The organism is Rhodoferax sp. GW821-FHT02C08, assembly GCF_059421805.1.
Genome location: NZ_JBWKVR010000022.1, coordinates 1 through 89,496, shown reverse-complemented (window position 1 = coordinate 89,496; position 89,496 = coordinate 1). Strand labels below are relative to the sequence as shown.

Sequence of the window (89,496 nt, the reverse complement as noted above, 5' to 3'; positions counted from 1 at the left end):
GCTCCATACCTTCAAGGTCATGCCCCAGCGCTGGGTGGTGGAGCGCAGCTTCGCGTGGCTGGAGAAGAACCGGCGGCTGTGGAAGAACTGCGAGAGGCTTTTGAACACCAGCTTGCAGTTCATTCATCTGGCATTCCTGGCTCTGCTGCTCAAAAGATTTTGAACAGGTTCTTAAAGCTCCCAGCCACACGCCGTGCCCAGCACGAGAGCGGCATTGTCGAAGCCGACAAGACCTTCTTTCTGGAATCGTTCAAAGGGCAGCGCCAGCTGCACCGCCCACCCCGCCAGCGCGGCGGGGTCGGCAGCACCGGTGGCTGCAACGGCTGGGAACAGATTGCGGTGTTGGTGATGCGTGACCGCAGTGGGCAAACCGCTGATTTCCGGCTGCAAAAGCTGGATGCCCGTCATATCACCGAGGTATTGCACCCCTTGGTGGACAAGGATGCCATCCTTTGTACCGACGGTGCACGGGTCTACCAAACATTTGCCCGAGCCAGCGGCATCACCCACAAGGCCGTCAATATCCAGCAGGGCATTCGGGTTGTGCAGGGGGTCTTTCATATCCAGAACGTCAACGCTTATGACAGCCGCCTCAAAGCTTGGATGCGCCGCTTCCATGGCGTGGCCACCAAGTACCTGGAGAGCTATCTGGGTTGGCGGCGCATGCTGGAGCGGTATTTGAAAAACATCTCTCCTGCCACTTGCCTTTGCGAAGCTCTGGGGAGATTTAACTTGCAACAGCTAATTCAGACATAGCCTTTTTCTATGTACAGTTTTTAGTCCTGTTTGCATAGCAAAACCCGGCCGCAATCCGCCAGCGGCATCCAAGGGAATACCCCCTGCCGCCAAGTCCTTGGCGCTCCCCATAATCCGCCTTATGTTGTACGACAACAGATAACCAACCACCTCGGACGCTATGATTTTTGCGCACCTTGCCCGGCCTCTTCAGCCATGTCGGCGGCCCCTTCATCCACCTGTCCCGCAGTCGCACGTGCCCAGCCACGCCATCCAGGGCGCTCGCCAAGGCCTAGTGCTGCACGCATGAAGTACGCGCTCGACTTCAGCACCCTGCTGCCCTACTGGCCGGTGTTCCTGAACGGCGCCTGGCTGACATTGAAGATGACGGCGGTGGCCGTGGTGGTCGGCGTCGCGGTCGGCACGCTGGTGGCTTTTGCCAAGCGCAGCCAGATCCAGCCGCTGTCGCGCATTTGCGCCGGCTACATCGAGGTGGTGCGCAATACGCCGTTTCTGGTGCAGATCTTTCTGCTGTACTTCGGCCTGGCCAGCATCGGCATCCGCATGCCAACCTTTGCCGCCGCGGTGCTGGCGATGATCATCAACATCGCCGCCTACGCCGCCGAGATCATCCGCGCCGGGCTAGAGTCGGTGCCCAAGGGCCAGATCGAGGCGGCCGAATGTTTAGGCCTGTCCAAGTGGCGCATCGGCTGGCATGTGATGCTGCAGCCGTCGATTGAGAAGGTCTACCCCGCGCTGACCAGCCAGTTCCTGCTGATGATGCAGGCGTCCGCCATGGCCTCGCAGATATCGGCCGAAGAGCTGACGGCGATTGCCAATACCGTGCAGTCCGACACCTTCCGCTCGCTGGAGACCTATATCGTGGTGGCGGCGCTGTACCTGGCGCTGTCGCTGGTGATCAAGCTGCTGACGCATCTGCTGGGTGAATACCTGTTCCGCCGCCGCCGCGTGATCCGCCAGGCGGCTTTGCGCAATAGCCGGCAAAAGCAGTTGGAGCCGACCGTGCAGGTCGCTCGCCACGGAGGTGCGGCATGAGCTGGGGCAGTTTCACTGGCACACACCTGCTGTACCTGTTTACCTCGATTGGTTGGACGCTGGTGCTGTCGGCAGTGGCTTTCGTGCTGGGCAGCATCGGTGGCTTTGGCGTGATGCTGGCACGCATTTCGTCGCGCCGCTGGCTGCGCTGGATGGCGCTGGCCTATATCGAATGCATACAGGGCATTCCGCTGCTGATTTTGCTGTTCATCGTGTACTTCGGCCTGTCGGTGTACGGCTATTCGCTGCCCTCGCTGGTGGCGGCTGGTATCGCGATGATGGTGTACGTGAGCGCCTATCTGGGCGAGATCTGGCGCGGCTGCATCGACGCCATGCCCAAGCCGCAGTGGGAGGCGGCCGAGTGCCTGGCCTTCAGCCGCTGGCAGACACTGCGCCTGGTGATCATTCCGCAGGCGGTGCGGCTATCGCTGCCGCCCACCGTGGGCTTTTTGGTGCAGATCATCAAGATGACTTCGCTGGCCTCGGTGATCGGCTTTGTGGAGCTGACCCGCGCCGGCCAGATCATCAACAACAGCATCTTCCAGCCCTTTTTAATCTTCACGATCGTCGGTGCGTTTTACTTTGCCCTGTGTTATCCGCTGTCGCGCTGGAGCGAAGCGATGGAGAAAAAACTCAATGTCGCCAACCGTTAACCCCCTGCCCGGCAGCTTGTACACCGGCCTGGTCGCTACCGAAGGCGGTGGCAGTGTCAACACTACCGCCCAACCCGGCCCTATCGTCAAGCTCGACCAGGTCTACAAGAGCTTCGGCTCGAACCAGGTGTTGAAGGGTGTGTCCTTCGAAGTCGCCAAGGGCGAAATGATCGCCATCATCGGCGCCAGCGGCTCGGGCAAGAGCACGGCGCTGCGCTGCATTGACCGGCTGGAAGTCATCGACCAGGGCAGCATCGAGGTCTGCGGCATCCGCGTCGACAGCCCCACGGTGGACCTGAAGCAGCTGCGGCTGGAAGTCGGCATCGTGTTCCAGAGCTACAACCTGTTTCCGCACCTGACGGTGGAAGAAAACATCTTGCTGGCGCTGCGCCATGTGAAGAAGCTGCCGCGCGCCGAGGCCCATCTGGTGGCGCTGCGCGTGCTGGAGCAGGTGGGCCTGCAAGAGAAGGCCGAGGCCTACCCCGAACAGCTCTCCGGCGGCCAGCAGCAGCGCGTGGCGATTGCCCGGTCCCTGGCCATGTCGCCCAAGGTGATGCTGTTCGACGAAGTCACTTCTGCCCTCGACCCGCAGCTTACCGGCGAGGTGCTGCGCGTGATGGAAGACCTGGCCGCGGGCGGCATGACCATGCTGCTGGTGACGCACGAAATGGCCTTCGCCAAGCGCGTCGCCGACCGCATCATCTACATGCACCAGGGCAAGGTTTGGGAGGTGGGCGCCGGCGACATGCTGGACGCGCCCAAGACGCCCGAGCTCAAAGCCTTTCTCGACAACGGCCTTTGATTATTTATAACCACCAGGAGACAAACATGCGCACCACCCACTTCACCCGCACCGCCATCGCTACCGTGCTACTCGCTTGCGGCACGCACGCCGCCATAGCCGACCAGTTTGACGACATCAAGAAGACCGGCAAGGTCCGCGTGGCCATCGCCATCGGCACGCCGCTATTCAGCTTTGCCGATGCGAACCTGCAGCCCACCGGCTCAGACGTAGACACCGCCACCGAGCTGGCCAAAGACCTGGGCGTGAAGCTGGAGATCGTGCCGATCACCACGGCGGCGCGCATCCCCACGCTGCAAGCCCAGCGCGCGGACCTGGTGATATCCGCCCTATCCATCACCGAAGAGCGGGCCAAGGTGGTCGACTTCTCCATCCCGTATTCAGCCATCACCATCATCGTGTCGGCCCCCAAGGACATCAAGATCACCAGCTACGCCGACCTGGCCGGCAAGCGGGTGGGTTTGACCCGCGCCACCACCAACGACGCGCTGACCACCAAGGAAGCCAAAGGCGCGGAAATCATGCGCTACGAAGACGACGCCACGTTGATTACCTCTGTCGTCACCGGCCAGGTAGATATTTTCTCCAGCACGCCATCGAACATGGGCGAGATCAACAAGCGCGCGCCGGGCAAGAATTTTGAGGTGAAGTTCTCGCAGCTCGACTCCGGCCTGGGTATCACCATGAACAAAGGCGAGCCTAAGCTGAAGGAATGGATCAACGCCTGGGTCACCGCCAACATCAAGAGCGGCAAGCTCAACGCCATCTACAAGAAATACCATGGGCGCGATTTGCCGACGAATGTGGTGAAGCCGGCTTGAGTTGGATGAAAATCGCTATTTAATTGGTAGCTGGCAGCGCAGGTAATACTTACGCTACAGCCCGATTCATCCACCATCAAGGCGAAACACTGGACGCTTGATCCTTCGCCTTATATGCGACCAGAAACGCGTCGGAAGACACCTGGTCGGCCAAAGCCCTCAAGTTCGCAGCCCCGGCAGAACCCAGAACGACCTCCACTTGGTCGTTTGCTGCTGCCCAGCGCACCATGCCTGCTGATAGCCGGGTCTTACCAAGCGAAGTGAGAACGCTGTGTTTGGTCCGGCGGTCTTGGGCGTCTTGACGCAATTCCACAATTCCGTCGCGTACCAGAGGCCTTAGCGCATGGGTAAGGGCCGAAAGTTGGATGGCGAGCCGGGCCGCCAGGTCCTGTAGCGTCGGTCCTTGTTGATCGGCGCCCGTGAGGCTGTAAATACCTGCGATGAGCGAGAGCTGCGTGGCTTTGAGGCCCACCGGCGCCAGCTCTTCGTCGTACAGCTGCTCCAGTCTGCGAGCTGCAAGGCGCAGTGGTGTGACCGAGCAGACGCGCCCACCCAATATGTCCTGCTCGTCTGCGGCGGGCTCATCCGGACTGTTCTTCGCATCAATAAGCTTACTGGTAATTCCCATATTCATAAAATGGTTTAGTACTGCACTATTTTCAAATTGCAGGCAGTTGACCATACATTTGAGCCCTCAACTTATTTAGTTGAGTGCTCAATTTTATTGGAAAGCTATCAATGACACATCCCAGTTCTAAAAAAGTCGCTATTGTCACAGGGGCTTCTTCCGGCATCGGCGCCGTGTATGCGGACCGCCTTGCCGCACGTGGATACGATCTTATTCTTGTCGCCCGGCGCGCTGACCGTTTGGAAGCCCTCTGCGCGCAAATCGCGAAGGCGCACGGCGTCAAAGCTGAGCCGATCTCGGCTGATCTGACAAAAGACCAGGACTTGGCTCGGATCGAAAATATCCTTGCAAGCAATGCGGACGTGCATGTTCTGGTGAACAACGCCGGTATTGCGCAGCTGGGAACGATCGCCCAGAGGTCTGCAGATGATGCACTTGCGCAGATCGCCCTCAACATCACGGCATTGACGCGCCTGACGCAAGCAGTGGTGCCTGCGTTCATCAAAAGAAACCAGGGCGTCATCATCAATGTTGCGTCCGTCCTGGCCATCCATTCGCTGCCGATCAGCGCTGTCTACAGCGGTACCAAGGCCTTCGTATTGCAATACAGCCGAGGCCTGCAGCAAGAACTAGCCGAAACCGGGGTCAAGGTTCAATTGGTCTTGCCCGCATCCACGGCCACCGAACTCTGGGATTTGTCCGGCGTTCCGCTGGCGGCCCTCAACAAGAACACCTTGATGACGACCGAGAACATGGTCGATGCGGCGCTCGCGGGCTTGGACCAAGGCGAAACGATCACCTGGCCGTCGGTCGCCGATGCAAGTCTGTGGGACAAGTACGAGGCAGCCCGCTCCGAACTGTTCGCGGGCACCCAAGCTGGAACGCCGGCCCCTCGTTACAAGATCGCTTGATTCCAGCCAACTGAGCGTTGCCGCGCTTCCCTTTCTCTCCCTTTTCCATTTTCCAAGGACAGCCCATGCTTTTCGAAGCCTTCTCCCTACGTGCCACCCCGCTCAGCAATCGCACAGTGATGTCGCCACTCACGCGCAGCCGCGCGAGCGAAAACAACACGCCCAACAGCCTGATGGCCACCTACTACGCCCAACGTGCAAGCGCCGGCCTCATCATCACGGAAGGAACCTCACCGTCACCCAACGGCTTGGGTTATGCCCGCATCCCTGGCCTGTTCAACGACGCCCAGGTGCAAGGCTGGAAACTGGTGACCGACGCGGTCCATGCCAAGGGCGGCAAGATCGTCGTACAACTGATGCATACCGGCCGGGTGTCCCACCTGGCCAACCTGCCGGCCGGCGCGGAAGTGCTTGGACCTTCACCCGAGACCTGCCCTGGCGAAATGTGGACGGATACGCAAGGCAGCCAGCCGCACACGCCGCCGCGCACCATGACCGAGGCCGACATCCAGACCATGATCGGCGAGTACACCACGGCCGCACGCCTTGCCATCCAAGCCGGCTTTGACGGCATCGAATTGCACGCGGCCAACGGTTACCTGCTGGAGCAATTCCTGAACGCCAATGTCAATCGCCGCAGCGACGGCTACGGCGGCACCGCCGAAGGGCGCAACCGGCTGGTGCTGGAGGTCGCCCGCGCTGCTGTGAAAGAGATCGGCGCTGAGCGCGTCGGCATCCGCCTGTCGCCTCACGGCGTGGTCAATAACACCGGCGCATTCGAGGGCGTGGACGAACAGTACCTGGCTTTGGTGAAGCAACTCTCCGCACTCGGCCTCATGTACGTGCACGTCCTGGACCATTCGGCCATGGGCGCCCCACCGGTTCCGGCGAAGCTGAAGGCCGATCTGCGGGCTGCATTCGACGGCCCGTTCATCCTCGCCGGCGGACAAGACAAAGCCGGTGCACAACAGGCGCTGAGTGAGGGCCGCGCGGACCTGGTAGCCATGGGCAGGCCTTTCATCGCCAACCCTGACCTGGTCGAACGCATGCGCCAAGACGCACCGTTGAATGCTCCGGCCCCGGACACGTTCTACACGCCCGGTGCCAAGGGCTACACCGACTACCCAACGCTCACGGCTTGAGCATCAAACGGCCCCGATTGCACTCGCAGACCTTGGAATTCCAGGGCCTTCCACACAATAAGGAGAACGATTTGAGTACCTACACAAGCGGCAAGACGGCTAAGCGCGCGCTGGTAACCGGCGCATCCAGCGGCATTGGCGCAGACATCGCGCGTGAGCTCGCGGCGCTTGGCGTTGATCTTGTGCTGACGGCGCGGCGCCGCGACGCATTGGATGCGGTCGCCGCGAGTTGCAAGGGCGTGAAGGTCGAGATCGTCACCGCAGATCTCGGCAAGCCCGATGCCGCGCGCGAGCTATGGGCCGCTGCTACAGCGGGTGGCCCGATCGACATCCTGATCAACAACGCCGGGTTCGGCTATTTCCGCCGGTTCGACGAGGTTGACTGGGCACGCGACGCGGAACTCATCCAGCTCAACATGACCTCGCTCGTCCAACTCGCGCGGTGCTTCGTCGACGCGCACAGGGCAAGCACAGCGCCCGCGCACATGGTGAACATCGCGTCGACCGGCGCGTACCAGTCGGTGCCGAACATGGCGCTGTACGCCGCGTCGAAGGCGTTCGTCCGCAACTTCAGCGAAGCCCTCCATGACGAGCACCGCGGCACGCCGCTGTCGGTGACCTGCATCTGCCCTGGCGGCACCGAAACCGCGTTCCACGCCGCGTCCGGCGGGGGCGACTACTCGTGGATTGCAAACGCGTCGACGAAAAGCGCGGAGTTCGTCGCACACACCGCGATCCAAGCGATGCTGCAAGGCAAGCGCACGGTGGTGCCCGGGCTGTTCAACAAGCTATCAACCTTCGGCGTGCGCTTCTTGACGCGGCAGTTTGCATCGCAGGTGGCAACACAAGTGCTCGGAAAGCCGCGATTGGCCCTGCCGGCGCGGAACGAGACTTGAGGGAGGCGAACAACTGTCGCAGAGAACAGATGCCGCGCAGGAACTCATCCCAGCCAACGCCAAGCAACACAATCCCCGCATGGCCGCCCCGTACCAAGCTTTCAGCGGCTCTTAAACACTGCGACGCAAGACCCTTGGGGCCCACGTCGGCAACTTCAGTGCGGCAGATTGTTCCCATACCGCTTCATCGACATGGTCGCGGCGTCAATCTTCGACATGAAGTCTGCCGCCGCTGCTGCTGTCGGGAAGCTCTCCATGGATGCTTCTGCATCCTTTGCCGAACGCCAGTGCACGATCACGAGCCACTCGCCGTTGTCGCCCGCCACGCTCTCGCGCGAGACGAAGCCCGGTTGCTTGGCCACATGCTGCTTTTCGACGGCTTGGTCCACAGCTCGGAACTCCGAGGCGCTGATACCCGGCTGCAGCTTGAAAGTAACCACCTCCACGACTTCAGCCGAAGCGCCCGCTGCCCCGTAGGCCTGCATCGACAGCACGCCGGCCGAGAAAGTAGCCAGCAGCAATCTGTAGATTTTTTGCATCTCGAATCTCCTTGCCCACTTAGAACTTGCCGTTGGCGTTCTTCCACTCCGAGCGGGCTGGAATAGCTTCAATGGTGTCCCAGTGCTCAGCGATCTTGCCGTTGTCCACACGGAACAGATCGTAAAAAGCGACGTGCTTGCCGCCGAACTGACCTTCGCTCGCGACGAGTACGAAATTGCCCTCGCCAAGCACCTTATGCACTTGTTCGTATTTCATGCTAACGCCGGCCTTGGCCATTGCCTCCAGCGCCTTGCCTAGCCCCGAAAGACCGTCGGCGATCTGCGGGTTGTGCTGGTGGTAGTTGTCGCCGTCGTAGTAGCCGACCAGCTTGTCCATCCGGCCATTGACCAAGATGTCGTCCACGAATGCGGCGACCAGCTTCTTGTTGGCCGCAGTCTTGTCAAGATCCATTGCAGTTGTTGGCCCATCGATCATCGAACGCCCACTTGGATTGGACATGGCTGGCTTTTCCTGCAGGTTGTCCCAGTGCTCGACAATCTTTCCATCCTCAAAGCGGAAAATGTCAAAACCGATCTTCGGGCCGAAGAAGTTGTAGTCGGTATGGGCGAATACGAAGTCCCCATCCTGGAAGACACGCACCGTGTTCACCTTGGCTGAGCCTTTGGGCAAGGCTTGCAGCGCAGCGCCAAAGCCAGCAAGGCCGTCACCGACGGCGAGGTTGTGTTGGATGTACTTTTCAGAATTGATGTAGCCCACGGGCTTTGTATCGCCGATCTCAATGCTCTTGAGCAGTTCGGTAACTTGGGGTTTGTAATTTGTAGACATTCCGTTTTCCTTTGTAGTGCTGATTCCGTTCGATGCACAGCCTGTCATTGCAGCTGTGATGGCGACAACCGACAGCAAAATGGTGTTTCTGACTTTGAGTTTCATGGGGGACAAGCTTTCATCGTTGCTTCTGAGTGAAAGCAAACAAGTGTCGGTTTCCATACACATATTTACGAGGTAGATTCCTGACCCATAGTTATCTAAATCGGACATTTCTGGCATATGGCAAATCTTACGGACATTCCCCGCGTGGGCTTTCGCCCTCCGGTGGGCTACGCGTTTGACATTGAGGTGTTTCCCGCCAATGACTGGCTGAAACGGGTACCAGCCGAGCACTTCAGATATCCGTCACGCCTGGACTTTCACCAACTCATCCTGGTAACCCAGGGACAATTCCGTCATACGGTGGACTTCCGGCTGGAGTCGCCGGATAGCGGCTCACTATTGGCCATGCGACCAGGCCAGGTTCAGCGCTTCGAAGCCAACAACATCTGGGATGGCTGGGTCATTCTTTTTCGTCCGGAATCGTTCCAAACCACGGCCAACATGGGCGAAGCACCGACAGGTCTTTTCGTCGAAGACATACCGGTTCAATTGATGTTGGACGCGACGACCTTCACGGCGGTGCAACAAGCCATGGCGCAAATGCATAAAGATGCGTCCATGTCAGGCCCTATGCAGTTGATAAATGCCTTGGAGCGCGCGCAGCTCCAGGCATTACTCACCAGGTTGCAGCTTGCCAGCGCACAACGGCTTGCGCTGCCGTCAGACAACTCATCGCTGTCCAAGCACTTCCGGAAGTTTCGACATGCAACGGAGCAAAGCTTCCATGAATGGCATCAAATATCCGCCTACGCCAAGGCCCTTGGCATCTCTGAGAAGACACTAAGTCGAGCAGCACAACAGCTGACCGGACTATCCGCAAAGTCATACCTGTCCACGCGTATCGCATTGGAGGCAAAGCGCATGCTTGCGTACACCAGTTGGCCCATTGCCCAAGTGGCAGACAAGCTGGGATTTGATGAAGCGACCAATTTCATCAAATTCTTCCGCCGGGAAGCAGGTTGTGCACCCAGCGAGTTCAGAAAGCAGCACAGAGGCTGACCAAGCATGGCCGGGCACATCATGGAACCGGCCCCCGAGTTATTTCACCGCATGTGCGGCGGCATACGTTCCAGAGAAGCGTGTCCGCCCGTACAGCATGAACACCGAAACCAGGCCACACGCCGCGGCGAAGGTCATCCAGTAGCCCGGAGCCGCCTTATCACCAGTGGCCTCAATCAGCCAGGTAGACAGCATCGGGGTGAAGCCACCAAAAATAGCCGTCGCCAGGCTATAGGCCAGAGAGAAGCCCACCGTACGCACATGGGCGGGCATGACTTCTGTGAGCGCGACTACGGCAGCGCCGTTGTAGCTGGCGTACATAAAGGACAGCCACAGTTCGGTCACCAACAGATTCTCGAAGCTGATGTTGGCGACCAGCCAGGACATGATGGGATACGCAGTAAGGATGGGCAGCACGGTGAACACCACCAGTATCTTCTTGCGCCCAACCTTGTCCGACAAAGCGCCCATCACCGGCAGCCAGAAGAAGTTCGACATGCCGACACAGAAGGTTGTCAACAGGCTGTCTGCGGTACTAAGCTTCAGCACGCTTTTGCCAAAGGTGGGTGTGTAGACCGTGATCAGATAGAAAGACACGGTGGTCATCACCACCATCATCATGCCCGCAACCACCACGCGCCAGTTGGAGCCTATTGAGCGCAGGATTTCCTTGAACGTGGGGTGGTGCTTGCGAGCAAGGAACTCATCCGTCTCCTGCAGCGAGCGTCGAATCACAAAGATTACCGGAACAATCATGCAGCCTATGAGGAACGGCACGCGCCAGCCCCAGGCGCCGATTTGCTCCGCCGACAGCCACTGGCTCAGCAGGTAGCCAATGATGGCCGACGCCATGATGGCAACCTGCTGGCTGGCGGACTGCCAACTCACGTAGAAGCCCTTGTTACCGGGGGTGGCCATCTCGGACAAATACACCGACACGCCGCCCAGCTCCACACCAGCCGAAAAGCCCTGCAGCAGGCGTCCGGCCAGCACCAGAATAGGTGCGGCGATGCCTATCGTCGCGTAGCCCGGTACAAAGGCGATCAACACCGTGCCCAACGCCATGATGCCCAGGGTAACGATGAGCCCCTTGCGCCGCCCAATCTGGTCTATGTAGCTACCCAGGATCACGGCACCCAAGGGCCGCATCAGAAAGCCCGCGCCAAACGTGGCGAAGGTCAGGATCAATGATGCGTACTCGTCGTTGTTAGGGAAAAACGTCTTGGAAATGTACGTAGCGTAAAACCCGTACAGGAAGAAGTCGAACATTTCCAGAAAGTTGCCGCTGGTCACCCGCAATACGGTGGACAGCTTGGATTGCTCCGCTTTTTTTGTATTAGCCATGGTGGGTTCTTTCAGTGTGCGGCAGCAGGGGCCGGAGTCAGGCCCGTCTTGCGGATCAGCGGTGCGGCTTCGGCCGAGCTGAGGTAATCGATCAAAGCCAGGGAGGCGCCCTGCAGCTTCGTACCCGCCACCACGCCGGCAGAAAAGGGCGTGAGTTGCTGCGCCTCATCGGGCAGCTCGCCCACGAAATCGATGCCAGCGACTGGCAGCAGCTCGCTGACCTGCTGGAAGCCCAAATCGGCGTCGCCCCGCGCCACCACCTGGGCCACGGGCTCGGCGGGGATCATGCGGCTCTTGCTGCGGATCTGGTCCGCAACGCCTAGGCGTGGGAACAATACCTTCGACAGATATTCGCCGCTGGCGCTATCGGAGTAGACGATAGACCGCGCGTTGAGAAGTGCCTGCTTCAAGCCATTCATCGTTGTGACATCGGGCCTGGCGGATCCCGCCTTGACGGCGACACCAATTTTTGAGTTGGCCAACAGGCGGTGGCCGGCATCTTCCACCCGCCCTTGCTGGATCAGTTTGTCCAGGGCATCACCTACCATGATCACGACGTCGATGGGCTCGCCGCGTTCCAGGCGCTTGGGGATAGCGCCCGAGGTTTCACCCATCGAAGGGCCCCACACCGCCACCAATGTGTGCCCGGTGCGGGCCTCGAAGCCGGGCGCCAAGGCGCGGTAGGCGGCAGCGAAACCACCCGAGCTTGCCACATGGATTTCGTCCGCCGTCGCAACTGCGGCCATGGCCGGCGCGATCGCCAGGATGAGGAGACGCAAGCTGCGCCGCGTGTTGAGTCCTAATTTCACATCATCTCCTTTTGTGTTTGTAAGTTCACCGTTGGGGGCGGATGATGCGTGCCTTCAATTAGAAACACAATTGCATTAATTTGATATATTGATAGACCATGCGCATCAATACAGACATCGGAGAAATACAGGCGTTCATCGCCGTAGCAGAGAAATCGAGCTTCAAGGCGGCGGCAGAGAGCCTGTTCATATCGCAGCCCGCTTTAAGCCGGCGTATCGAAAAACTGGAAGGCGATTTGAAAAGTCGGCTGCTGGAAAGAACCACCCGACGGGTGTCTCTGACCGACGCGGGCCGGCAGTTTTTGAAGCACGCCCAAGCCATCATGGACGAGCTGGAATTTGCCTACCGGGGGCTTGAAGCCAGGGCCGCGGCGCGCACCGGCAAGGTCACCATTGCCTGCATTCCGTCGGTGGCCAACCATTTGCTGCCATCGGTTTTAAAAGACTTCCACAACAGCAACCCTGCGGTGCGCGTCAAGGTGATCGATGAAAGTGCTCAGATCGTTTTGGACAGCGTCGCCGGAGGGCATGCAGACTTCGGCTTGAACTTTCTGGGCAGCCAAGAGCCCGATCTTGATTTCATGCCCATCCGCGAAGAGCGCTATGTGGCCGTGGTGCCAAGCAGCCATCCATTGGCGCAGCGCAAGACCGTCGCCTGGAGATTGCTGGAGAAAGAGCCGCTGGTATCGGTATCCAGCAGCAGCGGCAACCGCCTGATCATCGACAGCGCCTTTGCGAAGTCGGCGAAAAGGCCCAGCATCCACTACGAGATCAACCATGTGACCGGTGCCATCAACCTGGTGGCGGCCGGCCTGGGTATTGCCATCATTCCTGGCTTGGCACTGGACGCCGTGCTGCATCCAGGCCTGGTCGGCGTGCCCTTGGTAGACCCCGCCATCACGCGCACACTGGGGCTGATCGTTCGCAAGGGTGACAAGCTGCATGGTGCGGCCCAGGGCCTGGCCGACATACTGATTACCGCGATTCGATCCACCTAGCCCCCCTGACGACCAGCGCGGCACAATCTCCGCATGGCCCGCTCCCCCATCCGCTCCACCGCTACTCCGTCCGCAAGCGACGCGCGCGACCAGGCTGTGGCTGCGTGGGTCGATGCACTGCGGCGCCAGGCCGATGCAAAGACGCTGAAAAGCCTGCCGACCCTGGCCGACGAGGATGCCGCGCGGGTCATGGCCTTGCTGCGGATGGACCGTCCGCCTGTAGTGGAGACACCGCCGCCGCCCGCACCACCTAGCGACGGCGTCACCGGCCACTTCCGCCCTCGCCTCACCTTGCAAACCCTGGGCCGCGGCGATGGCCTGCTGGGTCTGAAACCGCAGGGCAAGCTGGGGCCGCGCGGCGATAGCGTGACCTTGGTGCAGTTCGACTGGTGCTACCACACCGACAGCGGCGCGCGCTGGCAGACGCCGGCGCCAACCTCCATACTGAACAACCGGCCGAACGCCGTGCAAGAGCTGTTCGACACTGGCGGCCCGGTGCTGAAGATGCGGCGCGATCTGGCGGCCGAGGCCGATGCCATGGACAGCGTGTGGGACATGGGCTTCGTGCCGCTGGACCCCCACTCGTTCCAATGGCGCAGCCGCGACCACAGCCCTTTGATGGGCCCGGTGTGGACCTTGCCGCAGGAAGCATTTTTTGGCGACTTCTGGGCCGACCAGGTACCGCAATTGCAGGCCCAAGGCTGGGCTGTGGTGGTGAAGCCCGGCTTCGCGCACGAAAGCGTACCGGTGCAGCGCTGGAAGCTGGTGGTCAACCCCGACACCGGCGAGGTGCTGGGCAAGGAGCTGGACAGCCCGCTGGTCAAGCCCGGACGCGGCGTGGAGAAGCTGCAGCTGCCAGCGCGCGAAGGCGCCTGGTTACTGAGCCTGGGCATCGAGATTGACGGGGAAACGCTGGACCTGGCGCCCATGCTGGCCGACCTGCTGCGCCGGGACCGCCGCTGGCTGAACGCCGCGCAGATCGCCGCCATCGACGACCTGGCCATCGTCTCGCTGCGCGCACCGGGCGGCCGCCGCATCGACGCGCCGGCCGCACCGCTGAAGGCCATCATCGGCGCGATGGTCGATCTGCTGACCGACCCGCTACGGACGCAGAACCTGGGCCTGTTGAAGCTGGGCGCTTGGGAGGCGCGGCGCCTGGACGCCCTGCGTGCCAGCCTGCTGGATGTGCACCGTGTGGGCTCGCACAACGCCTGGCAGCTGCAGGGTGCCCTGGGCCTGGCGAGTCTGGCGAAGCGCCTGAAGGCGCTGGGTGCGCCGCAGCCTGTCGCAGCGCCACAAGGCCTGCAGGTGCAGCTGCGCGGTTACCAGCTCGAAGGCCTGGCCTGGCTGCAGTACCTGCGCGCGCACAGCCTGGGCGGCATATTGGCGGACGACATGGGCCTGGGCAAAACTGCGCAGGCGCTGGCCCATGTGCTGACCGAAAAAAATGCCGGCCGGCTGGATCTGCCGGCGCTGGTGGTGCTGCCGACCTCGCTGGTCTTCAACTGGCAAGTCGAGGCGCAGCGCATGGCCCCGGATCTGCGCGTGCTGACATTGCAGGGGCCGGAACGCAGCGGGCTGTTTGCGCAGATGGCAGACCACGACCTGGTGCTGACCACCTACCCGCTGCTGTGGCGCGATATGGATAGGCTGGCAGAGCAGCGCTTCCACCTGGTCATCTTGGACGAAGCGCAGATGGTGAAGAACGCCGGCAGCCGCAGCGCCCGCGCTCTGCGGCGCCTGCAGACGCGGCACAGCCTGTGTATGACCGGCACGCCGATGGAAAACCACCTGGGCGAGCTGTGGGCGCAGTTTGACTGGCTGATGCCGGGTTTTCTGGGCGATGCACGCCATTTCGCCGCACGCTGGCGCAAGCCGATTGAAGAGAACGGCGAAACCCTGCGCGCGGCCCTGCTCGCCCAGCGGGTGCGCCCCTTCATCCTGCGCCGGCGCAAGCAAGACGTGGCCAGCGAGCTGCCGCCGCGCACCGAAGTCATCCAGCGCGTGCAGTTGCAAGGCCAGCAGCGCGAGCTGTACGAGGGCGTGCGCGCGGCGGCCGATGTACAGGTGCGCCGTGTGCTGCAGCGTCAAAGCTTCAATGGCGCGCAGATCAGCATCTTAGACGCGCTGCTGAAGCTGCGCCAGGTCTGCTGCGACCCGTATCTGGTGAAGGGCCGCAAACTGGATAAGACCATGGAACGCGCCAAGCTGGAGCTGCTGGCAGACATGCTGCCCGAGCTGGTGGCCGAGGGCCGGCGGGTGCTGGTGTTCTCGCAATTCACCGAGCTGCTGGAGCTGGTGGCCGAACAACTGCACACGCACGAACTACCGTTTCTCAGCCTGACCGGCAAGACCCTGCCGAAAGAGCGCGGCGCGGTGGTGCGGCGCTTCCAGGCGCAAGAAGTACCGGTGCTGCTGCTGAGCTTGAAGGCCGGTGGCGTCGGGTTGAACCTGACTGCCGCCGACACCGTGATCCACATGGACCCGTGGTGGAACCCGGCGGTGGAAGAACAGGCGACCGCCCGCGCCCACCGCATCGGCCAAGACCAGCCGGTGTTCGTCTACAAGCTGGTGGTCGAGGGCAGCATTGAGGAGCGCATGCTGGAGTTGCAGGCGCGCAAACTGGCGTTGGCCGACAGCGTACTGGGTCACGACGCGGCCGGAGCACTGAAGTTTGATGCGGCTGATCTGGATGCGCTGCTGGCGCCACTGACAGCCTTGACGCAGAACTTAGAAATCCCGCAAAGCCCGGAAGAAGCTGCCCGCCGCTGGGGTCGAACAGGCAGCCGGCTCTAAACACACACTACAAAAAATATAGCTACCAACGCAGCTAATATCAGCGCTAGATGCTCATTGTGTAAGTATCTTGGTGCGCAGGCTTCCACGCCAGATTCAAAGGCATATCTGCCGCCAGCGTGGGCCGCGCGAACAGATACCCCTGGCCGTAGTCGCAGCCGGCAGCAGCCAGCAGATCGCACTGCTCCTGCGTCTCCACGCCCTCGGCCACCACTTTCAAGCCCAGGGTGTGGGCCATGACGATGATCACATTGCACAAGGCCATATCGTCCGAACCGGCAGTGAGGTTGCGCACAAAAGCCTGGTCGATCTTCAGAATATCGATGTCAAATTTCTTCAGATAAGACAGCGAGGAGTAGCCGGTGCCAAAGTCGTCCAGAGACAGGCCTATGCCAGCCTGACGGAAACCGCGCAGTTGCTCGGTGACGTTGCCGCCGGCGTCCATCAACAAGCCTTCGGTGATCTCGATCATCACCGCATCGCCCGGCATGCCAGCAGCCTGCAAATGCGCCATCCAGGTCACCTGGTCTATTCCTTCGTTACGGAACTGCACCGGCGATACATTCACGCTAACCTGGAACTGCGGGTCGTGCGTCTTGCGCCATACCGCCGCCTGCTGGACCGCCTCGCTGAAAACCCAGTTGCCTATGTCCACGATCATGCCGGTTTCTTCGGCGATGGGCACAAAATCGGCAGGACTGACCATGCCCTCCACCGGGTGGTGCCAGCGGATCAAGGCCTCGGCCTTGTGGATATGGCCAGTCCTCAGGTCCACGATGGGTTGGTAGAAAACGCTGAACTGCTGCTCGGCTATGGCCACACGCAGGTCATTGATGAGTCGCATGCGCTTTTGCGCAGCGTCCTGCATGGACGGCGTGAACACGGTGTAACGGTTGCGCCCCTGGCTCTTGGCGGCATACATGGCCTGGTCGGCGTTCTTCAGCAGGGCCTCGACCTGGGTCGCGTCCTGCGGGTAGAAGGTCAGGCCGGCGCTGGTCGAGATGTGCACCTGCTGCCCAGCCAATAAAAAGGGCTCGGCCAGACGCTGCAGCGCGCCCTGCACGATCTGGTGTACGTAGCCTATATCAGTCAGGCCGCTGAGAATCAAGGTGAACTCGTCGCCCCCCAGGCGAGCCACCAGGTCCGTCTGCCGCACCCCCATGCGCAGGCGCCGTGCCGCCTCCTGCAGCAGCATGTCGCCTACTTCATGCCCTAGGGTGTCGTTGACTTCCTTGAACAAGTCCAGGTCAAAAAACACCAGCGCCAGAGAGCGGCCATCGCGCTGGGCAGCTGCCATATCCTGCTCCAGCCGATTTTGGAACATATGGCGGTTCGGCAAACCGGTGAGGCGGTCAAAGTTGGCCTGGTTCCAGATCATCTGGGCGGCACGCTTGCGCTCGGTCACGTCTTCCAGCACCAGAACGAACAGCTGCTCACTGCCCAGGTCGATTTTGCGGCCCGAGATTTCGCACAGCATGGCGTCTTCACGCCCCTCCACCATCGTGTTCTTGACACCAGCAGCCTGGTCCTCCTGGGCGTGCGCAGGCAGTAAGTTGCCCCGGTGCAGCCAGGCCTCGTAGCCCTTGATATGGCCGACACGCTCAATCACATTGAGCACATTGCTCTGGTCTTGCGGGTTGCACCATAGCACCGCATGGCGGGCACCGACCAGGTCGTCGCGCAGCAGACCGAACTGGCGCAGCCCCGCGTCGTTGATGTCGACAATCAGGTAGTCTGGCTCATTGCGGCTCACCGTCATGGCCAGCGGCGAGGCATGGAAGATAGCCTTGAACTTGGCCTCGGTAAAGCGCAGCGCGTGTTCGGCCCGCAGCCGGTCATACAGTTCGTGCTGCAGGTCTGCGTTCTTGGCGTCACGCTCGGCAATGGCCCGACCGAGGGACTCGCGCATCTGGTCCAGGCTGTGCGCGAGGCTGCCGATCTCGTCATGCCTGTGCCAGTCCAGCGCCTGCTCCAGCTCGCCGCGCGCCAACCTGGCGGTGGCCATTTGCAGCCGATACAGAGGGCGTACCACGCGACGTTCCACCAGCAAAAACACCAGCAGGAATGAAATGCCTACCTGGGCCAGGATAAACAGGCCCAACTTGGTGAAGTCGGCCCACAGCTGACGCACCACGCGGTCGGTACTGAGCTCCACTGTGACCTGGCCCACACGCCGGCCATCCATCACGATATCGCTTTGCTGGCTCAGCACCGTGCCTTGCCGGCGCGCAGACAGCTCGCTGGAGACAAACACATTGCCGAACTCGTCTTTTATCGTCACGGCCACCACGTCGGCATTGCGCGTGACCGAGTCGATCAACTGCTTAGCCACCGCCTTGTCCACGTTCCAGATCGGCATGCCCAGGCCGCTGGACAGCAACTGCGTGTATTGCAGCATGGGCTCGCGTATGCGCAAGGTCAACTCACGCTCGTAGCGATTGTTCAGAAGCAGGCTACCCAGCACCAAGGCTGGCAACACAATGCCGAGCGCTACGCCCAGCGTCATGATTTGTCTTAGGGATAGCTTCGGCACGCGGTCCTTTTCCGATGGATGACCTCCAAGCAGTGGCGGTAAATGCGGGCTAAGTACACCGGCAGCTTTCCGTAGACATGGGCCTTATTTCGTGCGCCATAGCTGGATGTTGGTATCGATCATTTTCTTCATCACGTTTTGACGTGCCAGCTTGTACATGGCCTTGGCCAATGCAGCACGCAATTCGCTGCTGTTACAGGGAGACTTGTGTGAAAGCGTCAGGTACAGGCTCTCGTTGCTGATCGATGTGGCCATGGGCAGCAGCCCATCTATACCCAGCTTGGCAATGTAGGCCAAGGCCGGCGACTCTTCGTACACCAAATAGTCCACCCGCCCTAGCTGCAACATCTTGAGCGCCTGCTCTAGGCTAGGTACGGTAGCGATCTTCAGTGAAGTTTTGGCAAAACGGTCGAAATCCTCGCCAAAACTATTATTGATAACGGTTACACCAGACAGGCCCTGCAGGTCCGCCCAGCGCTGGTATTTGATCGGAGCAGACTGGCGGCCCCACACCAGGGAACGCGTCTCGCGGAACGACGGATAAACGTAATCCATATAGTCCAGGCGATCCACAGTGAAGAAAGCGCCAGCAACCAGATCAACACGCCCAAGCTTGGCCTCTTCCTGCACACGGGCCCAGGAGCCGGCATAACGTACCTCGATCGGAATACCGATTTCCTTGGCCACCATTTGCATCAAATCGGCATTCGCGCCAATCAGACGGTTGCTGTCGGCGGGATCTCGCCACAAATACGGCGGGTATTCGGGGTTGCCTGTGGCAACCAGCTGTTTACAAGTTTCAGTCGCCCAAGCAAACGATGCCAACGACGCCAGAACGACCAGCAAGAATGCCGGACGCACGCACCGAGACCATGTCTCTTTGAATGGAAAACGGTTGCACATGAACGCCCTTTGAACCCGTAAGTTATGAAAGAGTCTACTATTGAAGAAAGCAATTACAGAAATATGCCTAGACAAGATCGCCATACTACACGTTACAAGTATGAGCCCCTTATGAGCCTTACGATTTAGTGATTGCAGGGCCCCTCAAGCAGGTTACATGCCGGCCATAGCTACGGTCTCGAAGTATGCGCGCCATCACCCTGCCAGCAGAATCATTCAAAACGAAGCATGATGCATATACAAGCCCATCTCCAAGCATGGGCAGCGCGCTAGAAACAAGGATGGCGTAGCAGCGAATTGCCAGCCATGCTTTTTTGGTCCGTGCCTGCGGGTGCGCTGGGCACACTGGTAACCATTGGTTTCCGTAGTGCGTTGTTCGAGCTGGACCGCCTGGTGCTGGGACAAGGTGGCGGCCTGGTCGCCATTGCCATGCAACTGCAAGCCTGGCAGCGAATACTGGTACCCAGTCTGGGTGGACTGCTGGCAGGTGCGCTGCTCACCTGGGCCCAGAACCGCACCCCACAAAATGCCCCAAGCGACTATATGGAAGCCGTCGCGCTGGGCAACGGCCATATTCCCGTGCAAGCCAGTCTGGTCCGCAGCGGCTCTTCCCTGCTCAGCATCGCCAGCGGCGGCTCCATAAGCCGAGAGGTCTCCATGGTGCAGTTGGCCGCGCTGGGTGCATCCTTGCTGGGTCGCTTACTGCACCAGCCCACAACTGGGCGTGGTCAACAAAAGCAGCCTGCTGTCCACCTACGTTCGCCTGAGCGAATAACACCGGCTAGGCGTAGCTGGAGGCAACGATGGCGCCCACCATATCGGCCGTCACGGCCGACAGAGTCAGCCCCAGGTGCCCGTGCCCGGTGTTGTAGAACACGCCAGGTCGCTTGCCTTTGCCCACCCGAGGCAGCAGGTTGGGCATCATGGGGCGCAGTCCAGCCCAGGGCACCACACTTTCGGTGCGCACACCCGGAAAGCACTGCTGTACCCATTCCACCAAAGGACGGATGCGGTCGGCCCGGATATCCCGGTTATAGCCATTGAACTCCGCCGTACCGGCCACGCGGAATCGGTCCACACCCAAGCGGCTGGTGACCAATTTGGTGCCGTCGTCCAGCAGGCTCACCATCGGTGCAGCAGCCTGGCTTTGTGCATCCTGCAAATTCACCGTAATGGAATAGCCTTTGACGGGATAGATGTTGACGCGGTCGCCCAGCTGCGCCGCCAGGTCCCGGCTGGCCGTACCGGCGCAAACCACCACACCGTCAAACACATGGGACTGCCGTTCGATTCCATCATTGGCAGTGACAGTCACCTGTTTGCCATCGCTCTGCACGGCATCTATGTGCTGGCCATAGCGGGTTTGCACGCCCAGGCGCTCGGCCGCCAAGGCCATGCCGGTGCTGAATTTGTGGATGTCGCCCGTGGTGTCGCTTTCAGTGAAATAACCGCCATAGTAGTTGCCAGCCAAGGTGGGCTCGATGGCGCGCATTTCTTGCGGTGTGACCGCGCGGCGGTCCAGCCCGCCCTGGGCCAGCAATTTGGAGACCTTGCCGGCATGGTCGAAGCTGGCTTTGTCACGGTAGATGTGCAGAATGCCTTCGCGCTTGTGGTCAAAGTCCAGCCCTTCCGCATCCGCCCAGGCATTCAGGTGCGCACGCGCAGCAATGGCAAGGCGGGTGGTCTCCACGGTGTTTTTCTCGTAGTGCGGGATGGCAGCAATGAACTCGGCAAACCAGGCCAGCTTGTGCCAGCTCGGCTTGGGGTTGACCAATAAAGGTGCGTCGCTCTTGAGCATCCACTTCAGCCCCTTGAGCACGGTAGACCAATGGTTCCATACCTCGGCGTTCGACACCGAAAACTGCCCGCCATTGGCAAACGATGTTTCCATGGCCGCATAGCGGTGTTTTTCAAACAAAGTGACCGCGAAACCCCGCTTTGCGAGGGCATATGCCGTGGTCACGCCCGTAATACCGCCGCCTATAACAGCAAACTTTTTCATGATGAGAGTTCCAAAACGTCAAAGTGGGGATAGCAACAAGCGTGCGCAGCTATCGCCCCTCTGTTTTGGACCTGAGAGATTCACGACTGGCACATAGCCAAGCCGCTTGCTCCTGCGGTGAACCGGGTGACGAAACCCGGTTGCTCTTCAGATGTGTGTGACAGGTACCGGTCCTTTTGCCTGAAAGTTTCCGGGGCGGTTGCTCCTTCGGCGCTGTGGGCAAACTTGTTGAGCAACAAGGGCCCCAGACTCTCCCGGTACCTGCCGCAATTATCGCATGGGGTCCACGCACCCTAGCACCGGAATGACTCGGTCAATCAATTGAATCCGCCCATAAGGCCGACTGATTGACCCGGCCGAACCGCGCTCTAATTTTTCGCAGGCTCGGCCGCACTGCGCCGGCCGTGCACCGACACCGGCAGATCACCATGCACGGTGACGCGGCGCACCACGCGGTGCTGGTCGCCGTAGTCATTGATCGCGTAGTGCTGGGTCGCGCGGTTGTCCCAGATGGCCACATCGCCCTCGGCCCAACGCCAGCGCACGGTGTTCTCCAGCCGCGTGATGTGGTGCTGGAAGATCTCGAACAGGCGCTGCGAGTCATGCGTGTTGTAGCCCACAAAGCGCTTCAGGAAATGCCCGGCCACCAGGCTGCGCTCGCCGGTTTCGGGGTGTACGCGCACCAGCGGATGGCGGGCCTCGATCAGGCGCGAGGTAAACACTTCGCGGTAATGCTTGGCGCCATGCGCATCCACTTCGACGCGGGTGGCGGCGTAGTCGTAGTCGTTGCCGTGCACCGCCCACAGGGTGTCGGCCAGGGCCTTCAGCTCGGTCGGCAACTGGTTGTAGGCCTCGGCGGTATTCGCCCACACCGTGTCGCCGCCCTGCTGCGGAATGGTCAGCGCGCGCAGCACCGATACCTTGGGATAAGCGGCTTCGAAGGTCACGTCGGTATGCCAGGAATTAGCCCGGCCGCCGTGGTTCGAGTCCAGCTCCAGAATCTCGGTGCCGCTGCGCGAGGGCACGGTGGGATGCGGCACGATGCTGCCCCAGCGCCCGGCAAACAGCTGGTGCTCGGCATCGTCCAGATGCTGCTGGCCGCGGAAGAACAGCACCTTGTGCTGCAGCAGCGCCTGGTGGATGGCGGCAAAGGTTTCGGGCGCCAACTGGCCCGACAGGCGCACGCCTTGTATGCGTGCACCAATCCGCCCCGCCAAAGGATGGATATCGAGTGTGGGAACGATTTCAGCGTGGGGAGCGTTGAGAACAGCGGACATGCAACTTCCTTGGTAAGACGGGTTGAAACAGGATCGAAAAAAACACCCGCCCATGCTAGGAACTGCAACCCGGAAACCAAAGCACGGAATTCGCATGTGCATCTACACCGCACAGATGCGCATATGCATGCGCAATTTCCTTCGTTGTTGCGTAGGCCTTGCCAATCTACGCTGCAACTTCACGACAACTCCCAAGGGACATGCATGCGAACCGTTTTCAAGCTATTTACCGCCGCGGCAGTGGCCTTCGGGCTGTCGGCCCAGGCCCTGGCGCAAGAGGCCCTGGAAGTCACCGACATCCGCTACCAGGGCTCGGCCGGCCAGGTGGTCTGGATCGAGCTGGCCGAAAGTCTGGGCTATCTGGCGCCGCTGAAAGCCAAGTGGGTGGGCAACACCATCAGCGGCCCGCAGGACGTGCAGGCCGTGGTCACCGGCGACATCGATATCGGTGGCGCTTTCAATGGCGCGCTGGTCAAGCTGCTGGCCAAGAAGGCGCCGGTGAAAGCCGTGCTCGGCTACTACGGCGTGGACGACAACACCTGGACCGGCTATTACGTGAAGACCGACAGCCCCATCAAGACCGCCCGCGACCTGCTGGGCAAGAAAGTGGCGGTCAACACCCTGGGCGCCCACCACGAATTCATGGTGCGCGAATACCTGGAGCGCAACAAGCTCAACGATGAGGACGCAAAACAAGTCACCCTGGTGATCACGCCGCCGGTTACTGGCGAGCAGGCACTGCGGCAGAACCATGTGGACGTCACCACGCTGGGCGGCATTCTGCGCGACAAGGCACTGGAGCGCGGCGGCATCCGCCCGCTGTTTACCGACCAGGAACTGTTCGGCAACTTCACCGCCGGCTCGCTGGTGATGCGCAACAAGTTCCTGGAGCAGAACCCTAAGGCCTCCAAGCACCTGGTCAGCGCACTGGCCCGCTCCATCGAATGGGCGCGCAAGACGCCACCAGCCGAAGTGCGCGCCACGTTTGAGAAGATCATCAAGGCCCGCGGCCGCGCCGAAAGCGCCGACGCCATCCAGTACTGGAAGAGCACCGGCGTGCCGTCCATTGGCGGCGTGGTGCAAGACAAGGAGCTGCAAGTCTGGATCGACTGGCTGGTGAAGGAAGAGGTCATCAAGCCCGGCCAGATCAAGCCCGCCGACCTGTACACCAATGCCTACAACCCCTACGCCACCGGCGCCAAGGTAGCCGCCAAATGAGCGCCGGCAATATCCGCTTTGAGCATGTGCGCAAGGAATTCACCGTGCGCGCTGACGATGGTGGCCCGGAGCAACGCTTTGTGGCCCTGGACGACGTCTCGCTGGAAGTGCGAGCGGGCGAATTCCTGGTGCTGGTGGGACCTAGCGGCTGCGGCAAATCCACGCTGCTGGACCTGCTGGCCGGCCTGACCCTGCCCACCAGTGGCCGGGTGCTGCTGGACGGCACAGCCATCACTGGCCCGGCGCGAGACCGCGGCGTGGTGTTCCAGCAGTACGCGCTGTTCCCCTGGCTCACGGCGCTGGACAACGTGGCCTTTGGCCTGGAGATCGCCGGCGTTGGCCTGCGCGAGCGCCGCGCCAAGGCCGCCGAATACCTGGACCTGGTGGGCCTGAGCGCGTTTGCCAACCGCTACCCGCACGAGCTGTCGGGCGGCATGAAGCAGCGGGTAGCGATTGCCCGCAGCCTGGCTTATGAGCCCCAGGTGCTGCTGATGGACGAGCCCTTTGCCGCGCTGGACGCACAGACCCGCGAGACCCTGCAGGAGGAACTGGTGGACATCTGGCAACGCACCGGCAAGACCATTGTGTTCATCACCCACGGCATCGACGAGGCGGTGGTGCTGGGCCAACGCGTGGCGGTGATGACCTCCCGGCCCGGCCGTATCAAACAGATTGTGGACATCCCGGACGCACTGCGCGCCGACACGCAGGACGTGCGTTCGCTGCCACTGTTTGGCGAACTGCGCCACGCAATCTGGTCGCTGTTGCACGACGAAGTGGCCGCAGCCCGGCAGCAGCGCCGCGCCCGCATTGCAGCCCTACCCACGCTACCCACGTTAAAGGAAAGCCTCCATGTCTGAACTCAGCCTCACCGCCGGCCACCCACCGCTGGCCTTGCCCCAGGCGCCCCGCTGGGGGCGCCTTCACCGCATCTACCAGCACATCCGCAGCGCGCTCTGGCGCTCGGCTCTGGTCCTGGCGCTGGCCCTGTTGTGGGAACTGGCGCCGCGCTTGGCGCTGACCGACTCCACCTTTCTGCCACCGCTGAGCGAGGTGCTGGCCGCCGGCTGGACGCTGGCCCTGAACGGCCAGCTCTGGCAGCATGCCTCGGCAAGCCTGGCGCGCGCCCTCGGCGGCTTTGCGCTGGCCGTGCTCTACAGCGTGCCGCTCGGGCTGGCGATCGGCTGGTACCGGCGCCTGGGCCAGTTTGTGAACCCGATGATCGAGCTGCTGCGCAATACCGCGCCGCTGGCCCTGCTGCCGGTGTTCATCCTGCTGCTGGGCATAGGCGAGGTGTCCAAAGTGGCGATGGTGGTGTATGCCTGCTCCTGGCCGCTGCTGCTGAACACCATCTCGGCGGTGAAACAGGTCGACCCGCTGCTGATCAAGTCGGCGCGCACCATGGGTGCCAGCCCGCGCCAGCTGTTCCTGAAGGTGATCCTGCCGGCCTCGGTGCCGACGATTTTTGTCGGCATCCGCCTGGCCAGTGCCACCGCCATCCTGGTGCTGGTGGCCGCCGAGATGGTCGGCGCCAAGTCGGGCCTGGGCTTTCTGATCATCTACGCGCAGTACAGCTTTCTGATCCCCGACATGTACTTCGGAATCATCGCCATCACCGCCATCGGCGTGGCCTGGAACTTCGCGCTAGAGCTGCTGGAGCGGCGCCTCACCGCCTGGAAGCCCGCCCCCTAAGCACTTGAGCGCCTAAATGCCTGACCACATCCACTTCAGAAAGCACATATGACTCAACGCAAACTGCGCCTGGGCGCCTTCATCATGGCCACCGGCCACCACATCGCTGCCTGGCGGCACCCGGGCGCGCAGATCGATTCGGGCGTCAACATCGACCACTACATCGAGGTCGCCAAGACGGCAGAACGCGGCCTGTTCGACCAGGTCTTCGTGGCCGACAGCCCCGGCCTGTGGTTCGAGGGTGACGACGAGGCCTTCAGCCGCCAGGGCCGGGTGTCGCACTTCGAACCGGTGACGCTGTGGGCCGCGCTGTCGGCCGTGACCCAGCACATCGGCTTTGTCGCCACGGCCTCCACCACCTACGAAGACCCGTATTTGCTGGCGCGCAAATTCGCCTCGCTGGACCACCTGAGCAAGGGCCGCGCAGCCTGGAACGTGGTGACCACCAGCGCCGAAAACGTCTACGGCAATTTCGGCCTGGACAAACACCCCGATCCCGAAACCCGCTACGAGCGCGCGCAGGAGTATGTGGACGTGGTCAAAGGCCTGTGGGACAGCTTTGAAGACGATGCCTTCAGCCGCGATGCGGCCAGCGGCGTGTACTTCGACCCAGCCAAGCTGCACACGCTGAACCACGTGGGCAAGCACCTGAAGGTCAAGGGCCCGCTGAACATCGAGCGCCCGCCGCAGGGCTACCCGGTGATCGTGCAGGCCGGCTCGTCCGAGCCCGGCAAGGAGCTGGCCGCCGCCAGCGCCGAAGCCATCTTCACCGCCTGGACCAGCCTGGCCGAAGCCCAGGCCTTCTACAGCGACGTGAAGGGCCGGCTCGCCAAATACGGTCGGCGGCCCGAGCAGTTGCTGGTGCTGCCTGGCATCTCGCCGGTGGTCGGCCGCACCCAGGCCGAGGCCGAGGCCAAATGGGCCGAACTGCAGAAGCTGATCCATCCCTCGGTAGGCATTAGCACCCTGGCACCTTTCTGGCCCGGTGAAGACCTTTCGAAGTGGAACCTGGACGCCCCGCCGCCCTACATCCCGCAGCCGCCGCTGGGTCGCAACAGCCGCGCCCATGTGGTGCTGGAGCTGGCCCGGCGCGACAAGCTCACCGTGCGCCAGCTCTACGAATACCTGGCCGGCGCGCGCGGCCACTGGGTGGTGGTGGGTACGCCGGAATCGATTGCCGACCAGATGCAGAGCTGGTTTGAGAACGGCGCGGCCGATGGCTTCAATGTGATGCCGCCGGTGCTGCCCGAGTCGCTGGACGACTTTGTGGACCTGGTGATTCCCGAGCTGCAGCGCCGTGGCCTGTTCCGCACCACATACGAAGGTACGACGCTGCGCGAAAACCTGGGACTGGAGCGACCAGTCAACCAGTTCAGCGTGCAAGCCCGCAAAACGGCTTGATCACGCCAGCTGAAACGCTATAGTATCCATAGCTACCAGCGCAGGTAATACCTGCGCTAGAGCCCTATTTTCTCAATAAAATTTAGTGGCGACCGGCTACAAAAGACTCAAACTCCAGGCTGGCCAGGGGCCGGGAGAACAGATAGCCCTGGGCATAGTCGCAGCCGGCGGCCGCCAGCAGGTCACGCTGCTGCGCGGTTTCCACGCCCTCGGCCACCACCTGCATGCCCAACTCGTGGGCCATCACGATCATGGCCTTGCAAAGGGCCAGTTCGGTGGACGCAGGACGCAGGTGGCGCACAAACGACTGGTCGATCTTGATGAGGTCGATGTCAAACTTCTGCAGGTACGACAGCGACGAATAGCCCGTACCAAAGTCGTCCAGCGATACCTGGATGCCCGCCTCGCCCAGCTCCAGCAGATGCCCGGTCACGCGGGGGTTGGCATCCAGCAGCAGGCCTTCGGTGATTTCCACCACGATGCTTGAGCCGGGCAAACCCAGCGCCTGCAGCTGCTGGGCCCAGGCCTGTTTGCCGCTGCCGTCGTGGTGGAACTGCGCAGGGGACTTGTTCACACTGATCTGGAAGTCGGGGTGCACGCTGCGGCGCCAGGCCTGCACCTGCAGGGCCGCCTGCTGGAACACCCATTCACCGATGTCCACGATCAAACCGCTGGACTCGGCAATCGGTATAAATTCCGCCGGGCTGACCAGGCCACGCAGCGGGTGCTGCCAGCGTATCAATGCCTCGGCCTTGTGCACCGCCCCGGTAGCCAGTTCCACAATCGGCTGATAGACCAAACGGAACTGCTGCTCCTGCAGGCCGGCACGCAGGTCGTGGGCCAGGCGCACCCGGTTTTGCGCCGCCTCCTGCAAAGCAGGGGTGAAAAAGCTGAATCGGTTACGTCCCGCCCCCTTGGCCACATACAGCGCCTGGTCGGCGTTCTTCAGCAAGTCGTCAATATCGCGCGCATCGGTCGGATACAGCGTGATGCCGATGCTGGCAGACACAAACACCTGCTCGTTGCCCAGCTGGAACACCTTTTCCACCGCCCGCAGAATTTTTTGCAGCGTGGGCTCCAGCCGGGGGGCATCGCTGACCTCGGTCAGGATCACGGTGAACTCGTCGCCCCCCATACGGGCCACCGTATCGGCTTCCCGCACGCAGTCCTGGATACGCTGCGCCGCTTGCACCAACAGCAGGTCGCCATTGCCGTGGCCCAGGGTGTCGTTAACCTCCTTGAAGTGGTCCAGATCAATGAACAGGATGGCCAGTTGCTGCGCGTCGCGCTTGCAACGCTTGATCTCCTGCTCCAGCCGGTCGCGCAGCATGCGCCGGTTGGGCAGACCGGTAAGCGTGTCAAAAAATGCCTGCTGGCGCACCAAGGCCTCGGCGGATTTGCGGTCGGTGATGTCGGTATGGGTGCCGATCATGCGCAGCGGCCGCCCATCGGTATCGCGGTTGATCAGCATGCCCCGGCTCAGCACCCACTTCCAGCCGCCGTCCTTGCACCGTATGCGGTGCTCGTTGTGGTAGATCGCGGTGTGCCCCTGGAAATGGGCGTCGCGGTCCAGCGCCATCTGCGCCACATCATCCGGATGGGTGCGGCTATCCAGCTCCGACGCCATATTCGGGATCTCTCCTTCCTGGAAACCATACATCTCCACCAGGCGTTTGGAGAAATGCTCGACCCCGCTCTGGATATCCCAATCCCACACACCATCGCCGGTACTTTCCAAAGCCAGCTTCCAGCGGTTCTCAGCGTCCTGCAAGGCCAACTGCGTCTGCTTACGCTCCGTAATGTTCTGCAGCACCGAGGTACGTGACACCAGCCGGCCGTCCTCTCTAACTGAAGTTCCCACTGCATGCACCCAGATGCGCTCGCCCCGAAAAGTAATGGCCTCCAGCTCATAGTCGTGCGAATCAGGCTGGTGCTGCGTATCGGCATACGAAGCCCGTATCCTGGCGATGGAGGCCGGTGTAAACACCCGCTCTATGGACTCCATCGGCGTGCTGGGCGTGTACTCCTCTGGTGTAGTCTGAAAAATGCGGTACATACCCTCGGTCCAGAACACCCGGTTGGTCAGCAAGTCCACCTCCCAGCCGCCCACTTGCGCAAGCGACTGCATGGCAGTCAGCAACCGGTCCAGGCGCTTGCGCGCAGTCTGCGCCTGCACATAGTCCGACACATCGGCAAAGGTGCGTACCACGCCGCCATCGGATAGCTGCTGGCTTTTGACCTCCAAGGTGCGCCCGGTATGCGTTACGCGCAGATAGTGCCCCGGAATTGCAGATTTGCCTCCGCTCAGCACGTAGCTGCGCGCATGGCTTTCCACCCAGCCCCCCTCGGGGCCGAAATCGCCGCGTGCTGTTTGAAACTGGTTGACCTGCTCCAATGTCGGGTGGGTGGCCAGAAAGCTCTCCGGCAGATCCAGCAACTCGCACACCCTGGGGTTGAACAAGATCAGGCGCCGATCCGCATCGAACACAAACAGCCCTTGGCTGATACTGGCCATGGTGGTCTGCAGCAGCCGGGACTGCTCCAGCAGCCGCGCATTCAAACCCAGCAGCTGCTCCTCGGACTGCTTATGGGCGCTGATATCGGTATGGGTGCCAATCATGCGCAGCGGCCTGCCCTGCGCATCCCGGCTGACGATCAGGCCATGCGACAGTATCCAGACCCAGTGCCCATCCTTGTGGCGCATGCGTAGCTGCGTGATGTAGTCAGGCGCGGTACCGTCCAGATAGGCGTGGACCGCACTCTGCATCAGCGCCAGATCGTCAGGATGCACCATGTGCACAAAGTTGGCGTAGCCGCCCTGCACCTCGCCGCCGCTATAGCCCAGGATTTCCTCCCAGCGCCGCGAATGGGTCTGCGTGTCGTTCACCAGATCCCACTCCCATACCCCTACACCCGAGCCCTCCAAGGCGACTTTCCAGGGGTTGTCTTCGGTATCTTGGTCTGGCGCGCGGGTCCAGTTGGGCGGCGTCGCTGGGCTAGTGGTGACGAATGGAGCAGTCAAGTGGGATGGACCAGATACAGGCTGGATTCGGGCAGAGGAAGGTTCTAAAAATTTGATGCCATAGATTACTTCAGCGCACAGCAGATAGCCACCACTGGCAAGCCTTCTGTTTAGCCATCATATTCATAGCAACAAACCCATCATAAATCTACGACAGCGGCATGTTTAAGCCTGAATTCTGAGGTTTATTTTCTCGGCTCCGCTCGCGCAATCGCTGTGCACGATGCTCGCCTTGGCGTGCCATCTGCGCAGCAGCCCATCATCGCCGCAGTCAACATTCAGTTTTTACAGAATAAATACTTCTTATTAATCTGCTTTTTCAGAAGCGTTCACAGACCTACTATGCAAAGCACATCAACTTGATACCCAAGGAGCACAACCCATGAAAAAGATACTCTCCCTAATGGCCGTGGTCATGGCCCTAGGCCTGTCCACCACCGCTGTAGACGCGGAAGCGGCCAAGCGCATGGGCGCGGGTAAATCCCTGGGCATGCAGCGCCAGGCCACACTCGATAAATCGCCCACCGCCACGCCGGCACAAACGCCCGCGGCCAACTCGGCCGCAGCGGCCGCTCCCGGCGCCGCAGCTGCGGCTGCAGCCCCCAAGCGCTCCTGGATGGGCCCGCTGGCCGGTCTGGCCGCGGGCTTGGGCCTGGCCGCACTGGCATCGTCCTTGGGTTTTGGTAGCGAACTCGCATCCATGCTGATGTTCGGTCTGCTGGCTGCCGCCATCATGGCGGCCGTGGGCTTCTTCATGCGCAAACGCGCTGCAGCACGCCAGCAACCCTCGGCAGCACGCATCGGCGGCATGCAATACGCCACGGCAGGCGCTCCGGCAGAGCTGAGCCCCGCGGCTCCGGCCTACAAGATGTCCATGCCCGGCGGCTCCAGCATTGGTGCCAACCTGGCGGCCAAGCCGCGCATTCCTGCGGACTTTGATGTGGTCGGTTTTGTGCGCAATGCCAAGGTCAACTTCATCCGCCTGCAGGCCGCCAATGACGCCGGCAATCTGGAAGACATCCGCCAGTTCACCACGCCGGAAATGTTTGCCGAGCTGAAGATGGACATGTCCGAACGCGGCGCCGCCAAACAGCAGACCGATGTAGTGAATGTCGATGGTGACGTACTGGAAGTTGCCGAAGAAAACGGCCAGTACGTGGTCAGCGTACGCTTCACCGGCCAGATCCGCGAAGACGGCGGCACGCCCGAAGCCTTTGACGAAATCTGGCACCTGACCAAGCCCCTGCAAGGCGCGGGCGGTTGGATTCTGTCCGGCATCCAGCAAAACTAAGCGCTCTGCGCTGCCCGTGAAAGGCCCCGGTGCACAAGCACCGGGGCCTTTTACTTTGGACGGCACATGACAACACACAAGAAATCAGCCCCCAGCGCATGATTTACCTGCGCTAGCAGCTATCAAAATAGAAGCAAGCAGCAGAAAGCCCCGACAGCCGGTGCGCAGCCAAATTTTTGCAAAAATGGCGCCATGACCGCCCCCACCCTCTCCCCCCGCGCTCCCCGCTATTGGCTGATGAAGTCCGAACCCGAAGAGTGTTCCATCGACGACGCGCTGGCCGCCCCAAGCGCCACCGTCCCCTGGACCGGCGTGCGCAATTACCAGGCCCGCAACTTCATGCGCGACGACATGCGGGTCGGCGACGGCGTGCTGTTCTACCACTCCAGCAGCAAAGAAACGGGCATCGCCGGCATTGCCCGCGTGGCCTCCGGCACACGCGTAGACCCCACCCAGTTCGACCCGGCCTCACCCTACTGCGACCCCAAGTCAGCGCCCGACAAGCCGCGCTGGCTGTTGCTGGACGTGCAGGCCCTGCGCAAGACGCGGGTGCTGGGTTTGACCGAACTGCGCGAACAGCCGGCGCTGGCAAACATGCGGGTACTGCAGCGCGGCAACCGCTTATCCATCACGCCGGTGGAGCCGGGTGAATGGGATGTCATTACGCAAAGGCTCTCCATCTAGCTAAGCGCGACTGGCGGTTCAAAGCGACCAGTTGATCCAGTCAAACAAACGCATCAATTTATCTTTCTTGCCGGGATTGAGCTGCGCGACCCAAGCAATGCGCCCCAGCAAATGCCCTCTGAAGTCTGCAATATGCGAAACATTTTGCGAATCAGGGCCACGCTGAACACATTGGTGGAGGCAGGCTTTAAGACGGTCAAAATCCTTTCTTGGGATATTGACCTTGGTGTTGACCACAACACCCGTCACCCGCTGCTGCACATGCTGTGGCAAACAGCGCGTCTTATCTGGGTGCAGGGCAAAACCCTCATCTGCGGCAATCGCAGCCACCCATTCCTGTAGCGCTCGAAACTGCTGGCGCAAAGCAGGCGGGCCGGAAAACACCAAGTCATCGGCATAGCGTGTGTAGCGGGCACCAAAAACCCAGGCCAAACCTTCCAAACGTAGATCCAGCCTGAAAGCACACAGATTGGCCAGCGCAGGCGACGTGGGCGCACCCTGCGGCAGATGTGCGGCGCGCAGGCGCTTGGCCCCCAGCCAGCTCAGGCCATCATCCGGGCCACCGGTTTCACGCAAACGCTGCACCACCATATCCGCCGTGCGGTGCGTACACAAAGCAGTCAAGCTACGCGCCACACCCACCGGGTAACCCAGTGTGCGCCATATCGCAAAAACCTGGGCCGCAGTCACACTGCCAAAAAAATCCCGTAAATCGAAGCGAATCACAACCGCCTGCCCAACATGCGCCGCCGCATGGGTCCTCACAGAACGACCACAGCTAAAACCGTGGGCGGATTCGTGAATCGGTATATGCCGCAACAGACCATCCAGAACCATGCGTTGCACACGCTTGAGTTCAACTTTAGGGACTTCCAACAAACGCAGTCCGCCCAATCGCTTGGCCTGTAGTTGGTACCGATAGTGTTCTGTACGGGTCGGTGCAAAGGGGGCCAACCAGCCCAGTTTGTCGTCGGAAAGATTCAACCAAAGGGCCAAATCTTGCACTGTGGGTACGTCCGGGATGGCACACACATGAAGCCCCAGGGGGCGAGGCAGCATGTCAGCCGTGCGCAGTATCAGCCGTCGGATCACAGGTTTTGCACCATCTGCAAAGGCAAGATCAAACGCTTCAGAATCTGCAATCTTCAAAGCCAGGGATGCCACATCCAACTTCTGCCATGTCATAGCAGACCACTGGGCCAAGGGCTCAACCAGTTGTTTGAGCCAACCTGGGCTCTGTCCCAAGCACGCGGCAGCTCTGGCTAGTAATGCGGAAGATGAAGTTGCACCGGGCTTGTGCGCATCTGCCAGCAAGGCATGCGCCAAACCACGGGCAATCCAGTGGGGATAGCTGAGTTGGGGCATGGATATAAGTTGGCTACCAGCAATTCAACCAGCAGGTCCTGCGAAAGCCGAGCTGCGCGCATGCGCAGTGCCGCTTTCGCGTCGAAATGGCAAGGTACAAAACATCCATGGGGGTACCCCATAGAGCGAGACTAGATAACGAATCATCCTTGTCTACGCATCACTTGAACTGCTGGAGCCGATCAAATTCTATAGCCCGGAAAGCGCATGCAAGGCATCAATACCCCACTACCAAGCGCCCAATCTTCCGCAATATCGCCAAACGGGAGGACGTCCTGGGGTTCATCCCGGCGCGCGGTACACCAGCACCTTCAAGGCCCGATCCTCCGACACATCGGCAAACACCGCCGGGTTCGCGACGCGCTCGACAAAGGTCAGCTCGGGTGCCAGTTCAGCCATCTGGTCCTGTAGAAATGCGACGCCCAGCTCGGGTGCATTCAGGCACAAGAGCGCGTGGCCGCCGGGCATTAGCAGGTCGGGCAGGCGGCGCATCAGGCGGGCGTAATCCTTGGTAGCGACAAAGCTGCCTTTTTGGTAGCTGGGCGGATCCACGATGATCAGGTCGTAGGCGCCGCCGCGGTTGATCTTGCCCCAGGTGGTGAAGATGTCGTGCGGCAGAAAACTGGCGCCGGAGCTCAGGCCGTTGAGCTGGTGGTTGTGCTGGCCGATGGCAATGGCGCCGTGGCCCATGTCCACGTTGAGCACATGTTTGGCCCCCGCCTGCAATGCCACTACCGAGAAGGCGCAGGTGTAAGCGAACAGGTTCAGCACGCGGAAGTTGGCGCGGCCGGCCAGGTGCTCGCGCACCCAGCGCCGGCCTTCGGCCATGTCGAGAAACAGACCGTGGTTCTGGCCCTTGAGCACATGCACACGGTAGCGTGCGCCCTGCTCCGTCACCACATGCGGGTCGGGTACAACGCCTGCCATCAGGCGGGCCTCCGAACGGCCGTCAAACCGGCATTGGTAGACCCAGTTCAACGGCTGGCCGGGCGTCAGCTGCTGCCAGCGGGCCTCCAGCGCGGCGCCGATGGCGGCCAGCTCGTCGTCACTGGCGGGCTGGAAGCTGGTCAAGAGCAAGACCGGAGGAAAGGCGTCCAGCGCCCAATGTTCGCAGCCTGGATACAGGCCACCCCGACCGTGGAAGATGCGCTGGGCGTCGGTGGGCAGGGCCATCGTGGCGATGGTGTCGAGCAAGGCTTGCATGGCGTGGCGTCTGGAAAATCAAACGCCGATGGTAAAAGAAAAAGCCGCGCAGCCCAGATTTCACCTGCGCGGCCAGCTACTTTTTCCGTAGCACCCTGATCTACTGGTTCAGGATGCCTGGAGTTGCGCCAATAAGCTATCCAGGCTGCCGTACAAGGCATTGCCGCGTACCAGGTGCCGGCCTTGGGCATTCACAAGCACAAGGTTGGGCACGCCCTGGGCACCCAGTTGCTGCATATCGCGCTGGGCGGCGGCCATGCGCTCGCGGTTGGCAGCAGTCAATGCTGCATCCGCCTGCAACAACTGCTCAACGGCCGCATCCAGCCGCAGGCCGCGCAACAGCTCGGCCAAGACCGCCACGGACGTGGTGTCCAGGCCATCCACATAGCGGGCCTCCTGGATTGCACGCAGCGCGTCGAACTCCCGCTCTGGCGCGGTGCGCTGCACGGCGGTCAACGCCAGGGTGGCGGGGCCGGAGTCGAAACGCTGGCCGCGCTTGCCCAGCACCTGGCTGCGGTAGAGCGGGGTGAAGCGCTGGCCCGTCAGGCGTTCTATGCGTTCGTCGTTGCTCCAGGCGTAGGCGGCAAAGTCGGCGTCCATGGCGCGGCTACCCGCCCCGGCAAACAAGCCCGTGGGGGCGATCTCCAGCTGCACACCCGGCGCGTTGCGCAGCTTTTGCAAGGCGGGGGCCGCGCCATAGCACCAGCCGCACAAGGGGTCCATAAGATAGCGAAGGCTTACCATTTCATTTCGCCCTTGTTCACCTTCGCACCGATGTCCAGCACCATGGCACCGCCCACTGCAGGGAAGGCCTTATTCATGCCGTCTATCAGCTCAGCACTGCTCTTGCTGCTGGCCAGGTTCTTCTCGAAGGTCTGCAAATAGGTCTTGGTATAGCCGATGCTGCTGGCATCGATGGGCGTACCCGCCTGCATATGGCCGGGCACGACGATGGCCGGCTGCAGCGCGGCCATCTCGTCCAGCTGAGCCAGCCAGGCGCTGCGCTCAGCCACGGTTTGCGTGTCTGCCGTCCACACATGCAGATTGCCGAACACGCCGATATTGCCCACCACCGCCTTGATGGACGGAATCCAGGCGTAAGGACGGTGTGCCAGCAAGCCCGTGGTGCCACGGACCTCCACCTTCTCGCCGTCCACCGTCAAGCTGTTGCCTTCAATGGCATGGGGCAGCACGGGCGTACGCGGGGCGTTAGCGCCCATCTTGGGGCCCCAGAAGGCCACCTTGCCGGCATGCTTGGCGCTCAACTTGGCCAGCACGGCCGGCGTGGTCACCACATCCGCCTGGGGGAATATCTCCTTCAGCGCTTCCACGCCAAAGTAGTAGTCGGGGTCGGCCTGGCTCACATAGATGGTCTTCAGTTGCTTGCCGCTGTCCAGCACATTGGCGGCGATGCGCAGCGCGTCGGCGCGGGTAAAGCCAGCGTCGATCACCATGGCTTCCTTCTCACCGTAGACCAGGGTGGAGTTGACGTTGAAGCTATTGCCATCGGCGTTGTAGACGCGCAGCTGCAAAGGCTGGGCGGCGGAGGCGGTGCCGGTAACGACGGCGATGGTGGCGGCGACAAGAGAGGTACGGAGCATGGTGGTTTCCTGGGTAGGTGTTGCGATGAAAGGCAGTTTAGTTTCACCATTCAAACTAATAAACCCCATAAACTACGCATTACTGTTGCACAAAACGAACCAATATGGACCGCATTACCGCCATGCGTGTGTTTGCCGAAGTCGCCACCAGCGGCAGCTTCAGCGCCACCGCCGACAAGCTCGACATGTCCCGCGCCATGGTGACGCGCTATGTCACCGAGATGGAGAATTGGCTGCAGGCGCGGCTGCTGCAGCGCACCACACGCCGCGTGACGTTGACCGACGCCGGCGAGCAGGCCCTGCGCCGCAGCCAGCAAATGCTGGAGCTGGCCAGCGCGGTGGAAGAAGAAACCGCCAGCGGCAGTGACACCCTGCGCGGGCAGCTGCGGCTGACCGCCAGCATGTCCTTCGGCCACGCCCACCTGGCGGCCGCCATCACCGAGTTTCTGGCCGCGCACCCCCTGCTCTCGGTGGACCTGCAGGTGGGCGACAGCACCGTCAATCTGGTGGAGGCACGCATCGACCTGGCCATACGCATCAGCAGCGAGCCCGACCCCATGCTGATCGGCCGCCCGCTGGTGGCCTGCGAATCGGTGCTGGTGGCCTCGCCGCAATACATCCAGGCCCACGGCATGCCGCAGCACCCCGGGGAGCTGGCGCAACAACGCTGCCTGAGCCATGCCACCGTGGGTAAAAGCCTGTGGAAGCTGTCGCGCAAGGACGAGGTGGTGGAGGTGCGCGTACGCAGCCCGTTCAGCGCCAACGAGGCCACCGTGCTGCTGCAGGCCGCGCTGGCGGGCGCGGGCATTGCCCTGCAGCCCAGCTACCTGGTCAACAGCTATCTGCGCAGCGGTGCGCTGGTGCAGGTACTGCCCGACTGGCAAGTGCCGACGATGACGGTGTACGCCCTGTACCCCTCGCGCCGCCATCTGTCGCCCGCCGTGCGGGCCCTGGTGGACCACCTGGTGGCGCACTTCAAGATTGCCCCGTGGGCGCTCGCCGCCTAAGCCGCCGGAGCAGGTTTTAGGCGATCTGCGCGATCACTGCGCCCAGCGCTTGCAGCGTGCCCGCCTGCGCCGCCAGCGTGATGCGGCCGCTGCGGTGGGCCGTGACCTGCATCTCCATCTTCATGGCTTCCATGACGGCGATCACATCGCCCTCTTGCACCGCATCGCCCTCGCCCACCTTCCAGGCCTGCAGATTGCCGGCGATGGGCGAGCTGACGGCGCTGGCGTCTACCGCCGCCTCGGGTGCAGCGGCCTGCGCGGCGCCGCCAGAAGCATTTGCCAAACCCTGCAGTAGCACGGCCGGCAGGCCCAGCAGCACACGGCGGCCGTCGATCTCGATGGCGGTGCGCAGCAGGCTGCTGTCGGGCTGGGGCTCGGCGCGGGCCTGGGCTTTCAGCGATTCAGCCAGCGGCGCGGCGAAGTCGGATTCGATCCAGCGCGTATGCACCTTGAAGCCATCGGCACCCACAAAGTCCGGGTGGTCAATCACCGCGCGGTGGAAGGGCAGCACCGAGGCCACGCCTTCGATCTTGAACTCGCGCAGCGCACGGCGGGCGCGGGCCAGTGCCTGTTCGCGGGTGGCGCCGGTGACGATCAGCTTGGCCATCAGCGAATCGAAGGTGCCTGGCACCACCGAGCCAGCCAACACGCCCGTGTCCAGCCGCACGCCGGGGCCAGACGGGGCGTCGAAACGTAGCACTGGCCCGGGCGTGGGCAAGAAGCCCCGGCCCACATCTTCGGCGTTGATGCGGAACTCGATGGAATGGCCCAGCGGCGCCGGCGTCTGCGTGATGGACAGGGGCAGGCCATCGGCCACGCGCAGCTGCTCCACCACCAGGTCCACACCGGTGGTCTGCTCTGTCACCGGGTGCTCCACCTGCAGGCGGGTATTCACCTCCAGGAAGGAAATGGCGCCGCTTTGGCTGAGTAAAAACTCCACCGTGCCGGCGCTGGTGTAGCCCGCCGCAGCGCAGATGTCGCGCGCCGAGCTGTGGATGCGCGCGCGCTGCGCATCGCTCAGGAAGGGCGCGGGTGCCTCCTCCACCAGCTTCTGATTGCGCCGCTGCAGCGAGCAGTCGCGCGTGCCCAGCACCACCACGTTGCCGTGGGTGTCGGCCAGCACCTGGGCCTCGATATGGCGCGGCTTGTCCAGAAACTGCTCGACAAAGCATTCGCCCCGGCCAAAGGCGGTGACGGCCTCGCGCACGGCGGACTCGAATAGCTCGGCCACCTCGTCCATGCGCCAGGCGATCTTCATGCCCCGGCCGCCGCCGCCAAAGGCCGCCTTGATGATGATGGGCAGGCCGTGCTGCTCGGCAAAGGCCAGCACCTCGCTGGCGTCCTTCACCGGGTCGGGCGTGCCGACCACCAGGGGCGCGCCCACCTTGAGTGCGATCTTGCGTGCCTGCACCTTGTCGCCCAGTTGGGCAATGGTGCTGGGCGAGGGGCCGATCCAAGCCAGGCCCGCGTCGATCACCGCCTGGGCAAAGGCCTGGTTTTCGGACAAAAAGCCATAGCCGGGGTGCACCGCGTCGGCACCGCTCTTGCGCGCCACCTCCAGCAGCTTGGCCATGTTCAGATAGGTGTCGGCCGGGCGGTCGCCGTCCAGGCCATAGGCCTCGTCGGCCATGCGTGCGTGTAGCGCGTCGATGTCGGCATTGGCATACACGGCAACGGACTGCACGCCGTAGTCGGCACAGGCGCGGGCGATACGGACGGCGATTTCGCCTCGGTTCGCGATCAGGACTTTTTTCATATTCACAACTCTGCAAATGTTCGGATGGGGTTAAAGCGCAGCCAGGCCCCCACGGGGATCTGCCCTGCGCGGTCCAGGTGGTAAGGCGCCACACAGGCGATCACCGGGTAGCCGCCGGTCAGCGGGTGGTCGGCCAGGAACAGCACGGGTTGGCCGCTAGGAGGCACCTGCAAGGCGCCCAAAGCCGTGCCCTCGCTGGGCAACTCGCCGGTGCTGGCGCGGTCCAGCGGCACTTCGCCGGCCAGGCGCAGGCCGACGCGATTCGACTGGGCGGTGACCTGCCAGCGCTGGGCCGCCAGGCGCTCTACCGCTGCGGCGCTAAACCAGTCGGTGCGCGGGCCCATGACCACGTCCAGCACCACCTCTTGCTGCAGGGTGGGCAGGTCTTCGGGTGGCAATTCAACAGCCCCCACCACCATGCTGGCCGGGGCTGGGCGCACGCCCAGCAGCTCGCCAGCAGCCAGCGGCGCCGGGCCCACATTGGCCAGGGTATCGGTGGCGCAGCTGCCCATCACCGGTGGCAGATCGAAGCCGCCACGCACCGCCAGATAGCAGCGCGCGCCGGCCTCGGGCTGGCCGACTGCCAGAGTGTCGCCGTCGGTCAAAGCCACGGCCTGGTAACGCGGCACGGACCAGCGGCGGCCTGCGGCGGTAGTCACCGTCAAAGGCGCATCGGCACCGGTGACGGCCACCACGTTCTCGCCCTGGCTTTGCAGCTGCAGGCCACCGCCCACGGTCTCCAGCGCAGCGGCGTTGCTGACATTGCCGACCAGGCGGTTGGCAGCCTTTAGCGCGGTCGGATCCATGGCGCCGGAGGCGGACACGCCCTGCCCCGCCTGCCCGCTGCGACCCAGATCCTGGAACAAGGTTTGCAGCCCGGTGCCCCGCACCTGCAGCGCAGCCTGACCGGGTGCCAAGCTCTCACGGCTACGTTGAGAAGGATTTAAGTCTTTTAGGCCTCCAGCGCAGGTACTACCTGCGCCAGTAGCTCTTATTTGTGTAGCAATATCGACGAAGCGTACACGGTAGCCGGGCTGCAGCAGCGCAGGCTGGGCGCGGGCCAGATCCCACATGGCCACCGGTGTCACGCCGATGATCTGCCAACCACCGGGGCTGGCCTGCGGATACACGCCGCTAAAAGCTCCCGCCAAACCCACAGCACCGGCGGGAATGCGGGTGCGCGGCGTGCTGCGGCGTGGCACGTCCAGGCTGGGATGACCACCGCTGAGGTAGGCAAAGCCGGGCGCAAAGCCGGTGAAGGCCACGGTGTACTCGCTGCCGGTGTGGCGGCGCACCACTTCATCTGGCGTGGTGCCCAGCAGCTGCGCGACCTCATGCAGGTCTTCGCCGTCGTACTGCACCGGTATCTCGACCAGGGTGCTGCTGCGCTCGGCACGCTGCGAGATGTCGCGGCCGGCGATGTTCTGCACCAACTTGGCTGCGCTGGTAGCCGAGGGACGAAATCGCACAAAAATAGTCCGCGCGGCGGGCACCAGCTCTTCCACACCGGGCAAGGGCTCGCGCTGCAGCGAGGCCAGCAGGGCCAGGGTCTGGTCCAGGTCGTCCAGCTCGACCAGCAGCGCATCCAGGTTGACGGGCAGGAAGCGCATCACCGGGCCACAAACGAGGTGATGCGGATACCGTCCTGCTCGAAACGGGCGCGCAGCTGGCGGGCGATGGCCACAGCGTCGGGGCTGTCGCCGTGCACGCAGATGGAGTCGGCCTCGATGCGCACCAGGCTGCCGTCGATGGCCTCGACAACGCCCTCGCGCACCAGGCGCGCCATGCGCTGGGCGATGGCTTCGGGGTCATGCAGTACCGCGCCTTTTTCGCGGCGCGATACCAGCGCACCGGTGGGCGTGTAGGCACGGTCGGCAAAGGCCTCGGCCACCACGCGCAGGCCGGCGTCGCGCGCCCACTGCACCAGGGGCGCGCCAGCCAGGGCCACCAGCACCAGGCTGGGGTCAATGGCCAGGATGGCGTTGATCACGTCCTTGGCCTGGCGCGCGTCCTGGGCGATGGTGTTGTACAGCGCGCCATGCGGTTTGACGTAGCGCACCGTGGTACCTGCCGCTGCGGCCAGTCCTTGCAGCGCGCCGATTTGGTAGACCACATCGGCCACCAGGTCGGCGCTGGCCACGTCCATATTGCGGCGGCCAAAGCCTTGCAGGTCCGGGTAGGCCACATGGGCGCCCACCACCACACCGCGTGCGGCGGCGGCGCGCAGCGTGGCCAATATGCCGGCCGGGTCGCCGGCGTGGAAGCCGCAGGCCACGTTGGCGCTGCTGACGATTTCCAGCATAGCGGCATCGTCGCCCATGCGCCATGCGCCCAGGCTCTCGCCCAGGTCGCTATTCAGGTCTATGTTCATCATCGTGGTCTCGTAAATAACTTCAATGCAGCTGGCCGCCGGTTTCGCGCACATCCTCGTGCACGGCCAGTGCTGTCTGTATGGCCTGCTGCACGCCGCGCACCTGGGTCTCCAGCGCCATGCTGGGCATGCCGGGATGCAAGGCCGCCAGTGCGGGCAAGCTGGGTACATGCATGAAGCCGCCTCTTGCTGTGTCGCCAGCCTGCGCCAGGCGGTGCATCAGCGCATAAAAAATATGGTTGCAGACAAAGGTGCCCGCCGTGTTGGACACGGCCGCCGGCACACCCTGGGCCAGCATGTCGCGCACCATGGCCTTGATGGGCAGGGTGGAGAAATAAGCCGCCGGACCGCCCGCCACCACCGGCATGTCCACCGGCTGGCGGCCCGCGTTATCGGCGATGCGGGCATCGTCCACATTGATGGCCACGCGCTCGGGCGTCAGCGCAGCGCGGCCACCGGCCAGGCCCAGACAGAGCACCAGCGTGGGCTGCCATTGCTGCAGAGCCTGGTCCAGCCGCGTGATGGCATCGCCAAACACACAGGGCAGCTGCACGGAGCGCACCGTAGCACCCGCGTGCTGCCAGCCGTCCAGCGCACGCGCCACTTCCCAGGAAGGGTTCAGCGGATCTTTCTCGAACGGCTCAAAGCCGGTGAGCAGCACGTTCGGCGCGGCAGGGGTCGGGTACATGGACATCAGCGGAACATCAGGAAGTTAAGCAAAAACACATTCACCACCAGCAGGGTCAGGGCCGTGGGCACCTGGGCGCGGATGACGGCATTTTTGTCCGGCAATTCCAGCAGCGCAGCGGGCACGATGTTGAAGTTGGCCGCCATCGGCGTCAGCAAGGTACCGCAGTAGCCCGACAACATGCCGACTGCCGCCATCACCGCCGGGTCGCCGTGGTACACGCCCACCAGCACCGGCACACCCACGCCGCCAGTCATCACCGGGAAGGCGGCAAAGCCGTTGCCCATGATGACTGTGAACAAGGCCATACCAATCACGTAGACCGCCACCGCCACAAAGCGCAAGTCCATATTGATGTAGGTGGTGGTCACATAGGCCACGGCCTTGCCCACGCCGGCATCGGAAAACACCAAGCCCAGCATGCCCAACATCTGCGGCAACACCAGGGCCCAGCCGAGGGCATCGGTCAGGCGGCGCGACTCGCGCAGGCCCTGGGCCGGCGTCTCGCGGGTCAGCCAGCAGGCCAGGGCCAGCGACAACACGCAGCCCACGCCCAGGCTCACCAGGGTGGTGTTTTTAGGGTCCAGCAAAGGCACGCCGCCCACGGACAAATGCTTGGCCGACAGCGTGCCCACCATGGTCACCAGCGGAATCGCCAGGGCCGGCGCAAACAGCTTGTTGCCCAGGCGCTTGGCGCTGGCCACATAGTCGGCCGGGCTGCGGGCCGCATGCTTGCCGGCACCCACACCGCCAAAGCCGGCGATCAGCGCCATAACCACGGCGCCCACGCCCACCCACAGCGGCGGCAGCAAGTCGCCCACCAGGAAGACCAGGGCATAGAGCCCCCAGAACAAGCCGCTGCTGTAGCGCTTGGGGTTGCTGGCGTCTGCCAGGGTAGACAGCGCGGTGATCGCCAGCACGGCGCCCACCAGGTAATACAGATATTGGATGGAAATAATCATGTTCACGCTCCCTTGGATGCAGTGGCGACTTTGGCGTTCAGAGGGCTGATGCCCTCGGCCTTCAGCTCACGGGCCAGCACGCCATCCAGGCGGTACAGCCGCCAGGCATGGATCAAGAAGGCACACGCTGCGGTGGGGATGCCCCAGAACGCAATGTGCAGCGGCTCTACATCGATGCCAGCTTCATGCAAGAAGGTGCTCATCAGCACGATGGCGCCGAAGGCCACGAAGATGTCCTCGCCGAAGAACAGGCCCACGTTGTCCGTCGCTGCCGAGAAGGCACGCAGCTTGTGGCGAATGCGCTCGGGCAGCGGGCCGTAGCGGGCTTCGGTCGCCCCCTCGGCCATCGGGGCCAGCAGCGGGCGCACCATCTGCGGGTGGCCACCCAGGCTGGTCAGGCCGATGGCGGCCGTCAGCTGGCGCGCGGCCAGGTAGACGATCAGCAGGCGGCCGGCCGTGGCCGACTGGATGCTGCTGATCCAGCTCTGCGCATGCTGGCGCAGGCCGTGGCGCTCCAGCAGGCCGATCACCGCCAGTGGCAGCAGGATGATCAGCGGCAGATTGCGCGTCTTGATGAAGCCTGTGCCTATGGTGGCCAGGATTTTGTCGGGGGAGAAGCCGGCGGCGAGCGCCGTGCCCATGGCCGTGACGATCACGACCAGCATGGGGTTAAACCGCAGGACAAAGCCCGCGATGATGATGGCCACCCCGATGAGCGGCCATAGATTCACAACACTTTGCATATGCATCCTTGATTGAGTTCACCTACACGCAGCGCGCTGCAGCCACCTTCGCTACACCGCGCCAGCCCTTGGAACAACGCAACTTGCATGCCATATGAATGAACAAATAATGCACTATCGTGCAGCACATATATACAAATTGTTGAACAATTAATTTATTATTGCCCAACAGTAGTGCACAACATATCCATGGAAACCCTCGAATGGTCGAACCATGGAGCGCCATCACCGCTACCATCGGGCCATGAAATCCGAACCAGCCAGCACCCAAACCCTGAATGACCGCATGGCCGAGCTGATCCGTCAGAAGATCGTGCAAGGCGAGTTTTCACCCGGCCAGCGCCTGTCGGAGGCCGCTTTAAGCGAAAGCCTGGAGATATCGCGCAACACTTTGCGCGAGGTGTTCCGCCTGCTGACCAAGGAAGGCCTGCTCAAGCACGAGCCCAACCGGGGCGTGTTCGTGGCCATCCCCAGCATTGCGTCCATCATCGACATCTACCGTGTGCGCCGGCTGATCGAATGCCAGGCCCTGGCCCAGGCCTACCCGCGCCACCCCGCCAAAAAGCATCTGCGCGAAGCTGTGGAAACCGCCCAGCGCCACCGCGACGCGGGCAACTGGCAAGGCGTGGGCACGGCGAACATGGAATTCCACATGGCCATCGTCGAGCTGGCCGACAGCGAACGCCTGAACGTGATGTTCTCCCACGTGCTGGCCGAGTTGCGCCTGGCCTTTGGCCTGCTCAACGACCCCGAGTTTCTGCACATGCCCTATGTGGAGATGAACCTGAACATCCTGCAGCTGTTCGAAGCCGGCAAGCTGCAGGAGGCCGCATCTGCGCTGAACGACTATCTGGTGCACTCCGAGCGCATCGTGCTGGCGGTGTATGCGCGGCGCATCTCGGACGGTAGTACGCTGAAATAGGTACTTCAGTAGCGGCGGTAGCGCAGCAGCCGCCCACGGTACTCCGGCGCCTGCTCCACCGCCTCGTCACGCAGCAGGGTTTCTTCCAGCACATAGCCCAGCTGCTGCAAGCGCCGCGTGAAGGCAGCACGGTTGCCGCGCTCCGGGTCCACGATCAGCACCTCACTCACCGGCATGGCGTGGCGCTCGATAAAAAGGGGCAAGGCCCCGCCGTCATCGCGCTCATACAACACGTCGCTGCCCATGATCAGATCGAAACGCCCCTGCACCGTGGGCGCCAGGTCTTGCCCGGGCAACTGCTGGGGCACGTGGGACCAGTCGCCATGGCAATAGCGCATGGGCGCCAGCCCGTTGAGGCGCAGGTTCTCCAGCAAAAAGGCACCCGCCAGCGGATGGCAGTCGCTGGCCGTCACCAGCGCGCCGCGCCGGTGGCAGACCATGCTGGCCAGCGCCAGGCCGCAGCCAATCTCCAGAATGCTCTCATCCACGCCTACAGGGCGCAGTGCCACAGCCGCGGCCAGCTGCAGACCCGAAGGCCAGACAAGCCCGAACAGCGGCCAGTTACCCGAGGAAATGCCCACCGCCAGGGCCTGGCCTTGCGGGTCGCTGAACTGCTGGCGGTCCAGCAGGCTGCGAATTTGCAGCGCCGCAACGCCCAGTACAGGGATGGATTCTTGCTTGAGCGCGTAGCCCGGCATATCGACTTTCGTGAGCGAGTTGCCAGGGATGCCAAAGTGGCGGCATCAGGAGCGCGTGCGCGGGTGGTTGGGAACAAGGCTGCCACAACGCCGTATTCCATAAAGCAGAAAGCGGCAGCCTGCACGCAGTATGCAACAGCGTGCCACGTCACCCTCTGAACTCAATTTACGGGCTCTGTATTCAGGCCGCGCCACAGCGCCTGCTGTTGCCATTGCGCGGACCATCCCGCCAGCGCAGCAGCCGGCATGGGCTTGGCGATACCGTAACCCTGCACGAGATAGCAACCCAAGTGCAGCAGCGCCGCGCCGATGTCCATGCTCTCCACCCCTTCTGCAATCACCTCGCGGCGAAAGGCTCCGGCCAGACGGATCACACTCTCCACAATGCCGCGGTCGTCAGCGTCACTGAGCATGTCACGTACAAAGCTTTGATCGATCTTCAACGTATCCACTGGTAGCTTGCGCAGGTAGGTAAGAGAGGAGTAGCCAGTACCAAAGTCATCCAGGGCGAAACGCACACCCAAGGCCTGGCAGCGTGCCAGCATGGCACCGGCCTCGTTCATATCCTCGAAGGCAGCCGTCTCCAACACCTCCAGCTCCAGCGACGCTGCGGGCAGCTCGGGGTGTGCCGCAAGAGCGGCTGCCAGCTTGTCGCAGAAATCATCCTGGACCATATGGGAGGCGGCGATATTGACGCCGATCTGCAGCACCAGGCCTTGTTGCAGCCACTGTACAGCCTGAGACAGTGCAGTGCGAATCACCCAGTCACCCAATGCCGACTCCAGATGGCTACCTTGGATCTGTGGCAAAAATTCCGATGGCGGCAACAAGCCCATCTCGGGATGCTGCCAGCGCACAAGTGCCTCCACACCCACCAGACTGCCGTCGCGCAGATCCACCTTGGGCTGGTAGTGCAGTACCAGCTCGCCCTGCTCCAGCGCCAGCCGCACCCGGTCAATGTAATGGCGGCGCTGCTGGGCTTTGCGGTCGCTCTCCGGGTCAAACAGGTGAAAGCGGTTCTTGCCAGCGTTCTTGGCCAGATACATCGCCTGGTCGGCATGGCGCAGCAAAGTGTCGGCATCGGCATGGTCTTGCGGATACAGGCTGACGCCGATGCTGGCCGAAACGCTGGCCGTGTGGTCGTCCGCCAACAATACCGGGCTGCAGGCGGCCGCCAGCACCCGCTCCAGCACAACAGAGCACTCCTCGGGCGAGGCGATATCGGCCAGCAGCAGCACGAATTCATCGCCGCCCAGACGGGCCAGCGTGTCTTCGGTGCGCAGGATCTGCTTCAGATGTTCAGCCACCCCAATCAGCAACTGGTCCCCGCCCGCGTGACCGTACTGGTCATTCACCTGCTTGAAGCCGTCCAGGTCCAAATAGCAAACCGCCAGCGACAAATCACTGCGCCCCGTGCGGGCAATCGCCTGCGCCAGGCGGTCTGCCAAGAGCCTGCGATTGGGTACTCCCGTGAGCGGGTCGTAATAGGCAATGCGGTCCAACTCAGCTTCGTGCTCCTTCAAACGACTGATATCGGAAAACACCGCCACGTAATGTTCAATTGCCCCCGTGCTCCCCCGTACCACCGAGATCGACAGAAGCTCGGCATAGATCTCGCCGCTCTTGCGTCGATTCCAGATCTCGCCCTGCCAGAAGTCCTGCGCCAGAATCGCCGTCCACATCTGCCGATAAAACTCGACGTCCTGCCTGCCGGAGGACAGGATGCGGGGCGACTGGCCAATCACCTCGTCCAGGGCATAGCCGGTGATACGCACAAAGGCAGGATTGACCTTGGCAATCAGGCCGTCGGCATTCACCACCATCAGCCCTTCGTAACTGCTCTCAAACACGGTGGTGGCCTCACGCTGAGCCTGCTCAAAAGCTTTTTGCTGAGTGACGTCGGTGTGCGACCCGGCCATGGCTAGCGGCTTGCCATCGCTGTCCCACTCGACGATCCGGCCACGGGTATGGATCCAACGCCATTCGCCGCTCTTTGAGATACAGCGCAGGTCCAGCTCGTGGTTACTGGTCTCACCGGCCAGATGCCGCTGGATAGAAGCCGAGGATGCGGCGAGGTCGTCCGGGTGCACATATGCAGCCCAGTTTTCCACGCGGATATCCATCTCGCCCGGCTGGTAGCCCAGCATGGTTTCCCAGCGCGGACTAACCTGGAAGACGTTGGTCTGCAAGTTCCAGTCCCAAAAACCCTGGTCCGAACCCTCGGTGACGCGCGCCAATTGCCGCTCCCGCGCGTGCAGTAACTCCTTGGCATTCTGCCGCTCAGTGATATCGCGCGAGACACCAAAAATGCCAGTCACGACACCATCGGCATCACGTACAGGTCCCTTGGTCACCAAAAACACCAACTTCTTGCCATCCTGGGTCTCCACGGACTCCTCATGCGTTAGCGTGGTGCCGCCGTCCATGATGGCGCGGTCCAAGGCCATCAAGCGCTCGCCCGACGCCCTGTCGAAGAGCGCGGTGTCGTCTTTGCCCAGAATCTCGGCCACAGACTTTCCTATGAATTGAGCCGCAGATTGGTTGGCCATCAAATAACGGCCCTGGATGTCTTTGACAAACACTGCATCCGAAGTACCCAAAACCACGCTGTCCAGCAAGCGGCGCTGGTTCTCGGCACGGCGCAATGCGTGCCGCAACACGGCACTGAGCAGGCTAATGGCCACGCCATTGGCAATCAATGCGGCCCACTGGAACTGATCATGGCTGGAGGCCGACGTGTGCAAGCCAAACGATGACGTGATAGCCCAATAGCCACCCGCAGCGGCCACCGTCGTAGATAACAAGCCAGGGCCTAAGCCGCCCATTAGTGCGCTAAGAATGATAGGCATCATGAACAATATGAGCATGGGCTTGTCAGACAGCCCATGCGCAATTCCCTCCCGCACCAAAACCATGAGAGAGGTCACCAGCAGCGCAAACACGTAGACCAACCAGCGGGGGAGCTTCAACATACCCAAGCCGTGGTCCAGGCTGCCAACAAAGCTACTTCCGGCTGCAAGCTGCGCCGGCGGCACCGCATGCAACAAGACGAAGAAGATGCCGGTAGTACTCACTACAAAGAACAAACCCTTGGCCGTGGATATCCAGAGCAAGGACGAAAGATCGGCAAAGTGGGCCAGCAACTGGTCGGATAAAAAAATCCACACCAAGGCAAAGGCCAGATAGGCAGATGCGGCCAAGGCAATGAATCGATTGCGAGCACTGTCCAGGTTCATCTGCTTCCTCGGAAAAAAGACAGCGCCCATTGGAACACCCATTACTGGCAGCACTGCAGCTAGCGCATCCAGAGTATGACAAGCTTGTCGCCATGATTGGGGAACAATTGCCCCATATGGGGCGGCTGGAGCATGCCGTGATCAGCTGGTGCATACAGCTCCGCCACACCGGGTAGAAATTAGGTTTCGTTCATACAAGCACTAACCATCCCGCAGCAACCCCATGGCACTAGCCCTGCTTGTGCGTGGGGTTTGGTGCGCAGCCGCCATGGCTTCGCCAGACCAGCAGGCATAATCCGCGACTCCCCAGGTTTATGTATGAATTATGAACAGGGCCCTACACCGGCTCTGGCCACCCTGGCATGCCAACTGGTTTATCCCCCAGCCTGGCAGGCAGAAAACCACCCACCGATTTCCGCCCCAGTGCACTGCCCTCATACGGAGGTCCGCAGGCACACGTCTAGAAGCATGTTCTGAAAGGTTTTCCATGTCTGCATCTACTGCTGCGCAGGGCAATTCGCCCGGCAAAGTAGCCATCGCGTCCCTGGTGGGCACCGCGATCGAGTTTTACGACTACTACATCTACGCCGCTGCTGCGGTGCTGGTGTTCAACAGCCAGTTCTTCCCCAAGGGCGACCCATCGGCCGCCACCCTGCTGTCTTTGTCCACCCTGGCGCTGGCCTTTCTGGCCCGCCCCATCGGCTCGGCCCTGTTTGGCCACTTTGGCGACCGCATCGGCCGCAAGACCACGCTGGTGGCTTCGCTGCTGACCATGGGCCTGTCCACCGTAGCCATTGGCTTGCTGCCTACCTACGACAGCATCGGACTGTGGGCGCCTGTGCTGCTGTGCGTATGCCGCATCGGCCAGGGCATTGGCCTGGGCGGCGAATGGGGTGGCGCGGCACTGGTCGCCACTGAAAACGCGCCCAAGGGCAAACGCGGCCTGTTTGGCAGCTTTCCCCAGTTGGGTGCGCCGATTGGCTTATTTGTGGCCAACGGCGTGTTCTTTCTGGTGACCTACTTCCTGGGCACGGAAACCATGGTCGCCTGGGCTTGGCGCATTCCCTTCCTGATGTCCTTCGTGCTGGTGGCCGTGGGCTTGTATGTGCGGCTGAACCTGCACGAAAGCGCAGCCTTCCAAAAGGTGGAACGCGAAGGCCGCAAGCTGCAAGCCCCTGTGAGCGCCGTGTTCAAGCACCATGGCGGCGCTTTGCTGCGCGGTATTTTCTGCATGTCCACCACCTATGTGCTGTTCTATCTGATGACGGCTTTTGTACAGGTCTACTCCAAGAGCCCGGCGGCACTCTCGCCCGCGGGCCATGCGATGGGCCTGGGCATTCCGCCCAACACCTTCACCGGCCTGCTGCTGGTGGGCGCGGTGGTGTTTGGCATCTTCACGACGCTGGGCGGCGTGTGGGCCGACAAGCTGGGCCGCCGCAGTTGGCTGCTCAAGGTCACGACGGGCATCGTGGTGCTGGGCCTGCTGATGCCAACCTTCCTGAACCAGGGCAGCGTGCAATCCGTGGCGGCGTTCCTGGTGGTGGGTATGGCGCTGATGGGCATGACCTTCGGCCCCATGGCCGCCCTGCTGCCTGAGCTGTTCCCCACCGAAGTGCGCTACTCGGGCGCTTCGCTGGCGTACAACCTGTCTTCCATCGTGGGAGCCTCCATCCCCACCCTGGTGGCCATGGAGCTAAACAAAAACTACGGCCTGATGGGCGTGGGCCTGTACATGGCTGGCAACGGCGCCATCACCATGCTGGCGCTGTACCTGTCGCGTGAAACCCGCGATATGGACATGAGCGCAGCCGTCGCCCCCACGCCGTAAGCGGAACACGCATACGGAACACATACCCGGGCCTGATAACCCGGGTATTTTTTTGTTTAAAAAGCGCTGCAACGCACACAGAATATGCGGCACCAGCTACAAAATCAGTAGCATCATATGCAAGCACCCGGTTTGCATTCAGTGCGGTGCCCGCACCGCCCAACGCAGCTTGGCGGACGTGGAGCGCGGGTTGCTGCGCTGCTCCTCAAATGAGGCCCGGATCGGATCGGCGGCCACACTGCTGAAGGTGCCGTTGCGCTCGCCGGTTTGAAAGCACTTCTTCACGCGCCGGTCTTCCCCGGAGTGAAAGCTCAGAATCGCCACGCGCCCACCCGGTTTCAGGCAGCCGGGCAAGTTCAGCAGCATCTTGTCCAGCACACCAAACTCGTCATTCACCTCGATGCGCAGCGCCTGGAACGTGCGCTGCAGCACCTTCTTGGTCTCGGCCAGACGCTCCTCTGCCGGCATGCTGCGCTTGTAGGCCAGTTCCATGGTGGCGCGCACTAGGTCGGCCAGCTGCACCGTGGTTTCCAGAAACTGGCCCTGCAGGGCCGCCGCCAAGGGCTGGGCAAAGGGCTCGTCGGAGTTGTCGGTCAACAAATCGCGCAACCGGTGCCGGGTTACGCATAGCAGCAGCTCGCTGGCCGACTGACCGCTACTCGGGTCCAGGCGTAAATCCAGTGGACCATCAGCACGAAAGCTGAAGCCCCGTGCCGGGTTGTCGATCTGCATGGACGACACGCCCAGGTCTGCCAGTGCAAAGTCGAAGCCACCGCCCGCCTGCGGCAGCAGCGTCACCAATTCACTGAAGTTGGCGCGGTGCACGGTCAGCGCCTCTTCGCCAAAGCCCGCTGCGCGCAGCCGCGCAGTCGTGCGGGGCAGCTCGATCGGGTCCACATCCATGCCGAACATGCGCCCGCCGGGCTGCACCAGCGGCAGCATGGCCAGCGTGTGGCCGCCAAAGCCCAAGGTCAGGTCCACACCGGTTTCGCCCGGCACGGGCTTCAAGATGGCAAGGATTTCGTCGACGCAAATCGAGCGGTGCATGCCCGCAGGCGTTTGCCCGCGCTGCATGACCTTGTCCACCTCGTCCGCATGGCGCGTGGGGTCCAGCTCTTTGTACTTTTCTTCGAACTGGCGAGGATGGGTGCCGGCGTAACGTACGCGGCGCTTGTGGGGAGGGGTGGCGTCGGTCATCGGCCATTATGCGCCCCAGGGAAGGCAAAAAAAAGCCGCGCCACCCGTAGGATCTGCGCGGCCAGCTACTGAATTTGTAGCGTTTTAAGCAGCAATCAAACGCGTGGCACCGGCGTGCCGGAGTTGACGCACAGCGCCATATTCAGCGACTTGATGGCCGTTTTGTAGTCCTCGCGCTCAATCACAAACTGCATATTCACCTGGCGCAGGGTTTGCGACACGCAGTTCACGTTGACCTGGGCATCTGCCAGAGCCTGCGCAGCCTTGGCCAGCACGCCCGGAATGCCGATGTTGGAACCTATGGTGCACACGATGGCGCTGGGCTTGACCGTCACCACCTGGTACAGCTCCTCCAGCTCAGCCAGGAGTTCGGCCGACACCTGGTTGTCCCACACCAGGTGGGCAATCGAGTTGGCATTGGTCGCCTTGAGGATGTAGCTGATGTCGTGCTTGCAGAACACCTGCATCAGGCTGGCATCAAAGCCCACGGTGCCCACCATGCTGGGGTCGTGGATTTCGATCAGCGTGACCTTGTCCGTGCCGGTGACAATTTCCACGCGGGCACGCTCGCCCACAAAGTCCTTGGTGATCAGCGTACCGGGGTGGTCCGGCTCAAACGTGTTCTTCAAGCGGATAGGGATGCCCGCCAACTCCATGGGTTTGGACGCCTTGGGGTGGATGGCTTCCATGCCCACATCGGCCAGTTGGTCGGCCACGTCGTAATTGGTGGCGCCCACCACAATGGCGTTTTCCAGACCCACGAGGTTGGGGTCGGCGGACGACAGGTGGAATTCCTTGTGGATCACCGCCTCGGCAGGACGCACTTCCACGGCAATCTTGCTGAACGTGACTTCGGAATAGCCGCGGTCAAACTCGCGCATGATGCCTTCCGTGCCCTTGGTGTAGCCGGTCGCCACGATCACGTTGTTGACCAGGTCCAGGTCTTTGAAGCTGTTGGCAATGCGCTCGTCGATGGTCCAGGCTTCGTTGTCGTCAAAGCCGGCCAGGTCCATCAGCACGGCCTTCACGCCATTGGCCTTGAGAATCTCCACCGAGTTGAACGCGCTGTGCGATTCACCGATAGAGGCCAGCACTTCACGCGCGGCCAATAGCACGTCGTGGCGGCTGAGGTAGCCGCTGGCCAGCACATGCTGCATGGCCCCCAGGTATTCGCGGGCCTGGGCAATGCGCTTGTCGATGAAGGCATCGGCCACCGCCAACGGCAGGCCGATATCGGCGTAACCGGCGTTGATCTTCTTCAGGCTAACGGCCAGGCCTGTCAGTGCATCCTGGTAGCCCTTGCTCTCGGCAAACAGGGCGTAGATACCGCGTTCGCCGGTCTTCTTGTGTTCCAGCAGCTGGTTGGTCACGCCCGAATAGGCCGACACCACGTAAATGCGGCCGTAAATGCGCTTGGGGTCGTGCAGCACGATGTGGCGCAGCACATCGCCAAAAGCGGTCATGGAAGTACCGCCGATCTTCTCGACAGAGATTTTGGAAGAATTTACGTCGTGCATGGAGAAGCTGAAAGGAGCAAAAAGGTCGAAAAACTGGGCGGGGTTTCTGCCGAGGGAGCCAAGGGCAGCAAACCCGCTATTTTCCACCACTTTGGGGCAGCCTCCGTTGCGGCAGCTGCCAGCCATGCGCAAACTTCACCGCCAAGCCGGAGTTTTCAAGCTATTTAGCCGGCCTTATTCCAGAACAGCGCTTGCAAAACCTGCACGACCAGCTATTGAATCAATAGCAATTGAGACACTTGCTTCTTGCTGGGCAGTGCATCCCTGCGCCTGCCATGCACCACGTCTGCCGCCGTGCCGATGCTCTCGCCCCGCTTGGGAGCGGGTGAAGATACCTTTGATGCCGACTGCCTGCGTGGCTTGTACTCACTGGCGCTTTTTGTCCATGCAGCTGGTGCGCAAAAACTGGCCTGCGACAAAAATATCGCGCTCGATAGCTCGGCGCACGGCGCTGCTGTCGCGTTGTGCCAGGGCGCGCACCAGGTCGTCATGGGCGTCATTGAGCACCGCGCTGGCCTCGGGTGTGTCGAACAGGCGGTTGGAAATGGGCCCCGCACGCAGCCACAAAATGTCTATCAGCTGAAAAAGCAGTGGCGAGCCCGCCGCCTTGTACAACAGCACGTGAAAATTTTCGTTGATGTCCAGGTAACGCTTGGAGTCGCCAGCTTGCAGCGCTGCATCCATCTCCTCGCTCCAGCGCTGCATCTGCGCCACCTGCGCGGGCTCCAGGCGCAGGCAGCCGCGCTCGGCAGCCTCCCCTTCAAGCAGCATGCGCATTTGCAGCAGGTCGTCGAACTCCGGCATCGACAGGCGCGGCACCGCCACACCGGCGTTGGGAATATTGACCAAGGCCCCCTCTGCAGAGAGACGTTGCAACGCCGCGCGCACCGGCATCTGGCCCACGCCCATGTCTGCTGCCACGGTGCGGATCTTCAGCCTCTCACCCGGCAAAAAGCGCCCCACCGTGATCCACTGGCGCAAGGTGCTGTAGATCTGATCCTGGTGGGTGCTGGTGGCCGGGGTAGTGGTGGCGAGTAGGTCCGTAACGCTCATGGTGCTAGGTTGATAGCCTGCGCTCAGGCCAAAGTCCAGCATCATATGGGCTAGGGCCACTGCGGCGGCAGCGCCTAGCTAGAAAGCCATTTAATGCGCCGCTTCTTGCAGGGCGGCAAGTCAGGCTGACGCCCTGCTAAGCCATTGCTCGCCAGCGGGTGCGCGGTGGGAATGGGGTCTGGATGAGACGTGGACCGGCGCACACCACCGTCAAGGGCCTTTGCGTTCTTGCAGACAGTTGCCGCCATCCACCACCATCATTTGGCCGGTGATATAGCTGGCGCCCGGGCTGGCCAGAAACGCCACCATGCAGGCCATTTCAGTGGCGCTGCCCGCCCGGCCCATGGGTGTATAGCGGGACGCCAAGGCTTCCGCCTCGGTTTGTGAACCAGTAGCCACCCAGCCAGGGGCCAGGTTGTTGATGGTGATACCGTGCTGCGCCACCTCTAGCGCGATGGCGCGACCCATGCCCACCATGGCGGCCTTGGCGGCGCAGTAAGCAGCCTCGCCCGGGTTGCCCACCAAGGGCCCGGTGACAGAGCTGACATTGATGATGCGCCCGTGGCGACGGGCCACCATACCGGGCAGGCAGGCACGAGTGACATTCACACAGGTGCCCAGGTTGCGCTCCAGATCCAGGTCCCAGTCGCTCAGGGCGGTGTCAGCGAACGCGGCAAAGCGCTCGGCCGAACCCTCCATGGCCATGCCAGCGTTATTGACCAGGATGTCGATCCGGCCAAAGTCAGCCTCTACAGCGGCCACCAGCGCGGCTGTAGCAGCACGGTCGGTCAGGTCGGCTTGGTAGCCGCGTGCGGTATGGCCTGCGGCACAGAGTTCGGCCGCACGGATGTGGATGCGCGGGCCGGTGGCCGCAATGGCCACGCGCGCGCCCAGCTCGGCCAGCAGCCGAGCTGTGGCCAGGCCAATGCCCCGCTCGGCCCCGGCGCCAGTGACCAGGGCCACCTGCCCATGCAAGGAGAACAGCGGGTGCGCGGTGTGCGAGCGCTGCGGCTCAACCGGCAATGGTTTCACGGATAAAGCCGTCCACGGCAGCCACCAGTCGATCCACGTCGACTGCGGTGGTGTCAGGGCACACCAGCATCATGTTGTGAAAAGGCGTGATGATCAGGCCGCGGTTGAGCAGGTAGAGGTGGATGTTTTGTTCCAGTGCCGGGTCCAAAATGGCGTCGGCCTCACTACCGTTGCGCGGTGGCGTGGGGGTGAACTGGAATTCAGTGCGCGCGCCGACTTGCGTTACGCACCAGCCCAGACCGTGACGGGCAATAACCCCACGCAAGCCATCCGCCAGACGTTCGGCCAGGCCAAACATATGTGCGTAAGCCGCATCAGTCATCACTTCCGAAAGGTTGGCGCGCATCGCCGCCATGGTCAGCAAGTTGGCAGTCAACGTAGTGCCAATGCCACTGTGCCCGGGAGGAGCGTTGCGCTTGGCCGCTTCGGCGCGCGCAGCGGTTTCTGCGCTGAAGCCGTAGACCGCACAGGGCACACCGCCTGCCACAGGCTTGCCCACCACGAACAAGTCGGGTTGCAGGCCGTGCGCACGGGTGTAGCCACCGGGGCCGGAGCTGATAGTGTGGGTTTCGTCGATCAGCAGCAAGGTGCCGTAGCGGCGGCACAGGGCTTGGGCGGCCTCCCAGAAGCCGGGCTCGGGCAGCACCATGCCAATATTGGTCATGGCGGGCTCGGCCAGCAGACAGGCCACTTGGCTATCGGCCAGGGCAGCTTCCAGCGCAGCCAAGTCGTTGAACTCCACGCTGCGCGTGGTGCGGGTGATGTCCACCACCTGGCCCAGCAGGCTGTCACGGGTGTGCGGCAGGCCGTCCACCAGGTCCACGAACACATCGTCGACGGTGCCGTGGTAGCAGCCATTGAAGATCAGTATCTGCGTGCGTCCAGTGAGCGCTCGCGCCCAGCGGATGGCAAAACGGTTGGCGTCCGACGCTGACAGCGCAAACTGCCACACTGGCATGCCAAAGCGGCGTGCCAGCTCTTCGGATACCCACACGCCGTCTTCACTCGGCAGCATGGTGGTGATGCCGCGTGCGGCCTGCGCCGCTACTGCGCGAGCCACAGGGGCGGGGCTATGGCCGAACATGGTGCCGGTGTCGCCCAGGCAGAAGTCCACATAGTGGTGGCCATCCACATCGGTGAGGCGCGCGCCGCGCGCTTCGGCCACATGCATCGGATAAGGTGTGGACCAGTCGTTCATCCAGTGCATGGGCACACCGAACATCAAGTGGTCTTTGGCGCGGTCAGCCAACGCGCGGGAGGCAGGGTTGCTCGCTGCATAGTGGGCGCGTTCCCGCGCACGCACGTCGTTCAGACGTTGGGGGTCCAGGGTTTTGTAAGTGACAGTCATAGCGGAGTGCAAGAGTCAGAAAAATCAGATAAAGGAGACGTGCGAACTCACACCAGCAAGAGCAAGTGCTCGCGTTCCCACGAGCTGATCACGCGGTTGTAAGTGGCATATTCCAGCTCTTTGACAGCGCAGAAGGCATCGACAAATCCGGTGCCCAGCACCTCACGCAGTGGTGCGCTGGCGCGCATGGATTCAATGGCGTCTTCCAGGTGGCGTGGCAGCTCATGGTTGACGTTCCAGGCGCTGTCGGTGGTAGGCGCGCTGGGCGTCAGGCCCTCGGTCATGCCCAGCAAACCGCAGGCCAGGGTGGCGGCCATGGCCAGGTAGGGATTCACGTCCACGCCGGGCACCCGGTTTTCCACCCGGCGGTTGGCGGGGCTGGAGTTGGGCACGCGGATGCCGCAGGTGCGGTTGTCGTGGCCCCAGCGCACATTGATGGGCGCCGACATGAAGGGTGAAAGGCGGCGATAAGAGTTCACATAGGGTGCAAACATCGGCATGAGCTTGGGAATGTAGGTCTGCAGGCCTGCAATGCATTGGGCAAAGTAGGAACTGGCAGAACCATCGGGCAGACTAAACAGGTTGTTGCCATCCTTGTCCAAGATACTTTGGTGAATGTGCATGGCGCTACCCGGCTCTTGTTCCATGGGCTTGGCCATGAAGGTGGCAAAAATGCCGTGGCGCAGGGCCGTTTCGCGTACGGTGCGCTTGAAAAGGAATACGCGGTCTGCCAAGTCCAACGCATTGCCATGGCTGAAATTGATTTCCATCTGGCCAGGGCCGGCCTCATGGATCAGTGTCTCCACGCCGAGCCGGTGCTGCTCACAGAAGTTGGAGAGCTCCATAAAGAAAGGGTCGAAGTCGTTGACCGCATCAATGGAGTAGCTTTGGCGACCAGCCTCGGGCTTGCCGGTGCGGCCCAAGGGTGGCTGCAGCGGCTCATGGGGGTTCTGCTGACGTGCGACCAGATAGAACTCCATTTCGGGTGCAACCACCGGGCTCCAGCCGCGCTCTTCGTATTGCTTGAGCACCCGACGCAGCACGCCGCGCGGGGATATCTCGACGGTACTGCCGTCCCATTCTTGGCAGTCGTGAATAACCACCGCCACGGGCTCGGCGGCCCAGGGCACGATACGCACGGTGCTGGCATCGGGGATGCAGACCATGTCCGGGTCGGTGTCGCCCACAAATGGGCCGTTGTCGGGTTGCTGGCCATTCACGGTGTTGAGCAGCACGCTCTTGGGCAAGCGCATCTCACCCGCAGCCAGAAACAAGTCGCGCGGCAGGATCTTGCCGCGGGCAATCCCGGTCATATCGGGGATCACACACTCCACCTCGTGGATGCGGTGCGTGATCAAAAAATCTTCAATAGGCGAGGTAGTCGACATGGCCGTATCTGTTCATGGAGATACAGCCATCTTACTTCGAAAGTCAAATTTGTGATCACAAATTAACAAAAAACTCAATAAATCAAATTTAAGGCGGATAATGTGATCTCAAATTAAAAATGCAGGCCACCCCCACCACACTCCTGGATGCCAGCACGTCACACAACGCACATCGCCACGCCCACTGGGGAAGCCCACTGCTGACAACTCCGATGCGCTACCAAAAGCAACGATGGCCCCAGTTATGCCGGCCCGCAGAGTCTTCTGAAGCTCAGAGCTTCTCGGTCTCGCCGGTCTTGGGCTGCCACTTCATCAGCCGGGACTCAATTCGGCCCACCAGGCTGTCCAATGCCAGAGCAAAAACCGTCAATACCACAATGCCGGCCATCACAGTGTTGATGTCAAAGCTGCCCTCGGCCTGCAAGATCAGGTAGCCCACACCTGCGCTGGAGCCCAGATATTCGCCCACCACCGCGCCCACAAACGCCAGGCCAACCGAGGTGTGCAGCGAGCTGAATACCCAGCTGGTGGCGCTGGGCAGGTACACATGGCGCAACAGCTGACGCCGGTCGGCCCCCAGCATGCGCGCATTGGCCAGCACCACATGGCTGACCTCCTTCACACCCTGGTAGACATTGAAAAACACAATGAAAAACACCAGCGTGACACCCAGGGCCACCTTGGAGCCCATGCCCAGGCCAAACCACACCGAGAAAATCGGCGCCAAGATGATGCGCGGCATGGCATTCATGGCCTTAATATAGGGCTCCAAAATCGCCGATGCCATGGGCGCCAGCGCCAGCCACAAGCCGCCCGCCAGGCCTAGGCCGGAGCCAATGGCAAATGCCATCAGCGTCTCGGCCAGGGTAATGCCAAGGTGCTTGTAAATATCGGCATCCACCACAAACCAGGCCCATATGCGCTTGCCCACCTGCAGTGGCTCGCCAAAGAAGAACGCCGCCTGGCTCTCGCTGTTGAACATCATTGGCGGGATCAGCCCCGGCGCCGTCATCACAAACCAAAACACCAATAGCAGCACCAGGAGCACCAGCTGCCAGATCCACAAATTGCCGCGGCGCGGCTTCAACCATGTCCACATGTGCTGTATGCGTGCTTTATGCCGCCGTAAGTTGTTGTTGGTAGCCCTTGAGCACCTCTTCGCGCAACACGGCCCAGATGGCCTGGTGCAGCTCGATGAAGCGGGGCGTCATCTTGACCTCGGCCACGTCGCGCGGTCGCTCGATGTCAATCACAAAGTCGCCAATCGGGTGGCTACCGGGACCGGCGCTCAACACCACCACCCGGTCGCTCATGGCGATAGCCTCGTCCAGATCGTGGGTGATGAACAGCACTGCCTTCTTTTTGGATTGCCACAGCGCCAGCAGCTCGTTTTCCATGAGCTGGCGCGTCTGGATATCCAGCGCGGAAAAAGGCTCGTCCATCAGAATGATGTCGGGGTCGAGTACCAGGGTCTGCGCCAGGCTCACGCGCTTGCGCATGCCACCGCTCAGTTGGTGCGGATAGCGGTCGCCAAAACGGCCCAGGCCCACGCGGCGCAGCCATTCTTCAGCTTGCGCGCGCGCCTGGCCTTGCGGCACGCCGTGGAACTCCAGCCCAGCCGTCACATTGCCCAGCGCGGTACGCCACGGCATCAGGCTCTCGGCCTGAAACATATAGCCAGCACGCCGGTTCAGCCCATTCAGTGGTTCGCCAAACACCTTTACCGCACCGGCGCTCGGTGGCAGCAAGCCGGCCCCTACATTCAGCAGAGTACTTTTGCCGCAGCCGGTCGGGCCAACCACGCTGACAAATTCACCCGCGCCCACCGACAGCGTCACGTCCTGCACGGCGGTGTAGCGTTGAGCCGGGTTGTTGCGGTCCGTGAATGTGCAGGCCACACCCTGCAGTTCAAGCGCAGCTGCCATGTCAGCCTTTGGGGTATTTGGCATTGGCCTTTTTGACGAACTCATTGGTGTAGATGGCGTTCAGGTCCATCTTGGCGCTGCCCAGTTTTTCATCCACGCTGACCATTGCCTTGTAGGCGGTCTCGGCCCCCTTGGGCGGGATCATGCCGTCGGGTGACAGCGCGTTTTGTGCGGCCAGGAAGCCATCGATATAGACCGCCCGATCACCCAGCAGATAGCTTTCAGGCACGACCTTGATGATCTCACCTGCGCTCGCACTGCGAATCCACTTGTCGGCCCGCACCATGGCATTGGTCAAGGCCTGCACAGTATTGGGGTTCTTGTCCAGAAAGCTTTGCGGTGCATACAAGCAACCGGCTGGCATGGGGCCCGCGAAGACTTTTTCTGCCTCGGCAACGTTACGTGTATCAGTCACGATCTTCAGGTCGCCCGAGCGCAGCAGCAGGGTGATGACCGGGTCCAGGTTGCTCACCGCGTCGATTTGCCCCGACCGCATGGCAGCCACCGCACCACTGCCTGCACCCACACCGATAAAGCTCACGTCGCCGGGTTTCAAGCCCGCCTTGGCCAGCACATAGTTGACCATGATATTGGTGGAGCTGCCCGGCGCCGTCACGCCGATTTTCTTGCCCTTGAGGTCGGCCACCGACTTGAAGTTAGGCATGGTTTTGGGGTTGATACCCAGCACGATCTGCGGTGCCAAGCCTTGCAGCACAAAGGCACGCATGGGCTGGCCCTTGGCCTGCATGACAATCGTGTGCTCGAACGCACCTGACACCACATCGGCACTACCGCCAACCACCGCCTGCAGCGCTTTGGAGCCACCGGCAAAGTCCACGATGGTCACATCCAGCCCCTCTGCCTTGAAGTAGCCGCGCTGCTCCGCAATGGTCAGTGGCAGGTAGTAAAAGAGGTTCTTGCCCCCCACAGCCAGCGTCACAGCGGGCTTCTCCAGGGCTTGTGCAGAGGCCCACTGGGGTACGGCAGCCGTGGCCATACCGCCAAGGGCACCAGCGATCAGTTCGCGTCTTTGCATGCTTTTGTCTCCAAGGGTGTAAATCAACAGGCGGCTTCGTGGATGGCAGCTCTCACATCATCATACAACTTGCTAAATAGCCCTCAGTCCTTGCTCATCAAGGGGGATAAGCTATCAAAATCATTGTGTTGAATGCTGCAACCGGGCGCGATCGCGAAGTGCTGCGCGCACTATGTCCAGGTACTGCGCTGCGTGCGCGAGTAAGGCGAGGAACAAGTGGTTTGCGACGGCCGATCTGAACGAAGGTCCGATCATCAAGCAGGCACTGGAGCGGATGGAGGAGTACGCGGGAGGTCTGGACGCACTGCGGCGCCAGGTCAATTCGGGCAATGTGCGCTGGGATGTGGTTGACATGACCTTGTCCGCATGGACTGGCAAATGAGCGTGGGCCCTGCAGCATCGCTGATCTATATCAATATCCTGGCCCGTGTGGATGCGTAATCTAGAGGCTCCCGATCGGAGTCGTCACCATGATCCTTGGACAATCCTTCCCGCACATCACCACGCACCTCGCCCGCTTGGTGAAATTACAAGAGCCAGGTTCTTCCTGCGCCAATTGCGCGAGCAACGGTTGGTGCAATCAGCCGCCCGACAAGTTATGCGAGGAGCGTCTCCTCCAGATGTGCCCGGCCGATCAGAAGCGGTTTTGCACACCGGCTGCCCGAGCCACCTGCTAACACGGCCCAGAAACAAAAATGCCGGACCTCAGGCCCGGGATTTTTTTGTTCTGCTCAAGTCGGGCTGCAGGTGCAACCAGTCCGTGCAGATCAACAACGAGCCTCTTGGGTGCGCCAGCCTCAAACGCTGCATAGGGTGGCTCCCGTCCACTTACGCTGACGTCACAGGCCCTGATAGCGCCACCTTCGCCATGGCCGTCACCGCCGCCCACCATAGCGAATTCGGTGCCAGCACGCCGCAGTACCGATGCCGGTGCGTGCGTGGTGGAGGCACCGATTGGGCGATGCAGTCGAGCAACTCAAGCGGCATGAGCACCAGTTCACCGCTGCACCTATCGGAGGGCAGTGGCCAGCTGCAGCCTCTGCCATGCGACGGGCATCGCACGAAGGGCAGACGCCATGGCCTTTGCCGGAGAAGGCAAAAAGGTAGTCTTGCCCACACAATCAATCCAAAGTAAAAAAAGCCGCGCAGCCCAATTGGGATCTGCGCGGCCAGCTACTGAATCAGTAGCAATCTCAGGCTAGCAACTTACTTGCGCGCCGGCGGCACATCCGTGCAACTGCCGTGGGCAATCTCCGCCGCCATGCCGATGCTCTCGCCCAGCGTGGGATGCGGGTGGATGGTCTTGCCGATGTCCACTGCGTCTGCGCCCATTTCGATCGCCAGGGCGATTTCGCCGATCATGTCGCCGGCGTGGGTGCCGACCATGCCGCCGCCGAGGATCTTGCCGTGGCCGTGGGCCTCGGGGGAGTCATCGAACAGCAGCTTGGTGACGGCATCAAAGCGGCCATTGGCGATGGCGCGGCCGGAGGCATTCCAGGGGAACAGGCCCTTCTTGACCTTGATGCCTTGCGCACAAGGCCAGAGTCTTCGGTGAGGCCGACCCAGGCCACTTCGGGGTCGGTGTAGGCCACGCTGGGAATGACGCGGGCGTTGAAGGCAGCGGCCATCTCCTTGTTACCCTGCTAGCAGTTACGCCGGCCTTATTGACAGCGACAATAAGAAGCCCCCGTCAGGCAGAGTCGCTAGAAAAACAACGCGAAACAGGAAGCCCTCAATGAGCAAAGCAGGCATTCAATCTAATCGTGGCGATGGCTATCAGACGCTGGTTGCCTTCGAATGGGCACTCACCGTTCTCAATGATCCAACTTATGAATGGCTTGAGGTTGATGCCGCGACGCTGCCAGTTGATGACGTGGTCATCGGCAAAACAGATGGCTCAAAAATTTGCTGCCAATGCAAGAAGAACCAAACGTTGAATCAGGCATGGTCAGTAGCCGATCTGGCTGAAGAGTTTCAAAAAACCGGCCTGTTGCTTGCCAATGACCCGAAGACATCCGTACGCTTCTATTCCCGCAGTCTCTTCGGGGAATTGGCGACTTTGCAGGAGTACAGCACCAACTATCCCGACGAGCCCAGCTACCGGGCCAACTTGGGCAAAGCGACCGGGACGACAGATGCAAAACTGAAAACCCAACTTGCGCATTGCGCACCAACACTTTCAACTTACGACTTTCTACGCCGCACCACGTTCGAACCCACGCCAGGGCTTGATCGAATGGAAACATTGCTGCATGAACGCCTGCGTCGGTTGGCAAGCAATCCGGATGCCGCTTTCAATGCCCTCTGGACGCGCCTTGACCGTCTCGGCATGCGTGCCGACAGTGAGAACGGCCAAAATGTGGCCATTCAACACAGGCTGACAAAAGCTGATCTTCAATCCATTCTTGATGCAGCTGGCTCTCTGCTGGTTCCCCCCATGAATTTGGTGGAAGTTCGCTCTATGTTCGAAAGCACGTCTGCTGTTGGTAGAAATTGGCGCAGAGACATCGCTGGCGAAACCATTTCAACTCCGCTCGTGGCCGAGATCCTGACTGCCATTGACACCAAGCCCTCCTCCATTCTGCTCACAGGCCAGCCTGGCTCAGGTAAAACATGCGTGATGTTGGCCCTGCAAGAGGCGCTGGAAAAGCAAACCCTATCCCGCTCAGATCGGCTTCCCATCTTCATCCAGTCCCGCGAGTTTGCGGATTTGGATACCGCACAAGACCGCCAGGCACAAGGGCTACCACCAGACTGGGTAGAGCGTGTGGCCCGTATCGCCGAAACAGCTCACGTGGTGGTGGTCATCGACTCGCTGGATGTCCTTTCCATCGCCCGCGAACACAAGGTGCTGGACTATTTTCTTGCTCAGATGGATCGCCTGCTAAGACTGCCCAATGTCACGGTCATAACGGCCTGCCGCGACTTTGACCGCCAATACGACAGACGGATTTCCCAAAGAAAGTGGAGCAACGAATTCAAATGCCAACCATTGGAATGGGCGATAGATATTGCACCTCTGCTCGCCAGACAAGGCATCGACACGTCCAGCATGGATGACGTCACCCGGCAACTCATTCAAAATCCGCGTGAGTTGGCCTTGTATGTAGAACTGGCATGTCAAGGCGGTAGCTTCAACGTGGTGACCAGCCAGGCCTTGGCCCAAAAATACCTGGACACCATTGTTCAAGCCAATAACGCACTGGGCGATGCCGCCTTGCAAGCAATCGAAGGCATCGCAATAGAAATGCTGAGGCTGCGCAGCCTGTCAGTACCACCGCAACGGTTGGCTGTTTCCGATGTAGTGCGACGCTCACTGCTCAGTCACAACGTGCTACAGCAAACCCAAGATGGAAAACTGACGTTTGGGCATCAAACCTTGCTTGATGTACTGGTCATCAGTGATGCCTTACGGCAGGGTAAGACATTGCATACATTCATTCTGGACTTGCCGCCCGTGCCTTTTGTGCGCCCCAGCATCCGGAGCTTTGTGGCCCAACTGGCCACCGGAGACAGAAAAAAATTCCGCAGCCAACTGCGCACCGTGCTTACCCACAAGCACGCATTTCATATTCGACGACTGGTGGCGGAATGCTTTGCGGAACAAACTCCACGAGATGATGACTGGCCTCTAGTCCGTGACCTCCGAAGCACGCATCGTGACGTATTCCAGGTGATCTACAACCAGGCGGTTCGTGTCGAGTGGCATTACTTCTGGCTCAAACATCTTCTTCCCGCATTACGAGATACACGGGACGTGGACGGGTTGACGATGCATGTATACCGTGTTTCTCAATGGAAAAATGACGACGCACAAGGGGTTCTAACATTCTGGACTGAAGTACTGGCAATGGATGGCATAGACAAAACCCAGTTTGCCCGCTCAATGGCCCATTCCATTACACAATTTCATACATCCCACTCAGCCTTACTCACATCTTTACTTGTCGAACTACTCAAGCTGCCACGGCAGAAGCATAGTTCCATCGGGCATGCGCTTGCTCACGTCATGAAAGCTGGCAATCTAGACGATAGTGTGTTATGGAGTTACATAGCTGGTGATGTGAGTAGTGAAGATGTTCTCGCCTATCGTTTCGACAACAAATTGCGTTGTCAGGCCCATGAATTCGGTAGTAGCAACGACACATTTCTTGTAGACCGAATGCAGCAGTCCACGGCATTACTAGATTTAGCCGTGGCAACAATCGAAAAATGGAGCCAAATCAAGCGTTCGCCGTATGGTGAATCACCTATAGGTTATTGGGTGGGGTTCCTGCGCGAAACCTCCTACAACGACGATCACAGCCAAACAGACATTCAACATGTGGATAGCGAACGCATCCTCATGAATGCCATTGAAGCATCGATTGTGCATCACGCAAAAATTCAATCTGATTGGTGGAATGGCAACCGCGAACGCCTCTGCCTCAGCTCCGAAGGTGCACTTCGCTATTTCGCAATCCAGGCATGTAGAACAGCACCGACAAACAACCTTGATGCAATTGGCCAAATGCTGTGCGATAAGGCTTTGCTCGAATCTGACTTGTCGTATGAGCTCGGCACTTTAATGAAAACTGAATTTTTCCGCCTTGATGCAACTGTGCAAAATTCAATACAGGAAATCGTGTTGAACCTCCATCAGGAGAACACGACAGACTCACAGCATCGCTCGTGGATGCAGCAACAAAAAGCACAACTGCTTATGACCATTCCATGCCATCTGCGCTCGTTCGATGCACAAGCGGTATTGGATGAATGTGAAAATGTAACGTGGCCGCTAGTCCGCAATCCTAGTATTGGAACGCAGGGTGGTATGGTTCGCGCGCCATTTTCCTTCGAGGTTTTTCTTAACGTAAGTGATGCAGCCGTGCTGCAACTGCTCGCTCATTACAGCGAATATGCCCGAAACTCTTTTGATGATTTTTTGTTGGGCGGAGAGAGTGAAGTAGGCTCACAGCTGAGTGGGGCAGCATCCCGTCAGCCACGCCGCTTCGCGATTCTTTTGTTCACGAATTGGAATTCAATTTCGGATCGCTTTCGCAATGACATCATGGACGGCATTGCTACCTACCTAGCGCATCGCTACGGCCACCTGCAAGTCGATAGGGCCTGGATTCCCAAGGAAGAACCCGATGCGGCAGCACTAGCAAAGGAAATTCTCAGTGAATTGGAAAAGCACGCAAGTCACTGGCACCATAACCGTACTGCATCCAAAGCAATAAATAGCTGCGCCCACGTTGTTGCACAGACTCGGGATGCCGCTCGGTTAGTGTCCTTAGCTACAGACTTCTCAACACTAGATGAGGAGAGCTCTATCTCAGGCGAGTCGGTTGATTTGCTCACCACGGGTATCAATATGGCACGGGGTAACGCGGCGGAAGCCTTGATGATAGTGGCCAATCATCTCGAAAAGAACAACATTCCGTGGCCTGAACTGCTGCCCGCCTCAATCAGCCTGTTTGCAACCGACAAGCATCCGGCCATTCGCGCGCTGCTACTTCGGCGCATGCCCTATCTACAAAGTCATCACTCGAAAATGGGCTGGGAAATGTTTGGCCTTGTTATGCAAGAACGTACGCCCGGACTTTGGGCCATGGCGGAACCTTGCCTCTATCACGCTTACCACCAGAATTTTGAAATCGTTCGCCCATGGCTTTCATGGCTTTACCGCGAAGGCAAGGGCAAGGATTTTGAGACTTGGGGGCGTATTTCTGCATTGGCAGTACTTACGAAACAATTGGAATTTCCTGTTTTTCTTGCAGAACTTAAGGCAGCGCAATCCGCCGACGCATGGCGGGGGGCAGCGAGCGTTTGGACGCATCTCGGCAATGTCCAGCAGTACAAAGAACAATGCTTCGCCGGTCTTAAAGATGGGTTGAATGCTGACAACCTGCATGCCGTTGTAGTTGCACGAAAATTCCGTAACCTTTTTCGAGAAACCACACCCCTGGTTTCTATTCCACTTACGTTGCTCCGGCGTTGCCTGAGCATTCTTGAAACTGATATTGAGTCCGCTCAAAGCGACATCTATGGTTTCGATGCATGGTTAAACACTACCTCACTTCGCGACCCGATCGGTGCTCTGGACGCCACCGAGATTTACCTTGAATTTGTTCGGCGAATAAAACTCAACCTGTACGACCATGAGAAAAACCTTACGCAACTATTGACCCGGCTTTTCTCACAAGCTGAAGAGCAGGAAGAATCCGACAATGGTGCCATGTTGCTGCGCGTTGTAGTGGTGCAGGATGCGCTGCTAACTTTAGGTGTCAATGGTATGGACGAGTGGCTTAAGGCAGTCGAGAGGCCTTAATCACATATAAGACAGATATCAAGGAAATCTTCAAATAAAAAACCGCGCAGCCCTTGCGGAATCTGCGCGGCCAGCTACTGAATCAGTAGCAATCTCAGGCTAGCAACTTACTTGCGTACAGGTGGCACATCCGTGCAGCTGCCGTGGGCAATCTCCGCCGCCATGCCGATGCTTTCGCCCAGCGTGGGATGCGGGTGGATGGTCTTGCCGATGTCCACTGCGTCTGCGCCCATTTCGATCGCCAGGGCGATTTCGCCGATCATGTCGCCGGCGTGGGTGCCGACCATGCCGCCGCCGAGGATCTTGCCGTGGCCGTGGGCTTCGGGGGAGTCATCGAACAGCAGCTTGGTGACGCCTTCGTCGCGGCCATTGGCGATGGCGCGGCCGGAGGCGTTCCAGGGGAACAGGCCCTTCTTAACCTTGATGCCTTGGGCCTTGGCCTGGTCTTCAGTGAGGCCAACCCAGGCCACTTCGGGGTCGGTGTAGGCCACGCTGGGGATCACGCGGGCGTTGAAGGCGGCGGCGGCCAGCTCGGCATTGCCTTGCAGTTCACCGGCGATCACTTCGGCCGCCACATGCGCCTCGTGCACCGCCTTGTGGGCCAGCATGGGCTGGCCGACGATGTCGCCGATGGCGAAAATGTGCGGCACGTTGGTGCGCATCTGGATGTCGACGTTGATGAAGCCGCGGTCGGTCACAGCCACGCCGGCCTTTTCGGCGGCGAGCTTCTTGCCGTTGGGCGTGCGTCCCACGGCTTGCAGCACCAGGTCGTAGACCTGGGGTGCGGGCGCGGTGCCGCCTTCTTCCGCCGAGGCAAACGTCACTTCAATGCCTTCGGGCAAGGCGCGTGCAGAGACGGTCTTGGTCTTCAGCATGATGTTGTCGAAGCGCGGCGCGTTCATCTTTTGCCAGATCTTGACCAGGTCGCGGTCAGCGCCCTGCATCAGGCCGTCGAGCATTTCCACCACGTCCAGGCGGGCGCCCAGTGTGCTGTAGACCGTGCCCATCTCTAAACCGATGATGCCGCCGCCCAGGATCAGCATGCGCTTAGGCACTTCCTTGAGCGCCAGGGCGCCGGTGCTGTCCACCACGCGCGGGTCGTTCGGCATGAAGGGCAGACGCACGGCTTGGGAGCCGGCGGCGATGATGGCCTTCTTGAAAGCGATGGTCTGGCTCTTGCCGGTTTGTTCCTGGCCTTCGGCACCGGTGGTTTCGGCCACTTGCAGATGGTTGGCGCCGACGAACTGGCCCAGGCCGCGCACGATGGTGACCTTGCGCATCTTGGCCATGGCGGCCAGGCCGCCGGTCAGCTTGCCGATGACCTTTTCCTTGTGGGTGCGCAGCTTGTTGATGTCCACCGTGGGGGCACCAAAGTCCACGCCCAGGGCGGCCATGTGGCTTACCTCGTCCATCACGGCTGCGACGTGTAGCAGTGCCTTGGAGGGGATGCAACCCACGTTCAGGCAGACGCCGCCCAGGGTGGCGTAGCGCTCGACCAGGATGACCTTCAGGCCCAGATCGGCTGCACGGAAGGCGGCGGAATAACCGCCGGGGCCGCCGCCGAGAACCACCACGTCACACTCCAGGTCGGCAGTGCCGCCGAAGCTGGCTGCCGTGGGTGCAGGCGTGGATGCTACAGAAACTGCAGCTGCTGGCGCAGGCGCTGCCTGCGCTGGGGCCGGTTTTGGCTCAGATGCCGGGGCGGCAGCTGCACCAGCGACTTCCAGTTCCAGCACGACCGAACCTTGCTTGACCTTGTCGCCCAGCGCGACTTTCAGCGCGGTGACCACGCCGCCGTGGCTGGACGGGATTTCCATGGAGGCCTTGTCGCTCTCCACGGTGATCAGGGACTGGTCGGCCTTGACGGTGTCGCCCACCTTGACCATCAGTTCGATGACGGTGACTTCGTCGAAATCGCCGATGTCTGGGACTTTGATTTCTAGGGATGCCATTGTTGAGATCTCCACTTATTTTTTCAGTTTGAGCGTGTACACGTCGACCGGACCGCCCGAGTTTTTGTCGAATTCACAAGCCGCTTGCACGCCCAGCGCCGCCAGGTCGCGCGCGGATTTGGAGCTGCCCCAGCTGGCATGCAGCGCACCCAGCGCGAAGCTGCGGCCCGAGCCTATGCACCAGAATTCCTTGAACTCGAAGACTTCGCGGTAGCTGTACAGCCCGTAGATGCCAGAGTTGTTGGCCACCAGCACGCTGAACTGGCTGGACTCGTAGGGGTCGTTGTCTTCTTCCTTGGTCTGCAGGAAGAAGCCCTCTTTGAGTACCGGGTGCAGCTTGGTGAAGGTGGTGAACACCTCGTCCTTGCTGTGCAGCAGCAGCTGGTCTTGCGGCAGCGCGGCCATGGCCATGCGCAGCGCGGGGAAATGCGCCACGGTACCAGCCATGCCGATGAAACTCACCCCCGCCGGGGTCTCGACTCGGAAGATCTTGCTGTTGTCTTCAAAGCGTTGGCCCAGGCGGGTGTCGCCGAAGGTCACCAGCGTGTCGGCAGCGATAGCTACCTGGCCGGCTTTCTTGACCACGACGACGGTGGTCATTTACAGCAGCACTCGGCGGAAGTCGGTCAGCACCTGGCCGAAGTACGCGTTGAAGCGGGCTGCGGCAGCACCGTCGATCACGCGGTGGTCCCAGCTCAGCGACAGCGGCAGCATCAGCTTGGGTACAAAGGCCTTGCCGTCCCACTTGGGTTCGATCTGGCTCTTGCACACGCCCATGATGGCGACTTCGGGGGCATTGATGATGGGGGTGAAGTAACGCCCACCAATGCCGCCCAGGCTGGAGATGGTGAAGCAGGCACCGCTCATGTCGGCCGGGCCTAGCTTACCGTCCCGCGCCTTCTTGGCCAGGTCGCCCATTTCTTGCGAAATCTGGATCACACCCTTCTTGTCGGCATCCTTGATCACGGGCACCACCAGTCCATTCGGCGTGTCTGCCGCGAAGCCGATGTTGAAGTACTGCTTCATCACCAGTTGATCACCGTCCAGCGAGCTGTTGAACTCGGGGAACTTCTTCAGGGCTGCCACGCTGGCCTTGATCATGAAGGCGAGCATGGTCAGCTTGATGCCGGCCTTCTCGTTTTCCTTGTTCATGCTGACGCGGAAGGCTTCGAGTTCGGTGATGTCGCAGTCGTCGTGGTTGGTGACGTGCGGAATCAAGACCCAATTGCGGTGCAGGTTGGCGCCGCTGATCTTCTTGATGCGCGACATGTCCTTGCGCTCGACCGGGCCGAACTTGGCGAAGTCCACCTTGGGCCAGGGCAGCAGGCCCAGGGCCTCGCCACCGCCGCCAGCGGCAGCCTTGGGTGCTGCTGCGGCCTGGGCCTTGGTTTGGGCCGTGCCCGCCATGACAGACTTGGTGAAGCTTTGCACGTCGGCATCGGTGATGCGGCCCTTGCGGCCCGTACCCTTGACTTCGTCCAGCGGCACGCCGAGTTCGCGGGCGAACTTGCGCACCGATGGCGACGCGTGCGGCAGGCCGCCAGTGGGCGCCACGGTGGGGTTGTGCGCAGCAGGTGCGGCAGCGGCAGCCACCACAGGAGCCGCAGCTGCAGCAGCCACGGGAGCGGCGGCTGGCGCTGGTGCGGCGGCAACAGCGGCAGCTACCGGTGCAGCTGCAGCGGGCGCAGCAGCTGCCACGCCTTCCAGCACAGCCAGCAGGTCGCCGATGTTGACGGTGTCGCCCAGCTTGACCTTCAGCTCTTTGAGCACGCCGGCAGCGCTGGACGGGATTTCCATCGAGGCCTTGTCGGACTCTACGGTGATCAGCGATTGCTCTTGCTTGATGGTGTCGCCAACCTTGACCATGACTTCGATGACGGTCACGTCCTTGAAGTCGCCAATGTCGGGTACGAAGATCTGGATCGGGCCGGAGGCCGCGGGTGCGGCAGCCGGTGCTGCTACAGGAGTTGTAGCTGCTGGCGCAGGTGCTGCCTGCGCTGCAGCCGCTTTTGGTGCTTCAGCTGCAGGTGCGGCGGCGGCGCCACCGGCGACTTCCAGCATCACCACCAGCGAGCCTTGCTTGACCTTGTCGCCCAGGGCGACTTTCAATTCTTTCACCACGCCAGCTGCGCTGGACGGGATTTCCATTGAGGCCTTGTCGCTCTCTACCGTGATCAGCGACTGGTCGGCCTTCACGGTGTCGCCGGGCTTGACCATCAGCTCGATCACCGTCACCTCGTCAAAGTCCCCGATATCAGGGACATGAATTTCAATCAATGCCATGTTTGTGTCTCCAAAGATGCGGACAGGACCGGGGTGACCGGTCCTGCGAGGTGAGTGTTTAAGCGTAGAGCGGGTTGATCTTGTCGGCCTGGATGCCGTACTTGGCGATCGCCTCTGCCACCTTGGCAGCCGGCACCGTGCCGTCTTCGCTCAGCGCCTTTAGCGTGGCCACCACGATGTAGTGGCGGTTCACTTCAAAGTGCTCGCGCAGCTTGCTGCGGAAGTCGCTGCGGCCAAAGCCGTCGGTGCCCAGCACCTTGTAGGTACGGCCCTTGGGGATGAACGGACGGATCTGCTCGGCGTAGGCCTTCATGTAGTCGGTGGACGCAATGACCGGGCCGGTTTGGCCTGCCAGCTGCTGGCCAACGAAGCTGACGCGAGGAGTTTCCAGCGGGTGCAGCAGGTTGAAGCGTTCTGCGTCCTGGCCGTCGCGGGTCAGCTCGTTGAAGCTTGGGCAGCTCCAGACGTTGGCGGACACGCCCCACTCTTTTTCCAGCAGCTCTTGCGCAGCGATCGACTCGCGCAGGATGGTGCCCGAACCCAGCAGCTGGACCACGCCCTTGCCGTCGGTAGCGGGCTTGCACAGGTACATGCCCTTGATGATCTGCTCTTCGGTGCCGGCGGTGAGGCCAGGCATGGCGTAGTTTTCGTTCAACAGGGTCAGGTAGTAGTAGACGTTGTCCTGCTTCTCGACCATGCGCTTCAGGCCATGGTGCAGGATGACTGCGACTTCATGCGCAAACGTGGGGTCGTAGCTGATGCAGTTCGGAATCGTGCCAGCCATGATGTGGCTGTGGCCGTCTTCGTGCTGCAGGCCTTCGCCGTTCAGCGTGGTACGACCCGACGTGCCGCCCAGCAGGAAGCCGCGGGCTTGCATATCGCCCGCTGCCCAGGCCAGATCGCCAATGCGCTGGAAGCCGAACATCGAGTAGTACACATAGAACGGCACCATGATGCGGTTGCTGGTGCTGTAGCTGGTAGCCGCAGCGATCCAGCTGGCCATGCCGCCGGCTTCGTTGATGCCTTCTTGCAAGATCTGGCCGGCCTTATCTTCCTTGTAGTACATGACCTGGTCTTTATCGACCGGGGTGTACTGCTGGCCTGCGGGGTTGTAGATACCGATCTGGCGGAACAGACCTTCCATACCAAAGGTACGGGCTTCGTCCACCAGGATTGGCACCACGCGGGGGCCCAGGGCCTGGTCACGCAGCAGCGTGGTCAGGAAGCGCACATAGGCCTGGGTGGTCGAAATTTCACGGCCTTCTGGCGTGGCTTCGATCACCGACTTGAAGGTTTCCAGCGCGGGCACGGTAAAGCTCTCGTCGGCCTTGGTGCGGCGGTGTGGCAGATAGCCGCCCAGGGCTTTGCGGCGCTCGTGCAGGTACTGCATTTCCGGGGTGTCGTCGGCCGGCTTGTAGAACGGGATCTCTGGCAGCTGGCTGTCTGGGATTGGAATGTTGAAGCGGTCACGGAAGATTTTGATGTCTTCGTCGGTCAGCTTCTTGGTCTGGTGGACGTTGTTCTTGCCTTCACCGCTCTTGCCCATGCCGAAGCCCTTGACGGTCTTGATCAGCAGCACGGTCGGTTGGCCGGTGTGGTTGACGGCCTTGTCGTAGGCTGCGTAGACCTTTTTCGGGTCATGGCCGCCACGCTTCAGGGCGAAGATTTCGTCGTCGCTCATGTGGGCGACCATTTCCAGCGTGCGTGGATCGCGGCCGAAGAAATGCTTGCGCACGTAGGCACCGTCGTTGGCCTTGAAGGCCTGGTAGTCGCCGTCCAGCGTGTCCATCATCAGCTTTTTCAGCGCGCCGTCCTTGTCGCGGGCCAGCAGGCTGTCCCACTCGCTGCCCCACAGCAGCTTGATGACGTTCCAGCCAGCACCGCGGAACTCACCTTCGAGTTCCTGGATGATCTTGCCGTTGCCGCGCACCGGGCCGTCCAGGCGCTGCAGGTTGCAGTTGACGACGAAGATCAGGTTGTCCAGGTTTTCACGCGCGGCCAGGCCGATGGCGCCCAGGGATTCGACTTCGTCCATTTCGCCGTCGCCGCAGAACACCCAGACCTTGCGGTTGGCGGTGTCGGCAATGCCACGGGCGTGCAGGTATTTCAAGAAACGGGCTTGGTAGATGGCCATCAGCGGGCCCAGGCCCATGGACACCGTGGGGAACTGCCAGAACTCGGGCATCAGCTTGGGATGCGGGTAGCTGGACAGGCCCTTGCCGTCGACTTCCTGGCGGAAATGCAGCAGTTGGTCTTCGGTCAGGCGACCTTCGAGGTAGGCGCGGGCGTAGACACCGGGCGACACATGGCCCTGGATGTACAGACAGTCGCCACCGTGGTTTTCGCTCTCGGCATGCCAGAAATGGTTGAAGCCGGCGCCAAACATATGGGCCAGCGAGGCAAAGGAGCCGATGTGGCCGCCCAGGTCACCGCCGTCTACCGGGTGGTGGCGATTGGCCTTGACCACCATGGCCATGGCGTTCCAGCGCATGTAGGCGCGCAGGCGTTCTTCGATTTCGATGTTGCCAGGGCAACGGGCTTCATGCTCGGGGGCGATGGTGTTCACATAGCCGGTGTTGCCGGAGAAAGGCATGTCTATGCTTTTCTGACGTGCATGTTCCAGCAGCTGCTCCAACAAAAAGTGCGCCCGCTCCGGACCTTCACTCTCAATCACAGCGGACAAGGCGTCCATCCATTCGCGGGTCTCCTGGCTGTCCGCATCCGTCGTGGCGGCTCCAAACAGGCTCTCAGGTACAGCTGACATGCTTTGTCTCCTATGTTGGGAAGAGGTATTTTGAGGGGTTGACGCATTTTTTTTGAGCGACCTGTCTATTTTTGCACAAAAGTTTTTCATTTTCAATATGTGAATATTGATTTCATAATGTGAATTAAAAGCGCTTTAAATTCAGTACAAGCCCCCATGGTCTTTGTCTTGCTAACCGGTGTAGGCCACGCGTCCCCTACACTTCGACCATGCCTTTGCGCCCCCCTTCCTCTTCTTTTTTACCCTCGCCTATCGCGCCCCATAAATGGTGGCGGCGCTGGTGGAGCCGCCAATCGCCCCACCGCCAAGACCGCTTCGCCATGATGGCGCCGCTGATTGCGGTGCTGCTGTTCTTCGCCGCCATCGGCTCGTCCTTTATGTATTTGCGGCTGGAGGAAATTGACCGTGAGCAGGAGGCCGTGAAACGCGATGTGGAATACACCCAGCAGCAAATCCGCCTGCGCCTGCTGGAGCGCCAGGAACAGCTGATGCGCATCGGCCGCGACATCTCCAATGAAGAGGTGGACGTGGAGGAATTCATCAGCCGCGCGGAATCATTGGTGGCCCAGCACCCGGACCTGCAGGCGGTCAGCTGGATCGATGAGCGCCGCCGCGTCAAAGCCAGTTACGCCTCGCCCAGCCTGCCCTCGTCGCAAACCCGCGCAGTGGACACCTTTTTGCGCCCTGGTGGCGACACCGAAAGCACCTTCAGCCTGGCGCGCGATCTGCAACAGCCGGTGTATGCGCAGCCCGCTGGCGCTGCCGATGCCATTCCCCTGCTGCAGCTGCATATTCCGCTGGCCGACCGGGGCCGCTTTGCCGGCGTGCTGCTGGCCGAATATTCCAACGACAGCCTGCTGCGCTACGGCGTACCCGCCGAGGTGCTGGCCAAGTACGCGGTCGCCCTGCTGAACGGCAACAACCAGGTGCTGGCGGGCAATGCGTTGCCGATACGCTCGGTCAGCCACCGGCTGCTGCCTTGGTCCAGCCAGGCAGAGCCGTATGAAATACCGGTCTCTCCGGTGGGCAACGGCCTGATCCTGCGCGCCCAGGCCTACCGCACCTCGCAGGGGGTGATCGGCAGCGGCCTGTTCTGGCTGGTCGGCGCCCTGAGCGTGCTGACCGCCTGGATGTTGATCGGTAACTGGAAGCACACCCGCCGCCGACTGCAGGCCCAGCAGGCCCTGCTGTCGGAAACCAACTTCCGCCGCGCCATGGAGAACTCCATGCTGACCGGCATGCGCGCGCTGGACATGCAGGGCCGCATCACCTATGTGAACCTGGCGTTTTGCCGCATGACCGGATGGAGCGAATCCGCCCTGGTGGGACATACCGCGCCCTTTGCGCACTGGCCCGAGGAAGACCGCGAATACCTGGCCGCACGGCTGGAGGATGAGCTGAACGGCCGCACGCCGCCCGGCGGCTTCCAGGTACGGGTGAAACGCAAGGACGGCACGGTGTTCGATGGCCGCATGTATGTGGCGCCGCTGATCGACGCGGTGGGCAAGCAAACCGGCTGGATGACTTCCATGACCGACATCACCGAACCCAACCGCATCCGTGAACAGCTGTCGGCCTCGTACGAACGCTTCACCAAGGTGCTGGAGGCGCTGGACGCTTCGGTTTCGGTAGCCCCTATCAACAGTAACGAACTGCTGTTTGCCAACAAGCTGTACCGGCTATGGTTTGGCGTGCAGACCGTGGGGCACGAAAAGCTGGCCGCGCAGGCCGGCGTACCCGCCGCCCCCACACAGGACGAGAACGAAGACGACGTGGATGCGTTCGCCGGCCTGCCCACCGACAGCCTGACCGACACCCAGTCCGAGAGCGCGGAAATCTTCGTGGCCGACCTGGGCAAATGGCTGGAAGTGCGCTCGCGCTACCTCAGCTGGGTGGACGGCCGCCTGGTACAGATGGTGATTGCCACCGACATCACGCCACGCCGCCGCGCCGAGGAGCAGTCTGCCGCCCAGGCCGAGCGCGCGCAATCCTCCAGCCGCCTGATCACCATGGGCGAGATGGCCTCCAGCGTGGCGCATGAGCTGAACCAGCCACTGGCCGCCATTAGCAACTACTGCAACGGCATGGTCTCGCGCATCAAAGGGCCAGGCATTGCGCAAGACGACCTGCTGGCCGCCCTGGACAAGACCGCGCGCCAGGCCCAGCGCGCCGGCCAGATCATCCACCGCATCCAGTCCTTCGTGAAACGCAGCGAACCCAACCGCACCCAGTCGGACGTGGCACACATGGTGTCCGAGGCGGTGGAACTGGCGGGCATCGAGCTGCGCCGGCGCAATGTGCGCCTCAGCCATTACGTGGCGGCACGCCTGCCCCGGCTGCTGGTGGACCCGATCCTGATCGAACAGGTGCTGGTGAATCTGCTGCGCAATGCGGCCGAGGCCATCGATCTGGCGCAACGCCCGACCGCCCAACGCAACATTGAGCTGCGCGTGGTGCCGAAAATGGAAAACGACAAGGCCGGCATAGAGTTCTCGGTCACCGACACCGGCAAAGGCCTGGCCCCCGAGGTCAAGGAACGCCTGTTCGAAGCCTTCTTCTCCACCAAAGCCGAAGGCATGGGCATCGGCCTGAACCTGTGCCGCAGCATCATCGAGTCCCACCTGGGCAGGATGCAAGCCGAGAACCTCTACAATGGAAACGAAGGCACAGGGTGCCGTTTTTCATTCTGGATCCCGCTGGCGCAACTTTCTGTTACCCAGAGTGGACCTACAAATCCCGCCCCAACCCCCGGAGTGACTGCATGAGTTTGATCCCCAAAAAAGGTACTGTGTACGTCGTGGACGACGATGAGGCCGTCCGTGATTCGCTGCAATGGCTGCTGGAAGGCAAGGACTACCGGGTCCGCTGCTTTGATTCCGCAGAGTCCTTTTTAAGCCGCTTTGACGCCCGCGAAGTCGCCTGCCTGATCGTTGACATCCGCATGGGCGGCATGACCGGGCTGGAGCTGCAAGACCGCCTAATCGAACGCAAGTCCCCCCTGCCCATCGTCTTCATCACCGGCCACGGCGATGTGCCCATGGCGGTGGACACCATGAAAAAAGGCGCCATGGACTTCATCCAGAAGCCCTTCAAGGAAGACGAATTGGTCGGCCTGGTGGAGCGCATGCTGGAGCACGCCAAAGAGACCTTTACGGACTACCAGCAAGCAGCCAGCCGTGGCGCCCTGCTGTCCAAGCTCACCACCCGCGAATCCCAGGTGCTGGAGCGCATCGTCGCCGGCCGGCTGAACAAGCAGATCGCCGACGACCTGGGTATCAGCATCAAGACGGTGGAGGCCCACCGCGCCAACATCATGGAAAAGCTCAACGCCAACACCGTGGCCGACCTGCTGAAAATTGCCCTGGGACAAGCTGCTCCGAAAACCTGACGCTACACATTAAATAGCACCCCACGCCCGTCTGACCTGTGCCAGCGGGCGTTTTTACTTGATTTTTTGAATAATGACCGCTGAACTGATCGATGGCAACGCCCTGTCCCAACAACTGCGCCAGGATGTCGCTGCGCGCGCCCAAGCCCTGAAAGCCCGCGGCACCACGCCCGGCCTGGCCGTCGTTCTGGTGGGCGACAACCCGGCCAGCCAGGTGTATGTGCGTAACAAGGTCAAGGCCTGTGCCGATGCCGGCCTGCACTCGGTACTGGAAAAGTACGAAGCCGGTATGTCCGAAGCCGATCTGCTGGCCCGTGTGGACGCGCTGAACAACGACCCCAGCATCCACGGCATCCTGGTGCAGCTGCCCTTGCCAGCGCACATCGACGCACAAAAAGTCATTGAAGCCATCTCACCAGCCAAAGACGTGGACGGCTTCCACGTCGCCAGCGCCGGTGCGCTGATGACCGGCACGCCCGGCTTCTGGCCCTGCACGCCCTATGGTTGCATGAAGATGCTGGAAAGCATTAACTACGACCTGCGCGGCAAGCACGCCGTGGTGATTGGCCGCAGCAATATCGTCGGCAAACCCATGGCCCTGATGCTGCTGCAAAAAAACGCCACCGTCACCATCTGCCACAGCGCGACAGCCGACCTGAAAGCCATGACCTTGCAAGCCGACGTCATCGTCGCCGCTGTGGGCAAGCGCAATGTGCTGACCGCCGATATGGTCAAGCCCGGCGCCGTGGTGCTCGACGTCGGCATGAACCGCGACGACAACGGCAAACTGTGCGGCGACGTGGACTTTGAAAATGTGCGCCAGGTCGCAAGCCATATCACCCCGGTGCCCGGAGGCGTTGGCCCCATGACCATCACCATGTTGCTGGTCAATACATTGGAAGCTGCGGAACGTTCCGCCGCCTCTTGAATCTATCGCGCTTAACGCCACATCCAAACCATGACCAATCCACTGCTCGACTTCTCTGACCTGCCCCTGTTTGACCAGATCCAGCCCGAACACGTGGCACCCGCACTGGACCAGTTGCTGGCCCACGCGAATGCGGCACTGGACACGGTGACGCAGCCTGATTTTCCGGCCCAGTGGACCGAGATCGCCAAAGCGCTGGATGTGAGCACCGAGCAACTGGGCCGCGCCTGGGGCGCCGTCAGCCACTTGAACAGCGTAGCCGACACCCCGGCCCTGCGCGCCGCCTACAACGAAGCCCTGCCCCGCGTCACCGAGTTCTGGACCCGCCTGGGCGCGGATGAGCGCCTGTACGCCAAGTACAAGGCCGTGGACACGGCCAGCCTGAACGTCGAACAGCTGCAAGCCCACCGCAACGCCATGCGCAACTTCGTGCTCAGCGGAGCCGAACTGGAAGGAGCAGCCAAGGAGCGCTTTGCCCGCATCCAGGAACGCCAGGCTGAAATCAGCCAGAAGTTCAGCGAAAACGCACTGGATGCGACCGACGCCTATGCCTACTACGCACAGGCCGACGAACTGGACGGCGTGCCCGCCGATGTGCAGCACACCGCCCGCAGCGCCGCCCAAGCCGAAGGCAAGGAAGGCTACAAGCTCACGCTGAAGATGCCCTGCTACCTGCCGGTGATGCAGTTCGCCACCAGCAGCCCGCTGCGCGAGCGCCTGTACCGCGCCTACGTAACCCGTGCGTCCGACCAGGCCGAAGGCGAGGCCGTGCAGTTCGACAACACCGCCCTGATCCGCGAAACCCTGGCGCTGCGCCAGGAAGAAGCCCGCCTGCTGGGCTACCAGAATTTCGGCGAAGTCTCGGTCGTGCCCAAGATGGCTGAATCGCCCGCCGAAGTGATCCACTTCCTGCGCGACCTGGGTGTGCGCGCCCGCCCGTTTGCCGAAAAGGACGTAGCCGACCTGCGCAGCTTTGCCGCCGAACACCTGGGCCTGGCCGATCCCCAGCCCTGGGACTGGCCCTATGTGGGCGAAAAGCTCAAGGAAGCCCGCTACGCCTTCAGCGAGCAAGAGGTCAAGCAGTACTTCACCGCGCCCAAGGTGCTGGCCGGCCTGTTCAAGATCATCGAAACCCTGTTCGAAGTCTCTATCCGCCGCGACAGCGCCCCCGTGTGGCACCCCTCGGTGGAGTTCTACCGCATCGAGCGCAGCCTGGGTGGTACATCGGCAGATGCCCCCCGCCAATTGGTGGGCCAGTTCTACCTGGACCCATCGGCCCGCACCGGCAAACGTGGCGGTGCCTGGATGGACGACGTGCGCGCCCGCTGGCTGCGCCCCGACACCCACACGCTGCAGACCCCCGTGGCGCATCTGGTGTGCAACTTTGCCGACGGCGTGGACGGTCAGCCGCCACTGCTGACGCACGACGACGTGACCACCCTGTTCCACGAATTCGGCCACGGCCTGCACCACATGCTGACCCAGGTCAACGAGCGCGATGTGTCCGGCATCAGCGGCGTGGAATGGGACGCGGTGGAGCTGCCCAGCCAGTTCATGGAAAACTTCTGCTGGGAGTGGGATGTGCTCAAGCACATGACGGCCCACGTGCAGACGGGCGAGCCACTGCCGCGCGTGCTGTTCGACAAGATGACCGCCGCCAAGAACTTCCAAAGCGGCCTGCAAACCCTGCGCCAGATCGAGTTCTCGCTGTTTGACATGCTGCTGCACACCGAGCACGACCCGGCCCAGGACTTCATGCCCCTGCTGCGCAAGGTGCGCGACGAGGTCGCCGTGCTGCAAGCCCCGGCCTTCAGCCGTACCGCGCACACCTTCAGCCACATCTTCGCCGGCGGCTATGCGGCGGGTTACTACAGCTACAAATGGGCCGAGGTGCTCAGCGCCGACGCCTACGCCGCGTTCGAAGAAACCGCCGGCGCGGACGGCGCGGCCAACATCGAAACTGGCCGCCGCTACCGCCAGTCCATCCTGGAAGCCGGCGGCAGCCGCCCGGCCATGGAGTCGTTCAAGGCCTTCCGTGGCCGCGCGCCCACGCTGGATGCACTGCTGCGCCACCAAGGCATGGCTTAATAGTGGCCTGGAGGATTTTTACGATGCGCATTACCCCCATCCACACCGCACTGGCCTGCGCCGCATTGGCACTGGCCGCTGGCAGCGTCTATGCCCAGACGGTCTACCGCATCGTCGGCCCCGATGGCAAGGTCACTTTCTCTGACCAACCACCGGCGCCCAGCAGCCCGGCCAAGGTCACCACTACCAACAAAAACGGCAGCAGCGCAGTAAATGCCGCGTCGTTGCCGTTTGAGTTGCAAGAGATCGTAAAGCGTTATCCGGTCACGCTGTACACCGGTACCGGCTGCAGCCCCTGCGAAAGTGCGCGCAATCTGCTGGTGCAACGCGGTATCCCATTTACCGAGCGCAGCGTGAACACCGATGCCGATGCCGACGCACTGAAACGCATCAGCGGTGAAACCAGCCTGCCGTTCGGCACAATTGGTGGCCAACAGCTCAAAGGCTTCTCGGATGTGGAATGGACGCAGTACCTGGATGCTGCGGCCTACCCCAAATCATCGGTGCTGCCAGCCAGCTACAAGCGTGCGCCGGCCCAGCCCCTGGTGGCCAGCAAGGCGCCTCCAGCAGCAGCGCCGGCAGCTCCGGCCCCGGCAGCACCGCAGCCCGAGCCGGTGGACACCAGCCGCAACCCGCGCGGCATCCAGTTTTAGAGCTTAAAACTCCAGGGTTTTCACGCCCTGCGCCGTGCCCAGCAGGCACACATGGGCTTTTTGCAAGGCAAATACGCCCACTGTCACCACACCGGGCCACTGGCTGACCTGGTTTTCGAAAGCCACCGGGTCGCTGATCTGCAGGCCCGTCACGTCCAGGATGTACTGGCCGTTGTCGGTCACCAGCGGTTGGCCGTCCTTCAGGCGCAGCTTGGCCAGCCCCCCCATGGCGGCAAACTGGCGCACCAGGCGGTTCGAGGACATGGGAATAACTTCCACCGGCAGCGGGAACTGGCCCAGGGTCTGCACCAGCTTGCTCTCGTCGGCGATGCAGACGAACTGGCGCGACTGGGCGGCCACGATCTTCTCGCGCGTCAGCGCCGCACCGCCCCCTTTGACCATATAGCCCTGGCCGTCGATCTCGTCCGCACCGTCGATGTACACCGCCAGCTCGCCCACGTCATTGGCGTCGAACACGGGGATGCCCAGCGCTTTCAATTTGGCGGTGCTGGCCTCTGAACTGGACACCGCGCCTTTGACCTGGTCCTTGATGGTGGCCAGCGCGTCAATGAACTTGTTGACGGTGGAGCCGGTGCCCACGCCCACAATTTCGCCTGGCACCACATAGCGCAACGCGGCCTGGCCGACCAGGGTTTTCAGTTCATCTTGTGTCATCTGGGAAAATCCGTGGTTAAGTAGAAAAACCCTAATTATCCAATGCCCCTCATCCCCTACGCCCTGGCCCGCCCGTTTCTGTTTGGCCTGGACCCCGAAGCCGCCCACGACCTCACGCTGAACGCCATTGCCCGTACCCAGGGCACGCCGCTGGAATGCCTGTACCGCCAGTCCACGGTCAGCGACCCGGTGCAGCTGGCCGGGCTGCAGTTCCCTAACCGTGTGGGCCTGGCGGCTGGCCTGGACAAGAATGCCCGCTGCATCGACGGCCTGGGCGCCATGGGTTTCGGCTTTGTGGAGGTGGGCACGGTCACGCCGCTGGCCCAGCCCGGCAACCCGCAGCCGCGCATGTTCCGCTTGCCCCAGGCGAATGCGCTGATCAACCGCCTGGGCTTCAACAACGGCGGGCTGGAGGCCTTTGTGGCCAATGTGCAGCGCGCCCGCTTCCGCAGCAAGGCCGGGGGCACGCCCATGCTGCTGGGCCTGAACATCGGCAAGAACGCAGCGACACCGATCGAACGCGCCACCGACGACTACCTGCTGGCACTGGACGGTGTCTACCCGCATGCCGACTACGTGACGGTGAACATCTCCAGCCCCAACACCAAGAACCTGCGCGCCCTGCAGAGCGACGAGGCGCTGGACAGCTTGCTAGGCGCCGTGGCCGAACGGCGTGCCCAACTGGCGCAGCAGCACGGCAAGCGCGTGCCCATCTTCGTGAAGATCGCCCCCGACCTGGACGAGGGCCAGGTGGCCGTGATCGCCGCCACGCTGCAGCGCCACGCCATGGACGGCGTGATCGCCACCAACACCACCCTCAGCCGCGATGCCGTGAAAGGCATGGCGCATGCAGAAGAAACCGGCGGCCTGAGTGGCGCACCGGTGCTGCAGGCCAGCAACCGCGTGATTCGCCAGCTGCGCGCTGCCCTGGGCAAGGGCTTCCCGATTGTGGGCGTGGGCGGCATCCTGAGCGCAGCCGACGCTGTGAGCAAGATCGACGCCGGTGCCGACGTGGTACAGATCTACACCGGCCTGATCTACCGAGGCCCGGCGCTGGTGCAGCAGGCGGCACAGGCAATTAAAAGCATGAAGAAATAAGGCTCTAGCGCAGGAATTATCTGCACTGATAGCTCCCAATTAAATAGCAGGCCAATAAGCCCGCCAGCGTCGCGATAACGAAAGCTCTTGCCACGGCTAACGCAATCTGCATCCCTAGAAAACATGCCTAAAACCTTACATTCTGTGAGCAAACGAGGCAAACAAACCCGGCCTGTTTGACTTAGATCAGACAGCCGGAAAATCCTGTCCGCGAGGGCATCTGCTGAGCGCCAAGCTATTGTCTAATGCCAACCACGTGCAACATCTAGGAACAAGCCACCATGCGACTTAACCTACCAGTCACGGCCCAGGAATACGACTTCCCAGCTAAAAGCATGCTTGTGTCAACGACTGACACCAAGGGCCTCATCACTCACTGCAACGACGCTTTTGAGCAGGTCAGCGGCTATCTCTACGAAGAACTGATAGGCCAGCCACACAATATGATCCGCCACCCTGACATGCCCCCGGAGGCGTACAAGGACATGTGGCAAACCATAGGCCGCGGACGGGCCTGGAGCGGCATGGTGAAGAACCGGCGCAAGGACGGCTCCTTCTACTGGGTCGAAGCCAATGTCACCCCCATCATGCACAACGGCAAGCCACGCGGCTACATGTCGGTGCGCACCAAGCCTAGCCGACAAAAGATCCAGGACGCCGAGCAGTTGTACGCACGCATCCGTGCCGAACGCGAATCCGGCAAGCCGAGCTTTGAACTGCACGCCGGCTCCGTGCGCCTGCTAGGCTGGCGCGGCCTGTTGGGCCGACTGGAGCGTATCTCTTTCACCCAGCGCTACGTGCTGGTGTTGGCAGGCATGGTTGCCGTGGGCCTGACGCCGGTACTGCTGGGCATGGAAGGCATGGGCGGACGGCTGCTGCAAGTCGCCCTGCAAATCGCCGGCGCCAGCGTGATGGTGCTATGGTTCAAGCGCCATGTGTCCGATGTGATTGCCGATGCCGAGCAATTTGCCAGCGATATCTCAGGCTGCAATCTCGGCACCACCGTCCCGCAGGACCGCGGCGGCCCGCTGGGCAGCCTGAGCCGCAGCCTGCGGCAGATCCAGATCAACCTGCGCGCCGTGATTGGCGACGTGAAATCAGAGATCAACGGCTTCAGCCAAACGGCGGCCGAAATCGCCGCCAGCAGCCAGGACCTGTCGTCCCGCACCGAGTCCCAAGCCAGCAGCCTTGAAGAAACCGCCGCCAGCATGGAGCAGCTGTCCAGCACCGTGCAGCAGACCGCAGACACAGCCCGGCAAGTCGCCCAGCAAGGTGAAAAGAGCAGCAGCGTCGCAACCCGTGGCGGTCAGGCTGTACACCAGGTGGGCGTGGCGATGGAGAACATCAACGCCTCGTCAAAAAAGGTGCAGGAAATCATTGGCGTGATCGAAAGCATTGCCTTCCAAACCAACATCCTGGCCCTGAATGCCGCCGTGGAGGCCGCCCGCGCCGGCGAACAAGGCCGAGGCTTCGCCGTCGTCGCCAGCGAAGTGCGGGCCCTGGCCCAGCGCAGTGCCACAGCAGCCCGCGAGATCCGCGCACTGATCGCGCAGTCGGCAGAACAGGTTGCCGCCGGCAGCAACCAGATGAGCGACGCTGGTCGCACCATCGACGAAGTGGTGGCCTCGGTGAAGGAAGTCGGCGCCTTGATACGCCAGATCACCAACGCCACGCAAGAGCAGTCCCTGGGTATCTCGCAGGTCAACGAAGCGGTGACCCAGCTGGACAGCGTCACCCAGCAAAACGCTGCGCTGGTGGAGCAGTCGGCCGCCTCGGCCGAAGGCCTGAGCGACAGCAGCATGAACCTGGCGCGTGCAGTGCAAATCTTCCATCTGCCCTGAGACATGTGCTGATGTACCTTGCCCCCCAGGCTGACTGGGGCTGTATGCCCCTGGCCGGCAGCCTGCCTGCTTCGGTACTCGACTCGCTGTACAGCCAAATCGCCATCATCGACAAGACCGGCCAGATCCATTACGTGAACCGCGCCTGGCGCGATTTCGGCCACCATGGCCTGCCGCCCGACCATCCCTGGCTAGGTAGCAACTACCTGGACATGTGCCACCTCTACGTCGGTCACAACAAGCCGCCTTCCGGCCCGGTGCTACCCAAAATCCAGGCCGTGCTGGATGGCGACGAAGAAGCCTTCGACTGCGAATACCCCTGCCACACCGCACAGGAAAAGCGCTGGTTCATGGTCCGCATATCGGCCATGCGCGACCACCCTGGGCACTTTGTGGTGTCGCACCAGAACACTACACGGCGCAAGCAGCAGCTGCTGGCCGGCCAGGAAGCGCTGCAGGCCACTGCCCAGCACAGTCAGGCGATTTTGGACAATATGGTGGATGGCGTCATCACCATCAATGCGCAAGGCTTGATGGAGTCCTTCAACAAGGCCGCCAGCAAAATTTTTGGCTACAGCGTGGACGAAGTGCTGGGCCGCAATGTAGCGATGCTGATGCCAGCACCGCACCGCCAACACCACGACGGCTATCTGCGGCATTTCCAGCACACTGGCGAAGCCCGCATCATCGGTGCGCCAAGAGAGGTCGAAGGCCTGCGCAAAAACGGCCAGATATTTCCCATGAGCCTATCGGTGTCGCAGGTGGACCGTGCAGGCCAGCCCACCTTCATCGGCATGGTGCGCGACACCACCCAGCGCCACCGGCAAGATGAGGAAATCCGCCGCCTGGCCTTCTACGACCCGCTGACAGGCCTGCCCAACCGGCGCATGCTGATGGACCGTCTCAAACAAGCCATCGCCAGTGCCAACCGTAGCCGCCAGCACGGCGCAGTGATGTTCCTGGACCTGGACCATTTCAAGCAGCTCAACGACACACGCGGCCACGACGTGGGCGACCTGCTATTGCAGCAAGTCGCGCTGCGGCTGAACAACTGCATGCGCGAAGTCGACTGCGTGGCCCGCCTGGGTGGTGACGAATTCGTGGTGCTGCTGGAGGCCTTGAGCAGCCACGCCCATGAGGCCGCCACCCAGACCGAAGCCATTGCCAGCAAGATACTGTACGCACTGAGCCAGCCCTACACCTTGCGCGAACAGATCCACGAAAGCACGCCCAGCATCGGCATCGTGGTGTTTGCGCAAGACCACACCAGCCAGGATGAATTACTCAAGAAGGCCGACGTGGCCATGTACCAGGCCAAATCGGCCGGCCGCAACACGGCCTGCTTTTTCGACCCCGCCATGCAAGCCGCCGTACTGGCCCATGCCGAGCTGGAAAAAGACCTGCGCCAGGGCCTGGCACAAAACGAATTCCTATTGCACTACCAGGTACAGGTGAATGGGCGAGGCGTGCCGGTCGGTGCCGAGGCCCTGGTACGCTGGCACAGCCCGCAGCGAGGCCCGGTGCCTCCCGGGCAATTCATTGGGCTGGCCGAAGAAAGTGGGCTGATTCTGCCCCTGGGCCAGTGGGTGCTGGAAACCGCCTGCACGCAGTTGCAGGCCTGGGCCCAGCACCCCGCTACCGCGGGCTGGACCATGGCCGTCAACGTCAGCGCCAGCCAGTTCGCCCAGGCCGACTTTGTGGCCACCGTGGTGGCCGCACTGCAGCACACCGGCGCCAACCCGCACCTGCTGAAACTGGAGCTGACCGAGAGCATGCTGGTCAACGATGTGGAAGACGTGATCCTGAAGATGAACCAGCTGAAGGCCCAGGGCGTGTGCTTCTCGCTGGACGACTTCGGCACCGGCTACTCGTCGCTGTCGCACCTCAAGCGCCTGCCGCTGGACCAGCTGAAGATCGACCAGAGCTTTGTGCGCGACATCCTGACCGACCCCAGCGACGCGGTCATCGCCCGCACCATCGTGGCGCTAGGCCACAGCCTGGGGCTGGCGGTGATCGCCGAAGGCGTGGAAACCGCAGCCCAGCGCGACTTCCTGGCCGGCCTGGGCTGCGATGCCTTCCAGGGCTACCACTTTGGCCGACCCGAGCCCGCAGACGCGCTGCAGAAATTTATATAAAATATGCCGCCAGCGCAGATTCCACCTGCGTAAGCAGCTCCTATTTACATAGCATTGCAAGGCAGACACATCCGGTTACATCCGGTGTAGACACCGTCCGACATCGGCTCTAGCATCCCTGGATGGATGGTTTCCACATTCCACAGGAGGCTTTATGCAAGTGCAACCTTATCTTTTCTTCAACGGCCGCTGCGAAGAAGCTTTGGCTTTTTACACCGCGGCGCTGGGGGCCGAAGTCACCATGCTGATGCGCTATGCCGAAGCCCCCGGCGGCGGCCCAGAAGGCATGCTGCCACCGGGCTTCGAGAACAAAATCATGCATGCCAGCATGCGCGTGGGCGAGGCAGTGGTGATGGCCTCGGACGGCAACAGCACCGAGCCGGCAAGCTTCAAAGGCTTCTCGCTGTCGCTGGACGCCAAAGATGGTGCGCATGCCGAAAAGCTGTTCAACGCGCTGAGCCAGGGCGGCCAGGTGCAAATGCCCCTGGGCAAGACCTTTTACGCCTCCAGCTTTGGCATGGTGGCCGACAAATTCGGCGTGTCCTGGATGGTCATTGTGATGCCCTAGCGGGAGACACAGCATGCTCTACACCGGCAGCTGCCACTGCGGCAATATCCGCTTCACCGTGGATGGCGAAATCAAAGGCGCCATGGAATGCAATTGCTCGATCTGCGTGCGCAAGGGTTCGCTGATGTGGTTCGTGCCGCGCGAACAGCTGCAGCTACAGACCCCCGAGGAAAACCTGAGCACCTACCTGTTCAACAAGCATGTGATCCAGCACCACTTCTGCGCCAGCTGCGGCATCCATCCGTTTGGAGAAGGCACAGACCCCAAAGGCAATCGCGTGGCCGCCGTCAACATCCGCTGCCTGGAGGGGCTGGACCTGGCCGCCATACCGGTGCAGCACTACGACGGTCGCGCTGCCTGAGCCGGCTTACTGGCGCGCGGTGCGGATATTCGGCGGCGGCGTGCCGGGGCACAGCTGCCGGCGATCTCGTCAAAGCTCAGTCTGCTCTGACATTTCCAAGGCGTCCTCGACCTCTATGCCGAGATAGCGAACCGCACTTTCCAACTTGGTATGCCCGAGCAGGAGTTGGACGGCACGCAGGTTTTGGGTTCTGCGGTAGATCAACGTTGCTTTGGTTCGTCGCATGGAATGCGTTCCAAACTCCGTCGTATCAAGGCCAATTTCATTGGCCCAACGATGAACAATGCGGGCGTACTGCCGCGTCCCAATATGAGCCGAGGCGTGAAGCCTGCTGGGAAACAGATAGTCATCAGCCCGTAGATTCACCTCCTGCACCCAGGCTTCAAGCGCATCACGGGTAGCCAGAGTCAGTTCGAACTGTACGGGACGGTGTGTTTTATGTTGCATGATGGTCGCCCTACTGGCGATTGCAGTGCCATGGCAAACATCGCGAACGCGAAGTTTTACAAGATCGCCACCGCGAAGCTTGCTGTCTAGCCCCAGATTAAACATGACCAGTTCACGTTGCCTTGATTGCATCTGCAGCCGGACCCGAATAGCCCAGATATCTCGGATCTTGAAGGGGGCCTTCTGCCCGACGATTTTCCCCTTATTCCATGGGGTCGCGGAACTGGTCGATTTATCATGGTCCATGATGTGCTCCTGTTGAAGGTGCGACGGCGCCGTCTTCGCGTTGACGGACGTCGCCACAATATGGTGCGATAACCAGAACCATCTCCACCAGTCAGCGCCTCCTAGCTGAAGATACCCTGCGGCCAACAGAAGCGTCCAAGGCTGGTGGAGCCCTTCATAATCAACACCGCCCCCCCGCTTGTTCGAGATGCCAGTCTTTCATCATGGATAAATTCTTGCTGCAGCAGCAGGTGCTGGAGCGGCTAGCCGAAGACCTGCGACAAGCCGAGCAGGCAGTGCGGACGGCCCATGAAACGGCAACTCACGAAGAAAACATCGCCGAAAACAAATACGACACCTTGGGACTCGAAGCCGCCTACCTGGCCACCGGCCAAGCTCGGCGCGCCGAAGGCATCCGCCAGGCGATGGCCAATTGGCGCCAATTCCGCCCGCGCCCCTACGACGCCATCAAAGGTATACAGCTAGGCGCGCTGGTCTGCCTAGTCGATTCCGACGACCAGCAGCTAGAGCTATTTCTCGGGCCGGATGGCGGCAGCATGAAGTTGGTCAGCGGCGCTCAGTTCGTTCAGGTCATCAGCAGCGAAGCCCCTTTGGGCAGGACCATGCCGGGTAAATGCGAGGGGGATGAGGTATGGATACAGATTACTCCAATCCGACAGCAGTTTGAGGTGCCGCGGGTTAATTAAGCCGCAAGCAAGCCCACGCAGAATCGACCGAGGTCGGCGGACGTGCCTGGAGGCTAGACTTCTGCTATTAACGGCCGAGGCTGTGTGAAAACGCTTCACGCTTAGCCACTTCAAAAATAAAATAAGGTAACCCGTTTCCAGCGAGGTAGC

The 89,496-nt window shown here is 61.5% G+C and carries 70 protein-coding genes, 4 pseudogenes and 1 riboswitch; of the genes and pseudogenes, 35 read left to right on the top strand and 39 right to left on the bottom strand.

Features of this window, described 5'->3' with window-relative positions; all coding sequences use genetic code 11:
• From AC07VY_RS21670 to AC07VY_RS21645, 6 genes and pseudogenes are all read left to right on the top strand, one after another.
• Positions 1 to 163 (top strand): transposase (locus tag AC07VY_RS21670; RefSeq protein ID WP_495099266.1); only part of this gene is annotated, 163 nt, incomplete at its 5' end.
• Positions 115 to 756 (top strand): annotated as a pseudogene (locus tag AC07VY_RS21665) (IS1595 family transposase); the annotation flags it as partial. The gene AC07VY_RS21670 and the pseudogene AC07VY_RS21665, both read left to right, overlap by 49 nt.
• A gap of 285 nt (positions 757 to 1,041) precedes the next feature.
• On the top strand, positions 1,042 to 1,791 hold the full coding sequence (locus tag AC07VY_RS21660; RefSeq protein ID WP_495099199.1) for an amino acid ABC transporter permease: 750 nt from the start codon (positions 1,042 to 1,044) through the stop codon (positions 1,789 to 1,791).
• Complete coding sequence (locus AC07VY_RS21655; RefSeq protein ID WP_495099200.1) at positions 1,788 to 2,444, top strand: amino acid ABC transporter permease; 657 nt, start codon at positions 1,788 to 1,790, stop codon at positions 2,442 to 2,444. The genes AC07VY_RS21660 and AC07VY_RS21655 overlap by 4 nt, the downstream gene beginning before the upstream one ends.
• Positions 2,428 to 3,246 carry an amino acid ABC transporter ATP-binding protein gene (locus AC07VY_RS21650; protein WP_495099201.1) on the top strand — a complete coding sequence of 273 codons (819 nt, stop codon included), beginning with the start codon at positions 2,428 to 2,430 and terminating at the stop codon, positions 3,244 to 3,246. Before AC07VY_RS21655 ends, AC07VY_RS21650 begins: the two co-directional genes overlap by 17 nt.
• 26 nt (positions 3,247 to 3,272) lie before the next feature.
• On the top strand, positions 3,273 to 4,067 hold the full coding sequence (locus AC07VY_RS21645) for a transporter substrate-binding domain-containing protein (protein WP_495099202.1): 795 nt from the start codon (positions 3,273 to 3,275) through the stop codon (positions 4,065 to 4,067).
• 76 nt (positions 4,068 to 4,143) lie between these two features.
• Here AC07VY_RS21645 and AC07VY_RS21640 read toward each other — a convergent pair whose 3' ends face one another.
• The gene (locus AC07VY_RS21640; RefSeq protein WP_495099203.1) at positions 4,144 to 4,749 is read right to left on the bottom strand and encodes a MarR family winged helix-turn-helix transcriptional regulator; all 606 of its coding nucleotides are present in this window, start codon (positions 4,747 to 4,749) and stop codon (positions 4,144 to 4,146) included.
• A gap of 56 nt (positions 4,750 to 4,805) precedes the next feature.
• Between AC07VY_RS21640 and AC07VY_RS21635 the strand changes: the two genes are divergently transcribed.
• From AC07VY_RS21635 to AC07VY_RS21625, 3 genes are all read left to right on the top strand, one after another.
• Complete coding sequence (locus AC07VY_RS21635) at positions 4,806 to 5,606, top strand: SDR family NAD(P)-dependent oxidoreductase (protein ID WP_495099204.1); 801 nt, start codon at positions 4,806 to 4,808, stop codon at positions 5,604 to 5,606.
• 65 nt (positions 5,607 to 5,671) lie between these two features.
• Positions 5,672 to 6,748, top strand: coding sequence for an alkene reductase (locus AC07VY_RS21630; RefSeq protein ID WP_495099205.1), 1,077 nt, complete (start codon positions 5,672 to 5,674; stop codon positions 6,746 to 6,748).
• A gap of 71 nt (positions 6,749 to 6,819) precedes the next feature.
• Entirely contained in the window at positions 6,820 to 7,644 is an 825-nt protein-coding gene (locus AC07VY_RS21625; RefSeq protein ID WP_495099206.1) for an SDR family NAD(P)-dependent oxidoreductase, read from the top strand.
• Between the two features lie 155 nt (positions 7,645 to 7,799).
• Here the strand turns inward: AC07VY_RS21625 and AC07VY_RS21620 are convergent, their stop codons facing one another.
• Together AC07VY_RS21620 and AC07VY_RS21615 are read right to left on the bottom strand one after the other, a co-directional pair.
• The gene (locus AC07VY_RS21620; RefSeq protein ID WP_495099207.1) at positions 7,800 to 8,183 is read right to left on the bottom strand and encodes an antibiotic biosynthesis monooxygenase family protein; all 384 of its coding nucleotides are present in this window, start codon (positions 8,181 to 8,183) and stop codon (positions 7,800 to 7,802) included.
• A gap of 19 nt (positions 8,184 to 8,202) precedes the next feature.
• Entirely contained in the window at positions 8,203 to 9,075 is an 873-nt protein-coding gene (locus AC07VY_RS21615; protein ID WP_495099208.1) for a nuclear transport factor 2 family protein, read from the bottom strand.
• 117 nt (positions 9,076 to 9,192) lie between these two features.
• On the opposite strand from AC07VY_RS21615, the gene AC07VY_RS21610 reads away from it, so the two are divergent.
• Positions 9,193 to 10,074 carry an AraC family transcriptional regulator gene (locus AC07VY_RS21610; RefSeq protein WP_495099209.1) on the top strand — a complete coding sequence of 294 codons (882 nt, stop codon included), beginning with the start codon at positions 9,193 to 9,195 and terminating at the stop codon, positions 10,072 to 10,074.
• A 39-nt stretch (positions 10,075 to 10,113) separates the two neighbouring features.
• Here AC07VY_RS21610 and AC07VY_RS21605 read toward each other — a convergent pair whose 3' ends face one another.
• Both AC07VY_RS21605 and AC07VY_RS21600 read right to left on the bottom strand, forming a co-directional pair.
• A complete protein-coding gene (locus tag AC07VY_RS21605) occupies positions 10,114 to 11,418 on the bottom strand; it encodes an MFS transporter (protein WP_495099210.1) in 1,305 nt (434 codons plus the stop codon).
• A gap of 11 nt (positions 11,419 to 11,429) precedes the next feature.
• The gene (locus AC07VY_RS21600) at positions 11,430 to 12,227 is read right to left on the bottom strand and encodes a substrate-binding domain-containing protein (protein WP_495099211.1); all 798 of its coding nucleotides are present in this window, start codon (positions 12,225 to 12,227) and stop codon (positions 11,430 to 11,432) included.
• A gap of 98 nt (positions 12,228 to 12,325) precedes the next feature.
• Between AC07VY_RS21600 and AC07VY_RS21595 the strand changes: the two genes are divergently transcribed.
• Positions 12,326 to 13,225, top strand: coding sequence for a LysR family transcriptional regulator (locus AC07VY_RS21595; protein WP_495099212.1), 900 nt, complete (start codon positions 12,326 to 12,328; stop codon positions 13,223 to 13,225).
• Positions 13,226 to 13,258: 33 nt separating this feature from the next.
• Positions 13,259 to 16,021: a DEAD/DEAH box helicase gene (locus tag AC07VY_RS21590; RefSeq protein WP_495099213.1), complete on the top strand. Its 2,763-nt coding sequence runs from the start codon at positions 13,259 to 13,261 to the stop codon at positions 16,019 to 16,021.
• A gap of 46 nt (positions 16,022 to 16,067) precedes the next feature.
• Here AC07VY_RS21590 and AC07VY_RS21585 read toward each other — a convergent pair whose 3' ends face one another.
• Together AC07VY_RS21585 and AC07VY_RS21580 are read right to left on the bottom strand one after the other, a co-directional pair.
• Entirely contained in the window at positions 16,068 to 18,554 is a 2,487-nt protein-coding gene (locus AC07VY_RS21585; RefSeq protein WP_495099214.1) for a putative bifunctional diguanylate cyclase/phosphodiesterase, read from the bottom strand.
• Positions 18,555 to 18,638: 84 nt separating this feature from the next.
• A complete protein-coding gene (locus AC07VY_RS21580; protein ID WP_495111371.1) occupies positions 18,639 to 19,415 on the bottom strand; it encodes a substrate-binding periplasmic protein in 777 nt (258 codons plus the stop codon).
• Between the two features lie 348 nt (positions 19,416 to 19,763).
• Between AC07VY_RS21580 and AC07VY_RS21575 the strand changes: the two are divergent.
• A pseudogene (locus AC07VY_RS21575) lies at positions 19,764 to 20,156 on the top strand (chloride channel protein); the annotation flags it as partial.
• Between the two features lie 82 nt (positions 20,157 to 20,238).
• On the opposite strand, the gene AC07VY_RS21570 reads toward AC07VY_RS21575, so the two are convergent.
• Together AC07VY_RS21570 and AC07VY_RS21565 are read right to left on the bottom strand one after the other, a co-directional pair.
• A complete protein-coding gene (locus AC07VY_RS21570; RefSeq protein ID WP_495099216.1) occupies positions 20,239 to 21,459 on the bottom strand; it encodes a D-amino acid dehydrogenase in 1,221 nt (406 codons plus the stop codon).
• Positions 21,460 to 21,617: 158 nt separating this feature from the next.
• Positions 21,618 to 21,726: riboswitch (glycine riboswitch) on the bottom strand.
• A 101-nt stretch (positions 21,727 to 21,827) separates the two neighbouring features.
• Positions 21,828 to 22,736, bottom strand: coding sequence for a TauD/TfdA dioxygenase family protein (locus AC07VY_RS21565; protein ID WP_495099217.1), 909 nt, complete (start codon positions 22,734 to 22,736; stop codon positions 21,828 to 21,830).
• Positions 22,737 to 22,940: 204 nt separating this feature from the next.
• Between AC07VY_RS21565 and AC07VY_RS21560 the strand changes: the two genes are divergently transcribed.
• From AC07VY_RS21560 to AC07VY_RS21545, 4 genes are read left to right on the top strand one after another with little or no spacing between them, the layout of a single operon-like run.
• Positions 22,941 to 23,954, top strand: coding sequence for an ABC transporter substrate-binding protein (locus AC07VY_RS21560; RefSeq protein WP_495099218.1), 1,014 nt, complete (start codon positions 22,941 to 22,943; stop codon positions 23,952 to 23,954).
• On the top strand, positions 23,951 to 24,814 hold the full coding sequence (locus AC07VY_RS21555) for an ABC transporter ATP-binding protein (RefSeq protein WP_495099219.1): 864 nt from the start codon (positions 23,951 to 23,953) through the stop codon (positions 24,812 to 24,814). The genes AC07VY_RS21560 and AC07VY_RS21555 overlap by 4 nt, the downstream gene beginning before the upstream one ends.
• The gene (locus tag AC07VY_RS21550; RefSeq protein WP_495099220.1) at positions 24,807 to 25,646 is read left to right on the top strand and encodes an ABC transporter permease; all 840 of its coding nucleotides are present in this window, start codon (positions 24,807 to 24,809) and stop codon (positions 25,644 to 25,646) included. The genes AC07VY_RS21555 and AC07VY_RS21550 overlap by 8 nt, the downstream gene beginning before the upstream one ends.
• Positions 25,647 to 25,694: 48 nt before the next feature.
• Positions 25,695 to 27,047, top strand: a complete 1,353-nt coding sequence (locus AC07VY_RS21545) for an LLM class flavin-dependent oxidoreductase (protein WP_495099221.1) — start codon at positions 25,695 to 25,697, stop codon at positions 27,045 to 27,047.
• Between the two features lie 82 nt (positions 27,048 to 27,129).
• Here the strand turns inward: AC07VY_RS21545 and AC07VY_RS21540 are convergent, their stop codons facing one another.
• Entirely contained in the window at positions 27,130 to 30,069 is a 2,940-nt protein-coding gene (locus AC07VY_RS21540; RefSeq protein WP_495099222.1) for an EAL domain-containing protein, read from the bottom strand.
• Between the two features lie 382 nt (positions 30,070 to 30,451).
• Here AC07VY_RS21540 and AC07VY_RS21535 point away from each other — a divergent pair, with 382 nt between their 5' ends.
• Positions 30,452 to 31,360: a Tim44 domain-containing protein gene (locus AC07VY_RS21535; RefSeq protein WP_495099223.1), complete on the top strand. Its 909-nt coding sequence runs from the start codon at positions 30,452 to 30,454 to the stop codon at positions 31,358 to 31,360.
• 192 nt (positions 31,361 to 31,552) lie between these two features.
• The gene (locus AC07VY_RS21530; protein WP_495099224.1) at positions 31,553 to 32,044 is read left to right on the top strand and encodes an EVE domain-containing protein; all 492 of its coding nucleotides are present in this window, start codon (positions 31,553 to 31,555) and stop codon (positions 32,042 to 32,044) included.
• 18 nt (positions 32,045 to 32,062) lie between these two features.
• Here the strand turns inward: AC07VY_RS21530 and AC07VY_RS21525 are convergent, their stop codons facing one another.
• From AC07VY_RS21525 to AC07VY_RS21510, 4 genes are all read right to left on the bottom strand, one after another.
• Positions 32,063 to 33,409, bottom strand: a complete 1,347-nt coding sequence (locus tag AC07VY_RS21525) for a reverse transcriptase family protein (RefSeq protein ID WP_495099225.1) — start codon at positions 33,407 to 33,409, stop codon at positions 32,063 to 32,065.
• Positions 33,410 to 33,691: 282 nt separating this feature from the next.
• Positions 33,692 to 34,612: a class I SAM-dependent methyltransferase gene (locus AC07VY_RS21520; protein ID WP_495099226.1), complete on the bottom strand. Its 921-nt coding sequence runs from the start codon at positions 34,610 to 34,612 to the stop codon at positions 33,692 to 33,694.
• A gap of 108 nt (positions 34,613 to 34,720) precedes the next feature.
• Entirely contained in the window at positions 34,721 to 35,335 is a 615-nt protein-coding gene (locus tag AC07VY_RS21515; protein ID WP_495099227.1) for a DsbA family protein, read from the bottom strand.
• Between the two features lie 14 nt (positions 35,336 to 35,349).
• Positions 35,350 to 36,213: an MBL fold metallo-hydrolase gene (locus AC07VY_RS21510; protein ID WP_495099228.1), complete on the bottom strand. Its 864-nt coding sequence runs from the start codon at positions 36,211 to 36,213 to the stop codon at positions 35,350 to 35,352.
• A gap of 104 nt (positions 36,214 to 36,317) precedes the next feature.
• Here AC07VY_RS21510 and AC07VY_RS21505 point away from each other — a divergent pair, with 104 nt between their 5' ends.
• Positions 36,318 to 37,220 carry a LysR family transcriptional regulator gene (locus AC07VY_RS21505; RefSeq protein ID WP_495099229.1) on the top strand — a complete coding sequence of 301 codons (903 nt, stop codon included), beginning with the start codon at positions 36,318 to 36,320 and terminating at the stop codon, positions 37,218 to 37,220.
• A gap of 16 nt (positions 37,221 to 37,236) precedes the next feature.
• Here the strand turns inward: AC07VY_RS21505 and AC07VY_RS21500 are convergent, their stop codons facing one another.
• From AC07VY_RS21500 to AC07VY_RS21475, 6 genes are read right to left on the bottom strand one after another with little or no spacing between them, the layout of a single operon-like run.
• Positions 37,237 to 38,976: an acetyl/propionyl/methylcrotonyl-CoA carboxylase subunit alpha gene (locus AC07VY_RS21500; protein WP_495099230.1), complete on the bottom strand. Its 1,740-nt coding sequence runs from the start codon at positions 38,974 to 38,976 to the stop codon at positions 37,237 to 37,239.
• A 2-nt stretch (positions 38,977 to 38,978) separates the two neighbouring features.
• A complete protein-coding gene (gene pxpB / locus AC07VY_RS21495) occupies positions 38,979 to 40,586 on the bottom strand; it encodes a 5-oxoprolinase subunit PxpB (protein ID WP_495099231.1) in 1,608 nt (535 codons plus the stop codon).
• Positions 40,586 to 41,347, bottom strand: a complete 762-nt coding sequence (locus AC07VY_RS21490) for a LamB/YcsF family protein (RefSeq protein ID WP_495099267.1) — start codon at positions 41,345 to 41,347, stop codon at positions 40,586 to 40,588. Before AC07VY_RS21490 ends, pxpB begins: the two co-directional genes overlap by 1 nt.
• Before the next feature lie 22 nt (positions 41,348 to 41,369).
• Entirely contained in the window at positions 41,370 to 42,035 is a 666-nt protein-coding gene (gene pcp, locus AC07VY_RS21485; RefSeq protein ID WP_495099232.1) for a pyroglutamyl-peptidase I, read from the bottom strand.
• 5 nt (positions 42,036 to 42,040) lie between these two features.
• Positions 42,041 to 42,997, bottom strand: coding sequence for a DUF979 domain-containing protein (locus AC07VY_RS21480; RefSeq protein WP_495099233.1), 957 nt, complete (start codon positions 42,995 to 42,997; stop codon positions 42,041 to 42,043).
• A 2-nt stretch (positions 42,998 to 42,999) separates the two neighbouring features.
• Positions 43,000 to 43,740, bottom strand: coding sequence for a DUF969 domain-containing protein (locus tag AC07VY_RS21475; RefSeq protein ID WP_495099234.1), 741 nt, complete (start codon positions 43,738 to 43,740; stop codon positions 43,000 to 43,002).
• 244 nt (positions 43,741 to 43,984) lie between these two features.
• On the opposite strand from AC07VY_RS21475, the gene AC07VY_RS21470 reads away from it, so the two are divergent.
• Positions 43,985 to 44,662, top strand: a complete 678-nt coding sequence (locus tag AC07VY_RS21470; protein WP_495099235.1) for a GntR family transcriptional regulator — start codon at positions 43,985 to 43,987, stop codon at positions 44,660 to 44,662.
• A gap of 5 nt (positions 44,663 to 44,667) precedes the next feature.
• Here the strand turns inward: AC07VY_RS21470 and AC07VY_RS21465 are convergent, their stop codons facing one another.
• Both AC07VY_RS21465 and AC07VY_RS21460 read right to left on the bottom strand, forming a co-directional pair.
• Positions 44,668 to 45,360, bottom strand: a complete 693-nt coding sequence (locus tag AC07VY_RS21465; protein ID WP_495099236.1) for a class I SAM-dependent methyltransferase — start codon at positions 45,358 to 45,360, stop codon at positions 44,668 to 44,670.
• A 161-nt stretch (positions 45,361 to 45,521) separates the two neighbouring features.
• Positions 45,522 to 48,596, bottom strand: a complete 3,075-nt coding sequence (locus AC07VY_RS21460; protein WP_495099237.1) for a sensor domain-containing protein — start codon at positions 48,594 to 48,596, stop codon at positions 45,522 to 45,524.
• Positions 48,597 to 49,083: 487 nt separating this feature from the next.
• Here AC07VY_RS21460 and AC07VY_RS21455 point away from each other — a divergent pair, with 487 nt between their 5' ends.
• Entirely contained in the window at positions 49,084 to 50,424 is a 1,341-nt protein-coding gene (locus tag AC07VY_RS21455) for an MFS transporter (RefSeq protein WP_495099238.1), read from the top strand.
• A 138-nt stretch (positions 50,425 to 50,562) separates the two neighbouring features.
• Here the strand turns inward: AC07VY_RS21455 and rsmH are convergent, their stop codons facing one another.
• The 9 genes from rsmH to AC07VY_RS21410 form a co-directional block, all read right to left on the bottom strand.
• Positions 50,563 to 51,621, bottom strand: a complete 1,059-nt coding sequence (rsmH, locus tag AC07VY_RS21450) for a 16S rRNA (cytosine(1402)-N(4))-methyltransferase RsmH (protein WP_495099239.1) — start codon at positions 51,619 to 51,621, stop codon at positions 50,563 to 50,565.
• Between the two features lie 95 nt (positions 51,622 to 51,716).
• Positions 51,717 to 53,138 carry an aspartate kinase gene (locus AC07VY_RS21445; protein ID WP_495099240.1) on the bottom strand — a complete coding sequence of 474 codons (1,422 nt, stop codon included), beginning with the start codon at positions 53,136 to 53,138 and terminating at the stop codon, positions 51,717 to 51,719.
• A 366-nt stretch (positions 53,139 to 53,504) separates the two neighbouring features.
• A complete protein-coding gene (locus tag AC07VY_RS21440; protein WP_495099241.1) occupies positions 53,505 to 54,191 on the bottom strand; it encodes a GntR family transcriptional regulator in 687 nt (228 codons plus the stop codon).
• Positions 54,192 to 54,401: 210 nt separating this feature from the next.
• Positions 54,402 to 55,223 (bottom strand): SDR family NAD(P)-dependent oxidoreductase, encoded by an 822-nt coding sequence (locus AC07VY_RS21435; protein WP_495099242.1) that lies wholly within the window; start codon positions 55,221 to 55,223, stop codon positions 54,402 to 54,404.
• A complete protein-coding gene (locus tag AC07VY_RS21430) occupies positions 55,204 to 56,571 on the bottom strand; it encodes an aspartate aminotransferase family protein (RefSeq protein WP_495099243.1) in 1,368 nt (455 codons plus the stop codon). Before AC07VY_RS21430 ends, AC07VY_RS21435 begins: the two co-directional genes overlap by 20 nt.
• Before the next feature lie 47 nt (positions 56,572 to 56,618).
• On the bottom strand, positions 56,619 to 57,959 hold the full coding sequence (locus AC07VY_RS21425) for a glutamine synthetase family protein (RefSeq protein WP_495099244.1): 1,341 nt from the start codon (positions 57,957 to 57,959) through the stop codon (positions 56,619 to 56,621).
• A 271-nt stretch (positions 57,960 to 58,230) separates the two neighbouring features.
• On the bottom strand, positions 58,231 to 59,058 hold the full coding sequence (locus tag AC07VY_RS21420) for an ABC transporter permease (protein ID WP_495099245.1): 828 nt from the start codon (positions 59,056 to 59,058) through the stop codon (positions 58,231 to 58,233).
• A 16-nt stretch (positions 59,059 to 59,074) separates the two neighbouring features.
• Complete coding sequence (locus tag AC07VY_RS21415) at positions 59,075 to 59,884, bottom strand: ABC transporter ATP-binding protein (RefSeq protein WP_495099246.1); 810 nt, start codon at positions 59,882 to 59,884, stop codon at positions 59,075 to 59,077.
• A gap of 1 nt (position 59,885) precedes the next feature.
• Positions 59,886 to 60,881: an ABC transporter substrate-binding protein gene (locus AC07VY_RS21410; protein WP_495099268.1), complete on the bottom strand. Its 996-nt coding sequence runs from the start codon at positions 60,879 to 60,881 to the stop codon at positions 59,886 to 59,888.
• A 211-nt stretch (positions 60,882 to 61,092) separates the two neighbouring features.
• Between AC07VY_RS21410 and AC07VY_RS21405 the strand changes: the two genes are divergently transcribed.
• Positions 61,093 to 61,302, top strand: coding sequence for a hypothetical protein (locus AC07VY_RS21405; RefSeq protein ID WP_495099247.1), 210 nt, complete (start codon positions 61,093 to 61,095; stop codon positions 61,300 to 61,302).
• Between the two features lie 455 nt (positions 61,303 to 61,757).
• On the opposite strand, the pseudogene AC07VY_RS21400 reads toward AC07VY_RS21405, so the two are convergent.
• Together AC07VY_RS21400 and AC07VY_RS21395 are read right to left on the bottom strand one after the other, a co-directional pair.
• A pseudogene (locus AC07VY_RS21400) lies at positions 61,758 to 61,919 on the bottom strand (transposase); the annotation flags it as partial.
• Positions 61,920 to 62,126: 207 nt separating this feature from the next.
• Positions 62,127 to 62,563 (bottom strand): annotated as a pseudogene (locus tag AC07VY_RS21395) (oxidoreductase dimerization domain-containing protein); the annotation flags it as partial.
• A 92-nt stretch (positions 62,564 to 62,655) separates the two neighbouring features.
• Here AC07VY_RS21395 and AC07VY_RS21390 point away from each other — a divergent pair.
• Positions 62,656 to 67,233: an AAA family ATPase gene (locus AC07VY_RS21390; RefSeq protein WP_495099248.1), complete on the top strand. Its 4,578-nt coding sequence runs from the start codon at positions 62,656 to 62,658 to the stop codon at positions 67,231 to 67,233.
• A gap of 107 nt (positions 67,234 to 67,340) precedes the next feature.
• Here AC07VY_RS21390 and lpdA read toward each other — a convergent pair whose 3' ends face one another.
• The 4 genes from lpdA to aceE are packed head-to-tail and all read right to left on the bottom strand — an operon-like array spanning position 67,341 to position 74,232.
• Positions 67,341 to 69,185 (bottom strand): dihydrolipoyl dehydrogenase, encoded by a 1,845-nt coding sequence (gene lpdA / locus AC07VY_RS21385; protein ID WP_495099249.1) that lies wholly within the window; start codon positions 69,183 to 69,185, stop codon positions 67,341 to 67,343.
• Positions 69,186 to 69,200: 15 nt separating this feature from the next.
• A complete protein-coding gene (locus AC07VY_RS21380; RefSeq protein WP_495099250.1) occupies positions 69,201 to 69,785 on the bottom strand; it encodes an MFS transporter in 585 nt (194 codons plus the stop codon).
• Entirely contained in the window at positions 69,786 to 71,468 is a 1,683-nt protein-coding gene (gene aceF / locus AC07VY_RS21375; protein ID WP_495099251.1) for a dihydrolipoyllysine-residue acetyltransferase, read from the bottom strand. It lies immediately after the preceding gene.
• Between the two features lie 58 nt (positions 71,469 to 71,526).
• Positions 71,527 to 74,232 (bottom strand): pyruvate dehydrogenase (acetyl-transferring), homodimeric type, encoded by a 2,706-nt coding sequence (gene aceE / locus AC07VY_RS21370; RefSeq protein ID WP_495099252.1) that lies wholly within the window; start codon positions 74,230 to 74,232, stop codon positions 71,527 to 71,529.
• A 209-nt stretch (positions 74,233 to 74,441) separates the two neighbouring features.
• Between aceE and AC07VY_RS21365 the strand changes: the two genes are divergently transcribed.
• From AC07VY_RS21365 to AC07VY_RS21345, 5 genes are all read left to right on the top strand, one after another.
• Positions 74,442 to 76,997, top strand: a complete 2,556-nt coding sequence (locus AC07VY_RS21365; protein WP_495099253.1) for a PAS domain S-box protein — start codon at positions 74,442 to 74,444, stop codon at positions 76,995 to 76,997.
• On the top strand, positions 76,994 to 77,620 hold the full coding sequence (locus tag AC07VY_RS21360) for a response regulator transcription factor (RefSeq protein WP_495099254.1): 627 nt from the start codon (positions 76,994 to 76,996) through the stop codon (positions 77,618 to 77,620). The genes AC07VY_RS21365 and AC07VY_RS21360 overlap by 4 nt, the downstream gene beginning before the upstream one ends.
• Positions 77,621 to 77,693: 73 nt before the next feature.
• Positions 77,694 to 78,548 carry a bifunctional methylenetetrahydrofolate dehydrogenase/methenyltetrahydrofolate cyclohydrolase FolD gene (gene folD / locus AC07VY_RS21355; protein ID WP_495099255.1) on the top strand — a complete coding sequence of 285 codons (855 nt, stop codon included), beginning with the start codon at positions 77,694 to 77,696 and terminating at the stop codon, positions 78,546 to 78,548.
• Between the two features lie 30 nt (positions 78,549 to 78,578).
• Positions 78,579 to 80,636 (top strand): M3 family metallopeptidase, encoded by a 2,058-nt coding sequence (locus AC07VY_RS21350; RefSeq protein WP_495099256.1) that lies wholly within the window; start codon positions 78,579 to 78,581, stop codon positions 80,634 to 80,636.
• A gap of 23 nt (positions 80,637 to 80,659) precedes the next feature.
• Positions 80,660 to 81,289, top strand: a complete 630-nt coding sequence (locus tag AC07VY_RS21345) for a DUF4124 domain-containing protein (protein WP_495099257.1) — start codon at positions 80,660 to 80,662, stop codon at positions 81,287 to 81,289.
• A gap of 3 nt (positions 81,290 to 81,292) precedes the next feature.
• Here AC07VY_RS21345 and rpiA read toward each other — a convergent pair whose 3' ends face one another.
• Entirely contained in the window at positions 81,293 to 81,964 is a 672-nt protein-coding gene (rpiA, locus tag AC07VY_RS21340; protein WP_495099258.1) for a ribose-5-phosphate isomerase RpiA, read from the bottom strand.
• Between the two features lie 42 nt (positions 81,965 to 82,006).
• Here rpiA and AC07VY_RS21335 point away from each other — a divergent pair, with 42 nt between their 5' ends.
• The 5 genes from AC07VY_RS21335 to AC07VY_RS21315 all read left to right on the top strand — a co-directional run bounded on the left by AC07VY_RS21335 (position 82,007) and on the right by AC07VY_RS21315 (position 87,967).
• Positions 82,007 to 83,062: a quinone-dependent dihydroorotate dehydrogenase gene (locus AC07VY_RS21335; RefSeq protein ID WP_495099259.1), complete on the top strand. Its 1,056-nt coding sequence runs from the start codon at positions 82,007 to 82,009 to the stop codon at positions 83,060 to 83,062.
• A gap of 281 nt (positions 83,063 to 83,343) precedes the next feature.
• On the top strand, positions 83,344 to 84,903 hold the full coding sequence (locus AC07VY_RS21330) for a methyl-accepting chemotaxis protein (protein WP_495099260.1): 1,560 nt from the start codon (positions 83,344 to 83,346) through the stop codon (positions 84,901 to 84,903).
• Between the two features lie 11 nt (positions 84,904 to 84,914).
• A complete protein-coding gene (locus tag AC07VY_RS21325) occupies positions 84,915 to 87,038 on the top strand; it encodes a putative bifunctional diguanylate cyclase/phosphodiesterase (RefSeq protein ID WP_495099261.1) in 2,124 nt (707 codons plus the stop codon).
• Between the two features lie 154 nt (positions 87,039 to 87,192).
• Positions 87,193 to 87,606, top strand: a complete 414-nt coding sequence (locus AC07VY_RS21320) for a VOC family protein (RefSeq protein ID WP_495099262.1) — start codon at positions 87,193 to 87,195, stop codon at positions 87,604 to 87,606.
• A gap of 13 nt (positions 87,607 to 87,619) precedes the next feature.
• The gene (locus AC07VY_RS21315; protein WP_495099263.1) at positions 87,620 to 87,967 is read left to right on the top strand and encodes a GFA family protein; all 348 of its coding nucleotides are present in this window, start codon (positions 87,620 to 87,622) and stop codon (positions 87,965 to 87,967) included.
• 69 nt (positions 87,968 to 88,036) lie between these two features.
• Here AC07VY_RS21315 and AC07VY_RS21310 read toward each other — a convergent pair whose 3' ends face one another.
• Positions 88,037 to 88,660, bottom strand: a complete 624-nt coding sequence (locus AC07VY_RS21310) for a tyrosine-type recombinase/integrase (RefSeq protein ID WP_495099264.1) — start codon at positions 88,658 to 88,660, stop codon at positions 88,037 to 88,039.
• A 203-nt stretch (positions 88,661 to 88,863) separates the two neighbouring features.
• Between AC07VY_RS21310 and AC07VY_RS21305 the strand changes: the two genes are divergently transcribed.
• Positions 88,864 to 89,346 (top strand): GreA/GreB family elongation factor, encoded by a 483-nt coding sequence (locus tag AC07VY_RS21305; RefSeq protein ID WP_495099265.1) that lies wholly within the window; start codon positions 88,864 to 88,866, stop codon positions 89,344 to 89,346.
• Positions 89,347 to 89,496 lie beyond the last annotated feature (150 nt).

Bases quoted from the DNA above. Each gene is read 5' to 3' on its own strand.
- AC07VY_RS21660 (WP_495099199.1), top strand. From the start codon at position 1,042: ATGAAGTACGCGCTCGACTTCAGCACCCTGCTGCCCTACTGGCCGGTG.
- AC07VY_RS21655 (WP_495099200.1), top strand. From the start codon at position 1,788: ATGAGCTGGGGCAGTTTCACTGGCACACACCTGCTGTACCTGTTTACC.
- AC07VY_RS21650 (WP_495099201.1), top strand. From the start codon at position 2,428: ATGTCGCCAACCGTTAACCCCCTGCCCGGCAGCTTGTACACCGGCCTG.
- AC07VY_RS21645 (WP_495099202.1), top strand. From the start codon at position 3,273: ATGCGCACCACCCACTTCACCCGCACCGCCATCGCTACCGTGCTACTC.
- AC07VY_RS21640 (WP_495099203.1), bottom strand. From the start codon at position 4,749: ATGGTCAACTGCCTGCAATTTGAAAATAGTGCAGTACTAAACCATTTT.
- AC07VY_RS21635 (WP_495099204.1), top strand. From the start codon at position 4,806: ATGACACATCCCAGTTCTAAAAAAGTCGCTATTGTCACAGGGGCTTCT.
- AC07VY_RS21630 (WP_495099205.1), top strand. From the start codon at position 5,672: ATGCTTTTCGAAGCCTTCTCCCTACGTGCCACCCCGCTCAGCAATCGC.
- AC07VY_RS21620 (WP_495099207.1), bottom strand. From the start codon at position 8,183: ATGCAAAAAATCTACAGATTGCTGCTGGCTACTTTCTCGGCCGGCGTG.
- AC07VY_RS21615 (WP_495099208.1), bottom strand. From the start codon at position 9,075: ATGAAACTCAAAGTCAGAAACACCATTTTGCTGTCGGTTGTCGCCATC.
- AC07VY_RS21610 (WP_495099209.1), top strand. From the start codon at position 9,193: ATGGCAAATCTTACGGACATTCCCCGCGTGGGCTTTCGCCCTCCGGTG.
- AC07VY_RS21605 (WP_495099210.1), bottom strand. From the start codon at position 11,418: ATGGCTAATACAAAAAAAGCGGAGCAATCCAAGCTGTCCACCGTATTG.
- AC07VY_RS21595 (WP_495099212.1), top strand. From the start codon at position 12,326: ATGCGCATCAATACAGACATCGGAGAAATACAGGCGTTCATCGCCGTA.
- AC07VY_RS21590 (WP_495099213.1), top strand. From the start codon at position 13,259: ATGGCCCGCTCCCCCATCCGCTCCACCGCTACTCCGTCCGCAAGCGAC.
- AC07VY_RS21570 (WP_495099216.1), bottom strand. From the start codon at position 21,459: ATGAAAAAGTTTGCTGTTATAGGCGGCGGTATTACGGGCGTGACCACG.
- AC07VY_RS21565 (WP_495099217.1), bottom strand. From the start codon at position 22,736: ATGTCCGCTGTTCTCAACGCTCCCCACGCTGAAATCGTTCCCACACTC.
- AC07VY_RS21560 (WP_495099218.1), top strand. From the start codon at position 22,941: ATGCGAACCGTTTTCAAGCTATTTACCGCCGCGGCAGTGGCCTTCGGG.
- AC07VY_RS21555 (WP_495099219.1), top strand. From the start codon at position 23,951: ATGAGCGCCGGCAATATCCGCTTTGAGCATGTGCGCAAGGAATTCACC.
- AC07VY_RS21550 (WP_495099220.1), top strand. From the start codon at position 24,807: ATGTCTGAACTCAGCCTCACCGCCGGCCACCCACCGCTGGCCTTGCCC.
- AC07VY_RS21545 (WP_495099221.1), top strand. From the start codon at position 25,695: ATGACTCAACGCAAACTGCGCCTGGGCGCCTTCATCATGGCCACCGGC.
- AC07VY_RS21535 (WP_495099223.1), top strand. From the start codon at position 30,452: ATGAAAAAGATACTCTCCCTAATGGCCGTGGTCATGGCCCTAGGCCTG.
- AC07VY_RS21530 (WP_495099224.1), top strand. From the start codon at position 31,553: ATGACCGCCCCCACCCTCTCCCCCCGCGCTCCCCGCTATTGGCTGATG.
- AC07VY_RS21525 (WP_495099225.1), bottom strand. From the start codon at position 33,409: ATGCCCCAACTCAGCTATCCCCACTGGATTGCCCGTGGTTTGGCGCAT.
- AC07VY_RS21520 (WP_495099226.1), bottom strand. From the start codon at position 34,612: ATGCAAGCCTTGCTCGACACCATCGCCACGATGGCCCTGCCCACCGAC.
- AC07VY_RS21515 (WP_495099227.1), bottom strand. From the start codon at position 35,335: ATGGACCCCTTGTGCGGCTGGTGCTATGGCGCGGCCCCCGCCTTGCAA.
- AC07VY_RS21510 (WP_495099228.1), bottom strand. From the start codon at position 36,213: ATGCTCCGTACCTCTCTTGTCGCCGCCACCATCGCCGTCGTTACCGGC.
- AC07VY_RS21505 (WP_495099229.1), top strand. From the start codon at position 36,318: ATGGACCGCATTACCGCCATGCGTGTGTTTGCCGAAGTCGCCACCAGC.
- AC07VY_RS21500 (WP_495099230.1), bottom strand. From the start codon at position 38,976: ATGAAAAAAGTCCTGATCGCGAACCGAGGCGAAATCGCCGTCCGTATC.
- pxpB (WP_495099231.1), bottom strand. From the start codon at position 40,586: ATGCGCTTCCTGCCCGTCAACCTGGATGCGCTGCTGGTCGAGCTGGAC.
- AC07VY_RS21490 (WP_495099267.1), bottom strand. From the start codon at position 41,347: ATGAACATAGACCTGAATAGCGACCTGGGCGAGAGCCTGGGCGCATGG.
- pcp (WP_495099232.1), bottom strand. From the start codon at position 42,035: ATGTACCCGACCCCTGCCGCGCCGAACGTGCTGCTCACCGGCTTTGAG.
- AC07VY_RS21480 (WP_495099233.1), bottom strand. From the start codon at position 42,997: ATGATTATTTCCATCCAATATCTGTATTACCTGGTGGGCGCCGTGCTG.
- AC07VY_RS21475 (WP_495099234.1), bottom strand. From the start codon at position 43,740: ATGCAAAGTGTTGTGAATCTATGGCCGCTCATCGGGGTGGCCATCATC.
- AC07VY_RS21470 (WP_495099235.1), top strand. From the start codon at position 43,985: ATGAAATCCGAACCAGCCAGCACCCAAACCCTGAATGACCGCATGGCC.
- AC07VY_RS21465 (WP_495099236.1), bottom strand. From the start codon at position 45,360: ATGCCGGGCTACGCGCTCAAGCAAGAATCCATCCCTGTACTGGGCGTT.
- AC07VY_RS21460 (WP_495099237.1), bottom strand. From the start codon at position 48,596: ATGAACCTGGACAGTGCTCGCAATCGATTCATTGCCTTGGCCGCATCT.
- AC07VY_RS21455 (WP_495099238.1), top strand. From the start codon at position 49,084: ATGTCTGCATCTACTGCTGCGCAGGGCAATTCGCCCGGCAAAGTAGCC.
- rsmH (WP_495099239.1), bottom strand. From the start codon at position 51,621: ATGACCGACGCCACCCCTCCCCACAAGCGCCGCGTACGTTACGCCGGC.
- AC07VY_RS21445 (WP_495099240.1), bottom strand. From the start codon at position 53,138: ATGCACGACGTAAATTCTTCCAAAATCTCTGTCGAGAAGATCGGCGGT.
- AC07VY_RS21440 (WP_495099241.1), bottom strand. From the start codon at position 54,191: ATGAGCGTTACGGACCTACTCGCCACCACTACCCCGGCCACCAGCACC.
- AC07VY_RS21430 (WP_495099243.1), bottom strand. From the start codon at position 56,571: ATGACTGTCACTTACAAAACCCTGGACCCCCAACGTCTGAACGACGTG.
- AC07VY_RS21425 (WP_495099244.1), bottom strand. From the start codon at position 57,959: ATGTCGACTACCTCGCCTATTGAAGATTTTTTGATCACGCACCGCATC.
- AC07VY_RS21420 (WP_495099245.1), bottom strand. From the start codon at position 59,058: ATGTGGACATGGTTGAAGCCGCGCCGCGGCAATTTGTGGATCTGGCAG.
- AC07VY_RS21415 (WP_495099246.1), bottom strand. From the start codon at position 59,884: ATGGCAGCTGCGCTTGAACTGCAGGGTGTGGCCTGCACATTCACGGAC.
- AC07VY_RS21410 (WP_495099268.1), bottom strand. From the start codon at position 60,881: ATGGCCACGGCTGCCGTACCCCAGTGGGCCTCTGCACAAGCCCTGGAG.
- AC07VY_RS21405 (WP_495099247.1), top strand. From the start codon at position 61,093: ATGTCCAGGTACTGCGCTGCGTGCGCGAGTAAGGCGAGGAACAAGTGG.
- AC07VY_RS21390 (WP_495099248.1), top strand. From the start codon at position 62,656: ATGAGCAAAGCAGGCATTCAATCTAATCGTGGCGATGGCTATCAGACG.
- lpdA (WP_495099249.1), bottom strand. From the start codon at position 69,185: ATGGCATCCCTAGAAATCAAAGTCCCAGACATCGGCGATTTCGACGAA.
- AC07VY_RS21380 (WP_495099250.1), bottom strand. From the start codon at position 69,785: ATGACCACCGTCGTCGTGGTCAAGAAAGCCGGCCAGGTAGCTATCGCT.
- aceF (WP_495099251.1), bottom strand. From the start codon at position 71,468: ATGGCATTGATTGAAATTCATGTCCCTGATATCGGGGACTTTGACGAG.
- aceE (WP_495099252.1), bottom strand. From the start codon at position 74,232: ATGTCAGCTGTACCTGAGAGCCTGTTTGGAGCCGCCACGACGGATGCG.
- AC07VY_RS21365 (WP_495099253.1), top strand. From the start codon at position 74,442: ATGCCTTTGCGCCCCCCTTCCTCTTCTTTTTTACCCTCGCCTATCGCG.
- AC07VY_RS21360 (WP_495099254.1), top strand. From the start codon at position 76,994: ATGAGTTTGATCCCCAAAAAAGGTACTGTGTACGTCGTGGACGACGAT.
- folD (WP_495099255.1), top strand. From the start codon at position 77,694: ATGACCGCTGAACTGATCGATGGCAACGCCCTGTCCCAACAACTGCGC.
- AC07VY_RS21350 (WP_495099256.1), top strand. From the start codon at position 78,579: ATGACCAATCCACTGCTCGACTTCTCTGACCTGCCCCTGTTTGACCAG.
- AC07VY_RS21345 (WP_495099257.1), top strand. From the start codon at position 80,660: ATGCGCATTACCCCCATCCACACCGCACTGGCCTGCGCCGCATTGGCA.
- rpiA (WP_495099258.1), bottom strand. From the start codon at position 81,964: ATGACACAAGATGAACTGAAAACCCTGGTCGGCCAGGCCGCGTTGCGC.
- AC07VY_RS21335 (WP_495099259.1), top strand. From the start codon at position 82,007: ATGCCCCTCATCCCCTACGCCCTGGCCCGCCCGTTTCTGTTTGGCCTG.
- AC07VY_RS21330 (WP_495099260.1), top strand. From the start codon at position 83,344: ATGCGACTTAACCTACCAGTCACGGCCCAGGAATACGACTTCCCAGCT.
- AC07VY_RS21325 (WP_495099261.1), top strand. From the start codon at position 84,915: ATGTACCTTGCCCCCCAGGCTGACTGGGGCTGTATGCCCCTGGCCGGC.
- AC07VY_RS21320 (WP_495099262.1), top strand. From the start codon at position 87,193: ATGCAAGTGCAACCTTATCTTTTCTTCAACGGCCGCTGCGAAGAAGCT.
- AC07VY_RS21315 (WP_495099263.1), top strand. From the start codon at position 87,620: ATGCTCTACACCGGCAGCTGCCACTGCGGCAATATCCGCTTCACCGTG.
- AC07VY_RS21310 (WP_495099264.1), bottom strand. From the start codon at position 88,660: ATGGACCATGATAAATCGACCAGTTCCGCGACCCCATGGAATAAGGGG.
- AC07VY_RS21305 (WP_495099265.1), top strand. From the start codon at position 88,864: ATGGATAAATTCTTGCTGCAGCAGCAGGTGCTGGAGCGGCTAGCCGAA.